Origin of the sequence: Streptomyces sp. NPDC048473 (assembly GCF_043200155.1) — a bacterium.
Classification (GTDB): domain Bacteria; phylum Actinomycetota; class Actinomycetes; order Streptomycetales; family Streptomycetaceae; genus Streptomyces.
On sequence record NZ_JBICXE010000001.1, the window covers coordinates 1 to 112545 of the forward strand.

109 protein-coding genes, 1 pseudogene and 1 riboswitch (1 of these 111 only partly in view) are annotated in these 112545 nt (G+C 70.3%); of the genes and pseudogenes, 56 read left to right on the forward strand and 54 right to left on the reverse strand.

Features of this window, described 5'->3' with window-relative positions:
• Positions 1-441: 441 nt before the first annotated feature.
• Complete coding sequence (locus ACGFU7_RS00005) at positions 442-1083, reverse strand: DNA-3-methyladenine glycosylase (protein WP_393690680.1); 642 nt, start codon at positions 1081-1083, stop codon at positions 442-444.
• Positions 1084-1156: 73 nt separating this feature from the next.
• Here ACGFU7_RS00005 and ACGFU7_RS00010 point away from each other — a divergent pair, with 73 nt between their 5' ends.
• From ACGFU7_RS00010 to ACGFU7_RS00020, 3 genes are all read left to right on the forward strand, one after another.
• Complete coding sequence (locus ACGFU7_RS00010) at positions 1157-1939, forward strand: sporulation protein (protein WP_393690682.1); 783 nt, start codon at positions 1157-1159, stop codon at positions 1937-1939.
• Between the two features lie 52 nt (positions 1940-1991).
• Positions 1992-2522 (forward strand): YbhB/YbcL family Raf kinase inhibitor-like protein, encoded by a 531-nt coding sequence (locus ACGFU7_RS00015; RefSeq protein ID WP_393690683.1) that lies wholly within the window; start codon positions 1992-1994, stop codon positions 2520-2522.
• 169 nt (positions 2523-2691) lie between these two features.
• Positions 2692-3198: an HNH endonuclease gene (locus tag ACGFU7_RS00020; RefSeq protein WP_393690685.1), complete on the forward strand. Its 507-nt coding sequence runs from the start codon at positions 2692-2694 to the stop codon at positions 3196-3198.
• Positions 3199-3259: 61 nt separating this feature from the next.
• Here ACGFU7_RS00020 and ACGFU7_RS00025 read toward each other — a convergent pair whose 3' ends face one another.
• The 4 genes from ACGFU7_RS00025 to ACGFU7_RS00040 all read right to left on the reverse strand — a co-directional run bounded on the left by ACGFU7_RS00025 (position 3260) and on the right by ACGFU7_RS00040 (position 6482).
• The gene (locus ACGFU7_RS00025) at positions 3260-4027 is read right to left on the reverse strand and encodes a sulfite exporter TauE/SafE family protein (RefSeq protein ID WP_393690686.1); all 768 of its coding nucleotides are present in this window, start codon (positions 4025-4027) and stop codon (positions 3260-3262) included.
• A gap of 62 nt (positions 4028-4089) precedes the next feature.
• Positions 4090-5019, reverse strand: a complete 930-nt coding sequence (locus ACGFU7_RS00030; RefSeq protein WP_361452648.1) for an SPFH domain-containing protein — start codon at positions 5017-5019, stop codon at positions 4090-4092.
• Between the two features lie 146 nt (positions 5020-5165).
• Positions 5166-5594, reverse strand: a complete 429-nt coding sequence (locus ACGFU7_RS00035) for an NfeD family protein (RefSeq protein WP_393690688.1) — start codon at positions 5592-5594, stop codon at positions 5166-5168.
• 90 nt (positions 5595-5684) lie between these two features.
• A complete protein-coding gene (locus tag ACGFU7_RS00040; protein WP_383975349.1) occupies positions 5685-6482 on the reverse strand; it encodes an ABC transporter ATP-binding protein in 798 nt (265 codons plus the stop codon).
• Between the two features lie 143 nt (positions 6483-6625).
• On the opposite strand from ACGFU7_RS00040, the gene ACGFU7_RS00045 reads away from it, so the two are divergent.
• Positions 6626-7405, forward strand: a complete 780-nt coding sequence (locus tag ACGFU7_RS00045; protein ID WP_393690690.1) for a hypothetical protein — start codon at positions 6626-6628, stop codon at positions 7403-7405.
• A 216-nt stretch (positions 7406-7621) separates the two neighbouring features.
• On the opposite strand, the gene ACGFU7_RS00050 is transcribed toward ACGFU7_RS00045, so the two are convergent.
• From ACGFU7_RS00050 to ACGFU7_RS00060, 3 genes are all read right to left on the reverse strand, one after another.
• Positions 7622-7870 (reverse strand): chaplin family protein, encoded by a 249-nt coding sequence (locus tag ACGFU7_RS00050; RefSeq protein WP_393690692.1) that lies wholly within the window; start codon positions 7868-7870, stop codon positions 7622-7624.
• A gap of 145 nt (positions 7871-8015) precedes the next feature.
• Positions 8016-8660, reverse strand: a complete 645-nt coding sequence (locus ACGFU7_RS00055; RefSeq protein ID WP_393690694.1) for a response regulator — start codon at positions 8658-8660, stop codon at positions 8016-8018.
• Entirely contained in the window at positions 8653-9798 is a 1146-nt protein-coding gene (locus tag ACGFU7_RS00060; protein WP_393690696.1) for a GAF domain-containing sensor histidine kinase, read from the reverse strand. Before ACGFU7_RS00060 ends, ACGFU7_RS00055 begins: the two co-directional genes overlap by 8 nt.
• Positions 9799-10014: 216 nt before the next feature.
• On the opposite strand from ACGFU7_RS00060, the gene ACGFU7_RS00065 reads away from it, so the two are divergent.
• The 3 genes from ACGFU7_RS00065 to ACGFU7_RS00075 all read left to right on the forward strand — a co-directional run bounded on the left by ACGFU7_RS00065 (position 10015) and on the right by ACGFU7_RS00075 (position 12950).
• The gene (locus tag ACGFU7_RS00065; RefSeq protein WP_393690698.1) at positions 10015-10767 is read left to right on the forward strand and encodes an SDR family NAD(P)-dependent oxidoreductase; all 753 of its coding nucleotides are present in this window, start codon (positions 10015-10017) and stop codon (positions 10765-10767) included.
• Complete coding sequence (locus ACGFU7_RS00070; protein ID WP_393690700.1) at positions 10764-11885, forward strand: S-adenosylmethionine:tRNA ribosyltransferase-isomerase; 1122 nt, start codon at positions 10764-10766, stop codon at positions 11883-11885. Before ACGFU7_RS00065 ends, ACGFU7_RS00070 begins: the two co-directional genes overlap by 4 nt.
• Before the next feature lie 288 nt (positions 11886-12173).
• Positions 12174-12950, forward strand: coding sequence for a transglycosylase SLT domain-containing protein (locus tag ACGFU7_RS00075; RefSeq protein WP_393690702.1), 777 nt, complete (start codon positions 12174-12176; stop codon positions 12948-12950).
• Between the two features lie 96 nt (positions 12951-13046).
• Here the strand turns inward: ACGFU7_RS00075 and ACGFU7_RS00080 are convergent, their stop codons facing one another.
• Positions 13047-15626, reverse strand: coding sequence for an FHA domain-containing protein (locus tag ACGFU7_RS00080; protein ID WP_393690704.1), 2580 nt, complete (start codon positions 15624-15626; stop codon positions 13047-13049).
• A gap of 391 nt (positions 15627-16017) precedes the next feature.
• On the opposite strand from ACGFU7_RS00080, the gene serB reads away from it, so the two are divergent.
• Positions 16018-17274: a phosphoserine phosphatase SerB gene (gene serB, locus ACGFU7_RS00085; protein ID WP_351206168.1), complete on the forward strand. Its 1257-nt coding sequence runs from the start codon at positions 16018-16020 to the stop codon at positions 17272-17274.
• A gap of 85 nt (positions 17275-17359) precedes the next feature.
• On the opposite strand, the gene ACGFU7_RS00090 is transcribed toward serB, so the two are convergent.
• From ACGFU7_RS00090 to ACGFU7_RS00105, 4 genes are all read right to left on the reverse strand, one after another.
• Entirely contained in the window at positions 17360-17878 is a 519-nt protein-coding gene (locus ACGFU7_RS00090; RefSeq protein ID WP_393690706.1) for a SixA phosphatase family protein, read from the reverse strand.
• A 74-nt stretch (positions 17879-17952) separates the two neighbouring features.
• A complete protein-coding gene (locus ACGFU7_RS00095; protein ID WP_393690708.1) occupies positions 17953-18159 on the reverse strand; it encodes a hypothetical protein in 207 nt (68 codons plus the stop codon).
• Between the two features lie 149 nt (positions 18160-18308).
• Complete coding sequence (locus ACGFU7_RS00100) at positions 18309-18419, reverse strand: SGM_5486 family transporter-associated protein (RefSeq protein WP_266365722.1); 111 nt, start codon at positions 18417-18419, stop codon at positions 18309-18311.
• A 26-nt stretch (positions 18420-18445) separates the two neighbouring features.
• Positions 18446-19765, reverse strand: coding sequence for a CynX/NimT family MFS transporter (locus ACGFU7_RS00105; protein WP_393690710.1), 1320 nt, complete (start codon positions 19763-19765; stop codon positions 18446-18448).
• A 139-nt stretch (positions 19766-19904) separates the two neighbouring features.
• Between ACGFU7_RS00105 and ACGFU7_RS00110 the strand changes: the two genes are divergently transcribed.
• Positions 19905-20579 (forward strand): FadR/GntR family transcriptional regulator, encoded by a 675-nt coding sequence (locus ACGFU7_RS00110; RefSeq protein WP_393690712.1) that lies wholly within the window; start codon positions 19905-19907, stop codon positions 20577-20579.
• Between the two features lie 23 nt (positions 20580-20602).
• Here the strand turns inward: ACGFU7_RS00110 and ACGFU7_RS00115 are convergent, their stop codons facing one another.
• The 3 genes from ACGFU7_RS00115 to fabG form a co-directional block, all read right to left on the reverse strand.
• Positions 20603-20995 carry a hypothetical protein gene (locus ACGFU7_RS00115; protein ID WP_393690714.1) on the reverse strand — a complete coding sequence of 131 codons (393 nt, stop codon included), beginning with the start codon at positions 20993-20995 and terminating at the stop codon, positions 20603-20605.
• A 168-nt stretch (positions 20996-21163) separates the two neighbouring features.
• On the reverse strand, positions 21164-21931 hold the full coding sequence (gene fabI / locus ACGFU7_RS00120) for an enoyl-ACP reductase FabI (RefSeq protein WP_393690716.1): 768 nt from the start codon (positions 21929-21931) through the stop codon (positions 21164-21166).
• 5 nt (positions 21932-21936) lie between these two features.
• Positions 21937-22656 (reverse strand): 3-oxoacyl-[acyl-carrier-protein] reductase, encoded by a 720-nt coding sequence (gene fabG, locus ACGFU7_RS00125; RefSeq protein ID WP_393690717.1) that lies wholly within the window; start codon positions 22654-22656, stop codon positions 21937-21939.
• A gap of 232 nt (positions 22657-22888) precedes the next feature.
• Between fabG and ACGFU7_RS00130 the strand changes: the two genes are divergently transcribed.
• The 3 genes from ACGFU7_RS00130 (at position 22889) to tyrS (ending at position 27210) form a co-directional block, all read left to right on the forward strand.
• Positions 22889-24412 carry a TldD/PmbA family protein gene (locus ACGFU7_RS00130; protein ID WP_393690719.1) on the forward strand — a complete coding sequence of 508 codons (1524 nt, stop codon included), beginning with the start codon at positions 22889-22891 and terminating at the stop codon, positions 24410-24412.
• An 82-nt stretch (positions 24413-24494) separates the two neighbouring features.
• Entirely contained in the window at positions 24495-25889 is a 1395-nt protein-coding gene (locus tag ACGFU7_RS00135; RefSeq protein ID WP_393690721.1) for a metallopeptidase TldD-related protein, read from the forward strand.
• A gap of 55 nt (positions 25890-25944) precedes the next feature.
• On the forward strand, positions 25945-27210 hold the full coding sequence (gene tyrS / locus ACGFU7_RS00140) for a tyrosine--tRNA ligase (RefSeq protein ID WP_393690723.1): 1266 nt from the start codon (positions 25945-25947) through the stop codon (positions 27208-27210).
• Between the two features lie 158 nt (positions 27211-27368).
• Here tyrS and ACGFU7_RS00145 read toward each other — a convergent pair whose 3' ends face one another.
• Positions 27369-27644, reverse strand: a complete 276-nt coding sequence (locus ACGFU7_RS00145) for a GlsB/YeaQ/YmgE family stress response membrane protein (RefSeq protein ID WP_393690724.1) — start codon at positions 27642-27644, stop codon at positions 27369-27371.
• A 246-nt stretch (positions 27645-27890) separates the two neighbouring features.
• Here ACGFU7_RS00145 and ACGFU7_RS00150 point away from each other — a divergent pair, with 246 nt between their 5' ends.
• Positions 27891-28256: a DUF3099 domain-containing protein gene (locus ACGFU7_RS00150; RefSeq protein WP_393690726.1), complete on the forward strand. Its 366-nt coding sequence runs from the start codon at positions 27891-27893 to the stop codon at positions 28254-28256.
• A 264-nt stretch (positions 28257-28520) separates the two neighbouring features.
• Complete coding sequence (locus tag ACGFU7_RS00155) at positions 28521-28778, forward strand: hypothetical protein (protein WP_393690728.1); 258 nt, start codon at positions 28521-28523, stop codon at positions 28776-28778.
• 4 nt (positions 28779-28782) lie between these two features.
• On the opposite strand, the gene moaA is transcribed toward ACGFU7_RS00155, so the two are convergent.
• From moaA to ACGFU7_RS00170, 3 genes are all read right to left on the reverse strand, one after another.
• Positions 28783-29772, reverse strand: a complete 990-nt coding sequence (moaA, locus tag ACGFU7_RS00160) for a GTP 3',8-cyclase MoaA (RefSeq protein WP_393690729.1) — start codon at positions 29770-29772, stop codon at positions 28783-28785.
• 198 nt (positions 29773-29970) lie between these two features.
• Positions 29971-31611, reverse strand: a complete 1641-nt coding sequence (locus ACGFU7_RS00165) for a cation acetate symporter (RefSeq protein ID WP_393690731.1) — start codon at positions 31609-31611, stop codon at positions 29971-29973.
• Positions 31608-31973, reverse strand: a complete 366-nt coding sequence (locus tag ACGFU7_RS00170; RefSeq protein ID WP_393690733.1) for a DUF485 domain-containing protein — start codon at positions 31971-31973, stop codon at positions 31608-31610. Before ACGFU7_RS00170 ends, ACGFU7_RS00165 begins: the two co-directional genes overlap by 4 nt.
• A gap of 294 nt (positions 31974-32267) precedes the next feature.
• On the opposite strand from ACGFU7_RS00170, the gene ACGFU7_RS00175 reads away from it, so the two are divergent.
• Complete coding sequence (locus tag ACGFU7_RS00175; protein ID WP_393690735.1) at positions 32268-33803, forward strand: S8 family serine peptidase; 1536 nt, start codon at positions 32268-32270, stop codon at positions 33801-33803.
• 116 nt (positions 33804-33919) lie between these two features.
• Complete coding sequence (locus ACGFU7_RS00180) at positions 33920-35347, forward strand: CoA transferase (RefSeq protein WP_393690736.1); 1428 nt, start codon at positions 33920-33922, stop codon at positions 35345-35347.
• On the opposite strand, the gene ACGFU7_RS00185 is transcribed toward ACGFU7_RS00180, so the two are convergent.
• The 3 genes from ACGFU7_RS00185 to ACGFU7_RS00195 are packed head-to-tail and all read right to left on the reverse strand — an operon-like array spanning position 35337 to position 37965.
• Positions 35337-36380, reverse strand: a complete 1044-nt coding sequence (locus ACGFU7_RS00185; RefSeq protein WP_393690738.1) for a zinc-dependent alcohol dehydrogenase family protein — start codon at positions 36378-36380, stop codon at positions 35337-35339. The two genes, ACGFU7_RS00180 and ACGFU7_RS00185, sit on opposite strands and share 11 nt — an antisense overlap.
• Positions 36381-36400: 20 nt before the next feature.
• Complete coding sequence (locus tag ACGFU7_RS00190; RefSeq protein ID WP_393690740.1) at positions 36401-37090, reverse strand: lysoplasmalogenase; 690 nt, start codon at positions 37088-37090, stop codon at positions 36401-36403.
• Entirely contained in the window at positions 37087-37965 is an 879-nt protein-coding gene (locus tag ACGFU7_RS00195) for a sterol desaturase family protein (protein ID WP_393690741.1), read from the reverse strand. Before ACGFU7_RS00195 ends, ACGFU7_RS00190 begins: the two co-directional genes overlap by 4 nt.
• 150 nt (positions 37966-38115) lie before the next feature.
• Between ACGFU7_RS00195 and ACGFU7_RS00200 the strand changes: the two genes are divergently transcribed.
• The gene (locus ACGFU7_RS00200) at positions 38116-41217 is read left to right on the forward strand and encodes an NACHT domain-containing protein (protein ID WP_393690743.1); all 3102 of its coding nucleotides are present in this window, start codon (positions 38116-38118) and stop codon (positions 41215-41217) included.
• On the opposite strand, the gene ACGFU7_RS00205 is transcribed toward ACGFU7_RS00200, so the two are convergent.
• From ACGFU7_RS00205 to ACGFU7_RS00225, 5 genes are read right to left on the reverse strand one after another with little or no spacing between them, the layout of a single operon-like run.
• Positions 41214-41927, reverse strand: a complete 714-nt coding sequence (locus tag ACGFU7_RS00205; protein WP_393690745.1) for a VIT family protein — start codon at positions 41925-41927, stop codon at positions 41214-41216. The genes ACGFU7_RS00200 and ACGFU7_RS00205 overlap by 4 nt on opposite strands.
• Positions 41928-41952: 25 nt before the next feature.
• Positions 41953-43188, reverse strand: a complete 1236-nt coding sequence (locus ACGFU7_RS00210) for an amidohydrolase family protein (protein WP_393690747.1) — start codon at positions 43186-43188, stop codon at positions 41953-41955.
• Positions 43188-44465 carry an amidohydrolase family protein gene (locus tag ACGFU7_RS00215; protein ID WP_393690748.1) on the reverse strand — a complete coding sequence of 426 codons (1278 nt, stop codon included), beginning with the start codon at positions 44463-44465 and terminating at the stop codon, positions 43188-43190. The genes ACGFU7_RS00210 and ACGFU7_RS00215 overlap by 1 nt, the downstream gene beginning before the upstream one ends.
• A 10-nt stretch (positions 44466-44475) precedes the next feature.
• Entirely contained in the window at positions 44476-45360 is an 885-nt protein-coding gene (locus tag ACGFU7_RS00220) for an SDR family NAD(P)-dependent oxidoreductase (RefSeq protein WP_393690750.1), read from the reverse strand.
• On the reverse strand, positions 45357-46157 hold the full coding sequence (locus tag ACGFU7_RS00225; RefSeq protein ID WP_393690752.1) for an acetoacetate decarboxylase family protein: 801 nt from the start codon (positions 46155-46157) through the stop codon (positions 45357-45359). Before ACGFU7_RS00225 ends, ACGFU7_RS00220 begins: the two co-directional genes overlap by 4 nt.
• 147 nt (positions 46158-46304) lie before the next feature.
• On the opposite strand from ACGFU7_RS00225, the gene ACGFU7_RS00230 reads away from it, so the two are divergent.
• The 6 genes from ACGFU7_RS00230 to ACGFU7_RS00255 all read left to right on the forward strand — a co-directional run bounded on the left by ACGFU7_RS00230 (position 46305) and on the right by ACGFU7_RS00255 (position 51845).
• A complete protein-coding gene (locus ACGFU7_RS00230; RefSeq protein ID WP_393690753.1) occupies positions 46305-46979 on the forward strand; it encodes a TetR/AcrR family transcriptional regulator in 675 nt (224 codons plus the stop codon).
• 29 nt (positions 46980-47008) lie between these two features.
• On the forward strand, positions 47009-48007 hold the full coding sequence (locus tag ACGFU7_RS00235) for a DEDDh family exonuclease (RefSeq protein ID WP_393690755.1): 999 nt from the start codon (positions 47009-47011) through the stop codon (positions 48005-48007).
• Positions 48008-48071: 64 nt separating this feature from the next.
• Positions 48072-48305 carry a hypothetical protein gene (locus tag ACGFU7_RS00240; RefSeq protein ID WP_072482991.1) on the forward strand — a complete coding sequence of 78 codons (234 nt, stop codon included), beginning with the start codon at positions 48072-48074 and terminating at the stop codon, positions 48303-48305.
• 71 nt (positions 48306-48376) lie between these two features.
• Positions 48377-49201 (forward strand): SURF1 family protein, encoded by an 825-nt coding sequence (locus ACGFU7_RS00245; RefSeq protein ID WP_393691789.1) that lies wholly within the window; start codon positions 48377-48379, stop codon positions 49199-49201.
• Between the two features lie 84 nt (positions 49202-49285).
• A complete protein-coding gene (locus ACGFU7_RS00250) occupies positions 49286-51085 on the forward strand; it encodes a glycoside hydrolase family 15 protein (protein WP_393690757.1) in 1800 nt (599 codons plus the stop codon).
• 4 nt (positions 51086-51089) lie between these two features.
• The gene (locus ACGFU7_RS00255) at positions 51090-51845 is read left to right on the forward strand and encodes an SDR family oxidoreductase (RefSeq protein WP_393690759.1); all 756 of its coding nucleotides are present in this window, start codon (positions 51090-51092) and stop codon (positions 51843-51845) included.
• Between the two features lie 83 nt (positions 51846-51928).
• Here the strand turns inward: ACGFU7_RS00255 and amaP are convergent, their stop codons facing one another.
• The 5 genes from amaP to ACGFU7_RS00280 are packed head-to-tail and all read right to left on the reverse strand — an operon-like array spanning position 51929 to position 54252.
• Complete coding sequence (amaP, locus tag ACGFU7_RS00260) at positions 51929-52516, reverse strand: alkaline shock response membrane anchor protein AmaP (RefSeq protein ID WP_393690761.1); 588 nt, start codon at positions 52514-52516, stop codon at positions 51929-51931.
• Positions 52513-53199, reverse strand: a complete 687-nt coding sequence (locus ACGFU7_RS00265; protein WP_393690763.1) for a DUF6286 domain-containing protein — start codon at positions 53197-53199, stop codon at positions 52513-52515. The genes amaP and ACGFU7_RS00265 overlap by 4 nt, the downstream gene beginning before the upstream one ends.
• The gene (locus tag ACGFU7_RS00270) at positions 53196-53549 is read right to left on the reverse strand and encodes a hypothetical protein (protein WP_393691791.1); all 354 of its coding nucleotides are present in this window, start codon (positions 53547-53549) and stop codon (positions 53196-53198) included. The genes ACGFU7_RS00265 and ACGFU7_RS00270 overlap by 4 nt, the downstream gene beginning before the upstream one ends.
• A gap of 5 nt (positions 53550-53554) precedes the next feature.
• Positions 53555-53746, reverse strand: coding sequence for a hypothetical protein (locus ACGFU7_RS00275; RefSeq protein ID WP_327275937.1), 192 nt, complete (start codon positions 53744-53746; stop codon positions 53555-53557).
• Positions 53747-53778: 32 nt separating this feature from the next.
• A complete protein-coding gene (locus ACGFU7_RS00280; protein WP_393690765.1) occupies positions 53779-54252 on the reverse strand; it encodes an Asp23/Gls24 family envelope stress response protein in 474 nt (157 codons plus the stop codon).
• 92 nt (positions 54253-54344) lie between these two features.
• Between ACGFU7_RS00280 and ACGFU7_RS00285 the strand changes: the two genes are divergently transcribed.
• On the forward strand, positions 54345-55046 hold the full coding sequence (locus ACGFU7_RS00285) for a hypothetical protein (protein ID WP_393690767.1): 702 nt from the start codon (positions 54345-54347) through the stop codon (positions 55044-55046).
• Between the two features lie 55 nt (positions 55047-55101).
• On the opposite strand, the gene ACGFU7_RS00290 is transcribed toward ACGFU7_RS00285, so the two are convergent.
• From ACGFU7_RS00290 to ACGFU7_RS00300, 3 genes are all read right to left on the reverse strand, one after another.
• Entirely contained in the window at positions 55102-55893 is a 792-nt protein-coding gene (locus ACGFU7_RS00290; RefSeq protein WP_393690769.1) for an enoyl-CoA hydratase/isomerase family protein, read from the reverse strand.
• Between the two features lie 151 nt (positions 55894-56044).
• On the reverse strand, positions 56045-56266 hold the full coding sequence (locus ACGFU7_RS00295) for a helix-turn-helix domain-containing protein (RefSeq protein ID WP_018518904.1): 222 nt from the start codon (positions 56264-56266) through the stop codon (positions 56045-56047).
• A 341-nt stretch (positions 56267-56607) separates the two neighbouring features.
• Complete coding sequence (locus tag ACGFU7_RS00300) at positions 56608-58206, reverse strand: ABC-F family ATP-binding cassette domain-containing protein (protein WP_393690771.1); 1599 nt, start codon at positions 58204-58206, stop codon at positions 56608-56610.
• Between the two features lie 272 nt (positions 58207-58478).
• Here ACGFU7_RS00300 and ACGFU7_RS00305 point away from each other — a divergent pair, with 272 nt between their 5' ends.
• A complete protein-coding gene (locus ACGFU7_RS00305; RefSeq protein WP_393690773.1) occupies positions 58479-59369 on the forward strand; it encodes a neutral zinc metallopeptidase in 891 nt (296 codons plus the stop codon).
• Positions 59370-59495: 126 nt separating this feature from the next.
• Positions 59496-59909 (forward strand): VOC family protein, encoded by a 414-nt coding sequence (locus tag ACGFU7_RS00310; RefSeq protein WP_393690775.1) that lies wholly within the window; start codon positions 59496-59498, stop codon positions 59907-59909.
• A gap of 49 nt (positions 59910-59958) precedes the next feature.
• Here ACGFU7_RS00310 and ACGFU7_RS00315 read toward each other — a convergent pair whose 3' ends face one another.
• From ACGFU7_RS00315 to ACGFU7_RS00325, 3 genes are all read right to left on the reverse strand, one after another.
• A complete protein-coding gene (locus tag ACGFU7_RS00315; protein WP_393691793.1) occupies positions 59959-61269 on the reverse strand; it encodes a hypothetical protein in 1311 nt (436 codons plus the stop codon).
• A gap of 185 nt (positions 61270-61454) precedes the next feature.
• Positions 61455-62582 (reverse strand): alpha/beta hydrolase, encoded by a 1128-nt coding sequence (locus tag ACGFU7_RS00320; RefSeq protein ID WP_393690777.1) that lies wholly within the window; start codon positions 62580-62582, stop codon positions 61455-61457.
• Positions 62583-62688: 106 nt separating this feature from the next.
• Positions 62689-63372: a class II aldolase/adducin family protein gene (locus ACGFU7_RS00325; protein WP_393690779.1), complete on the reverse strand. Its 684-nt coding sequence runs from the start codon at positions 63370-63372 to the stop codon at positions 62689-62691.
• Positions 63373-63635: 263 nt separating this feature from the next.
• Here ACGFU7_RS00325 and ACGFU7_RS00330 point away from each other — a divergent pair, with 263 nt between their 5' ends.
• The 9 genes from ACGFU7_RS00330 to cobI all read left to right on the forward strand — a co-directional run bounded on the left by ACGFU7_RS00330 (position 63636) and on the right by cobI (position 76839).
• On the forward strand, positions 63636-64901 hold the full coding sequence (locus ACGFU7_RS00330) for an anion permease (RefSeq protein WP_393690781.1): 1266 nt from the start codon (positions 63636-63638) through the stop codon (positions 64899-64901).
• 35 nt (positions 64902-64936) lie between these two features.
• Complete coding sequence (locus ACGFU7_RS00335; RefSeq protein ID WP_393690783.1) at positions 64937-65167, forward strand: hypothetical protein; 231 nt, start codon at positions 64937-64939, stop codon at positions 65165-65167.
• Between the two features lie 171 nt (positions 65168-65338).
• Positions 65339-65471: riboswitch (cobalamin riboswitch) on the forward strand.
• 147 nt (positions 65472-65618) lie between these two features.
• The gene (locus ACGFU7_RS00340; RefSeq protein ID WP_393690785.1) at positions 65619-66692 is read left to right on the forward strand and encodes a cobalamin biosynthesis protein; all 1074 of its coding nucleotides are present in this window, start codon (positions 65619-65621) and stop codon (positions 66690-66692) included.
• Positions 66689-68206 carry a cobyric acid synthase gene (locus ACGFU7_RS00345; protein ID WP_393690787.1) on the forward strand — a complete coding sequence of 506 codons (1518 nt, stop codon included), beginning with the start codon at positions 66689-66691 and terminating at the stop codon, positions 68204-68206. The genes ACGFU7_RS00340 and ACGFU7_RS00345 overlap by 4 nt, the downstream gene beginning before the upstream one ends.
• An 8-nt stretch (positions 68207-68214) precedes the next feature.
• Entirely contained in the window at positions 68215-71865 is a 3651-nt protein-coding gene (cobN, locus tag ACGFU7_RS00350) for a cobaltochelatase subunit CobN (protein ID WP_393691795.1), read from the forward strand.
• Positions 71866-72049: 184 nt separating this feature from the next.
• A complete protein-coding gene (locus tag ACGFU7_RS00355; RefSeq protein WP_393690788.1) occupies positions 72050-74068 on the forward strand; it encodes a putative cobaltochelatase in 2019 nt (672 codons plus the stop codon).
• Positions 74068-74667: a cob(I)yrinic acid a,c-diamide adenosyltransferase gene (cobO, locus tag ACGFU7_RS00360; protein ID WP_389989975.1), complete on the forward strand. Its 600-nt coding sequence runs from the start codon at positions 74068-74070 to the stop codon at positions 74665-74667. The genes ACGFU7_RS00355 and cobO overlap by 1 nt, the downstream gene beginning before the upstream one ends.
• Positions 74630-76096: a cobyrinate a,c-diamide synthase gene (locus tag ACGFU7_RS00365; RefSeq protein ID WP_393690790.1), complete on the forward strand. Its 1467-nt coding sequence runs from the start codon at positions 74630-74632 to the stop codon at positions 76094-76096. Before cobO ends, ACGFU7_RS00365 begins: the two co-directional genes overlap by 38 nt.
• Positions 76093-76839, forward strand: coding sequence for a precorrin-2 C(20)-methyltransferase (gene cobI / locus ACGFU7_RS00370; protein WP_393690792.1), 747 nt, complete (start codon positions 76093-76095; stop codon positions 76837-76839). The genes ACGFU7_RS00365 and cobI overlap by 4 nt, the downstream gene beginning before the upstream one ends.
• Positions 76840-76862: 23 nt before the next feature.
• On the opposite strand, the gene ACGFU7_RS00375 is transcribed toward cobI, so the two are convergent.
• Positions 76863-77585, reverse strand: coding sequence for a ZIP family metal transporter (locus ACGFU7_RS00375; protein ID WP_393690794.1), 723 nt, complete (start codon positions 77583-77585; stop codon positions 76863-76865).
• Between the two features lie 122 nt (positions 77586-77707).
• Between ACGFU7_RS00375 and cobM the strand changes: the two genes are divergently transcribed.
• The 6 genes and pseudogenes from cobM to cobC all read left to right on the forward strand — a co-directional run.
• The gene (cobM, locus tag ACGFU7_RS00380) at positions 77708-78556 is read left to right on the forward strand and encodes a precorrin-4 C(11)-methyltransferase (RefSeq protein ID WP_393690795.1); all 849 of its coding nucleotides are present in this window, start codon (positions 77708-77710) and stop codon (positions 78554-78556) included.
• On the forward strand, positions 78553-79842 hold the full coding sequence (gene cbiE, locus ACGFU7_RS00385; protein ID WP_393690797.1) for a precorrin-6y C5,15-methyltransferase (decarboxylating) subunit CbiE: 1290 nt from the start codon (positions 78553-78555) through the stop codon (positions 79840-79842). Before cobM ends, cbiE begins: the two co-directional genes overlap by 4 nt.
• On the forward strand, positions 79839-81563 hold the full coding sequence (cobJ, locus tag ACGFU7_RS00390; RefSeq protein ID WP_393690799.1) for a precorrin-3B C(17)-methyltransferase: 1725 nt from the start codon (positions 79839-79841) through the stop codon (positions 81561-81563). Before cbiE ends, cobJ begins: the two co-directional genes overlap by 4 nt.
• Positions 81560-82168, forward strand: coding sequence for a precorrin-8X methylmutase (locus tag ACGFU7_RS00395; protein ID WP_393690800.1), 609 nt, complete (start codon positions 81560-81562; stop codon positions 82166-82168). Before cobJ ends, ACGFU7_RS00395 begins: the two co-directional genes overlap by 4 nt.
• Positions 82165-83073, forward strand: coding sequence for a sirohydrochlorin chelatase (locus tag ACGFU7_RS00400; RefSeq protein WP_393690802.1), 909 nt, complete (start codon positions 82165-82167; stop codon positions 83071-83073). The genes ACGFU7_RS00395 and ACGFU7_RS00400 overlap by 4 nt, the downstream gene beginning before the upstream one ends.
• Positions 83006-84151: pseudogene (gene cobC / locus ACGFU7_RS00405) on the forward strand (Rv2231c family pyridoxal phosphate-dependent protein CobC); the annotation flags it as partial. The gene ACGFU7_RS00400 and the pseudogene cobC, both read left to right, overlap by 68 nt.
• Positions 84152-84272: 121 nt before the next feature.
• Here the strand turns inward: cobC and ACGFU7_RS00410 are convergent.
• Entirely contained in the window at positions 84273-85271 is a 999-nt protein-coding gene (locus ACGFU7_RS00410) for an SCO1860 family LAETG-anchored protein (RefSeq protein ID WP_393690804.1), read from the reverse strand.
• Between the two features lie 335 nt (positions 85272-85606).
• Positions 85607-86683, reverse strand: a complete 1077-nt coding sequence (locus ACGFU7_RS00415; protein ID WP_393691797.1) for an amidohydrolase family protein — start codon at positions 86681-86683, stop codon at positions 85607-85609.
• A gap of 133 nt (positions 86684-86816) precedes the next feature.
• On the opposite strand from ACGFU7_RS00415, the gene ACGFU7_RS00420 reads away from it, so the two are divergent.
• The 6 genes from ACGFU7_RS00420 (at position 86817) to ACGFU7_RS00445 (ending at position 92640) form a co-directional block, all read left to right on the forward strand.
• Entirely contained in the window at positions 86817-87923 is a 1107-nt protein-coding gene (locus ACGFU7_RS00420; RefSeq protein WP_393690806.1) for a pyridoxal-phosphate-dependent aminotransferase family protein, read from the forward strand.
• Positions 87924-88317: 394 nt separating this feature from the next.
• Entirely contained in the window at positions 88318-88782 is a 465-nt protein-coding gene (ectA, locus tag ACGFU7_RS00425; protein WP_393691798.1) for a diaminobutyrate acetyltransferase, read from the forward strand.
• 103 nt (positions 88783-88885) lie between these two features.
• Positions 88886-90154, forward strand: coding sequence for a diaminobutyrate--2-oxoglutarate transaminase (gene ectB / locus ACGFU7_RS00430; RefSeq protein ID WP_393690808.1), 1269 nt, complete (start codon positions 88886-88888; stop codon positions 90152-90154).
• Between the two features lie 77 nt (positions 90155-90231).
• A complete protein-coding gene (locus ACGFU7_RS00435) occupies positions 90232-90630 on the forward strand; it encodes an ectoine synthase (protein ID WP_358941895.1) in 399 nt (132 codons plus the stop codon).
• Between the two features lie 2 nt (positions 90631-90632).
• Positions 90633-91526, forward strand: a complete 894-nt coding sequence (gene thpD, locus ACGFU7_RS00440; protein ID WP_393690810.1) for an ectoine hydroxylase — start codon at positions 90633-90635, stop codon at positions 91524-91526.
• A gap of 88 nt (positions 91527-91614) precedes the next feature.
• Entirely contained in the window at positions 91615-92640 is a 1026-nt protein-coding gene (locus ACGFU7_RS00445) for a VOC family protein (RefSeq protein ID WP_393690812.1), read from the forward strand.
• Between the two features lie 314 nt (positions 92641-92954).
• Here the strand turns inward: ACGFU7_RS00445 and ACGFU7_RS00450 are convergent, their stop codons facing one another.
• Positions 92955-94031, reverse strand: a complete 1077-nt coding sequence (locus ACGFU7_RS00450) for an alkene reductase (protein WP_393690814.1) — start codon at positions 94029-94031, stop codon at positions 92955-92957.
• Positions 94032-94188: 157 nt separating this feature from the next.
• On the opposite strand from ACGFU7_RS00450, the gene ACGFU7_RS00455 reads away from it, so the two are divergent.
• Positions 94189-94674 (forward strand): MarR family winged helix-turn-helix transcriptional regulator, encoded by a 486-nt coding sequence (locus ACGFU7_RS00455; RefSeq protein WP_393690816.1) that lies wholly within the window; start codon positions 94189-94191, stop codon positions 94672-94674.
• A gap of 21 nt (positions 94675-94695) precedes the next feature.
• On the opposite strand, the gene ACGFU7_RS00460 is transcribed toward ACGFU7_RS00455, so the two are convergent.
• Together ACGFU7_RS00460 and ACGFU7_RS00465 are read right to left on the reverse strand one after the other, a co-directional pair.
• Entirely contained in the window at positions 94696-95757 is a 1062-nt protein-coding gene (locus ACGFU7_RS00460) for an aminotransferase class V-fold PLP-dependent enzyme (protein ID WP_393690818.1), read from the reverse strand.
• A gap of 144 nt (positions 95758-95901) precedes the next feature.
• Complete coding sequence (locus ACGFU7_RS00465) at positions 95902-96621, reverse strand: DsbA family oxidoreductase (protein ID WP_393690820.1); 720 nt, start codon at positions 96619-96621, stop codon at positions 95902-95904.
• A 334-nt stretch (positions 96622-96955) separates the two neighbouring features.
• Here ACGFU7_RS00465 and ACGFU7_RS00470 point away from each other — a divergent pair, with 334 nt between their 5' ends.
• Positions 96956-97789, forward strand: a complete 834-nt coding sequence (locus tag ACGFU7_RS00470) for a hypothetical protein (protein ID WP_393690822.1) — start codon at positions 96956-96958, stop codon at positions 97787-97789.
• Positions 97790-97836: 47 nt separating this feature from the next.
• Here the strand turns inward: ACGFU7_RS00470 and ACGFU7_RS00475 are convergent, their stop codons facing one another.
• The 3 genes from ACGFU7_RS00475 to ACGFU7_RS00485 all read right to left on the reverse strand — a co-directional run bounded on the left by ACGFU7_RS00475 (position 97837) and on the right by ACGFU7_RS00485 (position 100088).
• Positions 97837-98547 (reverse strand): hypothetical protein, encoded by a 711-nt coding sequence (locus ACGFU7_RS00475; RefSeq protein WP_393690824.1) that lies wholly within the window; start codon positions 98545-98547, stop codon positions 97837-97839.
• Between the two features lie 69 nt (positions 98548-98616).
• Entirely contained in the window at positions 98617-99087 is a 471-nt protein-coding gene (locus ACGFU7_RS00480) for a GNAT family N-acetyltransferase (protein ID WP_393690826.1), read from the reverse strand.
• Positions 99084-100088 (reverse strand): GlxA family transcriptional regulator, encoded by a 1005-nt coding sequence (locus ACGFU7_RS00485; protein WP_393690827.1) that lies wholly within the window; start codon positions 100086-100088, stop codon positions 99084-99086. The genes ACGFU7_RS00480 and ACGFU7_RS00485 overlap by 4 nt, the downstream gene beginning before the upstream one ends.
• 70 nt (positions 100089-100158) lie before the next feature.
• Between ACGFU7_RS00485 and ACGFU7_RS00490 the strand changes: the two genes are divergently transcribed.
• Positions 100159-101565, forward strand: a complete 1407-nt coding sequence (locus ACGFU7_RS00490) for an MFS transporter (protein WP_393690829.1) — start codon at positions 100159-100161, stop codon at positions 101563-101565.
• Positions 101566-101730: 165 nt separating this feature from the next.
• Here ACGFU7_RS00490 and ACGFU7_RS00495 read toward each other — a convergent pair whose 3' ends face one another.
• Both ACGFU7_RS00495 and ACGFU7_RS00500 read right to left on the reverse strand, forming a co-directional pair.
• Positions 101731-101919, reverse strand: a complete 189-nt coding sequence (locus tag ACGFU7_RS00495) for a hypothetical protein (protein ID WP_393690831.1) — start codon at positions 101917-101919, stop codon at positions 101731-101733.
• Positions 101920-102121: 202 nt separating this feature from the next.
• Positions 102122-102883, reverse strand: coding sequence for a DeoR/GlpR family DNA-binding transcription regulator (locus ACGFU7_RS00500; RefSeq protein ID WP_393690833.1), 762 nt, complete (start codon positions 102881-102883; stop codon positions 102122-102124).
• Between the two features lie 90 nt (positions 102884-102973).
• On the opposite strand from ACGFU7_RS00500, the gene ACGFU7_RS00505 reads away from it, so the two are divergent.
• The 3 genes from ACGFU7_RS00505 (at position 102974) to ACGFU7_RS00515 (ending at position 105949) form a co-directional block, all read left to right on the forward strand.
• Positions 102974-104197, forward strand: coding sequence for an MFS transporter (locus ACGFU7_RS00505; RefSeq protein WP_393690835.1), 1224 nt, complete (start codon positions 102974-102976; stop codon positions 104195-104197).
• Between the two features lie 87 nt (positions 104198-104284).
• Positions 104285-105286, forward strand: coding sequence for an LLM class flavin-dependent oxidoreductase (locus ACGFU7_RS00510; protein WP_393690837.1), 1002 nt, complete (start codon positions 104285-104287; stop codon positions 105284-105286).
• Positions 105287-105319: 33 nt separating this feature from the next.
• On the forward strand, positions 105320-105949 hold the full coding sequence (locus ACGFU7_RS00515) for an HAD-IA family hydrolase (protein WP_393690839.1): 630 nt from the start codon (positions 105320-105322) through the stop codon (positions 105947-105949).
• A 21-nt stretch (positions 105950-105970) separates the two neighbouring features.
• On the opposite strand, the gene ACGFU7_RS00520 is transcribed toward ACGFU7_RS00515, so the two are convergent.
• Both ACGFU7_RS00520 and ACGFU7_RS00525 read right to left on the reverse strand, forming a co-directional pair.
• Positions 105971-107563 (reverse strand): ABC transporter substrate-binding protein, encoded by a 1593-nt coding sequence (locus ACGFU7_RS00520; RefSeq protein WP_393690841.1) that lies wholly within the window; start codon positions 107561-107563, stop codon positions 105971-105973.
• Positions 107564-108213: 650 nt separating this feature from the next.
• Positions 108214-108729 (reverse strand): ATP-binding protein, encoded by a 516-nt coding sequence (locus tag ACGFU7_RS00525; RefSeq protein WP_393690843.1) that lies wholly within the window; start codon positions 108727-108729, stop codon positions 108214-108216.
• Between the two features lie 129 nt (positions 108730-108858).
• On the opposite strand from ACGFU7_RS00525, the gene ACGFU7_RS00530 reads away from it, so the two are divergent.
• The gene (locus ACGFU7_RS00530; protein ID WP_393690845.1) at positions 108859-109737 is read left to right on the forward strand and encodes a Scr1 family TA system antitoxin-like transcriptional regulator; all 879 of its coding nucleotides are present in this window, start codon (positions 108859-108861) and stop codon (positions 109735-109737) included.
• Positions 109734-109940, forward strand: a complete 207-nt coding sequence (locus ACGFU7_RS00535; RefSeq protein ID WP_393690847.1) for a DUF397 domain-containing protein — start codon at positions 109734-109736, stop codon at positions 109938-109940. Before ACGFU7_RS00530 ends, ACGFU7_RS00535 begins: the two co-directional genes overlap by 4 nt.
• Before the next feature lie 88 nt (positions 109941-110028).
• Here ACGFU7_RS00535 and ACGFU7_RS00540 read toward each other — a convergent pair whose 3' ends face one another.
• On the reverse strand, positions 110029-110640 hold the full coding sequence (locus tag ACGFU7_RS00540) for a DUF1349 domain-containing protein (RefSeq protein ID WP_393690849.1): 612 nt from the start codon (positions 110638-110640) through the stop codon (positions 110029-110031).
• Positions 110637-112157: an aldehyde dehydrogenase (NADP(+)) gene (locus ACGFU7_RS00545; protein ID WP_393690850.1), complete on the reverse strand. Its 1521-nt coding sequence runs from the start codon at positions 112155-112157 to the stop codon at positions 110637-110639. The genes ACGFU7_RS00540 and ACGFU7_RS00545 overlap by 4 nt, the downstream gene beginning before the upstream one ends.
• 155 nt (positions 112158-112312) lie before the next feature.
• Here ACGFU7_RS00545 and ACGFU7_RS00550 point away from each other — a divergent pair, with 155 nt between their 5' ends.
• Positions 112313-112545, forward strand: partial view of an IclR family transcriptional regulator gene (locus ACGFU7_RS00550; RefSeq protein WP_393690852.1) — the 5' portion only. It continues 538 nt past the right edge of the window; only the first 233 of its 771 coding nucleotides appear in the window; its start codon is at positions 112313-112315; its stop codon lies beyond the right edge, outside the window.

The window sequence follows — 112545 nt, forward strand, 5'->3', positions numbered from 1 at the left end:
TTTCCTCCGGGCTTTTCCCTTCGGTCTTGCGTTTCCGACTCTATCAGACTCTTTCGTGTCCGATTCCCGGTCGAAGCGGGCCCCCTGCAGAGCAGGAGAATTTTTACTGCGCTTTCCAGTTCTTTGCTTTCGCGTTTCCCTTTCCGGCGGTTCCAACCTTACCAGATTCTTTTTCGTTCCGTTTCCGGTCCGAATTTGAATTCCGGTGGCCGTTGGAGTGGCCTTTGCCTTTCGGCGTTCCACTACATTAACCGATTTCCTTGGCGACTCATAATCGAGTCGCTGGGGTCGAATTACGGCATGCCGAATTCGCACCCGCCAGGGTGAGTCGTAGGTAGTGGTTGGCCGCTTCCGGATGCTCGGGGCGGTCCGATGGACCGTACCGACAGCAGTACCCGTTTCAAGCGGCTCGGACTACATTAGGCGGCCCCTAAGGGCGAGTCAAGTTGCTCGGCGGCGTGGCACATGGGCTCTGTAGGGGCTCACCGTGGGATCTCCGTCGATCCAGAAGCGCCACGGGTGTGTGGCTCCGTCGCCGCCCACTCCGGTGCGCGGACCGTTGCGTACCTGGTCGCGGGGTGGTGGGGTGCCGCGCAGTACGGACAGCGGGGCGCCGGGGTGGGCGATGGCGTCTGTGCCGTTCAGTGCGCGGTCGACGTCGAGGGCGGTGGCCAGTCGGGCCGGGCCTTTGGCCAGTTCCTTGTCATTACGGGCCGAGATTCGACGTTTGCGGGTGAGGTCGGCGCCGACCTGGATGTGGCCGGCGCGGAGAAGGACACCGCTGGCCTTGCCCTCCGGGCCGCACACCAGGTTGAGGCAGTGCCACATGCCGTAGGTGAAGTACACGTACGCGTGGCCGGGTGGTCCGTACATGACGCTGTTGCGCGGGGTGCGGCCTCTGAACGCATGCGATCCGGGGTCGATCTCGCCGGCGTATGCCTCCACCTCGGTGAGGCGGAGTTCGATGGGGCCGTCGGGGGTGGTGCGTACCAGGGTCCGGCCCAGGAGGTCGGGTGCCACGTCCAGTACGGGGCGGTCGAAGAAGTCGCGTGTCAGTGGCGTACGGTCCAGGCCCTCGATCATGGCGTTCGAGGTTACCGGGAACCGACTACGGTCGTGGCGCGTATCTAGGGGTCAGGACCAAGGAGGAGTAAACATGGGCTTCAAGCGGCTGCTCGCGAGCATGGGTGCCGGCGGTGCTTCGGTGGAGACCGAGCTGACCGAACTCAATGTCGTTCCTGGTGGGGTCGTCCAGGGCGAGGTGCGGATCCAGGGCGGATCCGTGGATCAGCAGATCGAGGGGCTCTCCGTCGGTCTGCAGGCCCGGGTCGAGGTCGAGGGCCAGGACACGGAGACCAAGCAGGACATCGAGTTCACCAAGCTCCGGCTCGGTGGCGCGTTCGAGGTGCGGGCCGGTGCCGTGCACGTCGTACCGTTCGGGCTCGAAATTCCGTGGGAGACGCCGCTCACGATGTTCGCCGGTCAGCATCTGCCCGGCATGAATATCGGCGTGACCACGGAGCTGGAGATCGCGCGGGCGCTGGACTCGGGCGACCTGGACCCGATCAATGTGCACCCGCTCCCGGCCCAGCAGGCCATTCTCGACGCTTTCGGGCAGCTCGGCTTCGGCTTCCGCAGTGCGGACATGGAGCGCGGCCACATTCGCGGTACGCGCCAGCGGCTGCCGTTCTACCAGGAGATCGAGTTCTTCCCGCCGCAGCAGTACCGCGGGCTGAACCAGGTGGAGCTGACGTTCGTCGCGGACGACCGCGAGATGGACGTCGTCCTGGAGATGGACAAGAAGCCGGGGCTCTTCAGCGAGGGCAGCGACTCGTACCGCGCGTTCAAGGTCGGGCTGAACGACTTCCAGGGGACCGACTGGGCGGCGTACCTCAATCAGTGGCTCGCTCAGGTCGGCGGTCAGCGCAACTGGCTCTAGGGTCGGTGGGAAACCTGCTGACAGCAGTAGAGCGATCAGGAGAGGTGCTGACGTGACCGAGCCGAAGAGGGCGCCGCTGCCGCACGACTTCCATCCCGAGGTGCCGTCGTTCACGGTGGTGAGCGAGGATCTCGCGCCCGGGGCCGTGCTGGCTGATGCCCAGGTGTTCGCGGCCGGGAACACTTCGCCGCAGCTGCGGTGGGAAGGATTCCCGGCTGATACCAAGAGTTTCGCCGTGACCTGCTTCGATCCCGATGCTCCGACGGGCAGCGGATTCTGGCACTGGGTGCTCTTCGACATCCCGGCGTCGGTCACGGGGCTGCCGGCCGGTGCGGGCAGCGGGAAATTCGAGGGGCTGCCGGCCGGTGCCGTACAGGTCCGTAACGACTACGGGTCGAAGGACTTCGGTGGTGCCGCGCCGCCGGCCGGTGAGAACCACCGCTATGTCTTCACCGTGTACGCGGTGGACAGCGAGAAGCTGGGTGTCGACAGCGATGTGTCGCCCGCGGTCGTCGGATTCAATCTGCGGTTCCACACGCTGGGCCGTGCTCAGCTGATCGGTGAGTACACGGGTCCCGCCTAGTACCCGGTGAGCCGAGAGTTCCCCTGCTGTTTGCCCTGCCCTGGTCTTGGAGAGATCAGGGCAGGGCATTTTTTATTGCGTTGTCCATCACGGCCTGCCATCACGGCCTGCCCGGCCAGAGTTGATCCGGGCCTGCCAGGGGGCGGGCGGCACACGGGAGGTGGGCGAGATGCGGGACACGCTGGTGCTGAACGCGAGCTTCGAGCCGCTGTCGACGGTGACGCTGAACCGTGCGGTGGTGCTGATTCTGCAGGACAAGGCTGTCGTCGAGCAGTCGCACCCCGATCTCCGTATGCGTGGCGCCGCCGTGGACATTCCGGTGCCCCGGGTGATCAGGCTCTGCCGGTACGTACGGGTGCCGTTCCGAAGACAGGCTCCGTGGTCCAGAAGGGGCGTGCTGATACGGGACCAGCACCGGTGCGCGTACTGCGGGCGGCGGGCGAGCACCGTCGACCATGTGGTGCCGCGTGCCCAGGGCGGCCAGGACTCCTGGCTGAACACGGTGGCGTCCTGCGCCGAGGACAATCATCGCAAGGCGGCCCGGACGCCGGAGCAGGCGGGGATGCCGTTGCTGCGGCAGCCGTTCATACCGTCTCCGGCGGAGGCGATGCTGCTGGCTCTGGGGGCCGGTGAGCGATCGGCGCTGCCGGAGTGGTTGGACCGCACCGCGGCGTAGTCGGCGTACGCATGTTGTCGTATCGGATGCCCGTCTCCTTGCGGAGGCGGGCATCTGTGTGTCAGCGGAGCAGCAGCTGGACGATGGCGACAGTGCCGACCGCGACGATGAGGCTGCGCAGGAAGGTGGGGCTGAGGCGGCGGCCGATCTTGGCGCCGATCTGGCCGCCGAGTGCGGAGCCGATCGCGATCAGTGCGACGGCCGTCCAGTCGAAGTCCGCGACGAAGAGGAAGAAGAGCGCGGCGATGCTGTTGACGACGGCGGCCAGGACGTTCTTGACGGCGTTGAGCCGCTGCATCGTGTCGTCGAGCAGCATGCCCATCAGGGAGAGGTAGATGATCCCCTGGGCGGCGGTGAAGTAGCCGCCGTAGACGCTGGCGAGCATCAGTCCGACGAAGAGGAGCGGGCCCCCGTCGTGGCGGGCGGGGGTGCCGGTGTGTTCGCGTCGGCGCTGGACCGCTTTGCTGATGCGGGGTTGCAGGATGACCAGGACGAGGGCCAGGGCCACCAGGATCGGCACGATCGTCTCGAAGGCCGTGGAGGGCAGGGACAACAGGAGAGTGGCGCCGGTGAGGCCGCCGATCAGGGCGCCGATGGCGAGTTTGCGGACGCGGCGGCCCTGTCCTGCGAGTTCCTTGCGGTAGCCGATGGCGCCGCTGATGGAACCGGGGATCAGACCGAGGGCGTTGGAGACGGTGGCGGTGACCGGGGGCAGGCCGGTGGCGAGCAGTACGGGGAAGGTGATCAGGGTTCCTGAGCCGACGATCGTATTGATCGTGCCGGCGCTGATGCCCGCGACGAAGACGGCGAGCATCTCCCAGGTGTTCATGGCGAATCCCCCGTGCATGATCGGTGCTTGGTGCACTGATCATGCACGAGGGCGTGTACGCGTCAGTCGACCGGGGGCTGCTCTCGACGTTCCTTGCCGGTGTCGAAGCCGGGGACGCCGGAGCCGAGGTTGCCGAAGGCCCCGCTGAGACCCTTGAGGGCGTCGCCGATCTCGCTGGGCACGATCCAGAGCTTGTTGGCGTCGCCCTCGGCGATCTTCGGGAGCATCTGGAGGTACTGGTACGAGAGGAGCTTCTGGTCCGGGTCGCCGGCGTGGATGGACTCGAAGACCGTACGGATGGCCTGGGCCTCGCCCTCCGCGCGCAGGGCCGATGCCTTGGCCTCACCTTCGGCGCGCAGGATCGCGGACTGCTTCTCGCCCTCCGCGGTGAGGATCGCGGACTGCCTGGTTCCTTCGGCCTGGAGGATCGCGGCGCGCTTGTCGCGGTCGGCACGCATCTGCTTCTCCATCGAGTCCTGGATGGAGGTGGGCGGTTCGATCGCCTTGAGCTCGACGCGGTTGACGCGGATGCCCCACTTGCCGGTCGCCTCGTCGAGGACTCCGCGGAGGGCGGCGTTGATCTCCTCGCGGGAGGTCAGGGTCCGCTCCAGGTCCATGCCACCGATGATGTTGCGAAGGGTGGTGACGGTGAGCTGCTCGATCGCCTGGATGTAGCTGGCGACTTCGTAGGTCGCGGCCCTTGCGTCGGTCACCTGGTAGTAGATGACGGTGTCGATGTTGACGACCAGGTTGTCCTGGGTGATCACCGGCTGGGGCGGGAACGGCACGACCTGTTCACGGAGGTCGATGCGGTTCCTGATGGAGTCGATGAATGGAACGACGATGTTCAGGCCTGCGTTGAGCGTGCGGGTGTAGCGGCCGAAGCGCTCCACGATGGCGGCGCTGGCCTGCGGGATGACCTGGATCGTCTTGATCAGGGCGATGAAGACGAGCACCACCAGAATGATCAGGACGATGATGATCGGTTGCATCGTGTTCCTCGTTGCCCTTCGGTTGCCGACGGATCGCGATGATCGAGGTCGAGATCGCGGGAGGAGCCGTATGCCTCGACGGCCCCGATCTCATGATGATCGACTTCGAGTCTGACAGAACGCGCTCTGCTGTGTGGGTGGTTCGGTCACATGACGACTGCCGTAGCTCCGTCGATGTCGACGACATCGACCTGTTGGCCCGGATCGAAGCTCTGGTCCTCGTCGAGTGCGCGGGCGGACCAGATCTCTCCGGCCAGCTTGATCCGGCCGCCGCTGCCGTCGACCCGTTCCAGGACGACGGCCTGACGGCCTTTCAGCGCATCGATGCCGGTGGCGAGTTGGGGCCGGTCGGTACGGTGTCTGGCGGCGATCGGGCGGACCACGGCGATGAGTGCCACGGAAACCACGACGAATACGAGTACTTGGGCCACGATGCCGCCGCCGAGTGCCGCGACGACTGCCGCGGCGACCGCTCCGACGGCGAACATGCCGAACTCGGGCATCGCGGTCAGGACGAGCGGGATGCCCAGTCCCACCGCGCCGATCAGCCACCACACCCACGCGTCGATGTCCACGTGGTCATGGTAGGACTGCGGGTGCCCTCGCGGACAGGGCGCGGGCGGACGGCTGCGGCGTTACGTCCGGAGACTGTCGTCCGGCTGCGCCTACGAGAGCGGCAGTCCGTGGGCCGTGTAGCGGTCGCCGGTGTGCTCGACGACGAGCGGCAGGCCGAAGCAGAGGGAGAGGTTGCGGGAGCTGAGTTCGGTCTCCATGGGGCCCGCGGCGAGCACCTTGCCCTGGCGGATCATCAGGACGTGGGTGAAGCCGGGGGCGATCTCCTCGACATGGTGGGTGACCATGATCATGGAGGGGGCGTACGGGTCGCGGGCCAGTCGGCCGAGGCGGCGGACCAGGTCCTCGCGGCCACCGAGGTCGAGTCCCGCGGCGGGCTCGTCGAGAAGCAGCAGTTCGGGGTCGGTCATCATGGCGCGGGCGATCAGGGTGCGCTTGCGCTCGCCCTCGGACAGGGTGCCGAACTTGCGGTCGAGGTACTCGGTCATGCCGAGCCGGTCGAGGAAGGCGCGGGCGCGCTCCTCGTCGACGGCTTCGTAGTTCTCGTGCCAGGTGGCGGTCATGCCGTAGGCGGCGGTGAGCACGGTCTGCAGAACGGTCTGGCGCCTGGGCAGCTTCTCGGCCATGGCGACGCCCGCGATACCGATGCGGGGGCGGAGTTCGAAGACATCGGTGCCGACGCCGCCGAGCTGCTCGCCGAGGATCTTGGCGGTGCCGGTGCTCGGGAAGAGGTAGCTGGACGCGATGTTGAGGAGGGTGGTCTTACCGGCGCCGTTCGGGCCGAGGATGACCCAGCGCTCCCCCTCCTTGACCTGCCAGGAGACGTCGTCCACCAGAGCGCGTCCGTCGCGGACCACGGATACGTCCACCAGCTCCAGTACATCGCTCATGGCGCGTTGTCTCCCCATGCAGTGTCGAGATCGTCGCGTGCCTGTGGGCACAGCTCCCAGGGAAATCTACGCCACCGCAGGAGGGCTCCCGGCGCTGGGCCCGTGTGACGACAGGCCCCGGGTCCGTTCCCTAGGCTGTTCCCATGCTTTCGGAACCACGCTCAGGGCTGCTGGCCGCTTGGGGAAACGCGCTTCTGGCCGGACTTGTGTCGCCGGACGACGCGGCACTCGCCATTGTCGGGGAGGACGCGGTGCACCGCGTCGAGGGACTGCCGGGTGAGGCGGGGCCGGTCGGGCTCACGCTGGCGCTCGGGCGGTTGCGGAGTCTGGGGGTGACCGGTTTCCGGGTCGCGCTGCCGGCGCCCGGGCATCCGCTGGGGCTGAGCGGTCCGCCGGACTTCAATGCGCAAGCGCTGGAGGCCGAGGAGGCGGTGGTCTCGTTCGGTGCGCCGTACGGGCTGGTTCCCGAGGTACGTGAGGTGGGGCCGGAGGGGGATCTGCACGTCGAGGTGGTGTGGCGCTGTCTGCCGGTACGGGAGGCGCCGCCGGCCGATGTGCCGTCGCTGGGTGAGGCGGAGCGGGAACTCGCCGAGGCGTTGCGGGACGCGACGGCGGTGCTGTCGCGGTTGGACGTGGCCGGTTCCGGGCCGGTCGCGGAGGCGGCGGTGGATGCGTACCGGGCACGGACGGAGCGGGGGCGCGAGGTGCTGGCTCCTGGGTATCCGCCGCGGGCGGTGCGGGTGCTGGAGCTGGCGCAGCGGGTCGGGCTGCTGATCTCGGTGGCGCACGAGAACGGGCACGGCGGGGCGGTGAGCGCGTCGGAGATCGCGGCTCGGGGGGAGGCGCTGAGGCCGGTGGAGCGGGTGGCTCGGCGGGCGCAGGTTGCCGCGTACAACGCGTATGTGGAGGAGCGGGAGCGGTAGGCCTTGGGCGGCCGGCGGGGGGACCTGTTGCCCGGGTCGTCCGGGGGCCGTTTTGTCCTCGATCGCCGGACGGGCTTGATTTTGCCGGTGCGGGTTTGAGTCTGCCGGTGCGGGCTGGCGTTTGCCGGTACGGGGGTCGGGTGTGCCTGGGTGGACTTCGGGTGTCGCCGGACGGGCTCGATGTGCCCGGCCGGCGACACAGCGCCGTGCGGTCGGTCAGCCGTTCAGGCCGAAGTTGCCGAAGGCCGGGTTGAGCAGGCCGATCACGTTGACGGTGTTGCCGACCACGTTCACCGGGACGTGCACCGGGACCTGGACGACGTTGCCGCTGACCACGCCCGGGGAGTGGGTCGCGGCGCCGTGGGCGCCTGCGCCGTGGCCGGTGGCGGAGGCCGCGCCGGCACCGGCGGCGATGATTCCACCGGCGATCATGGTGACGACTGCGGCCTTCTTCAGGTTCTTCACTTCAGGATCCTCCTAGCGTGGCTGCGGCCAGCCGCCGCAGCACCCTGGAGAACGCCTCGGGGCCGAACAGGTTGCGCCGTCCGGGTGACATACACCCGACAGTATGAATCTCAGTCCGGAGGAAGACAGTCCGCTTCGGTGTCGGTCAGCCCGCCGCCCCATGCCGGACGGCCCAGAGGGCCGCCTGGGTCCGGTCCGAGAGATCCAGCTTCATCAGGATGTTCGAGACGTGTGTCTTGACGGTCTTCTCGGAGAGGACCAGTGCTCGCGCGATCTCGCGGTTGGAGCGGCCGTCGGCGATCAGACCCAGCACTTCCCGCTCCCGTTCGGTGAGGGTGCTCCCCCGGCCCGTACCGCTGCCCGCGTCGTCCTGGGCGAGCAGGGCTCCCGCGACCTCCGGCTGGAGCAGCACGTGGCCCGCGTACACCGAGCGGATGGCGCCGGCCAGGGCGTCCGGGTCGACGTCCTTGTATACGTAACCGGAAGCTCCGGCTCGCAGGGCGGGGACCACGGTGCGCTGCTCGGTGAAGCTGGTGACGATGAGGACCTTGGCCGGGTTCTCCAGCTCGCGGAGCTTGCGCAGGGCCTCGATCCCGTCGGTGCCGGGCATCTTGATGTCCATCAGGACCACGTCGGGACGGAGCTCCTCGGTCCTGGCCACCCCCTCTGCGCCGTCGGACGCCTCACCGACCACTTCTATGTCGTCCTGGATCTCCAGGAACGTACGCAGACCGCGGCGGACCACCTGGTGGTCGTCGACCAGCAGCACCCTGATGATCTTGTCAGCCACCGGGTACCTCCATCTCGATCGTGGTGCCCTTGCCGGGCGCCGATTCAACGGTGAGTCTTCCGCCGACCCCGCTTGCGCGGTCCCGCATCGACACCAGGCCGAGGTGGCGGCCTGCCTGCCGGGTCGCCGTGGGTTCGAAGCCGCTGCCGTCGTCGGTGATCCGCAGCACCGTGCCGCTGCCGTGCCGGGCCAGCGTGACGTCGACGCGCTCGGCGCCCGAGTGGCGCAGTGCGTTGTGCAGGGCCTCCTGCGAGACCCGGAGCAACGCTTCCTCCTGGGCGGCGGGCAGGGCCCGTACGCCCAGGCTCTCGAAGGTGACCCGGGCCGTGTGGGCACGGTCCAGGACCTGGATCTGGGTACGGAGTGTGGCGATGAGGCCGTCCTCGTCGAGCGCGGCCGGGCGCAGTTCGACGACGGCGGCGCGCAGCTCGTCCACGGCTTCCGCGGCGAGCGCGGCGACCTGCTGGAGCTCGCCCTTGGCGCGGGCCGGGTCGCGGTCGACCAGGGCGGTGGCGGCCTGGGCCGTCAGCCGCAGCGAGAACAGCTTCTGGCTGACCGCGTCGTGCAGCTCATGGGCGAGCCGGGAGCGTTCCTCGGCGATGGTGAGCTCGCGGCTGCGTTCGTACAGCCGGGCGTTGGTGAGGGCGATCGCCGCGTGCTGGGCGAGGATCGACAGCAGTTCCTCGTCCTCGGCGGTGAAGCCGCAGCTGCCCTCGGGTTTGGGGCAGCGCTTGTTGGCGAGGAAGAGTGCGCCGATGATCTCGTCGCCGTCCCGGATGGGCAGGCCGAGGAAGTCGGACATGTCGGGGTGGGCGACGGGCCAGCCCTCGAAGCGGGGGTCCTTACGGACGTCGGCGAGGCGCTCGGGCTTCGCCTCGTGGAGCATCGCGGCGAGGATGCCGTGCTGCCGGGGCAGGGGGCCGATGGCCTTCCACTGCTCGTCGCTGACGCCGTCGACGACGAACTGGGCGAAGCCGCCGTGGTCGTCGGGGACGCCCAGGGCGGCGTACTCGGCGTCCAGCAGCCGGCGGGCCGAGGCGACGATCGTCTTCAGGACATCACGCACTTCGAGATGCCGGCTCATGGCGAGCAGCGCGGCACTCACCGCTGCGAGACCCGACTGTGGGCGATGGCTCATGGCCTCACCGTACCGGCGGGGCGGGGGCGCCGTATCGGCCTGTGGACGGTGCTGCTCAGGACGCAGGGACTAGGTCCGGTCCAGGTCCTGTCGGCCTAGGCCGAAGTGCCTTGTAGTGGTGCGGCTCTTGGACGAGGCGCTGTGGGGGGCGGCGTTTCTACGTTGGGGGTGCCGAGGTTCATCGGTGCTTGCCGACGTAACTAGGGGACGGTTGTCATGCCTGTCGCGATGATTACGGGTGCTTCAAAGGGGCTGGGGCGCGCGCTGGGGGCGGAACTCGCGCAGCGGGGCTGGGATCTGGTGCTGGATGCCAGGTCGGCCGGGGTGCTGGCGCGGACCGTGGAGGAGCTGGGTGACCGGTACGGGACGCGGGTGGTGGGGGTTGCCGGGGATGTCACGGACGCCGGGCACCGCGCGGAGCTGGTGGCAGCCGCCCGGGGGCTCGGCGGGCTCGATCTGCTGGTGAGCAATGCGAGTGCGCTGGGCGCCGAGCCGCTCGTACGGCTCGACGGGTTGCCGTTGGACGGGCTGCGGCAGGCGCTGGAGACCAATGTGGTCGCGGCGCTCGGTCTGGTGCAGGAGACGCTGGCGCTGCTGCGGGCGGCGGCGGGCACGGTCGTGGTGGTGAGTTCGGACGCGGGGGCGGAACCGTACGAGACATGGGGTGGATACGGGGCGTCGAAGGCGGCGCTCGACCAGCTGGCCGCGGTGCTGGGGGTGGAGGAGCCGGGGCTGCGGGTGTGGGCCGTCGACCCGGGTGACATGCAGACGGATCTTTATGCGGCGGCGGTGCCGGAGGACGAGGATCCGCGGCCTCGTCCGGAGACTGTGGCGCCCGCGTTCCTGCGGCTGCTGGAGCGGCGGCCGGCGAGTGGCCGGTATGCGGCGCCGGCGCTGCTCCGGCTGTCCGGAACGAACGAGTCGTCCGGAACGGCTGAGCTGTCCGGGACCGTCGAGGAGGAGCAGTGACCGCGCTGGATGCGCTGCGGGTGCCCGCGGAGCTGTCGGCGCGGGTGCCTGCGGAGGTGCGGGGTGCGGGCCGGGACGACGTACGGCTGCTGGTTTCGCGTGGGCGGGAGGTCTCCCACCATGCGTTCCGGGAGCTGCCGGAGCTGCTGCGGGCCGGGGACGTGCTGGTGGTGAACACGTCGCCGACGTTGGCTGCCGCGGTGAACGGGCGGGTGGGCGGTGCCCGGGTGGTGGTGCACTTCTCCACGCGGGGCGAGGACGGGCGGTGGGCGGTGGAGCTGCGTCGGCCGGACGGCACGGGGGCGACGGAGCCGCGCCCCGGTGGACCGGCCGGGGCGGTCGTTCGTCTGCCGGGCGGCTCGCGGCTCGTGCTGGAGGAGCCGTTGGGCGGTGCGGGCCGGGGGGCGCGGCTGTGGTGGGCGCGGGTGCCGGTGGATGTGCCGGGGCTGCTGCGGCGGTACGGGCGGCCGATCCGCTACGGGTATACGGAGCGGGACCAGCCGCTGTCCGCGTACCAGACGGTGTTTGCGCTGCCCTCCCCCGACGGCGACGGTTCGGCGGAGATGCCGAGCGCCGCGCGGCCGTTCACCGCGCGGCTCGTGGCGGCGCTGGTGAGCCGCGGGGTGCAGTTCGCGCCGCTGACACTGCACACGGGGGTGGCGTCGGCACAGGCGCACGAGCCGCCGTACCCGGAGCGTTTCGCGGTGCCGCCGGCGACGGCCCGGCTGGTCAACGCGGCCCGGGCGGAACAGCGAAGGGCGGGGAGTGTCTGCCCGGACGGGCAGGGGCGGGAGACGGTCGGGCGGGTCATCGCGGTCGGCACGACGGCCGTGCGGGCGCTGGAGTCGTCGGCCGGGGCGGACGGGGTGGTGCGGGCGGCCTCGGGGTGGACGGATCTGGTGGTGAGGCCACAGCGGGGCGTGCGGGCGGTGGACGGCCTGCTGACCGGGCTGCACGAGCCGGAGGCCTCGCATCTGCTGATGCTGGAGGCGGTCGCGGGGCGGGATGCCCTGGCGTACGGATACGCCCAGGCGCTGCGCCATGGGTACCTCTGGCATGAGTTCGGGGACGTCCATCTGCTGCTCCCAGAGACGGAACCTCACGCTCCGAATTGCTGAAGCAACGGTTGGTGAGTTTGTTACACGGTCGATGTGAGGCCGGGCATAGGACCCACGTCACTTACGAAGCTGGCTAGTGGATACATAAGTGCCACATCAATGGGCATGAGCGCGGGCCGTCACGTTCGAGCGGGGCCGTGATCCACTACCTGGGGTCGTACGTCACACCTTTGCCACAGGATTTTGCTGGCGCTAAGAATTGCACTTGTCCCCGACGGAGATGCGAAAACACCGCTTCCCGTCTTCGTCCTCCGTGAGGACTCCCGCGATTCGAAGAGGTATGCCTGTATGTCCGTGTCCAGCATCCCCGGCCGTCGTCGTCGCCTGAACAAGACCCAGAAGCTCTCCGTCGCGGGTATCTCCGCCATCGCTGTCGCGTCTCTCTCGTTCTCGCTCGTCCCCGCCAATGCCGAAGCCAAGCCCGAGGCGCAGACCCCCGTGTCCGTTGCCCCCGTGGTCCTCGCATCGGTCGCCGGTACTCCGCAGGTCAAGGCCGTGCAGGCCAGCATCATCGAGCAGCACTCCACCGCCGAGAAGCTGGTGAAGGCCGCCGACCTCGCCAGGGCCAAGAAGGCCGCCGTCAAGGCGAAGGCCCAGGCCGCCGCGAAGGCCAAGGCCGCCGCTGTCGCCGAGGCCAAGGCCGAGGCGAAGGCCAAGGCCGCCGCCCGGGTGAAGGCCAAGGCCGTCGCCCAGCGCAGCGACACGCAGGCCGCCAGCCGCTCCGCGGCCCGTACCCCCGTCTACGCCAACAACCTGGACGGCTGGATCAACCAGGCCCTGTCCATCATGAGGGCCCACGGCATCCCCGGCTCGTACGACGGTCTGCACCGCAACATCATGCGGGAGTCCACCGGTAACCCGAACGCGGTCAACGGCTGGGACGTCAACGCCCAGAACGGCACCCCGTCCTGCGGCCTGCTGCAGGTCATCCAGCCGACGTTCAACGCGTACCACGTCTCCGGCACCTCGACGAACATCTACGACCCGGTCGCCAACATCACCGCCGCGGCCAACTACGCCGCCGACCGTTACGGCTCGATCGACAACGTCAACAGCGCATACTGATCGACTCCGGACGTCCTCGGACGACATACGCATACGCCGAAGGGCGGCACCCCGCGTGGGGTGCCGCCCTTCGGCATTCCGTGCCGGTGCCCGCGCCTACTTGCGCATGACCTCCGGCTCGTGGCGGCGCAGCAGTCGCGCGACCACGATGCCGCAGATGATGCCGAGGAGCAGCAGTACCGAGATGTTCATCCCCCACTGACCGGCCGAGTGCTCCCACAGCGGGTCCAGGTCGGTCGGGTTCTTCGGATCCCACGGCGCCATGAGGTGCGAGAGGTCGAGTGTCGTGCCCGCACCGGCGATGGCCCAGCGGGACGGCATCAGCCAGGCGAACTGCTCCAGGCCGGGCGATCCGTACACCTGGAAGAGGATGCCGGTGAAGACGACCTGGACGATCGCGAACATGACCAGCAGCGGCATGGTCTTCTCGGCGGTCTTCACCAGTGAGGAGATCACCAGGCCGAACATCATCGAGGTGAAGCCGAGCGCGATGATCGTCAGGCAGAGCTCGACGGCCGGCGGCATGATCAGGCCCTCTGCGGGCAGCTCACGGGTGGCGAAGCCGATGCCGCAGATGATGACACCCTGAATGGCCGTGATCACACCGAGGACGATCACCTTGGACATCAGATAGGCGGAGCGGGACAAACCGGTGGCCCGTTCCCGTTCGTAGATGACGCGTTCCTTGATCAGTTCTCGTACGGAGTTGGCCGCGCCGGAGAAGCACATGCCGACCGCGAGGATCAGCATGATCGTTCCGGCGGCTCCGTTGAACCGGGACGGCGGCTTCGGCGGGGCCAGGCCGAAGTCGGCCGGAATGACCACGCTGACGACGCCGAGCACGGCGGGCAGGATCACCATCAGGCCCATGAAGCCCTTGTCGGACGCGATCACCGAGACGTAGCGGCGCATCAGCGTCCACAGCTGAGCCGTCCAGCTCTGCGGCTTCGGCGGGCGCATCTGCTGCGGGGGCGGCATGTGTACGGACTGCGCGGCGACGGCGTCGATGTCCGCGGCGTACATCTGGTAGTGCTGCGAACCGCGCCAGCGGCCCGCCCAGTCGTAGTCGCGGTAGTTCTCGAACGCGGAGAATACGTCGGCCCAGGTGGTGTAGCCGAAGAAGTTGAGCGCTTCCTCCGGCGGACCGAAGTAGGCGACGGAACCGCCCGGCGCCATGACGAGCAGCTTGTCGCAGATCGCCAGCTCGGCGACGGAGTGCGTGACGACGAGGACCGTACGGCCGTCGTTGGCCAGGCCGCGCAGCAGCTGCATGACATCGCGGTCCATGCCCGGGTCGAGGCCGGAGGTCGGCTCGTCCAGGAAGATCAGCGACGGCTTGGTGAGCAGCTCCAGGGCCACGGAAACACGCTTGCGCTGGCCGCCGGAGAGCGAGGTGACCTTCTTGTCCTTGTGGATGTCGAGCTTGAGCTCGGCAAGGACTTCGAGGATCCGGGCCTGGCGCTCGGCCTCGGTGGTGTCCGCGGGGAAGCGGAGCTTGGCCGCGTACTTGAGGGCCTTGGTGACCGTGAGTTCCTTGTGCAGGATGTCGTCCTGCGGGACCAGGCCTATGCGCTGGCGCAGCTCGGCGAACTGCTTGTACAGGTTCCGGTTGTCGTAGAGGACATCGCCCTGGTTGGCGGGCCGGTAGCCGGTGAGCGCCTTGAGCAGGGTGGACTTGCCGGATCCGGACGGGCCGATGACCGCGATGAGCGACTTCTCCGGGACGCCGAAGGAGACATCCTTGAGGATCTGCTTCCCGCCGTCGACCGTCACCGTGAGGTGGCGGGCGGAGAAGGAGACCTCACCGGTGTCGACGAATTCTTCGAGCCGGTCGCCGACCAGGCGGAAGGTCGAGTGACCGACGCCGACGATGTCGTTCGGGCCGATGAGCGCGGAGCCGGACTTGGAGAGCGGCTGGCCGTTGACGTAGGTGCCGTTGTGGGATCCGAGGTCACGGATCTCGAAGCGGCCGTCGGGCGTCGCGTGGAACTCGGCGTGGTGGCGCGAGACCTGGAGGTCGGAGACGACCAGTTCGTTCTCGAGCGCACGGCCGATGCGCATGACGCGGCCGAGGGCCAGCTGGTGGAACGTGGTCGGGCTGCGGTCGCCGTACACCGGCGGGGCCCCCGCGACACCGCCGGGCCCGCCTGCGCCGGGCGTCTTCGCCATGCCCTGCTGGTGCGGGACCTGGGGCTGTTGGGGCTGCGCGGGCTGCTGTTGCGGCTGGGCCTGAGGGGCCTGCTGCCAGCCCTGCTGCGGCTGTTGCGGAGCGGGTGCCTGCTGGCCGGGCCAGGCGGCACCACCCTGCTGGGGCTGCTGGGCAGGGGCCTGCTGCGCACCCGCGCCCTGCCCGCTGTACACATCGGCGCCCGCCGCGGCGCCGATGCTCAGCCGCGGTCCGTCAGTGGCATTGCCCAGGTGTACGGCGGAGCCGGGCCCGATTTCCAGCTGATGGATTCGCCGGCCCTGCACATAGGTGCCGTTGGTGCTGCCGTGGTCCTCGATGAACCAACTGTGGCCCCCCCAACTGATCGTGGCATGCCGCCACGACACCCTGGCGTCGTCGATCGTCAGGTCGCCCTGCGGATCGCGCCCAAGGGTGTACGACCTGGACGGATCGAGCGTCCAGGTCCTGCCATTCAATTCCAGTACGAGTTCCGGCACTCCGCGCCCCACTAGTTGTCCCCCGAGTTACCCCCATCACAGGGAGTCTAGGGATGCTGAACATCGTGGGGAACTATTCCAGGAGCAGTCCCCGATACGAAAGTCGGGCGGGTGAAGACCCTGCCGAGACCTGCGTCGTTGCGCCGTCGAATCGGGAGAAACGGGCTCGGAGAGTGGCAAGTCCCATGAGTGCGTATGAGTGCGTGCGGACCGTGAGCGAACAGGCCGGCCCGACCGAGCCACCCCGGTCCGCTCGGGTCCGTCCTCGGTCGCCGGGTGTGCCCGGGCGCGTGCCGTCCGTCGCCCTGCCTGTGCTCCGGGCGGGGGTACGGGGACGACGCGCTGTCCGGCCCTCGGGACGGGCCTCCGGTGCGATGAGGCGGACCGATACGGTGGGAGCACCATGAGCGCATCTCAGCCACCTCAGTCTTCCCCGTCTCCTGAGCCCCCTGAGTCCCGTCAGGGCACGGACGCACCCACCCTTCTCGTGAAGATCTTCGGGAAGGACCGCCCCGGGATCACTGCCGGGCTTTTCGACACCCTCGCCGCCTACTCGGTCGATGTCGTCGACATCGAGCAGGTCGTCACCCGTGGCCGCATCGTCCTGTGCGCGCTGGTCACCGCCCCGACCGCGGGCGGCACCACCGAGGGCGACCTGCGGGCGACCGTGCACAGCTGGGCCGATTCGCTGAAACTGCAGGCCGAGATCATCTCCGGTACGGGTGACAACCGGCCGCGTGGCTACGGGCGTTCCCATGTGACGGTGCTCGGGCACCCGCTGACCGCGGAGTCGACCGCCGCCATAGCCGCCACCATCACCTCGACCGGCGGCAACATCGACCGGATCTTCCGCCTCGCGAAGTACCCCGTCACGGCGGTCGAGTTCGCGGTGTCCGGCACCGGGACCGAGGAGCTGCGGACGGCGCTGGCGACGGAGTCCGCCGGGATCGGTGTCGATGTGGCGGTCGTGTCGGCCGGGCTGAGCCGCCGGGCGCAGCGGCTGGTCGTCATGGACGTCGACTCGACGCTCATCCAGGACGAGGTCATCGAGCTCTTCGCCGCCCACGCCGGCTGCGAGGACAAGGTCGCCGAGGTGACCGAGCAGGCGATGCGCGGCGAGCTCGACTTCGAGCAGTCTCTGCACGCACGGGTGGCGCTGCTGGCGGGGCTCGATGTTTCGGTGGTGGACAAGGTGCGCGCCGAGGTGCGGCTGACGCCGGGTGCCCGCACCCTGATCCGTACGCTGAAGCGGCTCGGTTACCAAGTGGGTGTGGTTTCGGGCGGGTTCACCCAGGTGACCGACGATCTGAAGGAGCGGCTCGGGCTCGACTTCGCCTCTGCCAACACCTTGGAAGTGGTCGACGGAAAGCTCACCGGACGGGTCGTCGGCGACATCGTCGACCGGGCCGGAAAGGCCCGGCTGCTGCGCAGTTTCGCCGCGCAGGCCGGGGTGCCGCTGGCGCAGACCGTCGCGATCGGTGACGGTGCGAACGACCTCGACATGCTGAACACCGCCGGGCTCGGGGTGGCCTTCAACGCCAAGCCCGTGGTCCGCAAGGCCGCGCACACCGCGGTGAACGTGCCGTTCCTGGACACCGTGCTGTATCTGCTCGGTATCACCCGCGAGGAGGTCGAGGCCGCCGACGGTCTCGTCGACTGACGCGTACCCACATACGGGCAGGGCCCCGGTGATTTCCGTACCGGGGCCCTGCCCGTACAGCAGGGGGAGCCGTACGCCGGCGGGATCAGTCGTTGGGCGTCCAGTACTCGATCAGCTTGCCCACTCCGTGCTCCACGCCCTTCCAGGAGCCGCGGAACTCGATGACGGCAAAGGCCGCGGTCGGGAAGCCGCCGCGGTTCATCCGGGCCAGGGCGTCGCCCTCGGACGATTCCGAGAGGGCGTCGGCGACGGCGTGCATACCGGGGTTGTGGCCGATCACCAGAAGGTCGTGCACATCGTCGGGTGTCTCGTTGATCAGGGCGATCAGCTCGCCAGGAGACGCCTCGTACAGGCGCTCCTCGTACACGGTCCTGGGGCGGTGCGGCAGCTCGTGCACCGCCAGTTTCCATGTCTCGCGCGTCCTGGCGGCGGTCGAGCAGAGGGCCAGATCGAGGACGATCCCGGAGTCGACGAGTTTGCGGCCTGCGACGGGGGCATCCTTGCGGCCGCGCTCCGCGAGCGGCCGCTCATGGTCGGAGTCCTGCGACCATTCCGCCTTTGCATGCCTGAGAAGGACGATCCTGCGAGGTGTATCGACGCTCATACACCTCAGCTTCGCACGAAATGTGCCGCCCGGCGCAGGGTGTTGAAGGGCTCCTGCGGTGTGCGTGGGCACCGTCAGCGGGTCATCAGGGCCGTGATTCGCTCAAGCAACCGGCTGACCGCGGGGTCGGTCGTCGCCGCGTGTGCCTCGCCGGATCCCACGATCAACAGCAGAAGCGCGGCGAACCCGATCGCGGGCAGCGCGATGGCCCACCACGGCAGCCGGACCTCGACGCTGCCCATGGCCGGATGGGTGGACCGGGTGTGCGTACGGGCCGACATGTCCGCCTCCGTGGGTCATCGGTTCTGATACTTAGAACCTACGGATGCGGGGGTGCCGGTCCCATCCGGTGACCCACCCACTTGACCCTGACCCTGGCCCCCTAGGGGACGGTGGTGCTAGCCCCACCATCGGCCGGCGGCCGCGCGGCTCAGGGGGATGCGACCGAGGCGATCACCGCGATGATCACGGTGACCAGCAGCATCGCCCCGAGCACGAGGAGGAGCTTCTTCTGACCGTTCTGGGGATTCGGGTCGAGCACAGGAGACATGGGTTCAGTCTCGCATCTCAGCATTCGTCCTCGATCGTCCGGTCCCGCCCGGCAAGGATTCCGGCCACCATCTGCGGCACCATGAGGCCCGCCATCAGCACGATCGGCAGCCCCCAGCCGCCGCTGTGCTGGTGGAGCACGCCGACGAGCAGCGGGCCCGGGATCGAGATCAGATAGCCGGTGGACTGTGCGAACGCGGACAGCCGGACCACTCCGGCGCCGCTGCGGGACCGCATGCCGATCATGGTCAGGGCGAGCGGGAAGGCGCAGTTCGAGATGCCGAGGAGCAGCGCCCAGGCCCAGGCCCCGCCGGCCGGTGCGAGGTAGAGGCCCGCGTATCCGATGAGGCCGCAGCTGCCGAGGACGACGACGATCGGGCCCTGGGTCTTCATCCGGATGGCGACTCTGGGGATGACGAAGGCGAGCGGCACACCCATCGCCATGGTCACGGCGAGCAGAACGCCCGCCGTACCGGCCGAGACCCCCGCGTCGCGGAAGATCTGCGGCATCCATCCCATGGTGATGTACGCGGCGGTGGCCTGCAGGCCGAAGAAGCAGGCGAGGCCCCAGGCGGTACGGCTGCGGGTGATCCTGAGCGCCGGGGCGTCCTGGTGGTGGGCCGCGGGCTGCCCAAAGGCTCCGCGCCGGTCCCGTACCAGCGGAATCCAGGGCAGGATCGCGGCTGCGGCGAGCACGGCCCAGATGCCGAGGCCTGCCTTCCAGCTGCCGCCCAGCGCATTGGTCATGGGCACGGTCACGGCGGCGGCGAGCGAGGTGCCGAGGGCCAAGGCCATCGAGTAGAGCCCGGTCATGGAGCCGACGCGGTCCGGGAACCAGCGCTTGACGATCACCGGCATCAGGACATTGCTGACTGCGATGCCCATGAGGGCGAGGGCGCTCGCGGCGAGGAAGCCGGCCGTGCCACCGATCAGGGGCCGGATCACCAGACCCGCCGTGATGGCGATCATGCCGGCGCAGACAACCGCGCCCGGGCCGAAGCGGCGGGCGAGGCGGGGCGCCATGACGCCGAAGACCGCGAAGCAGAGCGGCGGCACGGAGGTGAGGACACCGGCGACGCTGCCGCTCATGTTCAGCCCGTCCTGCACCTCTTCGAGGAGTGCGCCGAGGCTGGTTATGGCGGGGCGGAGGTTGAGCGCGGTGAGGACGAGCCCGATGGTGGCCAGCCGGAGCAGCCATGGGGAAGGCCCTGCGGCGGCCTGCGCCGTCTGCGGGGCCTGTGAAGCTTGCGGGGCCGGGGTTTTCGTGGGGGCGTCCGTCGTGATGGCGGGGCTCAGGGTCCGGGTCCGGGTCTGCGGCTGGGTCTCGTCGTCGGGCATGGGGCCCATCATAGAATCATGGGATGATTGATTGTCCAATCCTCCGAGCGCTCCTCTGAGAGCATTCGCTGCAAGCAGAGCAACCCCCGCATCACCCCCGTCACCCCTCATCACTCCAGCAACCCGAGCAAGGAGCACCATGGCGCTGACGTCTCCGCGGCGTTCGGCACTCGCCGACCAGGTGATTGCCCAGCTGAGGAATCAGATCACCTCGGGCGACTGGCCCGTGGGTTCACGGATTCCCACCGAGCCCGAGCTGGTGGAGCAGCTGGGGGTGGCCCGCAACACCGTCCGCGAGGCCGTGCGCGCGCTCGCGCACAACGGCCTGCTCGACATCCGTCAGGGCTCGGGCACCTATGTCGTCGCCACCAGTGAACTGGCCGGCGTGATGCACCGCCGCTTCGCCTCCGCCGATCCGCGCCATGTCGCCGAGCTGCGCTCCACCCTGGAGTCGTCGGCGGCGCGGCTGGCCGCTGCCCGGCGTACCGAGCGGGATCTGAAGCAGTTGGACGCACTCATGGCGCGCCGGGAGGAGACCTGGGCCGCGGGTGACGCCGAGGCCTTCGTCGCGGCGGACGCAACACTGCACCTGGCTGTGGTCGCGGCCTCGCACAACGATGTGCTGACCGGTCTCTACGCCGATCTGGGCGATCTGCTGCGCGACTATCTCAGGGTGGATGTCGGCCATGAGCTCCGACCGGAGAATCACATGGACCACGGCCGGCTGGTCGAGGCGATCCGGGCGGGGGACGCGGAGACGGCGGCGGCCGAGGCCGCGAGTCATGCGCTGAGCTGTCTGGTGGACCGGGTCTAGGGGGCTGGAGTCTTTCGTTTGGATCAGGCCGGACGGCGCTGGAGCGTGTCCTGCACCCGGTGTGTGACCCAGACGGAGCCGACTTCCTTCCAGCAGCGGTCGTCGAGCCGCACGGTCTGTCCCGGTCCCACGTCGACCGGGGTGGCGTCCGCGTCTATGTCCCACCAGCGGCGGCATTCGGTGTGCAGCTGCACGCGGTCGGTGGAGGGGTACGGGTTGTGGCAGTAGGCGACGACCCGGGAGCCCGTGACCGACGTACGGCATTCGGATCCGGCGGGGTCGGGGGTGGGAGCGGCGGGGGCGGACGCCCCGGCTCCTGCCCGCCCCGCCATGGATATGCCCACGGGGGCGACAAGTCCGGCGACGGCTATGGAGGCCGCCAGCAGCGCCCAGGTTCGGCGACGTGTGGAGCGCACAGCGACCTCCTCCCCGCAGCCTGACCAAAAGTCCGGTTCCACCACATTCTGCGGTGGATCGACCATCTTTTCGACTTGAGCGGGTCGGGGCCGGGCATAGACGCACGACGGCCGCGTACCGCCTGCTCAGAGGCGGTACGCGGCCGTGTCACAGCCTGTCGTACGGGGTCAGGCGCCCATCATGTGCACGCCACCGTCGACGTGGATGATCTCGCCCGTGGTCTTCGGGAAGAAGTCCGAGAGCAGGGCGACGACACCGCGGCCGGCCGGCTCCGGGTCGGCCATGTTCCAGGAGAGCGGGGAGCGGGTGTTCCAGACGTCCGCGAGCTCCGAGAAGCCCGGGATGGACTTGGCGGCCATCGAGCCGATCGGGCCCGCCGAGATCAGGTTGCAGCGGATGTCGTCCTTGCCCAGGTCGCGGGCGAGGTAGCGGGACGTGGCCTCCAGCGCGGCCTTGGCCGGGCCCATCCAGTCGTACTGCGGCCAGGCGAACTGTGCGTCGAAGGTGAGGCCGACGATCGAGCCGCCCTCGCTCATCAGCGGCTTGCAGGCCATGGCGAGCGACTTCAGAGAGAACGCCGAGACATGCATCGCGGTGGCGACGGACTCGAACGGTGTGTTGAGGAAGTTGCCACCGAGCGCCTCCTGCGGCGCGAAGCCGATGGAGTGGACGACGCCGTCCAGCGAACCGAGCTCGTCACGGACCAGGCCTTCGAGGCGGTCCAGGTGCTCGGTGTTGGTCACGTCCAGCTCGATGACCTTGGCCGGCTTCGGCAGCTTCTTGGCGATGCGCTCCGTCAGTGTGGGCCGGGGGAAGGCGGTCAGGATGACTTCGGCACCCTGCTCCTGGGCCACCTTGGCGGTGTGGAAGGCGATGGACGACTCCATCAGCACACCGGTGATGAGGATGCGCTTGCCGTCGAGAATTCCACTCATGGTGATCAGTGACCCATGCCCAATCCGCCGTCAACGGGGATGACGGCTCCAGTGATGTACGACGCGTCGTCGGAGGCGAGGAAGCGCACCGCGGTGGCGATCTCCTCGGGCTGCGCGTAGCGGCCGAGCGGCACCTGGGACACGATGCCCTTGCGCTGCTCCTCGGTGAGCGCCTGGGTCATGTCGGTGTCGACAAAACCGGGCGCGACGACGTTGAAGGTGATGTTCCGCGAGCCGAGTTCACGGGCCAGCGACCGGGCGAAGCCGACCAGACCTGCCTTGGAGGCGGCGTAGTTCGCCTGCCCGGCCGAGCCGAGGAGCCCGACGACGGAGGAGATGAGGACGACGCGGCCCTTCTTGGCGCGCAGCATGCCGCGGTTGGCACGCTTGACGACCCGGAAGGTGCCGGTGAGGTTGGTGTCGAGTACGGACGTGAAGTCGTCCTCGGACATCCGCATCAGCAACTGGTCCTTGGTGATACCGGCGTTGGCGACCAGTACCTCGACGGGACCGTGCTTCTCCTCGATCTCCTTGTAGGCCTGCTCCACCTGTTCGGCGTCCGTGATGTCGCAGCGGACTGCGAGGCAGCCCGCCTCGGTGAGTGCCCGGGGCGGCTCGCCGGAGCGGTAGGTGATCGCGACCTTGTCGCCGTTTTCGGCGAAAGCGCGGGCGATGGCGAGGCCGATGCCCCGGTTTCCTCCGGTGACGAGAACCGAGCGGCTCAACGGATCACCCTTTCGATAGCGGTCTGGTACCTCGAAAACCTATCGGTACCACCCGCCCCACGGGGAATCGGCCCCTGACAGCGCCTCACCCCGGGCACTGTCGGGTTCCTACAGAGGTTCACCCGTCGAGTCGCACCGCACCTGCCTGTCGGCGGACAACGCCCGATAACCCCGGGTGCGGTCACCGTCCGGCGTGGTTCACTTCCGTGGTGTATCGAGAAGGGAATTCCCTGTGCCCCACGAGGTAGATCAGTCATTCCTGGCCCTGCCCCTGCGGGCCCTCGCCGACGCGGCGCTGGCCCGTGCCCGTGCGCTGGGGGCCGTGCATGCCGACTTCCGTTTCGAGCGGGTGCGCAGCGCGTCCTGGCGGCTGCGGGACGCCCGGCCCGCCGGGACCTCGGACACCACCGATCTCGGGTACGCGGTGCGCGTGGTGCACGGTGGGGCGTGGGGGTTCGCGTCCGGCGTGGACCTGACGATGGACGCCGCGGCGAAGGTGGCCTCGCAGGCCGTCGCCATGGCGAAGCTGTCGGCGAAGGTGATCGCGGCGGCCGGTTCCGACGAGCGGGTCGAGCTGGCGGACGAGCCGGTGCACGGTGAGCGGACCTGGGTCTCGGCGTACGACGTCGATCCCTTCGACGTACCGGACGAGGAGAAGGCGGGGCTGCTCGCCGACTGGAGCAGCCGGCTCCTGGGCGCCGAGGGCGTCGCGCATGTGGACGCCTCGCTGATGACCGTCCACGAGAACAAGTTCTACGCGGACACGGCGGGCACCGTCACCACTCAGCAGCGGGTGCGACTGCATCCGCAGTTCACCGCGGTCGCCGTGGACGGGACCACCGGTGAGTTCGACTCGATGCGGACGATCGCCCCGCCGGTGGGCCGAGGCTGGGAGTACCTCACCGGGACCGGCTGGGACTGGGACGCCGAGCTGGAGCGGATCCCCGGGCTGCTGGCCGAGAAGATGCGGGCGCCGAGCGTCGAGGCGGGGACGTACGACCTGGTCGTCGACCCGTCCAACCTCTGGCTGACCATCCACGAGTCGATCGGCCACGCCACCGAGCTGGACCGGGCGCTGGGGTACGAGGCGGCGTACGCGGGGACCTCGTTCGCCACCTTCGACCAGCTGGGGAAGCTGGCGTACGGCTCCCCCGTGATGAATGTGACGGGCGACCGCACCGCCGAGCACGGGCTCGCGACCATCGGGTACGACGACGAGGGTGTCGAGGCGCAGTCCTGGGATTTGATCAAGGACGGGACGCTGGTCGGGTACCAGTTGGACCGGCGGATCGCGAAGCTGACGGGTCTGGGCCGTTCCAACGGCTGCGCGTATGCGGACTCGCCCGGCCATGTCCCCGTACAGCGGATGGCGAACGTGTCGCTGCAGCCGGATCCGGGCGGACTGTCCACGGAGGATCTGATCGGCGGGGTGGAGCGCGGGATCTATGTGGTCGGCGACCGGTCCTGGTCGATCGACATGCAGCGCTACAACTTCCAGTTCACCGGGCAGCGGTTCTTCCGTATCGAGAACGGCAGGCTGGCCGGGCAGCTGCGCGACGTCGCATACCAGGCCACGACGACGGACTTCTGGGGCTCGATGGAGAAGGTCGGCGGCCCGCAGACGTACGTCCTGGGCGGCGCCTTCAACTGCGGCAAGGCCCAGCCGGGCCAGGTCGCGGCCGTCTCGCACGGCTGCCCCTCCGCCCTCTTCCGGGGCGTGAACATCCTCAATACGACGCAGGAGGCCGGACGATGAGCGGTCACCACGGAACCGGCTGGGGGTCCGGGGGTCGCCCCCCGGGACAGCACAGTCTCAATACGACGCAGGAGGCCAGACGATGAGCCGCGTCAGCAAGCCGCACGAGATCGTCGAGCGGGCGCTCGAACTGTCCACCGCCGACGGCTGTGTCGTCATCGCCGACGAGGAGTCGTCCGCGAATCTGCGCTGGGCCGCCAACGCGCTCACGACGAACGGGGTGACGCGGGGGCGGACCCTGACCGTCATCGCGACCGTCGACGGTGCGCAGGGCACCGCGTCCGGGGTGGTGTCGCGGTCCGCGGTCACCGCCGACGATCTGGAGCCGCTGGTGCGGGCCGCCGAGGCCGCCGCGCGCGGGGCCGGTCCGGCGGAGGACGCGCAGCCGCTGGTCACCGGGGTGCCCACGTCGCCCGATTTCACGGACGCACCGGCCGACACGGGCTCGGACGTCTTCGGGGAGTTCGCCCCGGCGCTCGGCGACGCCTTCGCCCGTGCCCGCTCCGGTGGCCGTGAGCTGTACGGCTTCGCCCACCACCAGCTGACCTCGACGTACCTCGGTACGTCGACGGGGCTGCGGCTGCGCCACGACCAGCCGAACGGGACGCTGGAGCTCAATGCCAAGTCCCCCGACCGGACCCGTTCGACCTGGGCGGGCCGCTCCACGCGCGACTTCAAGGACGTCGACCCGGCCGAGCTCGACGCGGAGCTGGCGCAGCGGCTGCGCTGGGCGGAGCGCCGTATCGAGCTGCCCGCCGGGCGGTACGAGACGCTGCTGCCGCCGACCGCCGTGGCCGATCTGCTGATCTACCAGCTGTGGTCGTCGACGGCACGGGACGCCACGGAGGGCCGGACGGTGTTCTCCAAGCCGGGCGGCGGGACGAGGATCGGCGAGACCCTGTCCGAGCTGCCCCTGTCGCTGCGCAGCGACCCGCACGCACCGGGCCTGGAGTCGGCGCCGTTCGTGATCGCCCATGCCTCCGGGGACGGCGCTTCCGTCTTCGACAACGGCCTGCCGCTGACGTCGACCGACTGGATCCGGGACGGCAGGCTGGAGCATCTGACGACCACCCGGCACACGGCGGGGTTGACCGGGCTGCCTGTCGCGCCGGCGATCGACAATCTGGTGCTGGAGGGCGGCGGTGAGCGGTCCTTGGAGGAGATGGTGGCCGCGACGACCGGCCGCGGGCTGCTGCTGACCTGCATGTGGTACATCCGGGAGGTCGATCCGGCGACACTCCTGCTGACCGGGCTGACCCGCGACGGGGTGTATCTCGTCGAGGGCGGCGAGGTCGTCGGCGAGGTGAACAACTTCCGGTTCAACGAGTCGCCGGTGGACCTGCTGTCGCGGGCCACGGAAGCGGGCCGTACGGAGAAGACGCTGCCACGCGAGTGGGGCGACTGGTTCACCCGGGCCGCCATGCCCGCGCTGCGGATCCCGGACTTCAACATGAGCTCGGTGAGCCTGGGCGTGTGACCCGCCTAGACTGGCTGTTGCCTTTCGATACACGTAGCTGAGGAGACACGGAACCGTGACGGACATCGTCGACGAGCTGAAGTGGCGTGGGCTGTTCGCCCAGTCCACTGATGAGGACGCACTGCGCAAGGCTCTCGCGGACGGTCCCGTCACGTTCTATTGCGGCTACGACCCCACCGCGGCGAGTCTGCACGTCGGCCATCTGGTACAGGTGCTCACCATGCGCCGGCTCCAGCAGGCCGGTCTGCGTCCGCTCGCCCTGGTGGGTGGCGCCACCGGTCAGATCGGCGACCCGAGGCCAACCGCCGAGCGCACGCTGAACGACCCGGAGACGATCGCCAACTGGGTGTCGCGGCTGCGGTCCCAGATCGAGCCGTTCCTGTCCTTCGAGGGCGAGAACGCGGCGGTCATGGTCAACAACCTGGACTGGACCGCGGGCATGTCCGCGATCGAGTTCCTCCGGGACATCGGCAAGCACTTCCGCGTCAACAAGATGCTGACCAAGGAATCCATCGCCCGGCGGCTGGAGTCCGACGAGGGCATCAGCTACACCGAGTTCAGCTACCAGCTGCTCCAGAGCATGGACTACCTGGAGTTGTACCGGCGCTACGGCTGCACCCTCCAGCAGGGCGGCAGCGACCAGTGGGGCAACCTCACCGCGGGCCTCGACCTGATCCACCGCCTGGAGCCGGGCGCCGAGGTGCACGCGCTGGCGACCCCGCTGATGACGAAGGCGGACGGGACCAAGTTCGGCAAGTCCGAGAGCGGGGCCGTCTGGCTCGACCCGGCGATGACGACGCCGTACGCGTTCTACCAGTTCTGGCTGAACGTGGACGACCGGGACATCTCCCGGTACATGCGCATCCTCAGCTTCCGGAGCCCCGCGGAGCTGGCGGAGCTGGAGAAGGTCACCGAGGAGCGCCCGCAGGCCCGGACGGCGCAGCGCGCGCTGGCCGAGGAGCTGACGACCCTGGTGCACGGTGCCGATCAGTGCGCTGCGGTCATCGCGGCGTCGAAGGCGCTCTTCGGCCAGGGTGAGCTCGGCGAGCTGGACGAGGCGACGCTGAGCGCCGCACTGTCCGAGGTGCCGCATGCGCAGGTCACCGAGCTCGGCCCGCTGGTGGACCTCCTGGTGGAGGTCGGCCTGGCGCCGAGCAAGTCGGGCGCCCGCCGCACGGTGAAGGAGGGTGGTGCGTACGTGAACAACGTCAAGGTCACGGACGGCGAGAGCGCACCGGCCCGCGAGGAGCTGCTGCACGGACGCTGGCTGGTGCTGCGCCGGGGCAAGAAGAACCTCGCCGCCGTCGAGGTCACCGACTGATCCCGGACCATTCGCCGCTGCGGCCGGGCACGCGTGACGCGTGTCCGGCCGCAGCGCGTTGTGGCCCGGTGGCCCAGGCCTTCTGTTGGTTCAGGCTTTCTCTTGACCCAGGCTTTCTGTTGACCCAGGCCGTCTGTTGGCTCAGGCCGTCTGTTGGCTCAGGCCTTCTGTCTGGTGCCGCGGAACGAGGCCCACAGCATGTCGCCGACACCTACGATGACCACCGCACCGATCAGCTGGAACAGATGGCGCGTCCAGTCGATGCCCTTGGTGTCGTTGACACCGATCCAGGTGGCGACGGCATTGCCGAGGACACTGCCGATGATGCCGAAGATCGTCGTCAGCCAGAGTGGGATGCTCTGTTTGCCGGGCAGGATCGCCTTCGCGATCAGACCGAGCACCAGACCCACGATGATTGCCCACAACCAGCCCATGTCGCCTCCTCGTGCGACGCGATGTCGCGCATGTGCGCCCAGTCTCGGCCCGCGGGCCGTACGCCGCATGTCGGACGCGTCCGTACGTGCGGCACGGCTGCCGATTTGCACGAATGCGGCGCGCCCCGGTCTCGAAGCCGGCGGACGCCGGGCGTACCGTGGGTGCGGTCCGGGCCGGGAGCGTCCGGCGCGGGAATGAGGTCTCCCCCGGCCCGCGAGGCGCTGGGGAAGGGTGGTGGAGACGTGATGCGGAAGCAGAGCGGAGTCGAGGTCTTCCGGATCACGGGGGCCCGGCAGGGGCTCGCGGACGATGTGCGCGGCAGGCAGCGGCGCTATGTGATCTCGATGTCCGTGCGGACGGTCTCGGTGGTCCTGGCCGCCGTGCTGTGGAACGTCGAGCGGTATGTCGCGACCGTGGCGCTGGCGCTCGGTGTTCTGCTCCCGTACGTGGCGGTGGTCATCGCCAACGCGGGCCGGGAGAACACCCCTTCGCTTCCCTCGACCTTCGTCCCGGCGCCGATGCGTCCGGCGCTCGACGCGGCACCCGTGACCAGTACTGCGGAATCCGGTCCGGAGGCCGACGAGGCCCGGCGCGGCGGGGAATCGGCATAAGCACAGTCGGGGCCGGACCGCACCCAAGGCTCAAGAAAACCTCAGATCAATCATGAAGTTACGGTGCACCGCACCCCGGTCTGCGTGACATACTTCGTAGGCGCTCCGCATCCCCCGTCGGAGCGACAGACCGACGCCGGGCAGCTCCCCCCGTGGCTGCTCGGCGTCGTTTTTTCTCCAGCTGTTCTCCGGCTTTTTCCGGAAGGGATGCCTCGGGCGGTCGACCCGTGAGGCCGGCACAGGCACTGACCTAGGGTTGAGTCCGTGAACTCCCCTGAATCCGCGGCCGAGACCGCTGCCGCCGCACCCATCTGTTCCGCCAAGGGCTGCCGGGCCGACGCCGTATGGGTGCTCGCCTGGAACAACCCGAAGCTGCATACCCCGGAGCGCCGTAAGACCTGGCTGGCCTGCGAGGAACACCGGGAGCATCTCTCCTCGTTCCTGGGGGTCCGGGGCTTCCTCAAGGATGTCGTGACGCTGGCGGAGTGGGAGTCCGGCGGCTCGGGGCCGGACAGGCCCTGAGGCCCTAGCCGCCGATCGCCGACATCGGCCGGTCGGGCTGCAGGAAGGACGGGTCGTCCAGACCGGATCCGGCCTTCTTTCCCCACATCGCGAGCGTCCAGATCCGGGCGATCTCCTCGTCCGGCGCGTCCGAGCGCAGGGCGCCGCGCAGATCGGTCTCCTCGCGGGCGAACAGGCAGGTGCGCACCTGTCCGTCGGCGGTGAGCCTGGTCCGGTCGCAGGCCCGGCAGAAGGGGCGGGTGACGGAGGCGATGACGCCGACGCGGTGGGGCCCACCGTCGACGAGCCAGCGCTCGGCGGGGGCGGAGCCGCGCTCGCCGTCGCCCTCCTCGGTGAGGGTGAAGCGGGTGCGCAGCGACTGGAGCATGTCGCCTGCCGTGATCATGCCGTCGCGCTTCCAGCCGTGCTGCGCGTCGAGCGGCATCTGCTCGATGAAGCGGAGCTCGTAGTCGTGCTCGACGGCCCAGGCGAGCAGGTCGGGGGCCTCGTCGCCGTTGAGTCCCGGCATCAGGACGCTGTTGACCTTGACCGGGGTGAGACCGGCGTCGCGGGCGGCTTCGAGGCCGGCCAGCACGTCGTGGTGGCGGTCGCGGCGGGTGAGTGTCTTGAAGACGTCGGGTCGCAGGGTGTCCAGCGAGACATTGACCCGGTCCAGGCCGGCGGTCTTGAGCGCGGCCGCTGTGCGCTTCAGCCCGATGCCGTTGGTCGTGAGCGACATCTTGGGGCGCGGGCTCAGGGCCGCGCATCGCTCGACGATGGAGACGAGCCCGGGGCGCAGCAGCGGCTCACCGCCGGTGAAGCGGACCTCGGTGATGCCGAGCCGGGTGACGGCGATGCGGACCAGCCGGACGATCTCGTCGTCACTGAGCAGGTCGGGCTTGGCCAGCCACTGCAGGCCTTCTTCCGGCATGCAGTACGTGCACCGCAGATTGCACCGGTCGGTCAGCGATACGCGGAGGTCGGTGGCGACCCGATCGTAGGTGTCGATGAGCATGTGGGCCCCCTCCCCCAGTAACTTCCCGGCTGCGGATCTGGCTCTTCCGGTTGACTTCTCCGAGACTACGCGAGACCTGTGACATCGGAGGGGCCCGTTTGCCACGAGGGGCGGCGTGGCCGCGTCGTAGGACTCTACGACGCGGCCACGGGACCGGAGTGACGCGTGGAGCGAACTCCTCGGAAAACCGCTCCTGTCTCAGTGCGCCCCGACGCCCGTGAGGGACTTGACCTCCAGCTCGGCGTACTTGCCCTTGTCCGGCTCCTCCTTCGAGAGGAGGGAGCCGATCCAGCCGAGCAGGAAGCCCAGCGGGATGGAGATCAGGCCCGGGTTCTCCAGCGGGAACCAGGCGAAGTCGACGCCCTTGAACATCGATGTCTTGGGGTTGCCGGAGACGACCGGCGAGAACAGCACCAGGAGCACCGAGCTCGCCAGACCGCCGTAGATCGACCACAGCGCGCCCTGGGTGGTGAACCGCTTCCAGAAGAGGCTGTAGAGGATCGTCGGCAGGTTGGCGGAGGCCGCGACGGCGAAGGCGAGCGCCACCAGCCCGGCGACGTTCATGTCGCGGGCGAAGGCGCCCAGGACGATCGCGACCGCGCCGATGAGGACGGTGGCCCAGCGGGCGGCCCGCATCTCCTCCTTCTCGGTGGCCTTCCCCCTGCGAATGACGTTGGCGTAGATGTCGTGCGCGAAGGAGGACGAGGAGGCGAGGGTGAGCCCCGCGACGACGGCGAGGATGGTGGCGAAGGCGACGGCCGAGATCACGGCGAGCAGCACGGCGCCGCCGGTGGAGCCGACCCCGCCGAGGTACTCGGCGAGCTGCGGGGCGGCCGCGTTGCCGGCCGGGTTCTTCGCCCGGATCTCGTCCGGGCCGATCAGGGCCGCGGCGCCGAAGCCGAGCGCGATCGTCATCAGGTAGAAGGCGCCGATGATGCCGATGGCCCAGTTGACCGACTTACGGGCGGCCTTGGCGGTCGGCACCGTGTAGAAGCGGATGAGGATGTGCGGCAGGCCGGCGGTGCCGAGGACCAGTGCGATGCCGAGGGAGAGGAAGTCCAGCTTCGAGGTGCCGGTGGCACCGTACTTGAGGCCGGGCTCCAGGAACGCCGCTCCGTGGCCGCTCTTCGAGGCGGCCGTGCCCAGCAGGTCGGAGATGTTGAAGTTGAACTTCAGCAGCACCAGGAAGGTCATCAGAAGGGCACCGGCGATGAGCAGCACGGCCTTGACCATCTGAACCCAGGTGGTGCCCTTCATGCCGCCGATGGTGACGTACACGATCATCAGTACGCCGACCAGCGCGACGATGAGGATCTTGCCCGCGTCGCTGGTGATGCCGAGGAGCAGGGAGACCAGGACGCCCGCGCCCGCCATCTGTGCCAGCAGGTAGAAGATCGAGACGATGATGGTGGAGACGCCGGAGGCGGTACGGACCGGGCGCTGCCGCATCCGGTAGGCGAGGACGTCGCCCATCGTGTAGCGGCCCGAGTTGCGCAGCGGTTCGGCGACCAGCAGCAGGGCCACCAGCCAGGCGACGAGGAAGCCGATGGAGTACAGGAAGCCGTCGTAGCCGAAGAGGGCGATGGCCCCGGCGATCCCGAGGAACGAGGCCGCCGACATGTAGTCGCCGGAGACCGCGAGTCCGTTCTGGAAGGCGGTGAACTGGCGGCCGCCGGCGTAGAAGTCGGAGGCGCTCTTGGTCTGCCGTCCGGCCCAGATGGTGATGCCCAGGGTCGCGGCGACGAACACGGCGAAGAGCGTGATGATCAGCGGCCGGTGCTCGGTGGTCGAGGAGGCGGCCAGTTGGAGCGCGGGGTGCGAGTGGTACACGGCGCTCATGCGTCGGCCTCCATACGGGACTTGATGGCCTCGGCCTTCGGGTCGAGCTTCGCGGCTGCGTGGCGCGAGTAGAGCCAGGCGATGAGGAACGTGGTGACGAACTGGGCGAGACCGAACACGAAGGCCACGTTGATGTTGCTGTACACCTCGGTGCCCATGAAGCCGCCCGCGTAGTTGGACAGCAGCACGTACAGCAGGTACCAGAGGATGAAGGCGATGGTCAGCGGGAAGGCGAACGAGCGGTAGGTGTGGCGCAGTTCGCCGAACTCCCCGCTCTCCTGCGTCGCGATGAACGCCTCGGTCGTGGGCTCGGCAGGGCGGGTGTCCGTCATGCCCTCGGGCGGCGGTGCATCGGTAGCCACGGAATCTCCTCGCGACGCGGGTGCGGTGGTGGTGGGGACGGTGGACTTCACTGGGGAACCTCGATATCGGGGGGGGTGATGGTGCGCCTCCCCCTGACAACGGCACGGAGAGCGCGGCGAAGCGGTTCACCGCGGGTCCGCACCTCCCGAACTCGCCTCTTCGCGCCCGTCCGGCCGAACCGGTATCCCGAACTCATTGATGAGCAGGGATGATCAGCGATAACTTCACTCGTCATGTACGCGACTGGGCACACCCCGTGTCCGGTCGCCCGGCACGGATGATGTGGAGACCCCATGGCTCATCTGGGATCCAGACGGACGCGCGCACTGACGCTGCCCGTCGGATTGGCGCTCACGGCCTCGCTCGGCTTCCTGCCGACGGGTGCCGCCTCTGCCGCACCGGTGGACGCACAGCCCACGGCGGCGGTGTCGACGGACGGCCCGAAGCTCTCGTACGTGGTCAACACACGCGGCGGTCACGGGACCGTCAAGCAGGTGAAGAAGGCGATAGCCGAGGCCGGCGGCACGGTGGTGATCGCCTATGAGCAGATCGGTGTCATCGTCGTCCACTCGCAGAACCCGGACTTCGCGAAGTCGATCCGCCGGGTCAGGGGTGTCGATTCGGCAGGGGCCACCCGCACCAACCCCATCGTCCCGCAGGCCACCAAGGACATCGGGGTCGAGCAGCCGCTCACCGCCGAGCAGGCGAAGAGCGCGGCCGCGCAGGCGACGGCGGACCAGGATCCGATGGAGCCCCTGCAGTGGGATCTGCCCGCCATCAAGGCGGACCAGGCGCACCGGAAGTCGCTGGGCAGCAGCAAGGTCACAGTCGCGGTCATCGACACGGGTGTCGATGACACCCACCCGGACCTGGCGCCGAACTTCGACCGCGGGGCCTCGGCGAACTGTGTGTCCGGTGCGCCGGACACGACGGACGGTGCCTGGCGTCCGAAGACCGGTGAGAGCGACCACGGCACACATGTCGCGGGCACCATCGCCGCCGCGAAGAACGGCATCGGCGTGACCGGGGTCGCGCCGGGCGTGAAGGTCTCCGGCATCAAGGTGGCGAACCCGAACGGGTTCTTCTACACCGAGTCGGTGGTCTGCGGCTTCGTCTGGGCCGCCGAGCACGGCGTCGATGTCACCAACAACAGCTATTACACCGACCCTTGGCTGTTCAACTGCAAGAACGACCCGGACCAGGGTGCCCTGGTCGAGGCCGTCACCCGCGCCACGCGGTACGCGGAGCGCAAGGGCACGGTCAATGTCGCCGCCGCCGGCAACTCGGCCGAGGACCTGGCCGCCGACGAGATCGAGGACACGACCAGCCCGAACGACACCACGCCGGTCACCCGGACGATCAACCCGCGCGAGTGCTTCGACATCCCGACGATGCTGCCGGGCGTCGTGACGGTCTCGGCGACCGGTGCCAAGGGCCTGAAGGCCTCGTACTCGAACTACGGGAACGGTGTCATCGACGTGGCGGCCCCGGGCGGCGACTCGACGGTCTACCAGACACCCGCACCGCCCGCCACGAGCGGTCTGATCCTGTCCACGCTGCCGGGCGGCAAGTACGGCTACAAGGCCGGTACGTCGATGGCCTCCCCGCATGTCGCGGGTGTCGCGGCCCTGATCAAGTCGACGCACCCGCACGCCTCGGCGGCCGTGGTGAAGGCGCTCCTGACGGCCGGGGCCGACGCCACCGCGTGCGGTGCGCCGTACGACATCGACGGTGACGGCAAGATCGACGCCGTCTGCGAGGGCGGCAAGAACCGCAACGGCTTCTACGGGGCCGGTGTGGTGAACGCGCTGAACGCGGTCCGCTGGTAGGGAATGCGCTGTAGCGGGAGGGTCCGGAGTCGTCGGCCGGCCCCTCCCGCTGAGTCTTCCCGGGTCTCTCTCCGCTCCTCTTCCTGGGTCGTGGCACTCAGTGCCATAGTGCGGGGATGACTCATACACGGATGTCCGGTACGGAGCAGGCCTGGGCGGCGCTCGGCGGTGATCCCGCGCTTCTTGCACACATCGGGACGAATGGCCCCGAGGGGCTGCTGCCCGCCCGGCTGCCCGCCATGGAACTGGCCCGTTCCGCCGTCGCGGTCTGCTCTCTGGCCGCGGCCGAACTGGCCGCCCGCCGCACCGCGCGCCCCGTGCCGCAGGTCCGGGTCGACGACGGTGCGGTGGCCACGGCGTTCACGAGCGAGCGCCATCTGCGGATCGACGGGCGCGCACCGACCAACTTCGCCCCGCTGTCCCGGTTCTGGCGTACGGCGGACGGCTGGGTCCGTACGCATGCCAATTACCCGCATCACCGGGCCCGGTTGCTCGCCACGCTGGGGCTGCCCGCGGACACCTCGGACGACATCGCCGTGGACGCCGTCGCCGCCTCGTTCGCCGGGCGCCTGGGACCGGAGATCGAGCAGACGGTGTACGCGACGGGCGGCCTGGCCGTGGTGGCCCGTACGCCTGAGGAGTGGGCGGCCGATCCGCGGGGCGCCGCGGTCGCTGGCACGCCGCTGGTGGCCAGGGACCGTATCGACAGCGCGCCGGCCCGCCGGACGGCGGTGCTCGCCGGTGAACCGCTGCTGCCCGCCGCCGGGTTGCGCGTGCTGGACCTCACCCGGGTCATCGCGGGGCCCGTCGCCACCCGTACGCTCGCGCTGCTCGGCGCGGATGTCCTGCGGATCGATGCCCCGCAGCTCCCGGAGAGCCAGGACGCGCACAGCGACACCGGTTTCGGGAAGCGGTCGGTGAACCTGGATCTCGGCAGCCGCTCCGGTGCGGCCACGTTCGACGAGCTGCTGGCCGGCGCGGATGTGGTCGTCACCGGCTACCGGCCCGGTGCGGTCGAGCGGTTCGGCCTGATGCCGGAGTCCCTGGCCGCGCGCAGGCCGGGGCTGGTGATCGGGCGGCTCTCGGCCTGGGGGCACGGTCCATGGGCTCAGCAGCGCGGCTTCGACAGTCTGGTGCAGGTGGCCACCGGCATCGCCTCGGTCGAGGCCACGGCAGGACCCGGGAACCCGCCCGGTGCGCTGCCCGCCCAGGCGCTCGACCACGGCACGGGCTATCTGCTGGCCGCCGCCGTGCTGCGCGCGCTGACCGAGCAGCACGACGAGGGCGGCTCCCGGCTGGCCACGCTCTCGCTCGCCCGTACCGCCGCCTGGCTGCTCGACGAGCTGCCCGCCCGGCAGGAGTCCGGGGCCGGGGCCGGGGCCGGGGGATCGTACGACCCGGAGAAGTGGCTCACGGAGACGGACAGCCCGCTGGGCCGGCTGCGTCACGCTCTGCCGCCGGTCGCCTTCGACGGTTCCCCCGCCGACTGGTCGCGCCCGCCCGGCCCGCTGGGGGCGGACTCGACCGCCTGGCTCACGGCTTGATGAGCACCTTCAGCGCCGTCCGGTCGTCCATCGCCTTGTAGCCGGCGGGGACGTCGTCGAGGCCGATGGTCAGGTCGAAGACGGGCGACGGGTCGATCGTGCCGGACAGCACGTCGGGGAGCAGCTCCGGAATGTACGTCCGCACGGGGGCGACGCCGCCGCGCAGGGCGATGTTCCGGTCGAACATGACGCCGAGGTCCAGGCCGGTGCCGCTGCCGTGCGGCACGCCGACGTAGCCGATGGAGCCGCCGTCGCGGGTGATCCCGACGGCGGTGCGCATCGACTGCTCGGTGCCGACGGCCTCGATCACGGCGTGTGCGCCCTCGCCGCCGAGCAGTTCCCGTACGGCTTCGACGGCCGCCTCGCCGCGCTCGGCGACGACGTCCGTGGCGCCGAAGGTGCGGGCGATGTCCGTACGCACCTGATGGCGGCCGAGCGCGATGATCCGCTCGGCGCCGAGCCGCTTGGCGGCCATGACGCCGCACAGCCCGACTGCTCCGTCACCGACGACCGCGACCGTGGTGCCGGGCTTCACGCCCGCGCCGATGGCGGCGTGGTGTCCGGTGCCCAGTACGTCGGACAGGGCCAGCAGCGCGGTGAGCAGGTGGTCGTCGGAGGCTGCGGCGGCGGGGAGCTTGACCAGCGTGCCGTCGGCGAACGGGACGCGCACGGCCTCGCCCTGCCCGCCGTCGGAGCCGACCGAGCCCCAGAAGCCGCCCTGCGGGCAGGAGGTGGTCAGGCCCTCCGCGCAGTACGCGCAGGTGCCGTCGGACCAGACGAAGGGCGCGACGACGAGGTCACCGACGGCGAAGCCGGCCACCTCGGAACCCGCCTCCTCGACGATCCCGAGGAACTCGTGCCCGATGCGCTGGCCGGGCTGCCGGGCGGACTCGCCGCGGTACGCCCACAGGTCGCTGCCGCAGATACAGGCCCGCAGGACCCGCAGCACCACATCGGTGGGCTGCTGGATCGACGGGTCCGGCACCTCCTGCACACGAATGTCGTGGGGGGCGTGGATGACGGTGGCGCGCATGCGTGGGGTCCTTGCTGATCTCAGATACTGATACTCCGTTCACGGTACGCCCCAGGAGCGACACCGGCCCATTTCGCCCCGGGCGCGAGCGCTCCGACGGTCAGCAGGAACTGTGCGGCGATGTAGGTGAGCATGACCCAGAAGTCGGGGGCGGGCAGCTGCGGCCAGTCGGCGATGCCGGTGGCGATGAGCGCGTCGGAGAGCAGGAAGAGCGCCCCGCCGACGGCCGCGTACCGGCCGAGGGTGCCGGCGCGGTACGCCATCGCAGTGAGCAGCAGGCTGTAGCCGGTCATCGGAATCCGCATGTCCGCGGGCAGTCCGCTCCAGAGCAGCGCGACGAAGGTGGCCAGGACGGCGGCGTACACGACCCCGACGGGCAGCGAGCTGCGGGCGCGTCCGAAGAGCCATAGATAGCAGACGTGACCTGCGGCGAAGGAGCCCATGCCGATGAGGAAGGCGGCATCGGCATCGGGCAGCAGCAGCGTGTCGCCGCCCCAGCCGAACAGGAGCGCCGCGATGAGCAGCCGGGGGCCGCGCCGGGCGGCTGCGTACCCGGCCAGCAGCGGCATCAGCAGGGGCTTGGCGACGAGGTGGGCGACCGGGACGTCGGCGAGGACACCGAAGAGGTCGACGGCCGAGGCCACGAGGAAGGCGATGAGCAGCGGGCGTACGAGTCGCTCCCGCCGGTCCGTGACGGCAACGGCGCTCATCGGGTGCGCTCCTGGGCGGGGACGGCCGTACGCGCGGCCGTTCCGGCGGGCTGCCAGCCGGGCCCGCGGAAGATCCGCCCGGCGCGCTCGCTCCAGCTGCCCGCCGCGCGCACATCGCGGGCGATGGCGGCGTACTCGTGGGTGGCGACACGAAGCGGATTGAATGTGCCGATGTTCTTGGTGAGGCCGAACACGGGCCGCTCCGTCTCGGCGGTGAAGGATCCGAAGAGCCGGTCCCACAGGATCAGGATGCCGCCGAAGTTCCGGTCCAGGTAGCCGCCCTGCGACGCGTGGTGCACCCGGTGGTGGGAGGGCGTGTTCAGTACGTACTCGAAGGGCCTGGGGAGCTTGTCGATGCGCTCCGTGTGCACCCAGAACTGGTAGACGAGGTTCGCCGACGAGCAGAAGGCGAGCGCGGCCGGGTGGACACCGCAGGCGATGAGCGGCACATAGAACGGCCAGACGGTCAGCGACGTCCAGGGCTGGCGCAGCGCGGTGGAGAGGTTGAACTTCCGGCTGGAGTGGTGGACCACATGGCAGGCCCAGAGGATCCGGATGACGTGGTGGCCGCGGTGGGACCAGTAGTAGAAGAAGTCCTGCGCGAGCAGCATCAGCGGGACGGTCCACCACAGCACGGGGACGCGGAGCGGGGTCAGCTCGTAGACCGCGGTGTAGACAGCGACGATGGGCACTTTCCACAGCAGGTCGAAGACCAGACTGCCGAGCCCCATGGTGATGCTGGTGACGGCGTCCTTCGCCTCGTATCCGGCGGCTTCGTCATCGGGATGGAAGTGGTGGAGGGCCATTTCGAGGACAGTGAGCAGGACGAAGGCCGGTATGGACCAGAGCACGACATCGGGCAGGTTCGGCGGCATGCGAGCACCGTAGAGCCGCAGGTCGGCCGGGGACTAGACGTTGTTACCAACAAGTATGCGAGACGTGGTGTCAGCAGTCTTTGGTGACTTCTGCCAATGCGGGCGTCGTACGATCCCTTGTACTGGAGCTTCCGTGGGGGAGGAACTGCCGTGCAGGGTCTGGAAGTTGCGATGCTTCGGCTGGCCACGACGGTGATCGGCACGGTCACCAAGTCGATGGTGGCGCCGAAGCCCGGCGCGGGCCTGGTCCCGGACCCGGTGCGTCCGCTCCCCCGCCCTGCAAAGCCGGACCGCCTGGCGAAGGTGCTCGGCGGGCGGCTGGCCCAGTCGTACTCCGGAGTGCCGGAGCATGAGCGGCTGGCCGCCGTGGAAGCGGTACGGGACACCTTCGCGGCAGCGGGCGAACTGACGGCGGACCGGCTGTTCGCCGTGGACCTGGAGCCCGAGCGGCTGCGCGCCGAGCTGTCGGCGCCCGCCGCGGGCCTTTCGGAGCGTGCGGTCGAGCTGTACGAGGAGCTGCTCGGCCGGTGCTGTGCGCACGCCGTGGAGCAGCTGACCGCCCAGCCGTCGTTCGCGGCGCGGGCGGCGGTGGAGCAGGTCCGCGCGGCGGAGCGGACGCGGGAGCTGGTGGAGGACGTACGGGCCCGGGTGGGCCCGCGCCCGGACGCGGCGGCGCTGGAGTTCGAGCGGCGGTACGCGGAGTTCGTGGCCGCCGCGAACAGCCGGATGGGGTTGTTCGGGCTGACGCTGGGGCGGTCGGCGAGCGAGTGGCCGCTGGAGACGGCGTACATCAGTCTGGCGGTGAGTTCCCATGACACCGGTTCGCCGTGGTGGGAGCTGTCCGCACCGGACCGGGTGACGGTCAAGGCCGAGCAGGCTCTCCTGGAGACCAACCGGCTGCTTCTGCGCGGCCCGGCGGGTTCCGGGAAGAGCACGCTGGTGCAGTGGCTGGCGCTGAATGCCGCACGCCGCACGTTCGGCAGCGAGCTGATGGACTGGAACCGCTGCGTGCCGTTCGTCCTGCGGCTGCGCGCCTTCACGTCGTACGAGACCCTGCCCGCCCCGGACGATTTCCTGCGCGCGACCGGGGTTCCGCTGCACGGTGCGGCGCCTGCGGGATGGGCGGACCGGCTGCTGACCGAGGGCCGGGCTCTGGTCCTGGTCGACGGGGTGGACGAGGTCCCGATGCGGCTGCGCAACCGGACCGAGCGCTGGCTCAAGGATCTGATCGCGGCCTACCCCCAGGCCCGCTACGTGGTGACGACCCGGCCGGCCGCTGTCCCGGACGGGTGGCTGGGGCAGCAGGGCTTCGTCGCGCACTCGCTGCTGCCGATGGAACGGGACGACATCCGCGCATTCATCGGGCACTGGCACGACGCGGCGAGGGCGGAGTGCCTGTCCGACGACGATCGGGAGCAGCTCGACACGTACGAGGGCTCGTTGCGGCGGGCGGTCGGAATGCGCCGGGACCTGGGCCGGCTGGCGACCAATCCGCTGATGTGCGCGCTGCTGTGCGCGCTGAACCGGGACCGGCGGATGCAACTGCCACGCGCCCGCAAGGAGCTGTACGACGCGGCGCTGGACATGCTGCTGGTACGCCGGGACACGGAGCGCGAGATCGTGGGCGTGGAGGGCGTCGACCTCACCCGGGAGGAGCAGACGGCTCTGCTCCAGCGGTTGGCGTACTGGCTGATCCGTAACGGGCAGGTGGAGGCGGACCGCAAGGAGGCCGTCGCGATGGTCGCGGAGTGGCTGCGGGCGATGCCACAGGTGCGAGGCACGGCCGACCAGGTGTTCTCGCATCTGCTGATCCGCAGCGGACTGCTGCGCGAACCGGCCCCGGGCGCGGTGGACTTCGTACACCGGACGTTCCTGGACTACCTCGGGGCGAAGGCGGCGGTGGAGGCGCGGGACTTCGGGGTGCTGGTGCGCAACGCGCACGATGACCAGTGGGACGACGTGGTGCAGATGGCGGTGGGGCACGCGCGGGTGGATGAACGAGCCGTGCTTCTGAGTAAGTTGTTGCATCGTTCCGAGGAGGAGCCGGAACACCGCCATCGTCTGGTGCTGCTGGCGGCGGCGAGCCTGGACCATGCGCCGGAGCTGCATCCCGGTGTGCGGTCCGAGGTCCAGGCACGGACGGAGGAGCTGCTGCCGCCGCTGGATCCCGATGATGCCGGCGAACTCGCCAAGGCGGGTGAGCTGGTGCTGGACCTGCTGCCGAAGCCCGGCAATCTGAGCGAGGGCACTGCGGCCGCGATCGTACGGACGGCGGCACTGATCGGGGGAGATGCCGCGTTCGAGGTGATGGTCGGGTTCAGGGAGGACGAGCGACCGGAGGTCTCCCGTCAACTGGCCGAGGGCTGGGGCACCTTCGCAACCGAGGAATACGCCCGGGAGGTGCTCTCCACCAGTTCCTGGACCAGGTCGTATCTGTACGTTCGCAGACCCGATCAGCTCAGCGCGCTGCACCACACGCGTGGGGCCCGGCGGATCCACGTGAGCGGCGACCATTGCGATCTCGGCCCCCTGCTCCTGCTGGATGCCCCGGAAGCGCTCTTCCTGTACGACAACCATGCGCTGACGGACCTCTCCGTCCTGGCCTCTGTGCCCTCACTGGCCGACGTGGGACTCAGCCGCTGTTCACGGGTACAGGACCTGAGCCCGCTGGCCGGCCCCGGGCTGAGGAGCCTCCTGCTGTACGAGATCAACCCCGATGTCTCCATCGAGCCGCTGCGCGACATGACGGGGCTCAAGGACTTCACGGCTCAGCACCCTTTACTCATCGAGAGCGTGGGCGAACTGCCCATCGGCCCTCAGCTCGTCAACCTCGGATTCTCCCGTCAGACCCGGTATCTGAGTCTCGACGGCATCGAGCGCTGGCCGCACCTGGACTCGCTCACGGTCGGGGGCCGGACCCAGCTCCGCCAGCTGGAACGGCACCCCACCCTCTCCATGCTCACGGGACTGGGAGTGCACGAGGTCGATCACTTCGACCCCCGGCTGATTCCCGCCCTCACCGGGCTGCAGCGGCTCTTCCTGTTCCGCTGCGGGACCGTCGGCGATCTGACTCCCCTGCGCGATCTGCCCGGCCTCACCTCGCTCCGGCTGAGCCACTGCGCCCAGGACGCTCCCCCGATCGATCTGAGCCCGCTGGCCGGCATCAAGCGCCTCACTGTCACGCTGCTGGACGACACCCGGGCCACCGGCACCGAACTCTTCCCGCCCGAACGCATCATCCGCCTCCCCTAAACCCCCACCGCCCCCAGCAACTCCCCCGCCGCATAAGTAACCGCCATCGCCACCGCTCCCCCACCCATGTTCCGCAGCACCGCGGGTCCCGCCGTCGCGTCCCCCAGCCGTGCGCTCCACCAGCCCGTCAGCGCCAGCGCCGCCAGCACCGACAGCACGGTCACGAGGAGCCGCAGCGATGACGGCGGCAGCACGATCGCCAGCAGCGGCAGCAGCGCGCCCGCTGTGAACGCCAGGAAGCTCGCGCCCGCCGCATGCCACGGGTTCGCCAGCTCGTCCGGGTCGATGCCCAGCTCGACCACCGCGTGGGCGCGCAGCGCGTCGCGTTCGGTGAGCTGGAGGGCGGCCTCGCGGGCGACTTCCCGGCTCAGGCCTTTGCCCTCCAACAGGCCGGTGAGTTCGACGAGTTCGGCCTCCGGGGTCTCCGCCAGCTCCCGTTTCTCCGTCGCCAGCGCGGCCCGCTCCGAGTCGCGCTGGGTGGAGACCGATACGTACTCGCCCGCCGCCATCGACATGGACCCGGCCAGCAGTCCGGCCAGGCCCGCCGTGAGCAGGGCGCCGCGGTCGCCGGTGGCGCCGGCCACGCCGACGACCAGGCCCGCGGTGGAGACCACACCGTCGTTGGCACCGAGGACCGCGGCGCGCAGCCAGTTCAGCCGCGCGCCGAGCCCGTTGCCGTGCGCTTCGTCATGCGCCTGGGTATCCGTCACCCGGGGATGGTCTCACTCCGCCCGGTCACCAGACGCGTACCGACCCGCCCGGTGCGAAGGCGGGACTGGTCGCGTCGGGCGGGACCTCCTTCAGTGGCTCGGCGATCTCCTCGACCGTCGGGCCGACCTCGGCCGCGATGCGGTCGAGCGCCGCCAGGTCGAAGCCGTAGACGCGCGCGGCGTTGCCGCCGGCCATCGCCGCGATCTCCTCGGGCGGCAGTCCCGCGTACGCGATCCGCAGACCCTCCCGTGAGTACGGGGCGGTGCCCTCGTCGTGCGGGTAGTCGCTGCCCCACATGATCTTGTCGAGGCCGATCCGGTCGCGCAGCGGCACCTCGTGGGGCCGCATGAAGCTGGCGCCGACGTAGCAGTTGTCGCGCCAGACCTCACCGGGGCTCGCGCCCATCGAAGCGGCGAGCCCCGCACCGAATTTGGATTCGGCGGTGGCTGCCCGGGTCGCCGCCGCGACCAGCCGTCCGTGGTAGTAGTCCAGCATCTCCACGACGCCCGGGATCCAGCCGGAGCCCTGTTCGGTGAGGACCAGTTTCAGTCCGGGGTGGCGGCGGAACGCTCCGCCGAAGATCAGGTGCCACAGCGCCCGGTGCGAGAACCAGGTCGTCTCCACCATGAAGACGGCGCGGGCCGCCGGTTCGTCGCCGAGCGGTGGGGAGGCCGAGCCGCCGTGGTGGTTCACCGGTACGTCCAGCTCCTCGCAGACCGCCCACAGCGGGTCGTACACCTGCGAGTACAGCTCCGGGATGCCGGAGCCGGGCGGGGCGCCGGGCAGCAGGATGCCGCCGGTCAGGCCCGCGTCCTTGGTGCGGCGGATCTCGCGTACGGCCTCCTCGGGATCGTTGAGGAGGATCTGCGCGACGCCCGCGCGCCGGCCCGGCACCTGCCCGCAGAAGTCGGCGAGCCAGCGGTTGTGGGCGCGCAGGCCGGCCCAGCGCTGTTCGTACTCCGCCTGCGACGGCGCGGGCGCCATCAGGGAGGCTGAGGGGAAGAAGGGCGGGATGGTGTTGGGGAAGACGACCTCCGCGACGATGCCGTCCGCCTCCAGCTCCGCGACGCGGCGTGCGGAGTTCCAGTTGCGGTCGGCGGTGTCGGCGAGGAGGTCCTCGTACGGATTGACGTACGTCGCCGCCCACGCGTCGAAGTCGTCGTGGTACTTCGTCTCCAGGTAGGGCTTGTAGTCGAGGAGATCGGCTCCGGCGTGGCAGTCGGCGGAGATGACGGTGTACCGGTCCGTGTGCCGGCCCATCACTGGACCCCCAGGACCGGGAAGTCGTGGTCGGTCAGCCAGTGCCGGCCCACTTCGCGCGACCTGGCCCAGGACGCCTCGACGGCCGTCTGGTCGGAGCTCTGGCCCAGGTCCTCGGGTGTGGGGCCGATCCGCCGGGCGATCGGGGCGAGCTTCGCCGTGTCGAAACCGAACACCTCGGCCGCGGCGAGACCCAGCATGCGGCGGGTCTCGGTGACGGGGATGTCGTGGAAGGTGTTGCGCAGCCAGTTCGCGGTGTTCGGCCAGGTGCCTTCGGGGTGCGGGAAGTCGCTGCCCCACAGGATGTTGTCGACGCCGATCTCGTACCGCTGGGCGAGCTCGCGGCGTTTGGTGTTGGTGGCGCAGATGAAGACCTGGCGGTCGAGGTACTCGTGCGGCGGGCGCTTCAGTTCGGCGAACGGGGAGAGTTTCTTCCCGCCGTGGGCGCCGAGGTAGAGCCGGTCCATGAACCAGAGGAGGTTCGGCAGCCACCAGCAGCCTGACTCGGCGACGCCGAACTTCAGCCCGGGGTGGCGTTCGAAGGCGCCCGACCAGAGCAGGAACCAGAGCGGGCGGGACGGCCACCAGGTGACCTCGGAGACGTAGATCCCGAGGTGGTCGCCGTACTCGTGGCGCGGGGCCGCCCCGGAGTGGGTGACGACCGGCATGGCCGTCTCGGCGGCGGCCGCCCACACGGGGTCGTAACGGCGGTCGTGGTACGGGGCCTTGTCCACCCACATGGAGGGGATCATGAGCGCACCGAGTCCGGATTCCTTCGCCCGGTGAATCTCCGCGACGACCCGGTCGACCTCGCCGGTGACGGGCAACAGGGCGACCCCGCAGTGGCGTTCGGGGTTCTGCGAGACGAAGTCGGCGAGCCAGCGGTTGTGGGCCTGCGCACCCGCCATGCCCAGTTCCGGGTCCTGGTCGCCGGAGAGCCCGAGGCCCACACCGAACGGGGCGGCGGTCCGGCTGTCGACGGCGTCCGCGTCGGGGAAGACGACCTCGGCCGCCACCCCGTCACCGTCCAGTTCCTTCAGGCGCCGGGCGGCGTCCCAACCACCCTTCAGCCCTTCCTCGTTGTCGTGGAACCACTTGTCGGCGAAGGCCTCGTTGCGTACACCGAGGCGGGTCATCTCCTCGCGGCGGCGGTCGCGCCCGGCGAGGAAGTCGTCGAAGTCCCGGTGGAAGCGGGGGTCGAGATAGGGCCGGTACTCCTCGGTGGGCAGCCCGGCGTGGCAGTCGGAGGAGATGATCAGGTACGGGTCGTCGGTCATCGCTCGCTCCTCAGTCGAGTATGAAGCTCTCCAGGTACGACGGGTTGGCCCGGTCGAGCATCGACTGCGACCTGGCGCGGATCTGCCGGTCGCTGTGCTCGCTGTCCGGCAGCATCCAGAAGCGGTCGGCGCGTATCCCGTCCACGACTGTCCCCGCGACGTCCTCCACGGGGGTGAACTCGACCTCGTGGCCCGCCGCCCTCATGGCGGACTCCCACTGGTCGAGGCTGCGGTACGGGGTCCTGCGCGGGCGCTCCTTGGCGTACCGTTCCGGCCGGTTGCGGTGCGACTCCCACAGTCCGGTACGGAGCATGTGCGGGCCGGGGAAGAGCACCGAGGCGCCGACCGAGGCGCCCTCCGCCTTCAGATGTGCGTACAGCGACTCGGTCATCGTGACGACGGCGGACTTGGTGACCGCGTACACGGAGGCGGTCGGCAGCGGGGCGATCCCGCCGTCGCCGGACGAGGTGTTGACGACATGGCCGGGGCCGCCGTCCGCGATCATGCGCGGCACGAAGGCCTGGATGCCGTGGAAGACACCCCACACATTGACGGCGAAGGCCCACTTCCAGTCGTTCGGCTCGTGCTCCCACATCCGGCCCTCGGCCCCGGAGCCGACACCGGCGTTGTTGCACAGCACATGCACGGCGCCGAAGGTGTCGTACGCGGCTTCGGCCAGGGCCTGTACGGATTCCCGCTCGCTGACGTCGACGGCCCTGGCCAGCACCTGCGCACCGTCCTGGCGCAATTCGCCCGCCGCCTTGTCGAGCGCGCCCTCCTCCACATCGGCGAGGACGATCTTCAGCCCCTCGGCCGCGAACCTGCGTGCCATCGCGAGGCCGATGCCGCTCGCGGCGCCGGTGACGACGGCGACCTGGCCTTCCTCCAGTCTCATCGGACGCTCCCTTCCGGCGGTCCGTCGTGGATCTGCTGCGGGTCGTCGTAGCGCTGGTGGATGTACGGCAGCAGCGCCTCGGCGCTCACCCGCTCCACGGCCCTGCCCTGCTGGTCGCTGGTCTTCTCGCCGATGGTGAGGTCGATCAGCCGGCGTACGGGGAGGTCGGCCACCGGGTCGTACACCGACTCGCGCAGCACCACATCGCCCGAGATCCGCTCCAGTCTGCGGACCTTCTCGTGGCGGGTGCAGTGGATCAGGACGGGGTCGGAGTCGAAGCCCTCGCCGTCCACGGCGGGCAGGAATTTGAAGTAGAAGTCGAGTTTGGCCGTCGGTTCGGGCAGCGGGAGCGGTCCGCTGACCGCGCCGCGCACCTCGACGAACGCGATGCCGTGCCGGGCGAGCACGGCCCGGACGACGAGGCCGTCGCGTTCGACGGTCACCTCGCCGAGCTTCTTCGGTTCGCCGAACACCTCACGGCCGCCGATCAGCGCCCGTTCATGGGTCATCGGCATGACGAGCGGATACCAGCCCTCGTGGCCGTCGTGGACGGCGGCGACGGCGACGGAGCCCGCACCGAGTGGGTAGCCGGGGAGTTCGACCGTGCTGATGTTGGCCCGGACCAGCGGGCGCTGGGCGGGTTTGAGGGGCGGCGGGAGGACGGCCGCCACCGCGTCGGGGTCGCTCTCCCAGAGAGCCACCACACCGGTGGACCAGATGTCGGGGAGTGTGGAGCGGGCCGCGCGGGCTGCCGCGATCTCGGCCTCGGTGCGCGCGCCGTACCGTACACGTGCCATGCCGTACCACCCTTCGGTCGTCCGTGAATCGGTTCTCCGTGTCTCGGTGTCTCGGTTCTCCGTGCCAGTTCTGTAACACAGTTACACCGACGCCGATGAAGGGTAAATAGGCATGCACGTAACGGAGTCCGAGAATCAAGGAGCGCTGTGGCGCGATCGTCACTGACCCGCGAAGAGGTCCTGGACACGGCCGCCGCCCTGGTGAAACGGCACGGCCCGCAGGCCCTCACCATGCGCGCTCTCGCCGCCGGACTGGGCACCGCGGTCACGTCGATCTACTGGCACGTCGGCAATCGCGAATCGCTGCTGGACGCGCTCGTCGAGCGCACCGTGCAGGATATGGGCACCCTCCGCCCGGCCGGCCGGACCCCGGCGGCCCGTATCGTCTCCGTCGCCCGCGGCCTGCGCCGCGAACTGCGGGCCCGGCCGCATCTGATCGCGATGGTCCATGAACGAGGGCTCACCGAGCGGATGTTCCTCCCCGCGCAACAGGCCCTCGTCCACGAGGTGCACGCCGCGGGGCTGCGCGGGGCGCGGGCGGCCGCCGCGGTGCGGGCGGTGCAGTTCCAGACCGTCGGCTTCCTGCTCGTCGAGCGCAACCGGGAGCGGTCCCCCGTCCAGTCCCCCGGCGAGGGCGATCTGTGGGCCGCGTCCACCGCGGACGACGACCCGGCACTGGCCCGCGCACTGGCCCGGCCCGCCGACCCGGACCGGCTGTTCGCGGATTCCGTACGGGCCCTGGTGGAGGGGCTGCTGGCCGGCCCCGTACAACAGGGGTCGCGCCGCGGAACCAGCGCGCAGGGGCGGGAGACGGCCGAATAGGAGACTGTCAGTCGCGGCCCGTATTCTCTGTGACCATGCTCGACGACCGCCAGACCGCAGCACCGTGGCCGACCGCCTACCCGCAGGGGTACGCGGTCGTCGACGTGGAGACCACCGGACTCGCACGGGACGACCGGATAGTGTCCGCTGCCGTCTACCGCCTGGACGCGCAGGGCAATGTCGAGGACCACTGGTACACCCTCGTCAACCCTCAGCGTGATCCCGGCCCTGTCTGGATCCACGGACTGACCAGCGATGTCCTCGAAGGCGCCCCGCTCTTCCCGGAGGTCGCCACCCAGCTCTCCGAACGGCTCGCGAACCGCGTGCTCGTCGCGCACAACGCGGCTTTCGACTGGTCGATGCTGGCCCGGGAGTACGCACGGGCCTCGGTCACCGCTCCCGTCGAGCAGCGGCTGTGCACCATCGCGCTCTCCAAGGAGCTGCGGCTGCCGCTGCCCAACCACAAGCTGGAGTCGCTGGCCGCGCACTTCGGAGTCGTGCAGCAGCGCGCCCACCACGCCCTGGACGACGCCCGGGTGCTGGCCGAGGCGTTCCGGCCGAGTCTGCATGCGGCGGCGCGGGGCGGGGTGCGGCTGCCGTTGCTGGAGTGCCGGCCGCTGACCGAATGGTCGGACTCCCCGGTCACACCACGGGTCGGCTACCAGGCTTCGTACGGTCAGAACAGCTGGCGTCCCTCGCGCAAGCGTCCGGCGTGCCCGTATCCGAACCCTGGACGGTACGAGAAGGACAAACCTCTCATGCAGGGCATGCGGGTGGCGTTCTCCGGGGACACCTCCATCGACCGCGAGCTGCTGGAGGACCGGGCCGTGGAGGCCGGACTGCATGTGGCGACCAGTGTGTCCCGGCTGACCAGTCTGCTCGTCACCAATGACCCGGACTCGGTGACGTCGAAGACGGTGAAGGCGAAGTCGTTCGGCACACCGGTCCTGGACGAGAGCGCATTCACCCATCTGCTGCGCGATGTGGCACCGGCGTCGGCACGGGCAGCCGCGCCGTCATCGGAGTGAACCGGGGGCGACTCGCCCGCCCGCCGCTCGCCCGCCGCCGCCCTTGCGTCCCACCCTGTGGCGCATGGCACGTTGCGAGGTTTGCGGAAACGACTACGGCATGTCCTTCGAGGTGCACGCGCAGGGCGCGGTGCACGTCTTCGACTGCTTCTCCTGCGCCATTCACCGCATGGCACCCATCTGTGAACACTGCAGGGTCCAGATCATCGGCCAGGGCGTCGAGGTCGACGGGCACTGGTTCTGCGGCGGTCACTGCGCCCGCGCCGAGGGGAAGGTGGGCATCATCGACAAAGTCTGATCACCGGCGGCCGCGCCCCCTTCCCCCACCCCTCCGCGATGCACCCCATGACGCAGTTGTACCGTCATGGGGTGTACCGCTTCCTGTTGACCCGGCAGTGGCTGATCCTCGCCCTCCTCTCCCTCGTCCTGATTCCCACGATGGTCGAGCTGGGCTTCTGGCAGCTGCACCGGCATGAGCACAAGGTCGCGCAGAACTCTCTGATCTCCCGCAACCTCAAGGCAAAACCGGTTCCGGTCGCCTCGCTCACCTCCCCGGGTCACACGGTCCCGCGCTCCGACTACTGGCGAGCGGTGACGGCCACGGGCACGTACGACACCGCGCACGAGGTGGTCGTACGCCGCAGGACCTCCACCGACGGCCGGATCGGCGTCCATGTACTGATCCCGCTCGACCTCAAGGGCGGCGGAACGGTCCTGGTGAACCGTGGCTGGGTGCCCTCCGCCGACAGCCAGCGCGCCTTCCCCGACGTACCGGCCGTACCCAAGGGCGAAGTGACCGTCACCGGGCGGCTCGAGGCCGACGAGACGACGAGCGCCAGCGGCATCAAGGACATCTCGGATCTGCCGGACCGCCAGGTGATGCTGATCAACAGCGCCCAGGAGGCCAAGCGGCTCTCCCGGCCGGTGCTCGGCGGCTACATCGAGCAGACCGGACCCGAGCCGTCCGGCGACTCCCCGGAACTGATCGCGGCCCCCGACGACAGCTCGATCGGCCCGCACATGGCGTACGCCGTGCAGTGGTGGCTGTTCGCCGCCGGTGTCCCGGTCGGCTTCGTGGTCCTCGCCCGCAGGGAGAAGCGCGACCGGGTGGAGGCGGCGGCCAAGGCGGCCGCCGGGGAGCAGGATGCCTCCGAGCCGGAGCAGCCGGAGCAACCGGAACCCGCGACGGCCTGACACTGTCTCCGCCCGGGTGTCGGCGTGACCCCCATCTCTCGTGGGACTGCTTAACGAGGCCCAGGTGCGGGAACACGCCAGAACGTGACCCCACGCATCGAGGACTATGCCCTCATCGGCGATCTGCAGACAGCCGCCCTGGTCGGCAGGAACGGTTCTGTCGACTGGCTCTGTCTGCCCCGCTTCGACTCGGGCGCCTGTTTCGCGGCCCTGCTCGGCGACGAGGACAACGGCCACTGGCGGATCGCCCCGAAGGGCGCCGACACCTGCACCCGGCGCAGCTATGCGGGTGACTCCCTCGTCCTGGAGACGTTCTGGGAGACCCGTACCGGCACGGTCAAGGTCATCGACTTCATGCCGCAGCGCGACCAGGAACCCGATGTCATGCGGATCATCGAGGGCATCAGCGGCACCGTCGACATGAGCTCCGTGATCCGGCTGCGCTTCGACTTCGGCTCGGTCGTGCCGTGGGTGCGCCGCTCGCAGGGCCACCGGGTGGCGGTCGCCGGGCCGGACTCGACCTGGCTGCGCAGCGAGCCACCGGTCAAGACATGGGGCCAGCAGTTCTCCACCCGCTCGTCGTTCACCGTCTCCGCGGGCGAAAAGGTGGCGTTCGTCATGACCTGGCACCCCTCGCACTCACCCCGCCCCGATCTCGTCGATCCGTTCGAGGCGTTGAAGAACACCCTGTCCGACTGGGCCGAGTGGTCCGCGCGGTGCAAGTACCGGGGCCCGTACCGGGAGGCGGTGATCCGTTCGCTGATCACGCTGAAGGCGCTCACCTTCGGCCCGACGGGCGGCATCGTGGCGGCTCCCACCACCTCGCTGCCCGAGGAGATCGGCGGCGTACGGAACTGGGACTACCGCTTCTGTTGGCTGCGGGACTCCACACTGTCCCTCGGCGCCCTCATCTCGGCCGGCTATCTGGAGGAGGCCGCCGCCTGGCGGGACTGGCTGCTGCGGGCCGTCGCCGGGGACCCGGCCGACCTGCAGATCATGTACGGCCTGGCGGGCGAGCGCAGGCTGCCCGAGTCGGAGCTGCCGTGGCTGCGCGGATACGAGAACTCCAGCCCGGTCCGGATCGGCAACGCCGCGGTCCACCAGCGTCAGCTCGATGTGTACGGGGAAGTCATCGACTCGCTGCGGCTCGCGCGCGAGGCGGGCCTGGACGACAAGCCGCACGCCTGGAATCTGCAGCTCAGCCTGCTCGGCTTCCTGGAGTCCACCTGGCGCGAGCCGGACGAGGGGCTGTGGGAGATCCGCGGCCAGCGCCGCCACTTCGTGCACTCCAAGGTGATGGCCTGGGTCGCCGCCGACCGTGCTGTGCGCACCCTGGAGAAGAACCCCTCGCTGGCCGGCGACGCCGACCGGTGGCGGGCGATGCGGGACGCCGTGCACCGGGAGGTGTGCGAGAAGGGGTTCGACCCGGTACGGAACACCTTCACGCAGTCCTACGGCTCCCGGAATCTGGACGCTGCGACGCTGCTGATCGCCCGGACCGGTTTCCTGCCGCCGGACGATCCCCGGATGGTCGGGACGGTCGACGCCGTCCGGGAGGAACTGGGCAGCGGCTGCCTGGTCCGCCGCTACAGCACGGACGGCGCCTCGATCGACGGGCTGCCCGGCAGTGAGGGGGCCTTTCTGGCGTGCTCGTTCTGGCTGGCCGACGCCCTGCTCCTGACCGGGCGCGCCGAGGAGGCCAGAGATCTCTTCGAGCAGCTCCTGGCACTCCGTAACGATGTGGGACTGCTCGCCGAGGAGTACGACACCGTCGAGCACCGGCAGCTCGGCAACTTTCCGCAGGCGTTCAGCCACATCGGACTGGTGGGCACCGCCATGGCACTGGCCGGGGAGGACACGCTGGAGGGCGACGCGGCAGGATAGGGCCATGGATCTTGGACTGAAGGACCGTGTGTACATCGTCACCGGAGCGACCCGGGGGCTGGGCAACGCCACGGCGCGGGCGCTGGCCGACGACGGCGCGAGGGTGATCATCACCGGCCGGGACGAGAAGCGCGCCGAGGCGGCCGCCGCCGAACTGGGGCCGGACTCCGTCGGCCTCGCCGCCGACAATGCCGACCCCGCCTCCGCGCAGCGTCTCGTGGACAGCGCGCACGAGCGGTTCGGACGGCTCGACGGCATTCTCATCAGCGTCGGCGGACCGGCGCCCGGCTTCGTCGCCGACAACACCGACGAGCAGTGGCAGTCGGCCTTCGAGTCGGTGTTCCTGGGCGCGGTACGCCTCGCCAGGGCCGCGGCGGCCAGGCTCGGCGAGGGCGGTGTCATCGGCTTCGTGCTCTCCGGCTCCGTGTACGAGCCGATCGCCGGGCTGACGATCTCCAACGGTCTGCGCCCCGGCCTGGCCGGTTTCGCCAAGTCCCTGGCCGACGAGCTCGGCCCCCGGGGCATCCGCGTGGTGGGCGTGCTGCCGGGCCGGATCGGCACGGACCGGATGCGCGAACTGGATGCGCTCTCGGGCGATGCGGAAGCCTCTCGTGCGGCCAATGCGGCAGGTATTCCGTTGCGGCGCTACGGCACACCGGAGGAGTTCGGCAGGACCGCGGCGTTCCTGCTCTCGCCCGCGGCGTCGTATCTGACGGGCATCATGCTGCCGGTGGACGGCGGCTCCCGGCACGGCTTCTGAACGGGCCCGCTCTGTTCTCGATCGCCGGACGGGTTCGATTCCTCAAGCCCGTCCGGCGATCGAGGACACCACGGCAACGGCCGTCAACTCACCCTTTCCGCACGGTGCTTGACCGCCCTCAACCGCACCTCGGCCGGCAGCTCGGCCAGCCCCGCCGAATCCCGCGCATGGGCCAGCGCCTCGTCGGTGAGGCGGCCCAGCGCCTCGTCCGGCGCCGCGTGCGGCTCCATCAGCAGGCGGATCCTGGCGTGCGGCGAACTGCGCCGGCCGGTCAGCACGACCTGGGCGCGGGCCACTCCGTCCAAGGTGCCCGCCTCATCGGCGAGCACCCCCTCCAGGGCCCGGCCCCGCAGCAGCGCACCCTCGCCGTCGCCGCTGTCGACCAGCACCTCGGCGAGGCGGGCGCGGCGCAGCTGGGCCAGCAGCCACCACAGGGCGAGGACGACCACGACGGCCAGGACCGCGATCACCGTCGGCCACCACCAGCCCTCGCCGCGCCAGCGGTCCCGGTCGGCCTCGCTGAGGAGCACATCGCCCTTGCCGTACCAGGGCCACCAGGACGGAACGGAGAGGCCGAGCCCGGCGGCGAGCACCGCACCACCGCCGCAGATCAGCACCAGCCCGGCCAGGCCGAGCAGTACCCGGTTGACGGTCCTGAGCAACGGGCTCACCCCTTCTTCGCGGGACGGCGGACATGTACGGACAGGCTCGGCGGCCTGGCCAGGCCCAGTTCCTTGATCCCGGTCCCGAGCACGGTGTCCAGATCGGCCCGTACGTCGTCGAGTTCACGGAAGTGCGACACCGCGCGCACCCCGACCTTGCCGCGGCCCATCCGGACCCGTACCGACTGCACACCGGACACCTCGATGGCCCGGTCGCGCAGGACCAGTGCGGCCGCGGCCCGGTCGAGGCCGGCCCGTACGCCGGGGAGGTCGCGGCGCATCGGCAGCAGGTCGCGGAGTCCGGGGGTGACGGCGAGCACGAGCAGCCACAGGCCGATCGCCATGGCGGCCGCCGTGCCGGCCAGCACCCAGACGTTGTCCAGTGGCCGGCCGGCGAGTTCGCCGGCCAGCGTGCGGCGCCACTGCATCGCCGGGTGGTCGGCCCGTACCGCCGCCACGTCGTAGAGCAGCAGACCGGTGCCGCCGAGGATCACCAGGGCGAGGACCGCCGCGGGGATGCGGCGCGCGGACCAGAAACGGCCCGCCCTGCCGCCGCTCTCCTGCTGCGCGGGCACCGGGTCGTAGGCGGCGGACGAGGCGGACTGGTCGAGTTCGAGCACGGCCCCCTGGTCGACGGGCCGGGTGGTGGGCAGCCGTTGCGTACGGTGTTCCGGGTCGTGGGGCTCGGTCATCGGATCCTCCCCTGTGCCGCGATGCTCGCTCCCGACGGATGCAGGCGCTCGACCTGTACGGCAACCTCGGGCACTTCCATCCCCGCCAACGCCTTTACCCGCTCGGCGACATGCCGACGCACCCCGCCGCACTGGCGGCCGATGTCGGAGGGGTATCCGAGCTCCAGACTCACCCGGACCCGGGCGGTGTCGCGGTGCACCGTGACCGTGGCGCGCGGCGAGGCGCCTTCCTTCGGCGGCTCGTCGATCGCCTCCTTCGCCGCCTGTGCGGCGATCTTCGCGACCACCCGGTCGGCGATCCGGGTCTCCCCGCGCTCACCGGCGGCGACCCGGCCGCTCACCCCCGACAACGCCGTCACCGCCGTCGGTCGCCGCGCTCGCGACTCCGGAAGAAGTCGCCGGGCTCCAGGTCACCTTCCAGGAAGCGACCGACGATGAAGCCGATCGCCCCCAACGCGGCCACCAGCAGAAAGGCCCCGAATCCGCCGAAGTACCCGGCGAATCCGAGCGCCATGCCGGCCACCATGCCGACCACAGCCATGTTCATCCTGCGCTCCTCAACTGCCTCGGTCAGGAGGCCTACTGGAGACGTGGCTCGGGCTGGTCCTCGTCGTCGGCCTCGTCGGGCAGCTTCACATCGCTTACCGCGATATTGACCTCGACGACTTCGAGGCCGGTCATACGCTCGACCGCCGCGATCACGTTCTCCCGTACGTCACGGGCGACATCGATGATCGACACGCCGTAGTCGACGACGATCTCCAAGTCGAGTGCGGTCTGTGATTCGCCGACTTCCGCCTTCACGCCACGGGTGACGGACTTGCCGCCACCGGGTACCCGGTCGCGCACCGCTCCGAACGTACGCGAGAAGCCACTGCCCATCGCATGGACGCCGACCACGTCACGTGCCGCCATGCCCGCGATCTTCTCGACCACGCCGTCGGCGATGGTCGTACGGCCACGGGTTGCGGGGTCTCCCCCGCCGCGCTTGGTGACCAGGCTCGATTCCTTGTCGGGGCTCTCGGGACGGTTCCGCTGTGGGGTGTCGGTCATCGCCACTCTTCCCTTCGGGTCGGGTTGGACCTCGTTGCCCACATTAGGTGCGCTTGCCCCGTCTCGCGCCGTGGATGCGGCAGGCTGGGGAAATGACGACGGCTGACAGCCCGCACAGGGCCGACGGATGGACGGCAGCGGTTCGGCAACGGCTCGGCCTCGGCCGGCTGCTTCCGCTGGGCGGTCCGGCGGACGGGGTCTGGATCGCGGAGCGGGCCGCGGCCCGGGTGCTGCGCGACGCGGTGGGCGGGCCGGGACCAGGGCCGGTGCTCGGGGAGCTCAGGATCTCTGTGGCTGATCCGGACCGGGCCCCGGACTCGGAGGTGGAACCGCCGCCGAGTGCGCTGCCGCCGGGGCCGCTGCGGATCGAGGCGACCATGTCGGCGATGTCCGGCCGGCCGCTGCCCGCCGCTGCCGCGACGCTGCGCTCGGCGCTGCTGACGGCGGCCGGGCACCGGCTCGGTCTGGTGGTCGCCGAGGTGGATCTCCGGGTTACGGAGCTGCTGGACACACCACCCGAACGGCGGGCGCCCGCACCGGACGAAGTGCTCTCGGTGAGGCCGGAGGGGGTGGCGGGGGTCGCTGCCGCCGGTGTACCGGGGGTCGTGACACTGACCCGGGTACTGGGCAACGCGGTGCACACGGACCCGGGTCGGGTACGGGTCGAGCTGGCGACGGACTCGGGCCACCGGGCGCTCGATGTGGCACGTGCGGTGCGGGGCGCGGTGGCGGATGCGGTGGAGGGGCGTCCCTCGGTCGCGGTGCTGATCACAGCGGTGGTGGAGCAGGACTGACCAGCGGGCGGGCCTGAGGATCGAGCCCGCCCGGCGATCGGGGGGCACAGCCCTCTCAGTCGGTGATGCCCGCCAGGTCGCGCAGACGGCGGCCCTGCGCGGCACGTTCGGCGACGCGCTGCTCCTCGTAACCACGGGAGACGGCACCGCTCAGCAGCGCCTTGGTCTCCACGACCGCGTCGCGCGGGGCGGCCAGCAGTGCGCCGGCCAGGTCGCGGGCTGCGGCGTCCAGCTCGTCGGCGGGGACCACGAGGTTGGCCAGACCGGTGCGCTCGGCCTCCTCGGCGTGCACGAAGCGGCCCGTGGCGCAGATTTCGAGCGCGCGGGCGTACCCCACCAGGTTGACCAGGGGGTGTGTGCCGGTGAGGTCGGGGACCAGACCGAGGCTGGTCTCGCGCATGGCGAACTGCACGTCCTCGGCGACGATCCGCAGATCGCAGGCGAGGGCGAGCTGGAAGCCTGCACCGATCGCATGCCCCTGGACGGCCGCGATCGACACGATGTCGTTGCGGCGCCACCAGGTGAACGCCTCCTGGTACTCGGCGATGGTCGCGTCGAGCTCGGCCTCCGGGCCGCGCGCCATGTCGAGGAAGGACGGCTCACCGTCGAACCCCTCGGGGGTGAACGCCTGCCGGTCGAGGCCCGCGGAGAAGGACATGCCCTCGCCGCGGAGCACAACGACCCGCACATTGCCCGGCAGTGCCCGTCCGGCCTCTGTCAACGCCCGCCACAGAGCGGGGGACTGAGCGTTGCGCTTGGCCGGATTGGTGAGGGTCACCGTGGCAACCGCGTCATCGACGGTGAGTCGTACGCCGTCCTTGTCGAGCACAGAGTCGAGCGAGGTCATGGGGCGCCTCCGGATCGGATCAGTCAGCATTTCGAGCTAAGTGACTGAACAGTAACCACCCGACCGACATCACAATCGACCGGGTGGCCACCACCGAAACCGGTGAGCCCCGGGACGGGTCGGACGACCTGCCCCGATCCGCCGAAGGCCGTCAGGCCGTGGCGGCCTTCTTGCCTCGTGTCGCTCCGCCGCGTCCTCGCAGCGTGACTCCGGACTCACTGAGCATCCGGTGGACGAATCCGTAGGAGCGGCCGGTCTCTTCGGCCAACGCCCGGATGCTCGCACCGGAGTCGTACTTCTTCTTCAGGTCTGCCGCGAGCTTGTCGCGCGCGGCGCCGGTAACCCGGCTGCCCTTCTTCAGAGTCTCGGCCACCCGTGCCTCCTCATGGGAAGTGCGCTCTGGACTCTCATGATCACCCCTCGAAGGCTTCCTGGCCACCCATTCGGCAAGGTCCGTGCAACCGGATTCCCGCCCGGAGAACGGGCCCACACGACCGGAATCCTGCATTCCGCGGGACTGTGGGGGCGGCTGGGGACAAGCTCGGGATGAACCGCCAGGTCAGGGCCACACGGGGATTGCGGCCCCAAATGGGTGCGCCCGGCAGGTATCTGCCGGGCGCCGCGCCGAGGTACGAGACGTACTCACGCAGATGATGGATCACGCGTAGGCCGAATGATCCAGACGAAGTGGATCAGACGGTGACGGGGCCGGGATCAGGCCAGCGCGACCAGGTCCCGGTAGTCCGCGCCCCACAAGTCCTCGACCCCGTCCGGCAGCAGGATGATCCGCTCCGGCTGGAGCGCCTCGACCGCCCCCTCGTCGTGCGTGACGAGGACGACCGCGCCCTTGTACGTGCGCAGCGCGCCGAGGATCTCCTCGCGGCTGGCCGGGTCGAGGTTGTTCGTCGGCTCGTCCAGGAGCAGCACATTGGCGGAGGAGACCACCAGGGTCGCCAGCGCGAGACGGGTCTTCTCACCGCCGGAGAGCACCCCGGCGGGCTTGTCGACGTCGTCGCCGGAGAAGAGGAACGAGCCCAGCGTCTTGCGGACCTCGACGAGATCGAGGTCCGGGGCGGCGGAGCGCATGTTCTCCAGGACGGAGCGCTCCGGGTCGAGGGTCTCGTGCTCCTGGGCGTAGTAGCCGAGCTTGAGTCCGTGGCCCTCGATGACCTCGCCGGTGTCCGGCTTCTCGGCGCCGCCGAGGAGCCGGAGCAGGGTGGTCTTGCCCGCACCGTTGAGGCCGAGGATGACGACGCGGGAGCCCTTGTCGATGGCGAGATCCACATCGGTGAAGATTTCGAGCGAGCCGTATGACTTGGAAAGACCCTCCGCCATCAGGGGGGTCTTGCCGCACGGCGAGGGCTCGGGGAAGCGCAGCTTGGCGACCTTGTCGGAGACCCGGACGGCCTCCAGACCGGAGAGCAGCCGCTCGGCGCGCTTGGCCATGTTCTGCGCGGCGACGGTCTTGGTGGCCTTGGCGCGCATCTTGTCGGCCTGCGAGTTGAGGGCCGCGGCCTTCTTCTCGGCGTTCTGCCGCTCGCGCTTGCGGCGCTTCTCGTCGGCCTCGCGCTGCTGCTGGTAGAGCTTCCAGCCCATGTTGTAGACGTCGATCTGCGAACGGTTGGCGTCGAGGTAGAAGACCTTGTTGACGACCGTCTCGACGAGCTCGACATCGTGGGAGATCACGATGAAGCCGCCGCGGTAGGTCTTGAGGTAGTCGCGCAGCCAGACGATCGAGTCGGCGTCGAGGTGGTTCGTCGGCTCGTCGAGCAGCAGGATGTCGGCGTCCGAGAACAGGATGCGGGCCAGCTCGACGCGGCGGCGCTGACCGCCGGAGAGCGTATGGAGCGGCTGTCCGAGCACCCGGTCGGGCAGGCTGAGCGCGGCGGCGATGGTGGCGGCCTCGGCCTCGGCGGCGTAACCGCCCTTGGTGAGGAACTCCGTCTCCAGGCGCTCGTACTTCTTCATCGCCTTCTCGCGGGTGGCACCCTTGCCGTTCGCCATCCGCTCCTCGTTCTCCCGCATCTTGCGCAGGATCTCGTCGAGACCGCGGGCGGAGAGGATGCGGTCGCGGGCGAGTACGTCGAGGTCGCCGGTGCGCGGGTCCTGCGGGAGGTAGCCGACCTCGCCGGAGCGGGTGATGGTGCCGCCGGCGGGGTTGCCCTCGCCCGCGAGGCACTTGGTGAGGGTGGTCTTGCCCGCTCCGTTGCGGCCGACGAGGCCGATGCGGTCACCCCTGGCGATACGGAAGGAGGCGGACTCGATGAGGATGCGGGCGCCGGCGCGCAGCTCGATGCCGGAAGCGGTGATCACGGTAAAACTCCAGGGCGGTATGGACGGCGGACGGGACGAGTACAGAGTTCGACTCGACGCCGTTACTCATGCACAAGGAGAATTGCCATACGGGTCATTCTACTGGCGGTGTGCAACTGCTTTTCCGCATGCGCTCACGGCACTTGCCGAAAACTCGCTCAGCGCTGCCGCTCCACTCCACCGCGCGACGAAAAAGGGCATTGCAGTGTGAACTACCCAATACTCGGCGGAGGTGGTGAGCCCACCACGGCCGGAGCAGAGGGTGGTGCCCCATGCAGTTCGACGACGACGCCGATCTGGACACGTCCGAGGTCCAGGATGTGCGCGGCAGCCGTATCCCCGGCGGCAAGGCCACCGTGGGCGGCGGCATCGCCGGTCTCATCGCCCTGATCCTGGGGCTGCTCTTCGGCGTCGGCCCCGATCAGCTCGGCCTGTCGTCCGGCGGCTCGGGCACGACGGCGACCGCGTCCTCGGCGGCGCAGGTGCAGCAGTCCTGCCGGACCGGACAGGACGCGAACACCAGGGACGACTGCCGGACCGTCGCGGTGGTCAACAGCGTGCAGGACTACTGGACGCAGGAGTTCCGGCGACGCGGCGGGACATACACGGATGCGCCGACGGTCCTGTTCACCGACCGGGTCGGCACCGCATGCGGCTCGGCGACCTCGGCGGTCGGACCGTTCTACTGCCCGGGTGACCGGAAGGTCTATCTGGACCTGGGTTTCTTCGACGAGCTGCGGACGAAGTTCGGCTCCAGCGGTGGCCCGTTCGCCCAGGCGTACGTCGTCGCCCATGAGTACGGGCACCATGTGCAGGACCTGATGGGGACGCTGAGCCGCGCGCAGGACAGCCGGACCGGCGCGAACAGCAATGCGGTCAAGGTGGAACTGCAGGCGGACTGTTACGCCGGGGTCTGGGCGCATCACGCGACGACCACGCCCGACGAACTGACCGGGCGGCCGCTGATCACCTCCCTGACACAGGCGGACATCCGGGACGGGCTCGACGCGGCGGCCGCGGTCGGCGACGACCGGATCCAGGAGAAGTTCCAGGGCCGGGTCACGCCGGAGTCCTGGACACACGGCTCGGCCGCGCAGCGGCAGCAGTGGTTCACCACCGGCTTCCGCAGCGGCGACATGGCCGACTGCAACACCTTCCGCTGAGCCGGGCCATTGCAGTTTGACCGTCCGAGCCGGGCCTCTTGAGCCGAGCCGTTGTCAGTAGCCGGTGGAAGACTGAGACGCAGATCACAGAATTGGGTCACGGGAGTACGAAAAGGGGTGAGCGCAATGGCAGGCGCACCGGCCGGCGTTCCGACGATCTATCCGACGATTCTGTACGACGACGCGAAGGCCGCGATCAGGACGCTGACGGAGGGCCTCGGCTTCACCGAGGAAGCGGTGTACGAGGGCGAGAACGGCACGGTGCTCCATGCGGAGCTGTCCTGCGGCAACGGCAGGGTGATGCTGGGCTCCAAGGGCCGCGAGGGTGCCTTCGCCAAGGCGATGCAGGGCGCGGGCCCGGCCGGTGTCTACGTCGTGGTGGACGAGGTCGATGCGCACCACGCCCGGGCCGTGGAGCACGGGGTGGAGATCCTGATGCCGCCCACGGACCAGGACTACGGCTCGCGCGACTACATGGCGCGGGACGGGGAGGGCAATGTGTGGACCTTCGGGACATACGCACCGGGGTCGGCGGACTGACGGCCGGACGGGCTTGAAGACAAGCCCGTCCGACGCGGACTCACCCGCGCTACGCGCCGCCCGTGTGCACCTGGAACGCGGCCCGGCGCACCGCTTTGGCCAGTGCGGGGTCCGGGTGCGCGGCGGCCAGGGCCACCAGGACCTGCACGGTGCGGGGGTGGCCGACGGCCCGTACCTCGTCCAGCAGCGCCGGCACCGTGCCCTGGACGGCCGAGTCGAGATGGCGGACCAGAAGCCCGGTCTCGCCGTGGTCGGCGACGGCCGCGGCGGTGTCGACCCAGAGCCAGGTGGCTTCCTCCCGGCTGAGGACGTCCTGGGCGTCGTCGGGGTCGCTTCCGTCGTACTCGGCCAGCCAGAGCAGCGCATAGGGGCGCAGCGAGGGATCGCCGACGACGGAGCGCACCTCGGGCTCTGCGGGGGCGCCGACGACCCGGAGCGCCTCGAAGGCGAGCCCGCGCAGCAGCGCGTCCTCGCCTCGGGCCACGGCGAGGAGCTCGGAGACGGCGCTGCCGACGGGGCGGGCGGCGAGCCAGGCGCGGTATTCCGCGCGGGCCGGGCCGGGGGTGAGGCGTGCGCAGCCGAGCAGCATGTCGGCGGCGGACTGCTCGATGTTCCCGGCCGGACTCTGGGCCGCGACGCAGATCTGTTCCAGCTTGACCCAGACCGCCCAGTTGCCGAGCGGGGTGAGGGTGGCGTGTCCGGCGCCGAGGGTGAGCGCGCCTACGGCGGCCAGTCCCTCCAGGGCCCAGTCGAGAAGGAGGGCGACCAGGGCGGCGGGGTGCGCGGCGGGGGCGGATTCGGCTGGTGCGGGCAGCGCCTGCGGTCCGTACGGCACCTCGCAGCGCTCCTCGTGGAGTTCCGCGACGCGCTGGCCGAGCAGGTCCAGGAGGGCGGGCACGGTGACCGGGCCGGCCGAGAGCTGGAGGAGGGAGAGCACCTGCGGCACGGCCTCGACGGCCTCTGCGACTGCGGTGGACTCGATGCCCTCGGGCGCGGGGTGGACGAGCGACCAGGCGTCGAAGAGCGCCACCCAGCCGCGGAGCACGGCGGAGTCGTCGCGGTCCCAGGCGCGCAGCCGCCAGCCGGGGCGTGCGGTGTCGCCGTGCAGTTCCACGAGACCGGCGAGCCGGGCCCGGTCCCAGCCGTAGCGCACCTGGGCCGGGGACAACTCCAGGGCTGTCGCGGCCCGTTCGAGAGCCTGGGCGGCCAGTGGCGGCGCGCCGGGGACCGCGCCGTCGGCTGCCCAGCGGGCGATCCGTACGGCGTCGGCAAGGGCCGTCCTGGCCTGGCGGGCCAGTTCCGCCCTGGGCGGGGTGCCCTCCGGGGGGCGGGGAGCCGGCCTGGTGCGCCGGGTGGTCACGGCCTTGCGAGCGGTGGCAAGGGGTCGCGGGCGGACAAGTCGCAGCCTGGAGTCGCGCGGGGTACGGGACGTCACGGGGAGCAGTCTTGCCCCTGACGGCCCGAAAGCCCAAACGGAACCCGAATTCGCAGTGGAGGGGGCGGCGGGCGGGGCCCGGAACCAATCGGCCGATCCCTCGCATCAGGTCACATCAGGGGCGTGAGGAAGCGGCGCAGGGCCTCTTCGTAGTGGACCGGGTCGGCATTCCACATCGCCGCGTGCGGAGCCTGCGGTACGGCGCGCAGGGCGACCAGGTCCGGGCGGCGGGCGGCGAGATCGCGGGACGGCTGCCAGGGGGCCAGGGTGTCGTCCGGGCCGTGGAAGATCAGGGTCGGGACATGCAGCGCCGGTGCGAGGGAGCTGTCCAGGAGCCGGGCGCCGTGCAGCCCGGTCTGTCCTTGGGCGGCGCGGACGGCGAGCGGCAGCAGCGCCGTCGGGACACCGCGGGCGACGGCCAGGGCGCGCAGCGTGGTGGCCCAGTCCAGGACCGGGGAGTCGAGGACGAGACCGCAGATCCGGTTGCGGAGCGCGGAGTTGACGGCCGCGTGCAGCGCCATCGAGGCGCCGGTGGACCAGCCGTGCAGGACGACCTTCTCGGCTCCGTACCGCATGGCGAAGCGGATCGCCGCGTCCAGGTCGCGCCATTCGGATTCGCCGAGGTGGGCGAGGCCGTCCGGGGAACGCGGAGCTCCGGCGTCGCCGCGGTAGGCCAGGTCCAGCACGGGCAGACGCAGATCGTGCAGGAACTCCATGACGTTCAGGGGGTGTTCCCTGGTCGTGCCGAGGCCGTGCACGGTGATGACCCAGGTGTCGCGGGGGCCGGGCAGGAACCAGGCGGGCAGGGAGCCGAGTTCGCCGGGGACCTCGACTTCCTTGTGATCGAGGCCGAGGGCCGAGGAGGGATCGCCGCTGTGCAGCTGCGGGGTGATACGGACCTTGGCGCCGGTTTCCAGGCTGCCGCGGTTGACGCGTTCCAGTCTGCGGACGACGGTGTCCGGAGCGTGGTGGGCGTGTTCGATCACCGGCCCCACGACGGCGTGGACGTCGTCGCCCACGAGTCCGTACGTACCGGGCCGCAGGGCGGCGAAGGAGCGGGTCAGGGTGACCTGCCCGGCCGCCGTGGCGTGCACGGTGAGTCTGCGGTCGGCGGGGAGTGGCCGTCCGGACGGCGCCCTGAGAACGGCGTCGCTGGCGTACCGGCCGGCAGCGACCGCTGCCGCACCGACGCCGAGAATCGTGGTGACGGCTGCTGCCGTGACTGTTGCCGGGCGCACGGCTTCAGTGTCGCGGGGTGCGCCACCCCCTGCCAGCGGACGGGGGCCGTCCGGTGCCGGGGCCGGGGCGGACGGATCAGACGGGTCGGCCGACGGGATGTTCGAGTCAAAAGGACCCGCCGGGGTCGGGTCGGTCCGGTTGTCCGTATCCCTTCAGTGCCTCCTGTACATCGCGCAGCTGGGCCGGGGAGAGCAGCGTCGGCGAGTGTCCGGGGACAGAGCTCGCGGTGAGCCAGAGCCGGCAGAGCCATTCCAGCTGGGCGGTCCTGTCGTACGCCTCGTCCAGGGTCGCTCCGTAGGTCACGGTTCCGTGGTTCTGGAGCAGGCAGCCCGTACGGCCCTGCAGAGCGGCGAGCATGTTCTCGGCCAGCTCCTCGGTCCCGTAGCGCGCATAGGCCGCTACCCGGACGGGGCCCCCGAGCATGGCGGCGGCGTAGTGGACCGACGGGACCTCGGGGACCAGGGTGGAGACGGCCGTGGCGTGCACCGCGTGGGTGTGCACGACGGCGGCCGCGTCGCTGCTCCGGTAGACCGCGAGGTGGAGCGGGAGTTCGCTGGTCGGGGCCAGTTCGCCGAGGACGCGGTTGCCTTCCAGATCGACGCCGACGGCGTCTTCGGGGCGGAGCCGGTCGTACGGCACTCCGCTCGGGGTGACCAGGACCGTCCCGCCGACCCGTGCCGACACATTTCCCGAGGTTCCGACGACGAGGCCGTCCGCCGCCGTCCTGCGGGCGGTGGCGACGACACCGTCCCAGGCACGTTCGATCGCGTCCCGCTGCTGATCGCTCATATGGAGATCCTTCCAGTCAAGGAGGCGAACAGGCATGCGATCGGTCGGATAAGTCACAAACCGGAGAAGTTCACAAAAGGGGTGGCGTGGGGCCGAATCGGGCCCGAATCGGCCCCACGCCCGGCCCGCCCCGCCCCGCGGAGGACAAACGGAACGACCCCACCCCGACTTGAGTCACCACAACGCCCTGTCCAGTTCATCTTCCGTTCATTCAGGTTGCCTACGGTCCACGTGCCAATGACGTCGAACGATTGCCTGGGTAAATGGAACACATCACGCTGCTACTCGCGATTGTGATCGTGACAGCTCTAGTGTTCGATTTCACGAACGGTTTCCACGACACCGCCAACGCGATGGCGACCACCATCTCGACCGGCGCACTCAAACCGAAGACAGCGGTGGCCATGTCCGCCGTTCTCAACCTCGTCGGCGCGTTCCTGTCGGTGGAGGTCGCCAAGACGATCTCCGGCGGGATCATCAACGAGGACGGGCTGCGGACAGAAGTCATCTTCGCGGCACTCGTCGGCGCCATCCTGTGGAATCTGCTGACCTGGCTGGTCGGACTTCCGTCCAGCTCCTCGCACGCTCTGTTCGGCGGACTGATCGGCGCAGCGGTGATGTCGGCGGGCTGGTCGTCGGTCAACGGCGGCACCGTCGTCACCAAGGTGCTGCTCCCCGCGCTCGCCGCCCCGATCGTCGCCGGTCTGGCCGCGCTGCTGGCCACCAGACTGACGTACCGGATCAGCGGGAAGATCCGCAACGACGCCCAGGAGAAGGCCACCGCCAAGGGCTACCGCGCCGGTCAGATCGCCTCGGCCGGACTGGTCTCCCTCGCCCACGGCACCAACGACGCGCAGAAGACCATGGGCATCATCACCCTGGCCCTGGTCACCGGTGGCGTCCTGCACCCCGGCTCCAACCCGCCGGTCTGGGTCATCGTCTGTGCCGGTACGGCCATCGCACTCGGCACCTACCTGGGCGGCTGGCGCATCATCCGCACCATGGGCAGCGGCCTCACCGAGCTCAAGCCGCCGCAGGGCTTCGCCGCCCAGACCAGTGCGGCCACGGTCATCCTGGCCTCCTCGCACCTCGGCTTCTCCCTCTCCACCACCCAGTCCTGCTCCGGCGCCGTGATGGGCGCGGGCCTCGGCCGCCGGGGCGGCGTGGTCCGCTGGTCCACCGCCACCCGGATGTTCGTCGCCTGGGGTCTGACCCTGCCGGCCGCGGGACTGGTCGGCGCGGGCGCGGAATTCCTCACCAAGCAGGGCACCTGGGGTGTCGTCGTCGTCGCGGCGCTGCTGATCGCGGGCTCCGGGGCGATCTGGCTGCTGTCGCGCCGCAAGCCGGTCGGCCACGGCGATGTCGCGCCGACGGACGGCGAAGCCGAACCCGCGGGCGTCGTCACCACGGCCATCGCCGCCGTCAGCCCGCCGCCCACCGTGGCCCAGGCAACGGCCCAGGAGCTCAAGACCACCATTCCGGCCCCGGCCGGAACCACCCAGGACCCGGCGCGACCGGCCACCGTCTAGGCCAGCCGCCTCATCAGGCCGTCTAAGGATTCAGCATGAACATCGACTGGGCAGCCCTCGGCTCCGTCTTCGGCGTCTCCCTCGTCGTCACCGTCGCGCTGGTGGGTCTCTTCACCCTGGGCATCGTCGGTCTCTCCAAGCAGCCCGAACCGGCGGCACAGGGCGGCTCCGGCGGCTCGCTGCTGCTGGCCCGTGCCGGCGCGTACGCCTGCTTCGCGCTGTGCGCGGCGGCGGTCGCGTACGGGATCTATCTGATCGTCGCCTGAGCCCTCCCCCGCGCACTCCCCCGACGGACCGGACACATCTCGTGTGTCCGGTCCGTCGTGGTGTGCCCGGCCCGATGTGGGGCTCAGCACACTGCACCGTCGCAGGTCAACGGCAAGTTGACGGGCGTTCGCGGAGCGTGGTGGACTGCCGGAGCCAATTACGGCGACAGCAGAGGAAGTCCGGTGCGAATCCGGCGCGGTCCCGCCACTGTCACCGGGGAGCAGTCCCCCACACCGGAAGTCACGGCACGCGCGAGCGGGTTGGAAGGCCGGGGGAACTGCGGATCCGGAAGCCAGGAGACTCTCGTCGCCGGTCACGTCGAACCAGGGCGCGGACCCTGAGTGAGGACATATCGCCATGCCTGGCTGCCGTGCGTCCGTTGCTGTGGCGCTCTCTACGAGAGCCGCCTCCTGTACGAAGGTCCTTCGAGGCGTAACGGCCGGTTGAGCCGTGCGTGCCGACCGCATTTTCGCGTACGGCGCCACGGCCGGTCTGATCGGCGATCTGCTGCTCGGTGACCCCCGCAGGGGACATCCGGTCGCCGCCTTCGGGCGGGCCGCAGCGGGCGTCGAGCGCCGTCTGTGGCGCGACCACCGCGGGTGGGGCGCGCTGCACACACTCGTCTGCGCCGGAGGCGCCGCGGGTGGTGCCGCGCTGATCACCCGTGCCGTACGCAGCCACCCCGCCGCCTCCGTCGCACTGACCGCGGCCGCCACCTGGTCCGTCGTCGGCGGTACGTCCCTGGGGCGTGAGGCCCGGGCGATCGGCGGCGCTCTGGCCGCCGGTGACATCGAGCTGGCCCGCGAGCGGCTGCCACATCTGTGCGGGCGCGACCCGCAGTCTCTCGACGGGCCGCAGATCGCCCGCGCCGTGGTGGAGTCCGTGGCCGAGAACACCTCGGACGCCGTGGTCGGCGCCCTGGTGTGGGGTGCGCTGGCCGGTGTGCCCGGGCTCGTCGGCTTCCGGGCCGCCAACACCCTCGACGCCATGGTCGGTCACAAGTCGCCCCGGCACCGGCGCTACGGCTGGGCCTCGGCCCGCCTCGACGACCTCGCGGGCTGGCCGGGTGCCCGGCTCACAGCCCTGCTCGCCGTGGCCGCCGGGGGGCGGCCACGTGGAGCGGTACGGGCGTGGCGGGCCGACGCGGCCAAGCATCCGAGCCCCAACGCGGGCCCGGTGGAGGCCTCGTTCGCGGGTGCGCTCGGCGTACGGCTCGGCGGGACCCTCGCGTACGGCGGCCGGGTCGAGCACCGTCCCGTACTCAACGGGGAGACGGGCCGGGCGGTGGAGACCGAGGACATCGAACGCGCGGTACGGCTGTCGCGCCGGGTGAGTGCGCTGACCCTCGGCGTGTGCGTGGCGGGACGACTGGGTGCGGGCCTCGCCGCACGACGGATCGCGGGACGTCGGATCGCAGGACTTCAGACCGCAGGACTTCAGACCGCAGGACTTCAGGCCGCAGGACTTCAGGTCACAGGACTTCAGGTCACAGGACTTCAGGCCGCAGGACGGAGACGGACATGAGCGGCGGGCTGCTGGTCGCCGGGACCACCTCGGACGCGGGCAAGAGTGTTGTCACGGCAGGTATCTGCCGCTGGCTCGTGCGCCGGGGCGTGAAGGTGGCGCCCTTCAAGGCACAGAACATGTCGCTGAATTCGTTCGTCACCCGCGAGGGCGCCGAGATCGGGCGCGCCCAGGCCATGCAGGCCCAGGCCGCCCGGGTCGAGCCGACCGCGCTGATGAACCCGGTCCTGCTCAAGCCCGGCAGCGACCGCTCCAGCCAGGTCGTCCTGATGGGCAGACCGGTGGGCGAGATGAGCGCACGCGGCTACCACGGGGGCAGGCAGGAAGCGCTTCTCTCCACGGTCGTGGACTGTCTGGAGCAGCTTCGGGGCACGTATGACGCAGTGATCTGCGAGGGGGCGGGCAGTCCGGCCGAAATCAATCTGCGGCGCACGGACATCGTGAACATGGGCATCGCACGGGCCGCGCGCTTCCCGGTGGTGGTCGTCGGTGACATCGACCGCGGTGGTGTCTTCGCCTCGTTCTTCGGTACGACGGCGCTGCTCGACGCCGAGGACCAGTCGTTGATCGCGGGATACCTGGTCAACAAGTTCCGCGGCGATGTGTCGCTGCTGGAGCCCGGCCTGGAGATGCTGCGCGGGATCACCGGGCGGCAGACGTACGGGGTGCTGCCCTTCGCCCACGGCCTCGGCATCGACGAGGAGGACGGCCTGCGGGTCTCGCTGCGCGGGGCCGTACGCGAATCGGTCGTCGCGCCGCCGCACGGCGATGACGTACTGCGCGTCGCGGTGTGCGCCGTACCCCTGATGTCGAACTTCACCGATGTGGACGCGCTGGCCGCCGAACCGGGCGTCGTCGTCCGGTTCGTGGACCGCGCCGAGGAACTGGCCGACGCCGACCTCGTCATCGTGCCGGGCACCCGCGGCACCGTGAAGGCGCTGGCCTGGCTGCGCGAGCGCGGCCTCGCCGACGCCCTGGTGCGGCGTGCCGCCGAGGGCCGGCCGGTCCTCGGTATCTGCGGCGGTTTCCAGATCCTCGGCGAACACATCGAGGACGAGGTCGAGTCGAGGGCCGGGCACATCGACGGCCTCGGCCTGCTGCCCGTACGCATCCGCTTCGACCGCGAGAAGACCCTCGCCCGCCCCGTCGGCGAGGCGCTCGGCGCCCCTGTCGAGGGGTACGAGATCCACCACGGCGTCGCGGATGTACGCGGCGGCGAGCCGTTCCTGGACGGCTGCCGGGTCGGCGCCGTGTGGGGCACCCACTGGCACGGCTCGCTGGAGAGCGACGAATTCCGCCGCCGCTTCCTGACCGAGGTCGCGCGGGCCGCCGGCCGGCGCTTCGTCCCCGCCCCCGACACCGGCTTCGCCGCGCTGCGTGAGGAACAGCTCGACCGCCTCGGCGACCTCATCGAAGAACACGCGGACACCGACGCGCTGCTGCGGCTCATCGAGTCGGGCGCACCGTCAGGACTTCCCTTCATCGCCCCCGGAGCACCTGGAGCACGCGCATGAACGCCCCTATGAGCACCGTGCTGTTGCTGTCGACCGCCGACACGGACCTCCTCGCCGCCCGCGCCTCCGGCGCGCCGTACCGGATCGGCAACCCCACCCGCATCGACGCCCACGAGGAACTCCCCGCGCTGATCGAGGGTTCCTCCGTCGCCGTCGTCCGCCTGCTCGGCGGCAAGCGCGCCTGGGAGGACGGGCTGGCCGTCCTCAAGGCGTCCGGCATCCCGACCGTGCTGCTGGGCGGCGAGGCCGTGCCGGACGCGGAGCTGATGGCCGAGTCGTCCGTACCCGCCGGTGTGGTCGCCGAGGCGCTGCGCTACCTCGTGCAGGGCGGCCCCGGAAACCTCGTCGAACTGGCTCGCTTCCTCTCCGACACCGTCCTGCTGACCGGCCACGGCTTCGCCGAGCCGCAGAAGATGCCCGAGTGGGGCCTGCACGGCAGCCGCGAGTTCGTCGAGGGCCGCCCGACCGTCGGCGTGCTGTTCTACCGGGCGCACCAGCTGTCCGGGAACACCTCGTTCGTGGACGTCCTCTGCGACGCGGTCGAGGCGCGCGGCGCCAACGCCCTGCCCGTGTACTGCGGTTCGCTGCGCGGCGCGGACGCGGGTCTCTACGAGCTGCTCGGCAGGGCCGACGCCCTGGTCGCCACCGTGCTCGCGGCAGGCGGCACCCGTGCGTCCGACGCCTCCGCAGGGGGCGACGACGAGGCCTGGGACATCGGCGCGCTCGCCGATCTGAACGTCCCGGTGCTGCAGGGCCTGTGCCTGACCTCCTCGCGCGCCGCGTGGGACGCGTCGGACGCCGCGCTGTCCCCCATGGACGCGGCGATGCAGGTCGCGATCCCCGAGTTCGACGGCCGTCTGATCACCGTCCCGTTCTCCTTCAAGGAGCAGGGCCCCGACGACGTACCGGTGTACCGCGCCGACCCCGAACGGGCCGCGCGCGTCGCCGGAATCGCGGTGCGCCACGCCGTCCTGAAGCACAAGGCGAACGCCGAGAAGAAGCTCGCCCTCGTCTTCACCGCCTACCCGACCAAGCACTCGCGCGTCGGCAACGCCGTCGGCCTGGACACGCCCGCATCGGCGGTACGGGTCCTGGACGCCCTGCGCGACGCCGGTTACGGAGTCGACGGGCACCCCGACAACGGCGACGAGCTCATCCACCGTCTCATCAACGCCGGTGGCCACGACGTGGAGTGGCTGACCGAGGAGCAGCTCGCGGCAGCCCCCGCGCGCGCGGCGCTCGCCGACTACCGGGCCTGGTTCGACAAGCTGGAACCGGGGCTGCGCGACTCGATGCTGGAGCACTGGGGCGAGCCGCCGGGCTCGCTGTACGTGGACGGGGACGACATCGTCCTCGCCTCGCTGCAGTTCGGGAATGTGGTGGTGCTGATCCAGCCGCCGCGCGGCTTCGGCGAGAACCCGATCGCGATCTACCACGACCCGGACATGCCGCCGTCGCACCACTACATGGCGACGTACCGCTGGCTGGAGAACTCCTTCGGCGCGGATGCCGTCGTCCACATGGGCAAGCACGGCACGATGGAGTGGCTGCCGGGCAAGGGTCTTGGCCTGTCCGCCGGTTGCGGCCCCGATGCCGTACTCGGCGAACTGCCGTTGATCTACCCGTTCATCGTCAACGACCCGGGCGAGGGCACCCAGGCCAAGCGGCGTGGGCACGCCACGGTGGTGGACCATCTGGTGCCGCCGATGGCGCGCGCCGACACCTACGGCGACCTGGCCAAGCTGGAGCAGCTGCTCGACGAGTACGCGCTCGTCAGCGATCTCGACCCGACGAAGGCTCCGTCGGTGCGGGCGCAGATCTGGACACTGGTGAAGGCCGCCGAGCTGCACCACGACCTCCATGTCGACGAACAGCCCGGCGACGACGCCTTCGACTCGTTCGTCATGCACATCGACGGCTACCTCTGTGAGATCAAGGACGTCCAGATCCGGGACGGCCTGCACATCCTCGGCGGCGGTCCGGTCGACGAGGCCCGGGTCAACCTGGTGCTGGCCGTGCTGCGCGCCTCCCAGGTGTGGGGTGGAACAGCGAACGCGCTGCCGGGGCTGCGGGCGTCGATCGCCGAGCACTTCGGGCTCAGTGAGAAGGAGTTGCTGGCCGAGCCGGGCGCCGCGGTGAAGGTTCCGGTCGAGCTGACCGAACTGGTCGACGGCCCGGCGCGCACCGGTGCGGATGCGATCGATCTGCTGGAGCAGCTGTGCCGCCGGCTCGCGGAGGGCATGGAGGAGCGCGGCTGGGACCTCGCGGCCGCAGCGGGGCTGGCGCGGGACGTGCTGGGCTTCGAACTCCCGGATGCGGTGGCCGTGCTGGGCTTCGCGTGCGAGGAGGTCGTACCGCGGCTGGCCCGGACGACGGACGAGATCGACCACATTCTGCGGGCGCTGGACGGAGGCTTCGTACCGGCCGGCCCGTCGGGCTCGCCCACGCGCGGACTCGTCAATGTGCTGCCGACCGGGCGCAACTTCTACTCCGTGGACCCGAAGGCGATTCCGTCCCGGCTGTCGTGGGAGGTCGGGCAGTCACTGGCCGACTCCCTGATCGCCCGGTATCTCGCCGACACGGGTGACTACCCGAAGTCGGTCGGCCTGACCGTGTGGGGCACCTCCGCCATGCGTACCCAGGGCGACGACATCGCGGAGATCCTTGCGCTGCTCGGCTGCCGGCCGGTGTGGGACGACGCGTCACGGCGGGTGACCGGGTTCGAGGTCGTGCCGGTGAGCGAGCTGGGGCGGCCCCGGATTGACGTGACGGTCAGGATTTCCGGGTTCTTCCGCGATGCGTTCCCGCATGTGGTGGGGCTGATCGACGATGCGGTACGGACGGTGGCGGAGCTGGACGAGCCGGCCGACGCCAACTACGTACGGGCGCACGCCGATGAGGACACGGCGGAGCACGGCGACCGGCGTCGGGCCACGGCACGCATCTTCGGGTCGAAGCCGGGGGCGTACGGGGCGGGGCTGCTGCCGCTGATCGACGCGCGGAACTGGCGGTCGGACGCGGATCTGGCCGAGGTGTACGCGGTGTGGGGCGGTTACGCGTACGGGCGCGGGCTCGACGGGCGGGCAGCGCGCGGGGACATGGAGACGGCGTTCCGGCGGATCGCGGTGGCGGCGAAGAACGTCGACACGCGTGAGCACGACCTGGTCGATGCCGACGACTACTTCCAGTACCACGGCGGCATGGTCGCCATGGTGCGGCATCTGACCGGTGAGTCGCCCGAGGCGTACGTCGGCGACAGCGCCACGCCGGACCAGGTGAAGACGCGGACGCTGGGCGAGGAGACGCACCGGGTGTTCCGGGCGCGGGTGGTGAATCCGCGGTGGATGGCTGCCATGCGGCGACACGGGTACAAGGGCGCCTTCGAGATGGCCGCGACCGTGGACTACCTCTTCGGGTACGACGCGACGGCGGGGGTGGTCGACGACTGGATGTACGAGAAGTTGTCGGCGGAGTACGTGTTCGACCCGGAGAACCGGGAGTTCATGCAGAAGTCCAACCCCTGGGCGCTGCGCGGGATTTCGGAGCGGTTGCTGGAGGCGGCCGAGCGGGGGCTGTGGGCGGAGCCGGACGCGGAGACGCTGGAGCGGCTGCGGGCCACGTATCTGGAGCTCGAAGGCGATCTGGAGGGGGACGAGTGAGCGGGGTGCGTGCGCCTGCGGCGGGCCTTTCCTCTACCCGTCCCCCAGTTCTCAACTCCCTTCGAGCAGGGGAGACCCCACTCTTCCCGAACCGGAGCTCCGCCCCGGACCCCGCGCCTCAAACGCCGAAGGGGCTGGAATTCATGCCGGAAGAGCGGGAATTCGACACACCCAAGGAGGCATCGTGAGTACGCCGTATCCCTTCACCGCCATCGTCGGGCAGGACGATCTCCGGCTGGGGCTGCTGCTCAACGCCGTCTCGCCCGCCGTCGGCGGTGTGCTGGTGCGTGGCGAGAAGGGCACCGCCAAGTCCACCGCCGTGCGTGCGCTCGCCGCGCTCATGCCGGAGGTTCCCGTGGTCTCCGGGTGCCGGTTCTCGTGCGATCCGGTGTCGCCCGATCCGGCGTGTCCCGATGGCCCCCATGAGGCCGGGGCCGGTGTGTCGCGGGATGCGCGGATGGTGGAGCTGCCAGTCGGCGCGTCCGAGGACCGGCTCGTCGGGGCGCTCGACATCGAGCGGGCGCTCGCCGAGGGCGTGAAGGCCTTCGAGCCGGGGCTGCTCGCCGATGCGCATCGCGGGATCCTGTACGTCGACGAGGTCAACCTGCTCCACGACCACCTCGTGGACCTGCTGCTGGACGCGGCCGCCATGGGCGCTTCGTACGTGGAGCGCGAAGGCGTCTCCGTACGGCATGCCGCGCGCTTCCTGCTCGTCGGGACGATGAACCCCGAAGAGGGCGAACTGCGGCCGCAGTTGCTCGACCGGTTCGGGCTGACCGTCGAGGTCGCCGCGTCCCGCGAGACCGATCAGCGGGTCGAGGTCGTGCGGCGGCGCCTCGCGTACGACGACGACCCTGCGGGATTTTCTGCCAAGTGGGCCGACGAGGAAGGAGCGTTGCGGGCCAGGATCGTCACCGCGCGTGCGCTGCTTTCCGAAGTGCGGCTCGGGGACGGGGCGTTGCGCCAGATCGCGGCCACCTGTGCGGCCTTCGAGGTCGACGGGATGCGCGCGGACATCGTGATGGCGCGGACGGCCACCGCGCTGGCCGCCTGGGCGGGACGTACGGATGTGCTGGCCGAGGATGTGCGGCAGGCCGCCCTGCTCGCGCTCCCCCACCGGCGTCGGCGCAATCCCTTCGACGCGCCGGGCCTGGACGAGGACAAGCTCGACGACACGCTGGAGCAGAACAGCGGCGAGGAAGACGATCCGGACCCGGACGGCCCCGGTGGCGGCGGCCGGCCCCCGCAGGGCGACGGGCCCGACACACCGCCGCAGCCCGAGGGCGAGGCCGGCGACACGCCCGCGCAGTCCGTGCCCGAGCAGGGGCAGGAGCAAGGGCAGGGGCGGTCGTCCGGGCCCGGTGAGCAGCAGCCCGTACGCGCTGCCGAGCCGTTCCGTACGAAGATGCTGAGCGTGCCCGGTCTGGGCGAGGGCGCGGCGGGGCGGCGGTCCCGGGCGCGTACCGAGCACGGGCGTACGACCGGTGCGCGGCGTCCGCAGGGCGCCCTGACCAAGCTGCATCTGGCGGCGACCGTGCAGGCCGCTGCCCCGCATCAGCGGGCGCGGGGGCGGTCGGGGCGGGGACTGGTGGTCCGGCGGGACGATCTGCGGCAGGCGACCCGGGAGGGGCGCGAGGGAAACCTTGTCCTGTTCGTGGTGGATGCGTCCGGGTCGATGGCTGCCCGGCAGCGGATGAGTGCCGTGAAGGGTGCGGTCCTTTCGCTGCTGCTGGACGCGTATCAGCGGCGGGACAAGGTCGGGCTGATCACCTTCCGGGGCAAGGATGCCGAGGTGGTGCTGCCGCCGACGTCGTCGGTGGACGCTGCGGCGGCGCGGCTGGAGATGCTGCCGACCGGTGGGCGTACTCCCGTCGCGGCCGGGCTGTTGAAGGCCCATGAGGTGCTGCGGGTGGAGCGGCTGCGTGATCCGTCTCGGCGGCCGTTGCTGGTCGTGGTGACCGACGGGCGGGCGACCGGGGGGCCCGAGCCGGTGGCGCTGGCGTCGCGGGCGGCGCGGCTGCACGAGGCCGAGGGCATCGCGTCCGTCGTCGTGGACTGCGAGTCGGGGCCCGTACGGCTGGGTCTCGCGGGAAGCATCGCGCGCGATCTCGGGGGCACCGCCGTCACGCTCGACGAGCTGCGGGCCGACTCGATCGCCGGGCTCGTCAAGGACGTTCAGTCGACCAGCAGGAGGGCCGCGTAATGCCGCAGGGACAGCCGACCACCGTGCCGGACGACGGGCTCACCACCCGTCAGCGCCGCAACCGCCCGCTGCTGGTGGTGCACACCGGCATCGGGAAGGGGAAGTCGACGGCGGCCTTCGGGCTGGCGCTGCGCGCCTGGAATCAGGGGTGGCCCATCGGGGTCTTCCAGTTCGTCAAGTCGGCGAAGTGGAAGGTCGGCGAGGAGAACGCGCTGAAGGTCCTCGGGGCGAGCGGCGAGGGCGGGTCCGTCGCCTGGCACAAGATGGGCGAGGGCTGGTCGTGGGTGCAGCGCGACAAGCAGCTGAACAACGAGGAGGCGGCGCGCGAGGGCTGGGAGCAGGTCAAGCGCGACCTGGCCGCCGAGACGTACCGGCTGTACGTCCTCGACGAGTTCGCGTACCCGATGCACTGGGGCTGGGTCGACACCGACGAGGTGATCGAGGTGCTGCGGAGCCGTCCCGGTACGCAGCATGTGGTCATCACCGGGCGCAACGCACCTCAAGAGCTGGTGGAGGCCGCCGACCTGGTGACCGACATGTCGAAGGTCAAGCACCCGATGGATGCCGGTCAGAAGGGTCAGCGGGGCATCGAATGGTGAGGGGCCTGCGGTGAACGTTCCGCGTCTGGTGATTGCCGCGCCCTCGTCGGGGAGCGGCAAGACCACCGTGGCCACGGGGCTGATGGCGGCCTTCGCGGGGCGGGGACTTGCCGTGTCCGCGCACAAGGTCGGGCCCGACTACATCGATCCCGGCTATCACACGCTGGCCACGGGGCGGCCGGGGCGCAATCTCGACGCGTACATGTGCGGTCCTGAGCTGGTCGCCCCGCTGTTCGCGCACGGGGCGCGCGGCTGCGATCTGGCGGTCGTCGAGGGTGTGATGGGGCTGTACGACGGGGCGTCGGGGCAGGGTGAGCTGGCGTCGACCGCGCAGGTCGCGAAGCTGCTGCGGGCGCCTGTGGTGCTGGTCGTCGACGCGTCGTCGCAGTCGCGGTCCGTGGCCGCGCTGGTGCACGGCTTCGCCTCGTGGGATCCGCAGGTGCGGATCGGTGGCGTGATTCTGAACAAGGTCGGCTCCCAGCGGCACGAGGTGCTGTTGCGGGAGGCGTTGGACGAGTCGGGCGTGCCGGTGCTGGGGGTGTTGCGGCGGGCCGAGCAGGTGGCTGTTCCGTCGCGGCATCTGGGGTTGGTGCCGGTGGCTGAGCGGCGGGGCGATGCGGTGGGCGCTGTCGCGGCGATGGCGGATCGGGTGCGGGCGGGGTGTGATCTGGACGCGGTCATGGCATTGGCGCGCTCGGCACCTGCGGTGCCGGGTGAGGTGTGGGATGCGGCGGAGGCGGTGGGCGCCTGCGGCGGGGCTGTTCCCCTGCCCGCCCCTTCCCACAACCGGGGCTCCGCCCCGGACCCCGCTCCTCGAACGCCGGACGGGCCGAAGGTCGTTGCCGTTGCGTCCGGGCCCGCGTTCACCTTCTCCTACGCCGAGCACACCGAGCTGCTTGCCGCCGCCGGGGCCGAGGTCGTGCCGTTCGATCCGTTGCGGGACGAGGCGTTGCCCGAGGGGACTCGGGGGCTGGTCATCGGTGGGGGGTTTCCGGAGGTGTACGCGTCGGAGCTGTCCGCCAACGCGGCGTTGCGCAAGGCCGTTGCCGAGCTGGTGGAGTCCGGGGCTCCGGTGGCTGCCGAGTGTGCGGGGCTGCTGTATCTGGCGCGTTCGCTCGACGGGCTGCCGATGTGCGGGGTCCTCGATGCCGAGGGGCGGATGTCCGAGCGGCTGACGCTCGGCTACCGGGAGGCCGTGGCGGTCTCCGACAGTGTGCTGGCGGAGCCCGGGACGCGGGTGCGCGGGCACGAGTTCCACCGGACCGTGCTGGAGCCGGGCGCCGGAACCGAACCGGCGTGGGGTCTGCATCAGCCGGAGCGGCGCGTGGAGGGGTTCGTGCAACAGGGCGTGCACGCGAGTTATCTGCATACGCATTGGGCTTCGGCGCCCGGTATGGCCCGCCGATTCGTTGAGAGGTGCAAGGGATGAACCACGGTCACGGTACGAGCAGGCTGGTCGGCGTCGGTGTCGGGCCCGGTGACCCGGAGCTGGTGACCGTCAAGGGTGTGAACGCGCTGCGTGATGCCGCGGTCGTCGTCGTGCCGGTGATGGACACCGGTGAGCGGGGGCGGGCCGAGGCGACCGTGCTGCATTACGTGACGGCCGACAAGGTCGTACGGGTGGTGTTCGCGCTGAATGAGCGGACGGACCGGGCGCGCCGGGAGGCGGCGTGGGACGCGGCGGGCGAGCGGGTCGCGGAGCTGCTGCGTACGCATGGTTCGGTGGCGTTCGCGACGATCGGCGACCCCAATGTGTACTCGACGTTCACGTATCTCGCGCACACGATAGGTGAGCTGCTGCCGGGGACGGCCGTGGAGACAGTGCCGGGTATCACGGCCATGCAGGATCTGGCCGCGCGCAGCGGTGCGGTGCTGACGGAGGGCACGGAGCCGTTGACGCTGGTGCCGGTGACCGCCGGGGCCGCGGTGCTCAAGGAGGCCCTGGAAGGTCCCGGGACGGTCGTCGCGTACAAGTTCGGGCGGCTGGCCGCGGAGGTGGCCACGGCGCTGCGTGAGACGGGGCGTACCGAGGACGCGGTGTGGGGTTCGGCGCTCGGGCTGCCCGAGGAGTCGATCCGGCCGGCGGCGGAGCTGGCCGAGGGGCCGTTGCCGTATCTGTCGACGCTGATCGCGCCCGCGCCGCGCGACGGCGGGCGGGGCGGGAAATTGTGAGGCGCCCGGGTGCGGCGCGGTGGTCAGTCCGCGATGCCCACCACCAGCCAGATGAAGCCCACCCCGGCCACCGTGCACAGCAGCGTGGAGCGGGCCGGGTGTTCGTGGTGTGCCTCGGGGAGGATCTCGGCGGCGGCGAGGTAGAGCAGTGCGCCGCCGAAGAAGCCGAGATAGCAGCCGAGCGGTTCCTCCGGAAGGGTGAACAGCAGCGTCGTCGCCGCGCCCACGATCGGTGCCACGGCGTCCGCGAACAGCATGAACATGGCCTTGCGGCGGGCGTTCCCGTACAGGCTGGTGATCGTGTAGGTGTTGAAGCCGTCGGCGAAGTCGTGCGTGATGACCGCGAGGGCGACGGCGGCTCCCATGCCGGCGCTCACCTGGAAGGCCGCGCCGAGGGCGACGCCGTCCATCAGGCTGTGGCCGACCATCGCCGCTGCTGCCGTGAGTCCGACCTGCGGCACCCTCTCCTCGCCCGCGCCGTGTGCCGCCTGGCGGACGGCGAGCAGACGCTCCACCAGGTGGGCGACGAGGAAGCCGCCCACGAACAGCAGCAGGCCCGCCGGGACACCGAAGACGGGGTCGCCCGCGGTGTCGATCGCTTCCGGCAGCAGGTCCAGGCCGACCACGCCGAGCATCAGTCCGCCGGCGAAGCCGAGCACCAGGTGGCGGCGGTCGGTGACGTGTTGGGCGACCCAGCCGCCGGCCAGGGTCATCAGGAACGCGCCGAGCGCGACGAACACTGCCATGCGCTCTTGCTAGCCGATTGACCCCGGTGCGCGCATCTCACCGCGCCCTGCCGTCCGTCCCACCTGTCCCACCCTTCTGTTCCGTTTTTCCGTTTTCCCGTTTTTCGAAAGGACCCCGTCCCATGTCCGAAGCAGTCGACGCAGCCGGCGCGGTCGCCGCACCCACCCACGGCAAAGTGACGTTCGTCGGTGCCGGTCCCGGCGCCGCCGATCTGCTGACCTTCCGGGCGGCGCGGGCCATCGCGGATGCCGACATCGTCATCTGGGCGGCGAGCCTGGTGCAGGCAGAGGTCCTGGAGCATGCCCGGGAGGGCGCGGAGATCCTCGACTCGGCGCAGATGTCACTGGAGCAGGTCGTCGCCGTGTACGAACGTGCGGCGGCCGAGGGGCTGAAGGTGGCCCGTATCCACTCCGGCGACCCGGCGCTGTGGGGCGGCACGCAGGAGCAGGTCGACCGGTGTGCCGGGCTGGGGGTCGCGGTCGAGATCGTGCCGGGGGTGTCGTCGTTCTCGGCGGTCGCGGCGATCGCGCAGCGGGAGCTGACGATTCCGGAGGTCGCGCAGTCCGTGATCCTGACGCGTCTCGGCGGCGGCAAGACGCCGATGCCGCCGGGCGAGGAGGTACGGGAGTTCGCGCGTCACGGCACGACGATGGCGCTTTTCCTGTCGGCGGCCCGGTCCGGGCAGCTCACCCAGGAGCTGCTGGAGGGCGGCTATCCGACGTCGACGCCGGTCGTGATCGCGTACCAGGCGACCTGGCCGGAGGAGCTGATCCTGCACTGCACGATCGAGACCCTGGAGGAGACGGTCAAGGAGCACAAGCTCTGGAAGCACACGCTCTTCCTGGTCGGTCCGGCGCTTTCGGCGTCGGGAACGCGGTCGCACCTCTACCACCCGGGGCACTTCCACGGTTTCCGCAAGGCCGACAAGGCGGCGCGGGCCGAGCTGCGCGCCCAGCGGTCCGGCTCGTGACCGGGATCCTCGGTACGGGGACCGCCGCACCGATCCGGGTCTTCGGTACGGGGACGGGCGAGCCGCTCGGTCCCGAGGCCCAGGACGCGCTGGCCGTGGCCACATTGGTGGTCGGCGCCCGGCGTCATCTGGAAGCCGCGGGGCCGGCGGAGCGGGTCGAGCGCATCGTGCTCGGTCCGCTGGCGCCCGCGCTCGACCGGATCGCGGAGCATGCGCACGGGGACGGGACGCGGGTGGTCGTGCTGGCCTCCGGCGATCCCGGATTCTTCGGGATCGTACGGGCGCTGGCGGAGCGTTTCGGGGCGAGTGCGCTCGATGTGCGGCCGGGTTCGCCGTCCGTCGCGGTCGCGTTCGCCCGGCTCGGGCTGGCGTGGGACGACGCGGTCGTGGTCAGTGCGCACGGCCGTGACCCGCGTACTGCGGTGAACGCATGCCTGGCGCACCCGAAGGTGGCCGTCCTGACCGGGCCCGGCGCCGGGCCCGGTCAGCTGGCGGCCGGCCTTGTGCACGGCGCCGAGGGGCGCACCCTGGTCGTCGCGACGGCGCTCGGCGATCCGGAGCGGGAGCGCGTCGAGCGGCTGACTCCTGCCGAGGCGGTGGCCCGCGACTGGCCGGATCCGGTGAGTGTGGTGCTGTGTCTGGACGAGTCCCGGGTGCTCTCCCCGGTACGGACCGTCGCGGGAGCGCCCGCCGGGCCCGGCCGGTGGGCGCTGGACGAGGCGGAGTTCGAGCACCGCGACTCGATGATCACGAAGTTCGAGGTGCGGGCGCTGGCGCTGGCCCGGCTGGGACCGCGCACCGGTGACCTGGTGTGGGACATCGGTGCGGGTTCGGGTTCGGTTGCGGTGGAGTGCGCGCGGCTCGGCGCGGCCGCCGTCGCCGTGGAGAAGACCTCGGACGGGGTCGAGCGGATCAGGGCGAACGCGGCCGCGCACGCGGTGTACGTCCATGCGGTGCACGGCTCCGCGCCCGCCGTGCTCGACGGTCTGGGCGACCCGGACGCGGTGTTCATCGGGGGCGGCGGGCGTGAGCTGCCCGCCATCGTGACGGCGTGCGCCCGGCGGGCGCGGCGCTCGGTGGTGGTGGCGCTGGCGGCGCTGGACCGGGTGCCTCAGGTGCGTGCGGCGCTGGCCGGTGCCGGGCTCGTGCCCGAGGGCGTGCTGCTGCAGTCCTCCCGGCTGGCGCCGCTGCCCGGTGAGGTGACGCGGCTCGCCGCGGTCAACCCGGTCTTTCTGCTGTGGGGCACCCGCCCCGCGGTCCGTGCAAGTGAAGGAGCAACCCAGTGATCGGCCTGATTTCCGCCACGGCGGCGGGCACCGTCGCCCGCGACCGGCTGGCCGCGGCCTGGCCCGGCCGCACCGTGGTCTACGAGGGACCGGTGCGCGAGGCCGTGCAGCGGGCGTTCGCCGAGTGCGAGCAGCTGGTGTGTTTCCTGGCGACGGGGGCCGTGGTGCGGCTGCTCGCGCCGCTGCTGGCGGACAAGTCCTCGGACCCGGGTGTCGTCTGTGTCGACGAGGCGGGCCGCCATGCGGTGGCGCTGCTCGGCGGGCACGGTGGCGGGGCGAACGCGCTGGCCGGGGCGGTCGGTGACGTGCTGGGCGCGGCGCCGGTCGTGACGACGGCGACGGACGCGGCGGGGGTGCCGGGGCTGGACATGCTGGGCCTGCCCGTGGAGGGCGATGTGGCGGGGGTGTCGCGCGCGATGCTCGACGGGGCGGGGGTGGAGCTGCGGGCGGATGCGGTGTGGCCGTTGCCGCCGTTGCCGCCGAATGTGTCCCCCGGTGCCGAGGGCCCGGCCGTGCTGCATGTCACCGACCGGATCGTCGAACCCGTGGCGCAGGCCGCCGTGTTGCGGCCCGCGTCGCTCGCCGTCGGGGTCGGTGCGTCCAGAAACGCACCGGTCGAGGAGGTCGTCGGTCTGATCCGGGGCACCCTGCGCGAGGCCGGGCTTTCGCCGTTGAGCATCGCGGAGTTGGTGACGGTGGAGGCGAAGGCGGACGAGCCGGGGATCGTCGCCGCGGCCTCGCAGCTCGGCGTACCGCTGCGGACGTACGCCGCCGATGAGCTGGCCCGTATCGAGGTGCCCAATCCGTCCGACGCGCCGCTCGCCGCCGTCAAAACACCCTCCGTCGCGGAGGCCGCCGCGCTCGCCGCTGGGGGCGAACTCCTCGTGCCGAAGCGGAAGTCGCAACCCGAGGGGCGGGCCGCGATGGCCACATGTGCGGTGGTACGCCGCAGCCCGCGCGGGCGTCTGGCCGTCGTCGGTCTCGGCCCGGGTGCGCGCGATCTGCTGACCCCGCGGGCCCGCGAGGAGCTGCGGCGGGCCTCGGTGCTGGTCGGGCTCGATCAGTACGTCGATCAGATCAGGGACCTGCTGCGGCCCGGCACCACCATCCTGGAGTCGGGGCTCGGCGCCGAGGAGGCGCGGGCCCGTACGGCGGTCGCCGAGGCGCGCAAGGGGCATGCGGTGGCGCTGATCGGCAGCGGTGACGCGGGCGTGTACGCGATGGCGTCGCCCGCGCTCGCCGAGGCCGGCGCCGATATCGATGTGGTGGGTGTGCCGGGTGTGACGGCCGCGCTGGCGGCTGCCGCGATCCTGGGCGCCCCGCTGGGCCACGACCATGTGTCGATCAGCCTCTCCGATCTGCACACTCCGTGGGAGGTCATCGAGCGCCGGGTACGGGCCGCGGCCGAGGCCGACATCATCGTGACGTTCTACAACCCGCGCAGCCGGGGCCGCGACTGGCAGCTCCCGAAGGCCCTGTCGATCCTGGCCGAGCACCGGGAACCGGCGACACCGGTCGGAGTCGTACGCAATGCCTCGCGCCCGGACGAGAGCAGCCGGGTGACCTCGCTCGCCGGTCTGGACCCGGCGACGGTGGACATGATGACGGTCGTGACGGTCGGCAACACGGCCACGCGCGAGATCGCGGGCCGCATGGTGACACCGCGCGGCTACCGCTGGCAGTCGGCCACCGCGGCCCCGGCGCAGGGGGGAGCCGAGTGAGCCGGCCCTGGGAGAGGACCGTCCACCCCATCGAGCAGGAGTCGTTCCGGCGGCTGCGCGCCCGCCTGGACACCTCGCACTTCGCACCGCTGACCCGGGCCGTGGTGGAGCGAGTCATCCACTCCGCGGCCGATCTGGAATACGCGACGGACCTGGTCTGCGACGAGGCGTCGCTCGCCGTCGCGCATGCGGCGCTGCACACCGGTGCGCCGGTCGTCACCGATGTGGAGATGGTCGCGGCGGGCATCACCCGCCGCGAGACCGTGTGCCGTCTGAAGGAGGCCAGGTCCGGTCCCGGGCTGACCCGTTCGGCACATGCGATCCGGCTCGCGTACGAGCAGGTCGGGCCCGGCGCGATCTGGGTGATCGGCAATGCGCCGACCGCGCTGGAGGAGCTGCTCGTTCTCGATGCCGCGCCCGCGCTCGTCATCGGGCTGCCGGTCGGTTTCGTCGGCGCGACCGAGTCGAAGGCGGCGTTGCGCGAGAGCGGTCTGCCCGCCGTGAGCAATGTGTCCGAGAAGGGCGGCTCGGCCGTCGCGGCTGCCGCTCTCAACGCCCTGCTGTACCACCCCGTACCCCCCACGAACACCGAGGAGAACCTGTGACCACCCCGTCCACCCAGCCCGCACTGCTCATCGCCGGCCACGGCACCAGGGACGCGGGCGGGGCCGCGGCCTTCCGTGACTTCGTGACCGAGCTGGGCAAGCGCCACCCCGAACTGCCCGTCGCGGGCGGCTTCATCGAGCTGTCCCCGCCGCCGCTCGGCGACGCCGTGACCGAGCTGGTCGAGCGCGGTGTGAAACGCTTCGCCGCCGTGCCGCTGATGCTGGTGTCGGCCGGGCACGCCAAGGGGGACATTCCGGCGGCGCTGACCCGTGAGAAGGAGCGCCACCCCGGCATCTCGTACACCTATGGCCGTCCGCTCGGCCCGCACCCGGCGCTGCTGGAGGTGCTGGAGCGCCGGGTCGACGCGGTGCTGGGCGACACCGACCGGTCCGAGGTGACGGTGCTGCTGGTCGGGCGCGGTTCGACCGACCCGGACGCCAACGCCGAGGTGTACAAGGCGGCACGGCTGTTCTGGGAGGGCCGTGGTTACGCGGGGGTGGAGACGGCGTTCGTCTCGCTCGCGGCGCCGGACGTACCGTCCGGTCTCGACCGTTGCGTGAAGCTGGGTGCCGGGCGCATAGTCGTTCTGCCGTACTTCCTCTTCACCGGCATCCTGCCGGACCGGGTGCGTCATCAGACCGAGGAGTGGGCCGCCGCCCACCCGGAGCTCGATGTCCGCCCGGCCGAGGTCATCGGTGCGGCCGAGGAACTGTACGACCTGGTCATGGAGCGCTACAGGGAGGCCGTCAAGGGCGATCTGCGGATGAACTGCGACTCATGCGTGTACCGGATCTCGCTGCCGGGCTTCGAGGACAAGGTGGGGCTGCCGCAGCAGCCGCACTTCCACCCCGACGACGACGGCCATCACCACCACCCCCACGGCGGTCATGCACACTCCCACTGAAAGACCCGACGCGACAGACGCGGGCACGCACGATCTGCGGCACCACGGTGACGCGGAAGTACGGGGACGGGGCCGGGATCTGACCGATCTCGCCGTCAACGTACGGACGGATACGCCCCCGGCCTGGCTGAGGGCGCGGATCGCCGCGTCGCTGGGCACGCTTGCCGCGTACCCGGACGGCCGTCCGGCGCGGGCGGCGGTCGCGGCGCGGCACGGGCTGCCGGTGGAGCGAGTGCTGCTGACGGCGGGTGCGGCGGAGGCGTTCGTGCTGATCGCACGGGCGCTGCCGGCCTGCCGTCCGGTCGTGATCCATCCGCAGTTCACCGAGCCGGAGTCGGCGCTGCGCGCGGCCGGGCACGAGGTGCGGCGGGTGCTGCTGCGGGCCGAGGACGGTTTCCGGCTGGACCCGGCGGCCGTGCCCGAGGACGCGGATCTGGTGGTGGTCGGCAATCCGACCAATCCCACATCGGTCCTGCATCCGGCGGCCGTGCTGGAGAAACTGGCGCGCCCCGGGCGGACGTTGGTGGTCGACGAGGCGTTCATGGACGCGATACCGGGCGAGCGCGAGGCGCTGTGCGGGCGTACGGAGATCCCGGGGCTCGTCGTGCTGCGCAGCCTCACCAAGACCTGGGGGCTCGCGGGGCTGCGGATCGGTTACGTACTGGCCGCCCCGGAGACGGTCCGCGCTCTGGAGGAGGCGCAGCCGCTGTGGCCGGTGTCGTCCCCGGCGCTGGCGGCGGCCGAGGCGTGCATGGAGCCACGGGCCCTGGCCGAGGCGGCTGCCGCGGCGGAGCGGATCGCGGTGGACCGGGCCCATCTGGTCGCGGGGCTCAGGGAGTTCACCGAAGTGCTGGTGGCGGAACCGGCCGAGGGGCCGTTCGTCCTGGTACAGCTGGAGGGGGCCGCCCAGGTACGGGAGCGGTTGCGGGCGCTGGGGTTCGCGGCGCGGCGCGGAGATACGTTTCCGGGGCTCGGCACGCAGTGGCTGCGGCTGGCGGTACGCGACCGTGCGACGACCAACCGCTTCCTGCAGGCACTCGACCAGGCGCTGCAGACACTGACCGCGGTCACACGCTGACGGGACGGCTCACGGGGCGAGGCGCTCACCCCGCTCACGGGGAGCGGCGTTCCGTCACGCGAACGCCGCTCCCCGCTCCCCTCCTGGCCTACTGCTGCCCCCCTCGGGCGGCCTTGAGTGGTCAGTCCTGGGCGCGGCGCCTGGCCACGACCATCGCCCCGGCGCCCACCGCCAGCAGCACGGCCGCGCCGCCCGCGATGTACGGCGTCGTGGAGCTGCCGCCGGTCTCCGCGAGGTTGGAGTCGGCGGCCGGGGCGTGGCCCGTGCCGGTCTGGGGCTTCACATTGCCGCCGTCACCGCCGCCCGTGCTGCCGGACGTGCTGCCTCCGCCACTCGTCCCGCCGTTGCCTGAACCTCCATTGCTGGAACCGCCGTTGTCGGAACCGCCGTTGTCACCGCCCCCGGTCGCCTTCGGTGTCTCGCAGGTCGCCTCGGCGAGCGTGACCTCACCCTGCACATCGGCGACATTCAGCTTGAGCGGGTTGACGGAGACCTTCAGCTGAAGCGCGGCCGCCGCCGCGGTGCGCGAGGTGGTGTGCGTCTTCGACAGGTCGAGGGTCACCTCGCCGACGCCCGGCACCTGCACCTGTGTGGTGCCGCCCGCGGTGAGGGTGATCCGCTTGCCGAGGACCGACACATGCCCCAGCACGTTCGACTCGGCGACCGGCTTCCTGCCCACCTCGCAGACCGCCTTGGAGGTGACCTTCTCGACCTCGATCAGCGAGAGCAGCGGCAGTCCGGGCACATGGACCCGGGCCTTCGCCAGATTGCTGTAGCCCTCGGCCCTGTGCTTGCCGACGGTCGCCTTGGCGGTGGCCACATCGGCGCTCAGCACGCTGAACGGCCGTCCTTTGTCCACCCCGTCGAGTCGCACGCTCAGCGCGGTCTTATCGGCGCCGGCGGGTGCCTGCACTTCATTGAGCGTGGCCTTGAGCGGCACATCGATCGTCTTGTTCAGGAGCGAGACGTCGAGTGCGGTACGGAGCACGACCGCGCTCGCCTTCCCGTCGCCGGTGGTCGTGGTGGTCGCGGTGGCGGCCTGTGCCGGGACGGCGACCAGCAGAGCGACAGGAGCGGCGGCGACCGCCAGGGCGGCCAGGCGGAAGGTATTGCTGTTCAAGATGGTGGAACCCCCACAAGAGACATGGAGCCACCGGTGCCGTCCAATGGGGGACATCGCGGGCGCCGGTGACCTCGACCCCGAAAGCTTTACGCACGGAGGGTGAACTGGCAGACACCTGACGTGAGTTCACTCCAAAGGGGGGTTTCCGCGCCTGTATTCGATTATCTCGGTACGTTCGTTCCTCGGAGTCACCCGATCCGCTGAGCACGGACGGCCCGGAGATTGACTGCGCCGGGGTGCGCGCCAGGGTGCTTCAACGACACGGCAGATATTCGGTAACTGCCTGTCAACACGGCGCACCCCGGTCGGGAGGCGGCCCCGTGAGCCGTCCCTCAGCCGATCACCCGCCCGTTCAGCACCACCCGTCGCGGCGCCGCCAGCACCCGTACGTCCGCCCGCGGGTCCTCGTCGTACACCACCAGGTCCGCCGGTGCGCCCTCCTCCAGCACCGGCCGCCCGAGCCACTGACGCGCACCCCAGGTCGTCGCGGACAGCGCGTCCAGGGCCGGGATGCCCGCCTTCACCAGCTCGGCGACCTCGTCCGCCACCAGCCCGTGGGCGAGCACACCGCCCGCGTCGGTGCCGACGAAGACCGGCACCCCGGCGTCGTATGCGGCGCGCACAGTGTCGTAACGCCGCTCGTGCAGCCGCCGCATATGGGCCGACCAGCGGGGGAACTTGGCGTCGCCGCCCGCCGCGAGCGAAGGGAACGTGGCGATGTTGACCAGCGTGGGGACGATCGCGACACCGCGCTCGGCGAAGAGCGGAATGGTGTCCTCGGTCAGCCCGGTGGCGTGCTCGATGCAGTCGATCCCGGCCTCGACGAGATCGCGCAGCGAGTCCTCGGCGAAGCAGTGCGCGGTGACCCGGGCGCCGAGCCGGTGCGCCTCGGCGATGGCCGCCTCGACCGCCTGGCGCGGCCAGCAGGCGGTCAGATCGCCCACCTCCCGGTCGATCCAGTCGCCGACCAGCTTCACCCAGCCGTCGCCGCGGCGCGCCTCCTGTGCGACGTACGCGACCAGTTCGTCCGGCTCGATCTCGTAGGCGTAGTTCCGGGTGTATCTGCGGGGCCTGGCGATGTGGCGGCCGGCCCTGATGATCTTCGGCAGGTCCTCGCGGTCGTCGATCCACCGGGTGTCGGCCGGCGAACCCGCGTCCCGCAGCAGCAGCGCACCCACCTCCCGGTCGGCGATGGCCTGCTTCTCGCTGGTCGCCGCGTCGACGGCGCCGTGATGGTCGAGACCGACGTGGCAGTGTGCGTCGACCAGCCCCGGCAGCGCCCAGCCGGTGACGGTCACCGCCCCGTCCGCGCCGGCCGGCCTCCCGTATGAGATCCGCCCGTCGACGGCCCAGAGCTCGTCCCGGACGTCCTCGGGTCCGACGAGCACCCGCCCCTTCACGTGCAGCACCTGCGGTGCCCTGTGATCACTCATGAGCAGCACTGTACGAGGCACCGCGCGGCGCCCTGGGTACGCTTCGACGGAAGCCCTGTCCGTACGTGGTACCCGCGGCGCACCGACCCGATCCGAAGAGAGCACCACCGTGACGCACCCCTTCCTCGACCTCGCCCCGCTCACCGCCGCGCATTTCGCGGCCATCGAGAAGCGGGTGGCCGGCCTCCTCGCCACCGAGCAGGACGTCGTCATCATGCAGGGCGAGGCGCTGCTCCCCCTCGAAGGCTGCATCCGGGGCGGCGCCCGGCCCGGCTCGACCGCGCTGAACGTCGTCACGGGGCCGTACGGGCAGACCTTCGGGAACTGGCTGCGGGACTGCGGTGCCAATGTCGTGGATCTGGCGGTTCCGTTCCACTCGGCGGTCACCGCGGACCAGGTCGCGCGGGCGCTGGCCGAGCACCCGGAGATCGACTTCGTCTCCCTGGTCCACGCCGAGGCGGCAACCGGCAACACCAACCCGGTCGCCGAGATCGGCGAGGTGGTCCGTTCGCACGGGGCGCTGTTCATGCTGGACGCCGTCGCCTCGGTGGGTGCCGAGCCGCTGCTGCCGGACGTGTGGGGCGTCGACCTCTGCGTGATCGGCGCGCAGAAGGCGATGGGCGGCCCGGCCGGGGTGTCGGCCGTGTCGGTGAGCGAGCGGGCCTGGGAGCGGATCGCCGCCAACCCCCAGGCCCCGCGCCGCTCGTACCTCTCGCTCCTGGACTGGAAGGAGCGCTGGATCGACGGCGGCCGCAAGGCGCTGCTGCACGCCCCCGCCCAGCTGGAAATGCTGGCCCTGGAGGCATGCGTGGAGCGGATCGAGGCCGAGGGTCTGGAGGCGCTGATGGCCCGTCATGCCTCCGCTGCCGCGGCGACGCGGGCGGGTGCGGTGGCGCTCGGCGGCGGTCTGTCGCCGTATGTGCACGAGGCGAAGGACGCGGCGCCGGTCGCGACGACGCTGCGCGCCCCGGCGGGTGTCGACGCCTCCGAGCTGGTCGCGCGGGCGCTCGCGGCCGACCCGTCGCTGCCGCTGATCGCGGGCGGCGGTGCGCTGTCCAAGGAGATGATCCGGGTCAATCACTACGGTGTGGATGCGACGCGGGGTGCGGTGCAGTCCTCGCTCGCGGCTCTGGGGGCGGCGCTGGCCGATGCGGGCCGGCAGGTCGACTTCGAAACTGCCCGCAAGGCCGTTTCGGAAACCTGGCCGAACGAATAAATTCGCGCCAGGACGTCAATATTCCATAAATGCGGGGAGCTGCTTTATTCAGAGCAGCTCCCCGCATTCTTCTGCCCGCTTTCCCGGCCCCTAAACACCCAAGTTTCCAGGGCCTCGATCCACACAATTCCGTTGCGTCACCCGAGAGTTACGACCTTGTGACCGACTCCACATCACGCCCGTTATGCCGGATAAATAGCGGCCAAAATGGAAGAAAGTGCGGTCGGATCGCGCCGAGGCACGCGCCCGCGTGATAACACAACGGATCGCTCCACCCAACCCCTCACGTCGATGCAATTTCAGAATTTGCTGGGTAAATTCAATTCGCATGACCGCCGCACCAGCAGATTTTGCAAGTGCCCGAAGCGAATTCCTCACCATCGACACCCCACGAGTGGAGGACGGAGCCGCGATCTGGCGCATCGCCCGCGACTCCGAGGTTCTGGACCTCAACTCCTCGTACAGTTACCTGCTGTGGTGCCGTGACTTCGCGGCCACCTCCGTGGTCGCCCGCGACGAGACCGGCCGACCCGTCGCCTTCGTGACGGGATACCTCCGGCCGGACCGCCCCGGGACACTCGTCGTCTGGCAGGTGGCCGTCGACCACGGCCGCCGCGGGACCGGACTTGCGGGAAAGCTGCTGGACGCGCTGACCTCGCGGGTCGCAGCCTCGCAGGGCCTGGCCTCGGTCGAGACGACCGTCACCCCGGACAACACCGCGTCGGACCGTCTGTTCACCTCCTACGCGCAGCGCCATGACGTCGCACTGGAGCGCGAGGTGCTCTTCGACGGCGAGCTGTTCCCCGAGGGAACGCATCTGCCGGAAGTGCTGTACCGCATCGGCCCGTTCCACACCTGAGCGCCTCGGCCGGCTCCGCATCCGAGCGCATCGGCCCGTTCGTTCCACACCTGAGCACGCCGCACCGCCGCCCGTCACACCCCCCTCAAGCAGGAGATTCCCTGTGACCATCACCCCGCCCGCGCTGAGTGTCTTCGAGACCCTGGAGTCGGAGGTACGGAGCTACTGCCGCAGCTGGCCCGCAGTGTTCGACCGTGCGCAGGGCGCCCGTCTGACCGACGAGGACGGCCACACCTATCTCGACTTCTTCGCCGGCGCCGGATCTCTCAACTACGGCCACAACAACCCGGTGCTGAAACGCGCGCTGATCGACTACATCGAGCGCGACGGCATCACCCACGGCCTCGACATGGCCACCACCGCGAAGCGCGCCTTCCTGGAGTCCTTCCAGAACAACGTGCTGCGCCCGCGTGACCTCCCGTACAAGGTCATGTTCCCCGGCCCGACCGGCACCAACTCGGTGGAGGCGGCGCTGAAGCTGGCCCGCAAGGTGAAGGGGCGCGAGTCGATCGTCTCGTTCACCAACGCCTTCCACGGCATGTCGCTGGGATCGCTCGCCGTCACCGGCAACGCCTTCAAGCGGGCCGGGGCCGGTATCCCGCTGGTGCACGGCACCCCGATGCCGTTCGACAACTACCTCGACGGCCGGGTACCGGACTTCCTCTGGTTCGAGCGGCTCCTCGAGGACGAGGGGTCGGGTCTCAACAAGCCCGCCGCCGTGATCGTCGAGACGGTGCAGGGCGAGGGCGGCATCAATGTGGCGCGCCCCGAATGGCTGCGGGCGCTGTCCGATCTGTGCCACCGCCGCGACATGCTCCTGATCGTCGACGACATCCAGATGGGCTGCGGACGCACGGGGGCGTTCTTCTCGTTCGAGGAGGCCGGCATCACCCCCGACATCGTCACCCTGTCCAAGTCCATCAGCGGCTACGGACTGCCCATGTCGCTCTGCCTGTTCAAGCCGGAGCTGGACATCTGGGGGCCGGGCGAGCACAACGGCACCTTCCGCGGCAACAACCCCGCATTCGTCACGGCCACCGCCGCGCTGGACGCCTACTGGGCGGACGGCCAGATGGAGAAGCAGACCCTGGCCCGGGGCGAGCAGATCGAGCAGGCGCTCCTCGCGATCTGCGACGAACACGCCCGGCTCGGTGCGCAGTTCCGGGGCCGCGGCCTGGTCTGGGGCATGGAGTTCACCGACAAGTCGCGCGCCGTCGCGGTCTGCGCCCGCGCCTTCGAGCTGGGCCTCCTGGCCGAGACCTCCGGTCCGCAGAGCGAGGTCGTGAAGCTGCTGCCGCCGCTGACCGTCACCCCCGAGGAGCTGGACGAGGGCCTGCGCACGCTGGCCCGCGCGGTCCGCGAGACCGCCTGACCCCGACCCGGACCCGCCCCGGCGCGGCGCGGGTCCGACGAGAAACACCGCCACAGAGAGAAAGGCACCGACCCACCGTGATCGTCCGATCGTTCAGTGACATCGAAAACACCGACCGGCATGTGAAGGCCGCTTCCGGAACCTGGGAGAGCAAGCGCATCGTGCTCGCGCAGGAGAAGGTGGGCTTCTCGCTCCACGAGACCACGATGTACGCGGGTACCGAGACGTCGATGTGGTACGCGAACCACATCGAGGCCGTCCTGTGCGTCGAGGGCGAGGCCGAGCTCACCGACGACGAGACCGGCGAGAAGCACTGGATCACCCCCGGCACGATGTACCTGCTGAACGGCCATGAGCACCACACCATGCGGCCGAAGACCGACTTCCGCTGCGTCTGCGTCTTCAACCCTCCGGTCACCGGACGGGAGGAGCACGACGAGAACGGTGTCTATCCGCTGCTGACCGAGGAGGGCTGAGCATGACCACCGATGTACGCGCCGATCTGTACCCCACACGCGGCGCAGCCGAGATGACAACTCCCCGTCAGGACCCGGTCATCTGGTCCCCACCCGGTGCCCCGGGGCCGGTCGCCGTGAAGGATCTGCAGGGCTTCGAGCGCGACGGCTTCCTCACCGTCGACCAGCTGATCACGCCGGACGAGGTCGCCGTCTGCCACGCCGAACTGGACCGGCTGATCGCCGACCCGGCGGTGCGGGCCGACGAGCGCGCGATCATAGAGCCGAAGTCGCAGAAGGTACGGTCGGTCTTCGAGGTCCACCGGATCAGCGAGGTCTTCGCCCGGCTGGTCGGCGACGAGCGCGTGGTGGGCCGGGCCCGCCAGATCCTCGGTTCGGACGTGTACGTCCACCAGTCCCGGATCAACGTCAAGCCGGGCTTCGGTGCTTCGGGGTTCTACTGGCACTCGGACTTCGAGACCTGGCACGCCGAGGACGGTCTGCCGAACATGCGGGCGGTGTCCGTGTCGATCGCGCTGACCGAGAACCACGACACCAACGGCGGGCTGATGATCATGCCCGGTTCGCACAAGTCGTTCCTCGGCTGTGCGGGCGAGACGCCGAAGGACAACTACAAGAAGTCCCTGAAGATGCAGGACGCCGGCACCCCGTCCGACGAGGCCTTGACGAAGATGGCCGACCGGCACGGCATCAAGCTCTTCACGGGCAGGGCGGGTTCGGCGACCTGGTTCGACTGCAACTGCATGCACGGCTCGGGGGACAACATCACCCCGTACCCGCGCAGCAATGTCTTCATCGTCTTCAACAGCGTGGACAACGCCGCCGAGGAGCCGTTCGCGGCACCGGCGCGGCGTCCGGAGTTCATCGGGGCGCGGGACTTCACGCCGGTGAGCTGAACCGGGCAGGGTGGGGCGGCGGATGCCGCCCCACCCCCTCTTTAAAGTTGGTGGACCACGACGGCCGTCAGCGGCGACAGTGGGGCCCATGACTTCACTCGTACGTCACATCACGATCGACTGCGCCGACGCCTACAAGCTCGCCGGTTTCTGGTCCGGGGTACTCGGCGCCCCGCTCTCCGACGAGGACGCCCCCGGCGATCCCGAGGCGCTCGTCGAGGCCCCCGGTGCCGCGCTGCTGTTCATCTCGGTGCCGGAGCCGAAGAGCACCAAGAACCGTCTGCACCTGGACATTCAGCCGCAGGACCGCACCCGGGACGAGGAGGTCGAGCGGCTGCTCGGCCTGGGCGCCACCCTCGTGGCCGACCACCGCAAGCCGAACGGGCGGGGCTGGGCGACGCTCGCCGATCCGGAGGGCAATGAGTTCTGCGTCGAGTGCAGTGCGGCGGAACGGGCCGCGCTGACCGGGACCCGGCTGCCGGTCACGGCGGACGATGTGACCACCGCTGTCCGCCTCGCGGTCGATACGCTCCGGAAGTCCCCGGCGGACAACTGGCTGGTCCCGGCCGGGACGCTGGAGTGGAACTGCTGGGAGACCGCGGAGCATCTGAGCGACGACCTCTTCTCCTACGCGGCCCAGCTGGGCCCGCAGCAGCCGCCGCTGGACACGTATGTCCCCTACCGCTGGAGCGCCGACCACAAGGGCGGTCCGGCGAACGCGATCTTCGCGGACCGGTCGGCCGGACCCGCCGGGCTGCTCCTGACGCTGGAGGCGAGCGGCGCGCTGCTCGCGGCGATGGTACGGACGGCCTCGCCCGAGGTCCGCTCGTACCACTCCTACGGGGTTTCCGACCCGGAGGGCTTCGCCGCCATGGGCATCGTGGAGACCCTGGTGCACGTACATGACCTCGCCGCGAGCCTGGACGTCCCCTGGACCCCGCCCGCCGCTCTCTGCGACCGGGTGCTGGCCCGGCTGTTCCCGGACGCCCCGAAGGACGCCGACCGGTGGGCCGTCCTGCTCTGGTCGACCGGCCGCGCCACGCTGCCCGGTCAGCCGCGCGTCACCTCGTGGAAGTGGCACAGCGCGCCGCTGGACGAGTCCGGCCAGGAGTAGCGAGAGCCTGGGCGGGCGCGGGTGGGCGCCCCGGGGGTGCTGCAAGAATCGAGGGCTGTGGAACATCGGCAGATCCTGGAGAAACTGGCCGCCCGGGGACTCGTCCGGCACACCGGACAGCGGGGACCGGTGCGCCCGCCTCCCGCTGTCCGGCACACCGGACAGCGGGGACCGGTGCGCCCACTTCCCGCACAGGGTGGTGTCGAGGAGGGCCAGGATCCCCTCGCCCCACACCCGGATCGTCACGGCACGGGACGGGACACCGACCCCAGTTCTCAAACACGACCTGGCCGCAGCCGGCGACCCGCACGGCCTCAGGACTGAACGGCGTCCAGCGCCGGGTAGTCGACGTACCCCTTCGCGTCCCCGCCGAAGAAGCTCGACGGGTCCGGGGTGTTGAACGGGCCGCCGGACTTCAGCCGGGCGGGCAGGTCCGGGTTGGCGATGAACAGCGCACCGTACGAGATGATGTCGGCGATCCCGTCGTCGATCACTGAGTGGTCGTCCGGTCCGGTCGGCCCGTCCGTCAGCACGTTGACGATGAAGGTGCCGGAGAACTGCTTGCGCAGCGCGAGAGTCAGCTCGCGGATCTCCACCGCCTCCAGGACGTGCAGATAGGCGAGGCCGAGCGGCTCGATCTCCCGTACCAGCGCGGTGTAGACGGCGTCCGGCGCGGGCTCGTCGATGTCGTTGTACGCGTTTCCGGGCGAGATGCGCAGCCCGGTCCGCTCCGCGCCGATCTCGGCCGCGACGGCCTTGACCACCTCTACGGCGAACCGGATACGGGCCTCCTCGGAGCCGCCCCACTCGTCCGTTCGCAGGTTGGTGTTGGGCGCGAGGAACTGGTGGATGAGGTAGCCGTTGGCACCGTGCAGCTCGACCCCGTCGAAGCCGGCGTCGACCGCGTTACGGGCGGCCGCCGCGAAGTCGGCTATGGTCTGCCGGACCTCGTCGCCGGTCAGTTCGCGCGGTGCGGTGAAGTCCTCCAGCCCCGCGCCGGTGTAGAGCCGGCCGGCGGGCTTGACCGGGGAGGCGCTGACCGGGCCGAGCCCGTCCGGCAGCAGGACCGGGTGGCCGATCCGGCCCGCGTGCATGAGCTGGGCGAAGATCCGGCCGCCCGCCGCGTGCACCGCGTCGGTGACCCTGCGCCAGGACGCGACCTGCTCCGCGCTGTGCAGTCCCGGAGTGGAGGGGTAGCCCTGGCCCACGACCGACGGCTGGATGCCCTCCGTGATGATGAGGCCCGCCGAGGCGCGCTGGGCGTAGTACTCGGCGACGAGATCCGTGGCGGTGCCGCCCTCACCGGCCCGGCTGCGGGTCATCGGAGCCATCGCGATGCGGTTGGCGAGCTGGGTACCGGACAGATCGATCGGGTCGAATGCGGTGGTCATGGAAGCCCCCAGGAAAATTATGTGGTCGGCCAATTATCTGCGTCCTGCGCCACTGTAGCCCATTGATTGGCCGACCAAGGTAAAGTTCGCAGAAAGCGCCGGCTCCGCGCTCGCGCCCCGCCAGGAGAGCCGCCCGGCACCACCCCGAGGAGTCCCGATGAAGGCCGACCCCGCCTGTACCGAACTGCCGAGCGCCGCCCTCGGCGGCCCCGTCAGCCATGCCGTCTCGCGGGTCGCCCGGCTGCACCGGTTCGCCGCGGGCAAGCTGCTCAAGGGGCTCGGGCTCTACCCCGGCCAGGAGTTCCTGATGATGTATCTGTGGGACGCGGGTGCGGTGCGCCAGTCCGAGCTGATCAAGGCCGTCGACCTCGACCCCTCCACCGTCACCAAGATGCTCCAGCGCCTCGAACAGACCGGGCACGTCCGCCGCTGCCCCGACCCGGACGACCGCCGGGCCGTCCTGGTCGAGGCCACCGACGACAGCTGCGCGCTGCACGCCGACGTCGAGCGGGCCTGGACGAATCTGGAGGAGCACACCCTCGCCGGGCTGGACACGGCCGAACGCGAGGAGCTGGCCCGGCTGCTCGCCAAGGTCGAGGAGAACCTCTGTCACGAGACCGAGGACTGCCCCGAGCGCCGCTGATCCCCCGGCATCCGGGCGGGTTCAGCCGGAGAGCACGTCCAGGGCCCGGTCCACATCGGCCTCCGTGTTGTACAGATGGAAGGCCGCGCGCAGACTCCCCGCCCGGTTCGAGACCACCACCCCGGCCCGCGCCAGCTCCGGCTCCCGCCCGCCGAGTCCGGGCACGGCCACGATCGCCGACTCCCCCGGCACCGCCTCGTGCCCCAGCCCGGCCAGCCCCGCCCGCATGCGGGCCGCGAGCCCGGTGGCGTGGGCATGGACGGCATCGACGCCGACCTCGCCCAGCAGCGCGAGGGAGTGCTCGGCGCCGTGGTACGAGAGGAAGGCCGGCGGTTCGTCGTAGCGACGGGCGGTCGGCGAGAGCCGCCCGACCGGTCCGTACGTACTGTTCCAGGGGTCGTCGGCGGCGACCCACGCGGCGAAGACGGGCGGCAGGGTGCGCTGCGCCTCCTCGGTGACGGTGAGGAACGACGCGCCCCGCGGACAGAGCAGGAATTTGAAGCCGCCGGTGACGGTGTAGTCGTACGCCCCGGCGTCCAGCGGCAGCCAGCCGGCCGACTGGGTGGCGTCGAGCAGCGTCCGTGCGCCGTGGGCGGCGGCCGCCGCGCGTACCGCGTCCAGATCGGCGATCCGGCCGTCGGCGGACTGTACGGAGGAGAAGGCGACGAGCGCGGTGCCGGGCCGTACCGCATCGGCCAGCCCGTCCAGCGGGACGTAGCGCACCTTGAGATCGCCACGGACCGCGAACGGACTGACGACGGAGCTGAACTCCCCCTCGGGCGCCAGGATTTCGGCCCCCGCAGGCAGCGAGGCCGCGATCAGCCCGACGTGTACGGAGACCGAGCTGCCGGTGGCGACCCGGTCGGCGTCGACACCGGCGAGGCGGGCGAATCCGGCCCGGGCCGCGTCCACCGCCTCGAAGTCGCCGGAACCGGCCCTGCGGCCCGCGGCGATCGCCTCGGCGAGCGTCTTCACCGCGTCCACGGTGCGACGGGGCAGCAGCCCGCAGGTGGAGGTGTTGAGGTAGGTGGTCTCCGGCGCGAACTCGTCGTCCACCGTGCGGCTGAGCGAAGTAGTCTCCATGAGCCCAGCCTGAAGCCCCCTTAACTCATCGTCAATTACCAAGAGTTAAGGGGTGCACCCAAGCAATGCTTATGTATGCAGCTGAGCGAGGTGTCGGCGATGGTGCCGGCCTGCGGGCTCAGACGTTGCTGCCGGTCTGCGGGCTCAGGCGTTGCTGCCGGTCTGCGGGACCTCGCAGGCACCGTCGGCGTCGCACGCCGCGGCGTCCCCGCCGATCGCGGTCAGCGGCCGGTCCTTCCATGCCTGTTCGAGCGCCTGGGCGAAGACCTCGGCGGGCTGGCCACCGGAGATCCCGTACCGCCGGTCGAGCACGAAGAACGGCACCGCGTTGGCCCCCAGCTCGGACGCCTCGCGCTCATCGGCCCGCACCTCGGCGGCGTACGCCTCCGGGGCGGCGAGGACGGCGCGCGCCTCGTCGGCGTCGAGCCCGGCCTCGACGGCCAGCTCGACCAGCACGTCACCGTCGAAGACAGAACGCTCCTCGGCGAAGTTCGCCCGGTAGGCGAGGCTCAGCAGCTCGTCCTGGCGGCCGCGGGCCTTGGCCAGGTGGAGCAGACGGTGGATGTCGAAGGTGTTGCCGTGGTCACGGCCCTCGGTGAGGTAGCCGAGCCCTTCGGCCTGCGCGTTGGCCGCGACGTTCGCCTCCATGCCCTGCGCCTCTTCGCGGGTGCGCCCGTACTTCTGCGCCAGCATGTCGATCACCTGCACGGTGTCGCCCTTGGCATGCGTGGGGTCGAGCTCGAAGGACCGGTGCACGACCTCGACCTCGTCGCGGTGGGCGAACCCCGCCAGGCCCTTCTCGAAGCGGGCCTTCCCGATGTAGCACCAGGGGCAGGCGATGTCGCTCCAGATCTCGACGCGCATGTCTCTTCTTCTCTCCGTGTTCTCGTGCGGCCGTACTGCTCGTACGTACGGCTCAGGCGGCGCGGAGCCACCCTCCGCACCCGTGGACAACGCAGGAGCGGACCCGCTCATTCCCCGGATCGGACCGTGGCCGCCGCGGGCAGTACCGCAGATCGTGATCTTCAGTGGTGTTCGTGAGTGGACCGCCACTGGTGGTAGCAGGTGGTTGCCCCCGGTCTGACCGGCGACCTCGCGGGCCCCTAGCATTCCGGGCATGCAACGGGAACTGGGCGACATCGGGTCGGCACTGCGCGAGGCAGGCGGTCTCCTCCAGAAGTACGTTCTGGGCGCGGAGGTGGACGGTCCGGCGGACCTTGAGGAAGAGGCAGCCGAGATCCGCGAGCTGTACGCGCACGTCCAGCAATCCGATCCGGAGGACGTCACGGCCGCTGTCGGTCTCACCGTCCTGGCGCTCGGTGCGCTTCAGGCCTACGTGGAGAACGAGCTTGACGAGCTGTTCATGACGGTGGTCGAAGAACTGTCACCGTTCGTTGGGCTGGAGGACGACGATGAGGTCGGCCGTGGACTGGCCGATGAGACCGCTCGCAGGGCGCGACGGGCGCTTGAGCTTGATCCGGCGAACAATCTCGCGGCTTTCGCTCTCGGCCTGGCGTTGGAATGGCTCGACGACCATGAGAGTGCTGCCGCGGCCTACCGCGAGGCGCTGCGTCTCGACCCGGGGGACTTCGCTGCGCGGGTCCGGGTCGAAACTCTGGAGGACGTCGAGCTTCCCCGGTCGTCGGCGGAGGAGGCCACGAGCCACCATGCCAGGGGCTTCTACCTGCTTCGGATGACCGAACTCGTCAGCAACAGCGGGACCGAAGTCGGCTGGACCTGGCTGGTGACGGACCTGACCGACGTATGCAGTGCGGCGGAGAGCTATCTCGGCAAGAGAGTGCCTGGCGATGACGGAAGAGACACCTTCCGGGTGGACACCCACATGCCGGGCCGGCCGATCGTGATCGCGGATCTGTACGAGTCACTTCGCCGCATGCCGGACCGGCAAGTGGCAATCGACTGGTCAAAGGTGGCCATGCCCGACTTGGCCGGGGAACTGCTACCGGCCGGGCAGCCGGTGCGGGAATGCGGGCAGATGTTCTTCTTCGGCGCCAACGAACATTTCGACTGACGTGATCTTCATCTGAGACAGCCACCGGCCCCGCGTCGCGAGCACGGTCACAGCGCGGCCCGGTCCATCGGGCGCGGCAGCGGCTGCAGCGCACCGGCGGCCCGCAGCCGCAGATAGGCCCGCAGTACGTCCTTCACGTTGCCGCGCGGAGCGATGTCGAGGAGTACGCCTCCGACGCCGAGTTCCCTGTGCCCGGCCGTCATGCCCTCCGGCAGCAGGGCCGCGCGTGCCGGGGAGAGATAGCCGGCCCAGCCGACGCAGGGCTCACCGACAGCGAACCCCCCATCGTCCTCCAAGGCGTCGAGCACATCGTCGTCGGTGACATCGCCGAAGTCCGGCGCCCACGCCTCGGCGACAGCGGCAAGGAGATCCCCGTCCAAGATCTCGGCGGTGTCCGGTGATCTGATACCGATCACCATCGACTGGAGGAGGTACTCCGAGACGCCGCCCGCATTCCCGCTGACCTCGATCTCCCAGTCCGGCTCACCCGCGAAGACGAGTCGCAGCCCGAACCCGACACGGTCCGACCAGCCGTCGGCTTCCTGGGCCGCTCGCAGAGCGGCGAGGAGGGAATCCTCGTACGGCAGGAAATCGGTGGCGGGCCCGGACAAGTGGATCTGCCGCCACGTCCACAGCGTTCCCGGGCCGCCCACCGGAAGGATCTCGGCAAGCCGGTCCAGGGTGAGCTTCCATCGCCGGGTCAGCGCCTCGGCCGACTCCTCCCGGGGCCCCCAGAAGCCCCGCACCACACGTCGCATGTCCTGCCTCCACCGACTCCGCCCATGTGTGCTACCGGGCCCAACTCCGTTCCCAGGATGCCCCGGTGGTCAGCTCACCGCGAGGCGCAGCACCAAGTGGGTGCCGTTGCGGGGGTGATCGGGGTCGGGGGTCCAGCCCCGGTCGGCGTAGAAGGACTGGGCGCGGGTGTTGTGCACGAAGACTTCGAGGCGCGCACTGCCGGCTCCGGCCCGCCGCCAGGCTTCGACGCAGGCGGTGTGGAGTTCGGTGCCGATTCCCGTACGCCAGTGGGAGGGGGAGACATGGAGCTGGGTGAGGTTCATGACTCCGTCGCGCACGGCGTAGGCCGCGATGCCGGCGACGGTGCCCTCCCGCTCGGCGCAGAGCACGGTGGCGTCCGGGCGGTCGATCGCGCGGGACCAGCCGTCCCGGCTGCGGCCGGCCTCGGCGGCGCCCGCGTACTCCTCCTCCGGGATGTGGCCCCGGTAGTAGGTGGCGCGGGCCTCGGTGTGCAGCTGGACGACGGCGTCGAGATCGGCGGGCGTGGCGGTTCTGATCACGAGGAGAGTGACGCGGCCGGCCGGTCCGTGGTTGCCGCGGACGGCACCGCGGTCAGCCTGCTGAAGGAGGCACGGTACGCGCTCGGGGTGAGGCCGAGGCGGCGCTGGATGTGCTGGCGCATCGAGTCTGCGGTGCCGAGGCCGCTGGCGCGGGCGACCTGGTCCATGGGGAGGGCGGTGGTCTCCAGCAGCTCGCGGGCCCGTTCGATGCGCTGGTGGAGCAGCCACTGGAGGGGGCTGAGTCCGGTCTCGGCATGGAAGCGCCGCGAGAGCGTCCGCACGGAGACGCCCGCGTTGCGGGCCAGGTCGGTGAGGGTCAGTGGTTCGTCGAGGTGCCGCATCGCCCACGCGCGGGTGCAGGCGAAGGAGACACCGCGCTCGGGCGGCAGCGGGGTGTCGGTGAACTGGGTCTGGCCACCGGGCCGTACGGGAGCGACGAGGGTGAGACGGGCGACGCCGTTCGCGACGGCCGCGCCGTAGTCGGTACGGATGATGTGGAGGCAGAGGTCGATCCCGGCCGCGTAGCCGGACGAGGTGAGGACCGTGCCGTCCTGGACGAAGAGGACGTCCTTCTGGAGATCGACGGACGGGTAGCGGTCGCCGAGTTCACCGGTGTACGTCCAGTACGTGGTGGCGGCGCGCCCGTCGAGCAGGCCCGCCTCGGCGAGGGCGAAGGCACCGGTGCAGATGGAGGCGATGCGCCTGCCGTCGGCGGAGGCCCGGCGCAGCGCGGCGAGGATGCGCGGGTCGGGCTCCTCGCGGGAGCCCGCACCGGCGATGATCACGGTGTCCGCGGTGTCGATGACGTCAAGACCGTGCGGGATGTGCACATCGAGTCCGCTGCTGGTGCGGACGGGACCGGGTTCCAAGGTGCAGAAGAGCGTCTCGTACCCCGGAGCGCCGTCGATCTCGACCTTGCTGAACAGCATCTCGGGGATGGCGATGTTGAACATCGACACGGGCGGCGTCGAGATGACGACGACACGGTGCACAGGCGGCATGGCCAGAACCTCCGGAGGTATGGCATTCAGGCCACTACTGTACGCCGGGGCTGATCGCCAGGCTTGACGCATGCCAACAGAGAACCTCGTTCAAGCACCGGATTCCGCCACCGAGTTGCCCCGCGACACACGCGCGCAGAGCCCCTCCCCCACCCTGACCCTGGTGGCCTCCCTGCTCGGCTTCGCACTGATCATGCTGGACGCGTCGGTGGTGAATGTGGCGCTCCCGTCGATGGGCTCGGACCTCGGCGGCGGGATGGCCGGGCTGCAGTGGGTGGTCGACGCGTACACGATCGCCTTCGCCGCGCTGCTGCTGTCGACGGGCGCGTTCTCGGACCGGATCGGTGCGACGCGTGCGTACACCGCCGGGATCGCCCTGTTCACGCTGGCGTCCGTCGCCTGCGGCCTGGCCCCGAACCTCCCGGCGCTGATCGGTTTCCGGGTGGTGCAGGGCATCGCGGCCGCCGTCGTACTGCCGACGACGCTGGCCCTGGTACGGCAGGCGTACGCCGATCCCGCGCAGCGCGGCCGTGCGGTGTCACTGTGGGCGGCGGGCGGTACGACGGCGGCGGCGCTGGGCCCCGTCGCGGGCGGGGCGCTGACCACGGCCTGGGACTGGCGGGCGATCTTCTTCATCAATCTGCCGGTGGGCCTGGTCGCCCTCGCACTGACGTTCCGCGCGCCCCGCTCGGCCCGCCGCCCCGCACCGCTGGACCTGCCGGGCCAGCTGACCGCCGTAATCGCACTGGCCGCACTGGCCTTCGCGGTGATCGAGCACGGGACGCTCGCTCTGGTTGCGCTCGGGGTCGCGGTGGCGTCGCTGGCCGCGTTCCTCCGCATCGAGTCGCGCCACCCGCATCCGGTGGTGCCGCTGGGCCTGTTCCGTAACCGGATGGTCGCGGTGGCGGTCACCGCCGGTTCCGCGCTCAGCGTCGCGTTCTACGGAATGATCTTTGTCTTCAGTCTCTTCTTCCAGCAGGTGCGCGACCAGTCGGCGCTGACCGCCGGCCTGATGTTCCTGCCGATGACCGGACTGCTCGTGGTGGTGAACGTGCTGTCGGGCAGGCTGGCCAACCGCTACGGCCCCCGGCTGCCGATGCTGACCGGCCAACTCCTCTCGGTGGGCGGCCTGTTGCTCCTGCTGTTCGTCGACACGGACACGCCCCTGATCCTGACGTCCGTACTCCTGGTGCCGCTGGCCCTGGGCGCTGGCCTGGCCCTGCCGCCGCTGACCGCGGCCATGATGGAGGCCGTGCCGACCGACCGGGCCGGCGTCGCTGCGGGCGTCCTGAACGCCGCCCGCCAGGTCTCCGGCGGCCTGGGCGTGGCGGCGTTCGGCGCCTTGGTCGCGACCGGCTTCGAGGACGGCCTGCGGACGAGCCTGGCGATCAGCGCCGCACTGCTGACGCTGACGGCACTGGCAACGACCCGGCTGCCGAGTGGCGGGCCGACCGCCTCGTCGAGGGACAGCAACTGAGCTGCCGGGAGCGGCGAGAGTGCCGGAGCGACGCGGTGCGGATCACCGCCGGTCGGCAGCAGTGTTCAAGACACTGCTGCCGGAACCCTGGCAGTCGCAACGGCAGACGGCTCAACGGCGAGTGCTGGGCCGGGCCCGACCCAGCACAACGCAGGGCGGGCGTGATCAGGTGCGGTCGTCGAGGTCGTCCTCGATGTCGTCGAAGCTCTGCTGACCCTGCTGCCGGGTCTGCTCAGCGCGCTGGCGCAAGCGCTCCTGCTCACTCTGCCCGCGCTGGGCTGCCTCGTCCTGCTTGCCCTGCATCTTCTGCTTGGCCTGCTGCGCCTTGGCTTGCATCTCGTCCTTGATGCCCATCAGGGGCACTCCGTTTCTGGAGGGGGATCGGTCTTCAGCCACCGTGGCATGGGCGCGGGCGGGACACCTCTGGCGTCACACTGATCGAGTGATGCCCTTTGCACCTCGGTGAGCCAGGGACGCCCGAGCACGGGCGTGGAAGAACCCCGACGGTCACCAGGTGCTGGTACGGCTCGAATCCGGCCTCGGAGCGGCGGCCTCGTCAGACGGTCTTGACGTCGGTGCCGGCTGCTTCGAGTGCGGTCACCTCGTCGGTAGGCGCCGTGTTGTCGGTGACGAGGGTGTGCAGGAGCGTGGAGGGGCCGACGTAGGCGTAGGCGGTGTGGCCGAGTTTGCTGCCGTCCGCGGCGACGACGATGCGGCGGCTGGAGGCGATGCCGGCCTTCTTCACCGCCGCGTCGTCGAGGTCGTAGGCGGTCAGGCCCTCGGCCGCGCTCAGGCCGCAGCAGCTGATGATCGCGGTGTCGAAGCGCAGTGCCGACAGGGAGGCGAGTGTGAGGGGGCCGGTGAGGGCTCCTTCTGCGGCGCGGGGGCGTCCGCCGGGCACCATCAGCGTGGTCGGGCCCGGGGAGTCGCCGAGTGTGTGGATGGCTTGCAGGGACAGGGGCATCACGGTGATCGGCCGTTGACGCAGGAGACGGGCGACCTCCAGGCAGGTGGTGCCGCTGTCCAGGAGGACGGTCTCGCCGTCGGCGATGAGTGAGGACACCTCGGCCGCGATCCGGCGTTTGGCGTCGGCGGCCTCGTGGGCGCGCAGCGCGAAGGGCGGCTCCTCGCCCCTGAGCAGCAGGGTGCGTGCTCCGCCGCGGACGCGTTCGAGGACGCCTTGTGCGGCCAGTGTGTCGAGGTCGCGCCGGATGGTCATCTCCGAGGCGCCGGTCAGCTCGGCGAGTTCCTGGACCGTGGCACTGCCCGACTCCCTGACGGCCCGGGCGATCAGCCTGTGCCGGTCTGCGTTGCTCATACCGCGATTGAACACCACCCCGAAACGAACAATCAATCTGTTCATTAAGTGGCTTTCCAAACACAAAATCTGTTCGTTATGGTGGATGGCATGGAACGCTCGCTTCGATGCGCCCGTGTGGCGAACTTCGTCTACTTCGCCCTGTGCGGCAGCCTGATCGGCACCTGGGTGGTGCACATCCCCGTCATCGAAGAACGGGTGGGCATCAGCCACGCCACACTGGGGAGCCTGCTGGTGCTGCTGGGGCTCGGGGCCTTCATCGGCATGCAGGTGGCCGGGCGCCTGGCCGACCGCCTCGGGGCGCACGTGGTGCTCCCCATCGGCGGAGTTCTGTCCAGCGCGACCCTGGTGCTGCCCGGTCTGTCCCCGGATCTCTGGATGCTGGCGGGTGCCCTGCTGGTCTTCGGCTTCTGCAACGGCTGCCTCGACGTGAGCATGAACGCCCACGCCGTGCACGTGGAGAAGACGTACAACCGGCCGATCATGTCAGCCTTCCACGCCATGTTCTCCGTCGGCGGTGTCATCGCCTCACTCGTCGGAGCGGGCACCGCGAGCGCCGGCATGAGCCCGCCCGTGGGCATGGCCGCCGTGGGAGCCGCCGGCATCGTGACCGCACTGGTGTCGGCACGGGCTCTGCTTCCGACCGCGCCGCCGCCCGCCACCACCACCGCCGCGGACAGCGAGCAGGCACGCGCCGGGAAGCGGCGCAAGCCCCCCGGGCGGATCTGGATCCTCGCCGTCCTGGCTGCGATGGTCATGCTGGCCGAGGGAGCCGCCAACGACTGGAGCGCGCTGCACCTGAAGGACATCCTCGGCGCGCCCGCGAGCACCGCCGCCTTCGCGTACGGCACCTACGCGGCGGCGATGACGACTGGACGGCTGCTCGCCGACCGCATATCCGGCCGGTTCGGGCCCATGGCGGTCCTGCGCTACGGCGCGGTCGCGGCCGCCGTCGGGATCACGATCGTGTCCGTCACACCGTGGATCTGGGCCGCGTTCGCGGGCTGGGCACTGTTCGGCCTGGGACTGTCCGGCTGCGTACCCCAGCTGTACAGCGCGACCGGGCGCGTCGACCCCTCCGCCGCCGGGGCCAACGTCTCCCGCGTCGCCGGGCTCGGCTATCTCGGCATGCTCTCCGGCCCCGCCGTCATCGGCTGGCTGACCCATCTCGTACCGCTGAACCACGCCTTCCTGCTGCTCACCCTGCTGTGCGCGATCGCCGCCACGGCTGCCGGAGTCCTGCGCACCGGATCCGGCTGCACGCGCGAGGTGGCACGGAGCAGTCACCGACCGCCTGTGCGGCACGACCCCTGACACCGTGCCGCACAGGCTCCCCGCCCACCCCCGGCCCGCAGACCATGCCGACGCCGGGGAACCCACCGCCCACGGAAAGAGCCCCCGATGCCCGAGACAGGCACCACCCCTGCCACCCCCACCCGCGGCCGTGTCGGTGTCATGCTGCCCCGCGACCTGCCCGTCCAGGACGTGCTGCCCTACGCCCGGCGAGCCGAGGAACTGGGATTCGACCAGATCTGGGTGGTGGAGGACCTCGGCTTTCGCGGCGGACTCGCCCAGGCCGGCCCCGTCCTCGCCAGCACCACCCACATCACCGTCGGTATCGGCATCCTGCCCGCCGGCGCCCGCAACGTGTGCTTCGCCGCGATGGAACTGGCCACCCTCGCCCAGCTCTACCCCGGCCGACTGATCGCCGGCATCGGCCACGGCATGCCCGACTGGATGCGCCAAGCCGGGGTCCGGCCCGCCAGCCCCCTGACCCTGCTCAAGGAATACACGACCGCGCTGCGCCTGCTCATGTGCGGCGAGCCCGGCCCGACGGACGGCCGGTACGTGCGCTGCGAAGGCGTCGTCCTCACCGAGACCCCCGACATCGTCCCGCCGGTCATCCTCGGCGTCCGCGGCCCCAAATCGCAGGCGGCCGCGGGCGAGGTGGCCGACGGACTCCTCCTGGCCGAGCCCGCCGGCCCTGCCTACATCGCCTCCTCACTGCGGCACATGGGCAACGCTCCGGACGCCGGCGGCCTCGAAATCGTCACCTACGACGCCGCAGCCGTCGACGACGACGAGGACGCTGCCCTCAACCGCGTCCGCGAGGGCCTCAGCGCCATCGGCGAACCGGACTGGGCCGCGCACATCGACCCCCTTCCCTTCGCCACCGAGCTGCGCGCACACCACGCCGCCTGCGCCGACGCCCAGCAGTTCGCCCGGACCATGACCGCCGCCTGGGTCCGCGAGCTGAGCATCGCCGGCACCCCCGACCAGGCACGCGCAGCGATCAACGCCCGCCACGCGGCAGGCGCCACCAGCGTCGTCCTCACTCCCACCGGCCCCGACGCCCTGGCCGCCCTCGACTCGCTCGCCCGCGCCCTGGACCCCCGCCACTGAACCCGAACCCTTGGCCCCGGAGGAAGACCCACCATGTCCACCGACCGACGCATCGTGCTGTTCGACCTCTTCGGGGTCATCGCCCGCCACCAACCCCCCGGCGCCCTAACGAAGATGGCCGCCCGGTGCAACGCACCCGCAGACGCCTTCGCCGAGGCTTACTGGGCCTGCCGCCAGCCCTACGACGCCGGGCAGTGGTCCGCGTCCGAGTACTGGACGGCCGTACTGCGGTGGCTCTCCCACACCGCCGACGCCGACACGATCGAGGAGCTGCGGCTCGCTGACATCGACAGCTGGTCACGCGTCGACGGCCGTATGGTCGCCTACGTGCAGTCCCTGCGTAAAGTCGCCGAGGTCGCCCTGCTGTCCAACATTCCCTCTGACCACGCGGACGCCTTCCGCGCCGCGCAGCCCTGGCTGCGCGACCTGGACCACGTCGCGTTCTCCGGAAAGATCAACGCGGCGAAGCCGGACCCGGCGGCGTTCTGCCACTGCGTCGTCGCCATGCGGGCCGCCCCCGCCGACTTCCTCTTCGTCGACGACCGCGATGAGAACGTACGCGCAGCGCAAGCCATCGGCATGAACGGCCACGTCTTCACCGGACTCGACGAGCTGGCGGCAACCGTCGACACCTGGCTGCCGGCCGGCAGTCGTACTTCGTGATCTTGCGCCGTCGGCCCTTGGCTAATACGCAGTGTTGAGTTCCCAGAACCGGAAAACAGTCGATGTGTCCAGGCAGTTCTGCAGGCCCCGGACGTTCTCGTGGGCGACTGCGTACTGCTTGCCCTGCCAGAGCGGCAGGAGCGGCAGCTCGCGCGCCACGATGTCCTGCAGCTTCATGAACTTCTGCCGGGTGTTCGCGCGGTCGGTCATGGACGAGGTCTGCGGGATGATCTGGTCGGTTATCTCGCTGTTCTCGTAATTGTTCGACAGGACGTTGCCCTTGCCGAAGAACGGCTGGGTGAAATTGTCGGGGTCGGGATAGTCCGGCACCCAGCCCTTGACATAGACCCCGTACGCGCCGTCGGCGATGTCCTTCTCGTATTGGTCGAACGGGACAGTCTCCATCCTGGCGTCGAAGAGTCCGCTCTTGTTCAGCTGAGCCGCGATGGTCCGCAGTTCGTCGTCGGTAGCGGGTCCGTAACGGCTCGGGGTGGACCAGAGGGTGAGTTTCACCTTGTCGGTGATACCGGAGTCCCTCAGGACATCCTTCGCCTTCTGCGGCTGCGGACTGTCGCCGTATATGTCGAAGAAGGAGGTGCCGTGCCCGGTGATACCGACCGGGACGATCGAGTAGAGCGGCACCGCCGTGGACTGGTAGACCTCGCTCAGCAGGGAGTTGCGGTCGAGGAGGTAGGCAATGGCCTTACGCACAGCGATCTTGCCGACCACGGGGTCGGCCATGTTGAAAACCATGTGCTGGACCTCGGCGCTGCTCCCCTGGACCACCTCGATGCCGTCCTTCTCCGCGGTGGGCGAGGTGTCCAGGGCGGCTATCGCCTTGGCGGTGAGGCCACGGTATGCGACGTCGACCTCGCCCTTCTCCAGGGAGGATTTGAGGGCCTGCTGGTCGCCCTCGAAGAGTCGCAGCGTCACGCCGGAGTTCTTCACCTCGGCGGTTCCGTGGTAGCCGGAGTAGACCGAGAAGACGGCCTTCGATTTGTCGATGGAGTCCAGCATGTAGGGGCCGGAGCCGACCGTTTTGCCGCCCTTGAGCAGCCTGTTCTTGGGATAGACGTGACGGTCCACGATGGAACCGGCACCCGATGCGATCTTGCTGGGAAATATCGCATCGGGCACCTTGAGGTGGAAGACGACGGTCTTCTCGCTCGGGGTGCTGATCGACGAGATGGTGGAGAGCAGCGGCGCAGGGCCCGCCGGGTCGTTGATTCCGATCGCCCGGTCGAAGGAGTATTTGACGTCCGCCGATGTGAGGCTGTTGCCGTTGCTGAACTTCAACCCGTCACGCAGGGTGCAGGTGTAGGTCTTGCTGCCGTCCGAGAAATGACACTCCTCGGCGGCCTCCGGCACAGGGGTGGAACTCCCGGGCGGGAAGCTCATCAAGGACTGGAAGACGTTGTTGAACAGCAGCCAGGACCCCGGGTCGTACCCTGCGGCCGGATCCGTCGCAAGGATGCCGTCGGACATCCCGACGACCATTTTCCCCTTGTCCTTGTCGAAGGGCCAGATCTGATCCTGGGAGCCGCAACCCGTCAGCAGCACCCCTGCCAATCCCCCGGCGATCAGAGTGCTCGACCGCCTCGTACGAACCTTCACAGAACGCGCCTCATACTCTCGGCCGGCAGCGTGGGTGTTACCCGGACAACCGGATCAGGTCAGGAAAAGCCGCGACCGTCCAGCCTTGTCAGGCCGGCCGGGCGCGGTGGTGCGGACCGACAGCCTGCTCGGATTCGGTTTTCGCCGCTACTTCCAAGCATGATGACTGGCTGTCAGAATATTCAGAGGTGAACGAAAGGGGCAGGTCGCAGTCGGCCCCCGTGGTGCCGTTCGGCAATCTAGTGGTGCACCGCGCCGCACGGTGGCACATCGTGCGCCAAAAATTCCGGCTGAAAGCCGGTGCTGTTGGCCTGGTATGCCTGGTATCAGATCATGGTTTTCGCGCCGCCCGACCCGGTCGTCACCGCCACCCGGCGGACTGATGAACAAGCACCGGAGGGGGCGGTAAGCGGGCCGCATGGCGTCACTGCGGGCCACCCTCCCGGAAACCGTGGCGGCCCAACAGCTCCTGATCGCCCTCACACTCCGCCACCGCATCAACGAGGCCGAAAATCGTCGATCATCTACGGAACACGCGAGCTCCTGACGTCCATCGGCAGGCCATGGGTGCCCTCATGCCGGCACAGACGCGTATATAGCGTGCGGTGGGTGCGGATGGGCGCCATTCCCGGTACGAGGTGCGGGGGCACTCACTCGCCGCCGGGGGCCCGCGGGTTGTCGGGTCGAGGTGCGCAATCACCGGCAGGAGGCCGCCCGACGCCCGTTCGCGTCGCGGAGACCTCTGCCCATACCGTCTTGCCGGACGGCGGGTACGGATGTACGCCCCAGTCCGCCGCAAGGGCATCGACGATGATCAGCCCCCTGCCTCCTTCAACCGCTTCCCGGCACGCGGCGGGGACGCGTTCGCCGCGCGGGTCCGTGACCTCGATCCGCAGCCGTCCGCTCGGAAGGAGAGCAAGCCCGAGGCGGAACCCCCGCCCGTCCAGCCGCCCGTGCATGACCGCGTTCGCCGCCAGTTCTGCGACAACGAGCGCGGCCGCGTCGATGCGCTCGCCGCCGCGCGGCCACCCCCATGCCACCAGCTGCTCCACGGCGAGCAGGCGAGCCAGGCGGGCACCTCGGCGGGTGGCACTGAACAGCTGTGTGAACTGCGGTGCGGAAGCTGCCGGTTGCGGAATTTCGATCTCTGCGGATTCACTCGTCACGCCACTCAGCGTGGCCAAGTGACCGTACGCTGACCAGCAACGACAGCGGTACGTAGCGTGCGCGTACCGGTACGCACGGCAACCGGTACCGGTTCTCCGCCGTGTCGTGACGGCGCACGCGGTCGGCCCATGGAACGGAAGCGGGCAGCAATGGAGCTGGACGGTGCGATCGGTGGCGACGACGACTCGGAGGAGGCTGCGGACCTCTTCCGCGTGATCGGCCGCCAGGTCCGGTTACTGCGGGAGCGGGCCGGCCTCACCCAGCGGGAGTTGGGCGACCGCCTCGGATACAGCGAGGACCTGATCCGGTCGTTGGAACGGGGGCGCAGGACGCCGCAGCCGGATTTTCTGGACGCGGTGGACGACTTGCTGGACGCGGGCGGGTTGCTGCGGGCCGCGAAGGACGACGTGGCGCGGGCGAAGGCGCGAGCGCGGGTGAAGCATCCGGCGTGGTTCAAGGACTATGCGAAGTTGGAGGCGGATGCCGTCGAGGTCCACGAGTACGGTAGCCACGTCGTACCGGGACTGCTGCAGACCGAGGCGCACGCACGGGCTCTCTTCGCCATGCGTAAGCCGTTGCTGGACGAAGCGACGATCGAGCAACGGGTGGCGGCACGGCTTGCCCGGCAGGAGCTGTTGACTCGGTGGCCCGCTCCGATCGTGACGTGCATCATCGAGGAGTCGGTACTCCGCAGACCGATCGGCGGCGACGCAGTGCACAAGGCGCAGCTGGAGCAGCTGATCGATCTCGGACAACTGAGAAGCCTAGAACTTCAGGTCATGCCCACCAGGCGTAACAAACACGCCGGCATGGGCGGTCCCTTCATCTTGCTGACGCCGAAGGGCCGCCCTCAAGTGGCATACCTGGAGGTCCAGAACATCAGCAGGCTGATCACTGATCCCGATGAAGTCCGTATCCTGGCCGCACGTTACGGCAGCATCAGGGCACAGGCACCCACACCGTCCGAGTCCCTGACCGTCATCAAGGAGTTGCTGAGACAAGCATGAGCATCGATGACTCTACGGGCATCACAGTGCCCCTCACGTGGATCAAGAGCAGCTACAGCTCCAACGAAGGGGGAGCATGCGTCGAGGTCGCCACCGCCGCCCAGGCGATCCTCGTCCGCGACTCGAAGGACACCTCCCTCCCCCACCTGACACTCACCCGCACCGGCTGGACGCACTTCGTGCGGTACGCGACCGGCACCTGAGCCGAGGCACCGCGGGCCCGAAGACGAACACCCTCGCCCTCCGGGCCGGAGGGCGAGGGTACAGGTGACGGTGAAGGCGTCCGAGTGCTCAGCTGCCGTCGCGCAGGTCGTCCAGCCTCGTCGTACGGAACGCGATCCGGTCGAACGTCGCCTCGCAGCCCTCGCCCGTCGGTGACTGGACCAGGAAGCCGACCGATGCCGTGGCCGCCGGCTCCGGCTCGCCGAGGGCAAAGGCGCGGACGAAGGTCCACTTCTCGCCGTCGGCCGAGGCATGGAAGGCGAACGCGTTGCCCGTGCGGCTGAGGCGCATCCAGCAGCTGTCGCCGTCCACGACGAAGGAGTTGACGTCGTCGGAGTGGCCGCGGGTGACGACCGTGCAGACGGTGGGGTGGTCCGGGGAGAGTTCCAGGCAGAGCTTGGCCCACTCCCGTTCCCCGACGTGGAGGTAGAGCACTCCGGCGTCGAAGGCCGCGGCGAAGCCGACCTTCACCCGGGCGAGCAGCTGGAAGTCGCCCCGAGGTGCGGGGCCGAGGAGGCGGGGTGCGTCACTCACGGAGTCGAGGGTGTCGCCGCCGGGTGGTACGAACCGGTCCTGGCGGGCGCCCGCCCGGCCGGTCAGTACGCCGTTCTCGTATGCCCAGTCGGTCTCGGGGCCGAACGGGCACAGTTCAAAGGGGAGTTCGGGAAGGTGCGGGGTCATGCGCGGCGGCCGTCCACTCGTCGGGGCAGGCCCAGGGGGTTGTCCTCGCGGAGCTCCGGCGGGAGCAGCGCCTCGGGGGTCGTCTGGTAGGTGATGGGGCGCAGCCAGCGTTCGATCGCGGTGGCGCCGACCGAGGTGGAGGTGGACGTGGTGGCCGGGTAGGGGCCGCCATGGTGCTGGGCGGGGGCGACGGCCACGCCGGTCGGCCAGCCGTTGACGAGGACCCGGCCGGCCAGCGGGGTGAGGGCCGCGAGGAGCGCGGGGGCGTCGGCGTCGGCGCCGTCCGTGGCGGTCTGGAGGGTGGCGGTGAGGTTGCCGGGGAGCCGGGAGAGGACGGCGGTGATCTCGCCCTCGGAGGCGTAGCGGGCGACGACGGCGACGGGGCCGAAGCACTCCTCCAGGAGCGCGTCGTGCGGGCCCTCGGTGGTGAGGAGGTGCGCCGGTACGGTCAGGAAGCCGGCCGCGACGGTGTGCTCGCCGCCCGCGCCGGGGGTGACCGGGGCCTCCACGTCGGGGAGTTCGGCCCGTTCGCGTACGCCTGCGACGAAGGCGTCGCGCATCCGGTGGTCGAGCAGGACGCCCGCCTCGGTGTCGCTGACCGCGTCGGTCAGGGACTTCAGCAACCGGTCGCCGCTCTCGCCGGCCGGAGCCAGGACGAAGCCGGGCTTGGTGCAGAACTGGCCCGCGCCCATGGTCATCGAGCCGGCGAGTCCGGCGCCGATCTGCTCGCCGCGTTCGGCGGCGGCCGCCTCGGTGACGACGACGGGGTTGAGGGAGCCCAGTTCGCCGTGGAAGGGGATGGGGGCGGGGCGGGCCGCCGCCGCGTCGAACAGGGCGCGGCCGCCGCGTACCGAGCCGGTGAAGCCGGCGGCGGCGACGAGCGGGTGCTTGATCAGCTCGATGCCCGCCTCGAAGCCGTGCACCAGGATCAGTACGTCCTCCGGCAGGCCGACCTGTGCCGCCGCCCGGCGCAGTACGGAGGCGCACAGTTCGGAGGTGGCGGGATGGTCGGGGTGCGCCTTGACGACGACCGGGCAGCCGGCCGCCAGTGCGCTCGCGGTGTCGCCGCCGGGGACGGAGAAAGCGAGCGGGAAGTTGCTGGCCGCGTACACGGCGACGACCCCGAGCGGGATCTTGTAGCGGCGCAGGTCGGGCCAGGGCGGGGTCCTGGTGGCGTCCTCGTGGTCGATGTGGATGTCGAGGAAGGCACCCTCGTCGACGACCTCCGCGAAGGCCCGCAACTGGGCCGCAGTGCGCGCGAGTTCGCCGGTGAGACGGGCCGGGCCGAGTGCGGTCTCCGCGTCGGCGGCCTCGATGACGTGCTCCCCGGCCTCGGTGAGCAGATCGGCCGCGGTACGCAGGAACGCGGCGCGCACGGTGCGGTCGGCGAGCGAGTCGCGTACCGCATGGGCGGCCCGGACCGCGCGGTCGACCTCCTCCGCTGTAGCCTCCACCGCAACCTGCTCACGCGGGTTCCCGGTGCGAGGGTCGACGCTCCAGACTGGTGCTGCTGCCACCGTGATTCCTTCCGCTCCACTGCCACACATCAGAAGTTGTTCGGTATTCTGAACAAAGTTCCTGATCGTGAATATGAAGCGACTCTATTTCCGGGCGTTCAGTGTTGGCAAGAAGTCGCAGGGTTTCGTAAGTGGGCTGGAAGGGGCGTAGGGCGATGTCGGTTGCCGAGTCTGGTGGGGCACAGGTCAAGTCCGCGGTGCGGACGGTGGAACTGCTCGAATACTTCGCCGGGCGGCCCGGCATGCACTCGCTCGCGGCGGTGCAGGAGGCCGTCGGCTATCCGAAGTCCAGCCTCTACATGCTGCTGCGCACGCTGGTGGAGCTGGGCTGGGTGGAGACCGACGCGACGGGCACGCGGTACGGGATCGGCGTACGGGCCCTGCTGGT

Excerpts from the sequence above, each read along its gene's own strand:
- serB (WP_351206168.1), top strand. The coding sequence starts at position 16,018 with ATGAGCGCATCTCAGCCACCTCAGTCTTCCCCGTCTCCTGAGCCCCCT.
- ACGFU7_RS00255 (WP_393690759.1), top strand. The coding sequence starts at position 51,090 with ATGGATCTTGGACTGAAGGACCGTGTGTACATCGTCACCGGAGCGACC.
- ACGFU7_RS00365 (WP_393690790.1), top strand. The coding sequence starts at position 74,630 with ATGCCGGTCAGAAGGGTCAGCGGGGCATCGAATGGTGAGGGGCCTGCG.
- ACGFU7_RS00310 (WP_393690775.1), top strand. The coding sequence starts at position 59,496 with ATGGCAGGCGCACCGGCCGGCGTTCCGACGATCTATCCGACGATTCTG.
- ACGFU7_RS00240 (WP_072482991.1), top strand. The coding sequence starts at position 48,072 with ATGGCACGTTGCGAGGTTTGCGGAAACGACTACGGCATGTCCTTCGAG.
- ACGFU7_RS00325 (WP_393690779.1), bottom strand. The coding sequence starts at position 63,372 with ATGAGCGATCAGCAGCGGGACGCGATCGAACGTGCCTGGGACGGTGTC.
- ACGFU7_RS00485 (WP_393690827.1), bottom strand. The coding sequence starts at position 100,088 with ATGCCGCCTGTGCACCGTGTCGTCGTCATCTCGACGCCGCCCGTGTCG.
- ACGFU7_RS00210 (WP_393690747.1), bottom strand. The coding sequence starts at position 43,188 with ATGGGCCGGCACACGGACCGGTACACCGTCATCTCCGCCGACTGCCAC.
- ACGFU7_RS00060 (WP_393690696.1), bottom strand. The coding sequence starts at position 9,798 with ATGAGCCATCGCCCACAGTCGGGTCTCGCAGCGGTGAGTGCCGCGCTG.
- ACGFU7_RS00030 (WP_361452648.1), bottom strand. The coding sequence starts at position 5,019 with ATGCAACCGATCATCATCGTCCTGATCATTCTGGTGGTGCTCGTCTTC.
- ACGFU7_RS00040 (WP_383975349.1), bottom strand. The coding sequence starts at position 6,482 with ATGAGCGATGTACTGGAGCTGGTGGACGTATCCGTGGTCCGCGACGGA.
- ACGFU7_RS00305 (WP_393690773.1), top strand. The coding sequence starts at position 58,479 with ATGCAGTTCGACGACGACGCCGATCTGGACACGTCCGAGGTCCAGGAT.
- cobM (WP_393690795.1), top strand. The coding sequence starts at position 77,708 with ATGTCCGAAGCAGTCGACGCAGCCGGCGCGGTCGCCGCACCCACCCAC.
- ACGFU7_RS00215 (WP_393690748.1), bottom strand. The coding sequence starts at position 44,465 with ATGACCGACGACCCGTACCTGATCATCTCCTCCGACTGCCACGCCGGG.
- ACGFU7_RS00110 (WP_393690712.1), top strand. The coding sequence starts at position 19,905 with ATGGCGCTGACGTCTCCGCGGCGTTCGGCACTCGCCGACCAGGTGATT.
- ACGFU7_RS00335 (WP_393690783.1), top strand. The coding sequence starts at position 64,937 with ATGAACATCGACTGGGCAGCCCTCGGCTCCGTCTTCGGCGTCTCCCTC.
- cobN (WP_393691795.1), top strand. The coding sequence starts at position 68,215 with ATGAGCACCGTGCTGTTGCTGTCGACCGCCGACACGGACCTCCTCGCC.
- ACGFU7_RS00180 (WP_393690736.1), top strand. The coding sequence starts at position 33,920 with ATGACTCATACACGGATGTCCGGTACGGAGCAGGCCTGGGCGGCGCTC.
- ACGFU7_RS00025 (WP_393690686.1), bottom strand. The coding sequence starts at position 4,027 with ATGAACACCTGGGAGATGCTCGCCGTCTTCGTCGCGGGCATCAGCGCC.
- ACGFU7_RS00465 (WP_393690820.1), bottom strand. The coding sequence starts at position 96,621 with ATGCGCGTCGAGATCTGGAGCGACATCGCCTGCCCCTGGTGCTACATC.
- ACGFU7_RS00145 (WP_393690724.1), bottom strand. The coding sequence starts at position 27,644 with ATGGGCTGGTTGTGGGCAATCATCGTGGGTCTGGTGCTCGGTCTGATC.
- ACGFU7_RS00150 (WP_393690726.1), top strand. The coding sequence starts at position 27,891 with ATGCGGAAGCAGAGCGGAGTCGAGGTCTTCCGGATCACGGGGGCCCGG.
- ACGFU7_RS00275 (WP_327275937.1), bottom strand. The coding sequence starts at position 53,746 with ATGAACATGGCTGTGGTCGGCATGGTGGCCGGCATGGCGCTCGGATTC.
- ACGFU7_RS00225 (WP_393690752.1), bottom strand. The coding sequence starts at position 46,157 with ATGGCACGTGTACGGTACGGCGCGCGCACCGAGGCCGAGATCGCGGCA.
- ACGFU7_RS00290 (WP_393690769.1), bottom strand. The coding sequence starts at position 55,893 with ATGACCTCGCTCGACTCTGTGCTCGACAAGGACGGCGTACGACTCACC.
- ACGFU7_RS00460 (WP_393690818.1), bottom strand. The coding sequence starts at position 95,757 with ATGGAGACTACTTCGCTCAGCCGCACGGTGGACGACGAGTTCGCGCCG.
- ACGFU7_RS00490 (WP_393690829.1), top strand. The coding sequence starts at position 100,159 with ATGCCAACAGAGAACCTCGTTCAAGCACCGGATTCCGCCACCGAGTTG.
- ACGFU7_RS00265 (WP_393690763.1), bottom strand. The coding sequence starts at position 53,199 with ATGACCGAGCCCCACGACCCGGAACACCGTACGCAACGGCTGCCCACC.
- ACGFU7_RS00010 (WP_393690682.1), top strand. The coding sequence starts at position 1,157 with ATGGGCTTCAAGCGGCTGCTCGCGAGCATGGGTGCCGGCGGTGCTTCG.
- ACGFU7_RS00330 (WP_393690781.1), top strand. The coding sequence starts at position 63,636 with ATGGAACACATCACGCTGCTACTCGCGATTGTGATCGTGACAGCTCTA.
- ACGFU7_RS00455 (WP_393690816.1), top strand. The coding sequence starts at position 94,189 with ATGAAGGCCGACCCCGCCTGTACCGAACTGCCGAGCGCCGCCCTCGGC.
- cobO (WP_389989975.1), top strand. The coding sequence starts at position 74,068 with ATGCCGCAGGGACAGCCGACCACCGTGCCGGACGACGGGCTCACCACC.
- ACGFU7_RS00345 (WP_393690787.1), top strand. The coding sequence starts at position 66,689 with ATGAGCGGCGGGCTGCTGGTCGCCGGGACCACCTCGGACGCGGGCAAG.
- ACGFU7_RS00065 (WP_393690698.1), top strand. The coding sequence starts at position 10,015 with ATGCCTGTCGCGATGATTACGGGTGCTTCAAAGGGGCTGGGGCGCGCG.
- ACGFU7_RS00165 (WP_393690731.1), bottom strand. The coding sequence starts at position 31,611 with ATGAGCGCCGTGTACCACTCGCACCCCGCGCTCCAACTGGCCGCCTCC.
- ACGFU7_RS00285 (WP_393690767.1), top strand. The coding sequence starts at position 54,345 with ATGACGACGGCTGACAGCCCGCACAGGGCCGACGGATGGACGGCAGCG.
- ACGFU7_RS00005 (WP_393690680.1), bottom strand. The coding sequence starts at position 1,083 with ATGATCGAGGGCCTGGACCGTACGCCACTGACACGCGACTTCTTCGAC.
- ACGFU7_RS00535 (WP_393690847.1), top strand. The coding sequence starts at position 109,734 with ATGAGCATCGATGACTCTACGGGCATCACAGTGCCCCTCACGTGGATC.
- ACGFU7_RS00045 (WP_393690690.1), top strand. The coding sequence starts at position 6,626 with ATGCTTTCGGAACCACGCTCAGGGCTGCTGGCCGCTTGGGGAAACGCG.
- ACGFU7_RS00495 (WP_393690831.1), bottom strand. The coding sequence starts at position 101,919 with ATGGGCATCAAGGACGAGATGCAAGCCAAGGCGCAGCAGGCCAAGCAG.
- fabI (WP_393690716.1), bottom strand. The coding sequence starts at position 21,931 with ATGAGTGGAATTCTCGACGGCAAGCGCATCCTCATCACCGGTGTGCTG.
- ACGFU7_RS00020 (WP_393690685.1), top strand. The coding sequence starts at position 2,692 with ATGCGGGACACGCTGGTGCTGAACGCGAGCTTCGAGCCGCTGTCGACG.
- ACGFU7_RS00095 (WP_393690708.1), bottom strand. The coding sequence starts at position 18,159 with ATGTCGGCCCGTACGCACACCCGGTCCACCCATCCGGCCATGGGCAGC.
- ACGFU7_RS00505 (WP_393690835.1), top strand. The coding sequence starts at position 102,974 with ATGGAACGCTCGCTTCGATGCGCCCGTGTGGCGAACTTCGTCTACTTC.
- ACGFU7_RS00135 (WP_393690721.1), top strand. The coding sequence starts at position 24,495 with ATGAGCCGCGTCAGCAAGCCGCACGAGATCGTCGAGCGGGCGCTCGAA.
- ACGFU7_RS00185 (WP_393690738.1), bottom strand. The coding sequence starts at position 36,380 with ATGCGCGCCACCGTCATCCACGCCCCCCACGACATTCGTGTGCAGGAG.
- ACGFU7_RS00445 (WP_393690812.1), top strand. The coding sequence starts at position 91,615 with ATGACTTCACTCGTACGTCACATCACGATCGACTGCGCCGACGCCTAC.
- ACGFU7_RS00220 (WP_393690750.1), bottom strand. The coding sequence starts at position 45,360 with ATGAGACTGGAGGAAGGCCAGGTCGCCGTCGTCACCGGCGCCGCGAGC.
- ACGFU7_RS00450 (WP_393690814.1), bottom strand. The coding sequence starts at position 94,031 with ATGACCACCGCATTCGACCCGATCGATCTGTCCGGTACCCAGCTCGCC.
- ACGFU7_RS00475 (WP_393690824.1), bottom strand. The coding sequence starts at position 98,547 with ATGCGACGTGTGGTGCGGGGCTTCTGGGGGCCCCGGGAGGAGTCGGCC.
- ACGFU7_RS00510 (WP_393690837.1), top strand. The coding sequence starts at position 104,285 with ATGCCCGAGACAGGCACCACCCCTGCCACCCCCACCCGCGGCCGTGTC.
- ACGFU7_RS00105 (WP_393690710.1), bottom strand. The coding sequence starts at position 19,765 with ATGCCCGACGACGAGACCCAGCCGCAGACCCGGACCCGGACCCTGAGC.
- ACGFU7_RS00540 (WP_393690849.1), bottom strand. The coding sequence starts at position 110,640 with ATGACCCCGCACCTTCCCGAACTCCCCTTTGAACTGTGCCCGTTCGGC.
- ACGFU7_RS00500 (WP_393690833.1), bottom strand. The coding sequence starts at position 102,883 with ATGAGCAACGCAGACCGGCACAGGCTGATCGCCCGGGCCGTCAGGGAG.
- cobI (WP_393690792.1), top strand. The coding sequence starts at position 76,093 with ATGAACCACGGTCACGGTACGAGCAGGCTGGTCGGCGTCGGTGTCGGG.
- ACGFU7_RS00280 (WP_393690765.1), bottom strand. The coding sequence starts at position 54,252 with ATGACCGACACCCCACAGCGGAACCGTCCCGAGAGCCCCGACAAGGAA.
- ACGFU7_RS00515 (WP_393690839.1), top strand. The coding sequence starts at position 105,320 with ATGTCCACCGACCGACGCATCGTGCTGTTCGACCTCTTCGGGGTCATC.
- thpD (WP_393690810.1), top strand. The coding sequence starts at position 90,633 with ATGACCACCGATGTACGCGCCGATCTGTACCCCACACGCGGCGCAGCC.
- ACGFU7_RS00090 (WP_393690706.1), bottom strand. The coding sequence starts at position 17,878 with ATGAGCGTCGATACACCTCGCAGGATCGTCCTTCTCAGGCATGCAAAG.
- ACGFU7_RS00195 (WP_393690741.1), bottom strand. The coding sequence starts at position 37,965 with ATGCCGCCGAACCTGCCCGATGTCGTGCTCTGGTCCATACCGGCCTTC.
- ACGFU7_RS00190 (WP_393690740.1), bottom strand. The coding sequence starts at position 37,090 with ATGAGCGCCGTTGCCGTCACGGACCGGCGGGAGCGACTCGTACGCCCG.
- ACGFU7_RS00375 (WP_393690794.1), bottom strand. The coding sequence starts at position 77,585 with ATGGCAGTGTTCGTCGCGCTCGGCGCGTTCCTGATGACCCTGGCCGGC.
- moaA (WP_393690729.1), bottom strand. The coding sequence starts at position 29,772 with ATGCTCATCGACACCTACGATCGGGTCGCCACCGACCTCCGCGTATCG.
- ACGFU7_RS00075 (WP_393690702.1), top strand. The coding sequence starts at position 12,174 with ATGTCCGTGTCCAGCATCCCCGGCCGTCGTCGTCGCCTGAACAAGACC.
- ACGFU7_RS00175 (WP_393690735.1), top strand. The coding sequence starts at position 32,268 with ATGGCTCATCTGGGATCCAGACGGACGCGCGCACTGACGCTGCCCGTC.
- ACGFU7_RS00530 (WP_393690845.1), top strand. The coding sequence starts at position 108,859 with ATGGAACGGAAGCGGGCAGCAATGGAGCTGGACGGTGCGATCGGTGGC.